The sequence below is a fragment of the Mesorhizobium sp. ESP7-2 genome, from assembly GCF_020164715.1.
Taxonomy (GTDB): Bacteria; Pseudomonadota; Alphaproteobacteria; order Rhizobiales; family Rhizobiaceae; genus Mesorhizobium.
In genome coordinates, this window is record NZ_JAIUGQ010000023.1 from 1 (window position 1) to 103,542 (window position 103,542).

Genomic DNA, 103,542 nt, shown 5'->3' on the forward strand with positions numbered 1-103,542 from the left:
CATAGACATCGACTGTAGCCCGCGGGTTCCTGCATGAGAGGCTTTCGTACGCCTGACGGCACCCGAAACCCTTCCCAATCTCTGCCATGAGAGACGCGCTTTGAGGGTTCCCGAAAGCAGACGTCGCGGCAACCAAGTTGAGGGTCCCGGGCGAGCGTATTCGACTAGATGCGGTTCTAACCGCCTTGCACGGTAAGTGAGTATTTTGGCCTGCCGCGAGAATCGCACTCCCAAAAACAATCTGGCAAACCTCCGCAACCGCTGACGCCGGACCAGACGAGGCGCCATCGAGCCTCAACCCTGCAGCTCCATTCGGCCGCGTTGAATTGCCCGAGAGGTCGGCGCCCGCGATAGCGGGTCCCATCGAGAACAATGTCATGCCGGTAACGCAAATTGAAAGCAGGCCAGTGGCAAATGGTCCTGCCGCCGGGTTAGAATATTAGGCTTGCCTAATCTGAATCGGAGACCACGAAAATGCAGCAGGCGAAACAAGTCCTGGTGACTGGGGGGGCAGGGTTTCTGGGATCATTTTTGTGCGAGCGGCTGCTCGCTGAAGGTCATGAGGTTGCTTGTGTCGACAATTTCTTCACAGGGAGCCGAAGAAATGTCTCCCATCTGCTCGACAACAGATCGTTCGAGGTCATTCGTCATGACGTGACATTTCCACTTTACGTAGAAGTTGACGAAATCTACAACCTTGCTTGTCCTGCGAGCCCCGTTCACTATCAGTTCGATCCCGTTCAGACGACCAAAACCAGCGTCCATGGTGCGATCAATATGCTGGGGTTGGCCAAGCGGGTTCGCGCAAAGATTCTGCAGGCGTCCACCTCCGAAATTTACGGCGACCCTGAAGTTCATCCGCAAACAGAGGACTATTGGGGCAGAGTGAACCCGATTGGCCCTCGTTCGTGCTACGACGAAGGCAAGCGATGCGCCGAAACCCTGTTTTTCGATTATTGGCGACAGCACAAGCTGAGGATTAAGGTAGCGCGTATTTTCAATACTTACGGACCGAGGATGCGTCCAGATGACGGTCGTGTCGTTTCCAACTTCATCGTGCAGGCGCTGCAAAACAAGCCGATAACGGTATACGGCACGGGCGAGCAGACTCGTTCGTTCTGCTATGTCGAGGATCTTATCGACGGTTTGGTTCGCCTTATGCAGACGCCCGACGATGTCACCGGTCCTGTCAATCTCGGCAATCCGGTCGAATTCACTGTGCTTGAACTCGCAAATCTTGTGATCGAACTTACCGGAAGTCGATCGAAAATCAGATTTTCGGCTCTGCCCGTCGACGACCCAAAGCAGCGGCAGCCTGATATCGGGTATGCTGCGCGCGAACTCGAATGGAAGCCAAGAGTCGCATTGCGTAATGGCCTTGCCAAGACCATTGCGTATTTCGAGGACCTGGCTTCGTCTGGGCATGTCCGGCACGCCGCCGCCGAATGAAGACAGTCCTGGTCACTGGGGGGGCCGGCTATATCGGGTCGCACTGCTGCAAGGCGTTCGCCCAATCCGGATGGTCTGTTATTGCCTACGACAATCTCTCGCGGGGCTGGCGCGACGCGGTCAAGTGGGGACCGTTGATCGAGGCAGATATTTCCGACGCCGCGGCCGTGGCGGCAGCCCTCCACCAGTATCGGCCGGACGTGGTGGCTCATTTCGCTGCTTACGCTTATGTCGGAGAGTCCGTCGAGCGGCCGGATCTTTACTACCGGAACAACAGTTTCGGGACCCTGGTCTTGCTCGAGGAAATGCTGAAGGCCGGCCTGGACAAGCTGATCTTTTCCAGCACCTGCGCATCTTATGGTATTCCGGTTCGTTTTCCGATCGACGAGATGCACCCGCAGTCGCCCGTCAATCCCTACGGGTGGTCGAAATTCATCATCGAAAGGATGGTGGAGGATCTATCGGTTGCTCGTGGCCTCGACGCGGTCGTGCTTCGGTATTTCAACGCTGCCGGATGCGATCCCGACGGCGAAATCGGCGAAAGGCATGAACCCGAAACACATGTCGTTCCGCTTGCCATTGAAGCCGCACTGAGGCCGGGCCGTATTTTTACCATCAACGGCACCGATTTCGACACCCGCGACGGAACCGCAGTGAGAGACTACATCCACGTTGTCGACCTCGCCCGCGCCCACGTGCTGGCAGCGGAAAAGCTTCTCGGCGACAAGGGCGTCCACGTCTACAATCTCGGAACCGGGGCGGGTACGACGGTGAACGAACTGGTCGACGCTGTGAGCCGAACTTCGGGGGTGCGCCTCCCGGTAGCTTACGGGCCGCGCAGGCCGGGCGACCCTCCAGCGCTTGTTGCCGCCGCCGGCAAGGCCGAGCGGGAACTCGGCTGGGTGCCCGAGCAATCCGGTATCGACAGGATCGTCGAGACGGCGCTGGCGTGGTACCGTAGCCGGCAGTAACGATCTTTCACAAGAGGCGCTACCGCGCGGTCAACCAACGATCAAGAGCGCCAGAAACTGCGCCGAGCGAGAAGTTTTCCTCTATCCGCTTCCGCGCCGCTTGGCCGAGGCGGTTCCGCATGCCCGGATCATCCTTCAGCTTCTTCAGCGCGTGCGCAATTTCTGCCGGCTGATCCCTCCGAACAATGAGACCGCCGGATGCTTCGCCGTTTTCCAAAATGTCGGGCAGACCCTGTGCGTCGGTAGCAATGACCGGAAGGCTACAGGCCATCGCCTCCAGCGGTGCGACTGGCATGCCTTCGATGCGGGAGGCCGTGACATAGGCATCCGCCGCTGAAAGCCAATGCCGGATCATCGATCGATCCGTGGTGTAGTGGGAAAGCCATCTTGCATTCGGCAATTTGGCCTCGCTCAACAGCCTGGCAAAGACGTCTCGGTCCTGCCCCGAGCCAATGATAACCAGTTCCGATGAGGCGTCACTGGCAAAGAAGGACCAGGCTTTCAGGAGCACATCGAGCCCTTTCCGACGAATGTCGATACGTCCGTGGTTGACGACGACGAAAACCTCACGCGCCAACCCAAGGGCTTGCCGCGCTTGCTGGCGCCCTATCGCTTTCCATTCGCTGGAATCGATCGGGTTGGCGATATTTGCGATGTTGAGGGCAATGTGCGGGTAGGCTTTGGCGACACGTTCACGCTCCGCAGCCGATGCAACGATCAAGCCGCTGCAGGCACGGAGCGACGCCTGTCTGGCAATCGCCTCAATCCAGGAGAGCGTCCGGTCTCCGCCCTGGAAGGTTGCGTAGAGCGGAATGCGCATACGGCGCGCCAAACAGGCAAGCGCATCAAAGCGGGTGTACTCATATTCTTGAACGAGAATTACGTCGCATTGCGACCGGGCGAGAACCTTGCGGAACGCCGGGAGCGGCGTCGCGGCCCAGCGTCGCAGACTGTGAGCCGCTGCGGAGTGACCTTGGCGCGCGCGTCTGCCAGGAACAATCCAGATCGGCACACCCGTTCCGGCATGGTAGTGGCACTCTATCTCCGAGGCGTGCTCAGAAGCGCAAACAATGACCGGTCTGTGTCGGGCTAGCTGTAGGGCGGAGGCGTAACCAAACAGCCATCCGCCGGTCATCTGTTCGACGAAATCCTTGAGCCGCAACCCTATCGGATCGAGGAATTCCTCCACGACGTCGCCCCACGGAAAGAGAGCGATGACAAGGGAAGCGCGGCCGATCATTTGCCCAGAGAATTCATTTGCGCCAGGAAAAGGCCGTCTCCGTGCCGCGTGTCGAGCGTCGGTGCAGCGCGTAGCCGACGGCCGTTATGGGCGCTGCGAGAGCGTAAAGAAGGTTGCGGCGACGGCGTCCAAGACGAGAAAATGCGATGTCGTGAAAGAGTGCCGTCACCGGGTTGATGAACGTGGCCCGGCGCTCCGGCGCACTGTCGAAGAGCGCTGCGAGTTCCGGATCCCGGTAGCCGCGCCGGACGTGACCCCATTCCTGCATCAGTTCGCTCTCATGCGGGCAATAGGGCTTCATGATGCGGAAATACGGGTAGTGCCAATCGGCATGCGGCGTCGAGACAAGAACATACCCGCCGGGTCGCACGACCCTCAAGGCCTCTTGTGCCGCGCTGCGGTCATCCTCGATATGTTCAAGCACGTCAAAGAGCGTCGCGACGTCGAAGCTGTCATCCGGGAAGGGGAGGTCACAGGCATCGCCGCAGACGAAGGTCGACCTTGCCCAATCTGGCTGGTGCTTGCCCAACTCGGGATCGAGATCGAGGGTAACGATGTCCGCCTTCGGGTAGAGGATGCTTGCCAGTCCGCTGCGGCCGCCCCCAATTTCCAATATCCGCCCAGGCCCCTCGATCGTCACGGGCGCAACGCGATGAATCGCCCGCATCTTCTCACGGTAAAAAAGGCCGTCCGTCAGGCTGTTTGGAAATGGATTTCGAGACAGGAACTGTCCGAGCGACGCCTTGCGGATCATCGGGTTTTCCTCAGCCAATTTGATGTTCGCCGTTTTCGCCAGCCGAAACGCAAGAGAAACTGGAGACCCGCCAGCCAGCCTTGGACTTCTGCCGCCAGGATTCCGATCCTGCCGGGGGGGCCTTCGAAAAGCGTCTTGACGAATGTTCTTACGAAATATGCAGGTAGCTGCTTCCAGATACGGTCGATGTTTCCGCGGTCCCCGAAATTATCATATTGTGCGACGAGAGCTGCGACGTGGCCCTTCATATAGGCCTTTATCTGCCGCCTAAAGCCCGGCCAGTCGCGGCGATGATGATGGAAGACGACGGCCCGGGGTTCATAAAGGCAAGCCCCTCCTGTTGCCAGAAGCCGGTACCATAGCTCCGAATCCTCCGAACATCCGGCAGCACCGGCGCCGAGGCGCTCGTCGAACGAGCCTACCCGATCGAAGGCAGATCGCCGAAAGGCCATATTGGCCCCGGCGCCGATTTTCCAGACATGCGCTCCGCTTGGCCGAGTCTCCTCGAAGAAGCGTTGGTCGAAGATAAGCGGCACGAAGGTGGTGCCAAAACCGCCCATGTCGAACTGGAAGCGGCGTTGGGCAATCGTATCGAGCCGGGCTGGCAGCACCAGGCCGGTCAATGCCTCGACGTCCCACTCTGCAAAGGCACGCGCGATTTCGGCAGTCCAGCCCGGATGGACCTCGACGTCGTCATCTGTGAAGGCGATGATATCGCGACGGCTTGCACGAATGCCGGCGGATCGGGCAGCGCTCAGCCCGGGGCGTGGCTCGTGAACGTAACGGATGTCGGGGAAGCGGATACATACTGGCCATGCATTGGCGTCGCGCGAATTGTCAACGACGATGACTTCGCCGGGAGCGCTGCGCTGCCTGGCAACACTTTGAAGGCACTGCGCCAGCGCGGGGCCGCGATCACGCGTACAAATGACCACCGAGATGTGCTGCGCGGGCGCGGACGACGCAGTTGCAAGCTCATCGAGGCAACCGACGAGATCCTTGGCATCGAGCGCTGCAGTCAAAGAGAGCACGGACTTTGGCCATCCTTCATAAGTCGCCCGCAACGGGGCGCCCAGTCTGATGCTGCGGGCAGCCAATTGTGCTGCCGAAAATTCCGCTGCAAGCTGCCTCAAGCGTGCCTCTGTGTATGGCAATTCGTCAGGCAAGGACGCTCGCATTCCCAGCGGCAAGTCCTTCCACCAAAAAATCGATAGCGAAGGAGTATCGCCCGCCTCGACGTCCGCATCGGGAGAGCCGAGATCGATTTGCCTGATACGGAAGGCGCCGCCACTCACTGGTTCAGCTCCCGAATCGCCTGCACGCGGACACGCGAGCGATCATATTCGCCTGCAAGGCCGTGAATGCCGCCCCACAGCTCTGCAATGGCGAAACGGAAATCCCGACCTTGAAGCTTGCGCACCGCGCGTGCCAGCACTTTCAGCCGATCGAAGAACCACCAGAGAACCATGGCGCGGTGCCGTGCTCTGAGCGCTGCGTCAGTCCGACGGCTTTTGACAAGGAAGGCCATCATACCAAGGCCCCACGTCCAATATTGCCGTCTCAATTGGTCGATCGTCTCTCGGTGCTCATGGTAAACCGCGTACTCTGGTTCGTAGACCATGGACCGGCCTGAACGCAGCACGCGATAGAAAATGTCGAGATCGCCACCGCCAGGCAGCGGTGCTCCAGTGTCGAGCGCTTCGTCAAACCCTCCGAGCGAAAGGAGCAGTGCGCGGTCGAAGGCCATGTTGCAGCCAGCGCCGAGAATACCAGACCCGACCGGATGCAGCGGGTTGTCAAATCGGGCGTTGTGGAATTCATTGCGGTTGAAGCCGCGGCCGAATCCGCCTCGCTGTTCGAAAAAGATCTGGGCCTCTGTGTCGAGGCGAAGCGGCAGCACCAAGCCGGTAAAGCCGCCGGCACCGGGATGATCCCGGCAAACCTTGGCAAGGCCCTCAAGCCAGTTGCGATCAACGACCACGTCATCGTCCAGATAGGCGATCATGCTGCCCGACGCGGAACGAACAGCTGCGTTTCTTGCAAAATCAAGCCCGGCCCTCGGCTCGAAAACGTAACGAATGTCTTTGAAGCGCTGGACGGCTTCGCGTGTAGCCGAATCCGCGGACGCATTGTCCACGACCAGGATTTCGACGAACGGAAAAGCGGACTTCCGGCGGATATCGTCGAGCGAAGCCAGCAGCCGGGAAAGACGTTCGGCGCGGTCTTTCGTACAAATCGCGATTGAGAGGCTCGGCAATGCCGGCTCCGCTACCGGTCTTCGTCGCCGCAACTCCTCTTCCATTTTGGCAACGAGAACACGGGGGGCGAAGCGTTGATCGGCAATGGATCTCAGTCTTTCCGCCGAAAGAACCCCCGTGGTGGGGAGTGTGATCATCTCGAACCCGACAAGCCGGTTCTGCCAGCGGGCAATGAGACCAACGCCATCCTGCTGCGGCCCAAGCTCAATCGGCGCCAGCGGACTTGACAACTCGACGTCGACAATTTTGTAGCCCATCGTCTTAGTTCGTTCCCACGGCAACACGTCCGTGTTGAAACCCGTGAAGTTTTGAAAAATGACCCGGTCGCTTCAGGAGTTGATCCGGCGAACCGACTTCGATCACCCGTCCTTTGGACATGACGATGATCTGGTCGGCGGCCTGGACGGTCGACAGGCGGTGAGCAATGACCACAACGGTGCGATTGTGCGAGTACTGCTCGAGCGCGATCTGGAATGCCTGTTCCGTCTCAACGTCGAGCGCATTCGTGGCTTCGTCCAGCAGGAGAATGTCGGGGTTGCGAAGAATGGTCCGGGCAAGTGCAATCCGCTGCCTTTGGCCGCCCGACAGGCGCATTCCCTGGTCGCCGATCTGCGTTTCGTAGCCCTCCGGAAGCAAGCGGATGAAATCGTCCGCCTTTGCTATGCGGGCCGCCTCGCGCAGGTCGTGCTGATTGGTATCGAAATCGCCGTAGGCGATATTGGCCGCGATGGTATCGTTGAAGAGGTACACTTCCTGAGACATCAACGACAGTCGCTTGCGCCAACTGCGCAACTCGAAACCCGAAAGCGGCACGCCGTCGGCAAGCACTTCCCCTGAAGTAGGGTCCATAAAGCGAAAGAGCAGCACCATGAGGGTCGACTTGCCGGCACCCGACTCTCCAACAATGGCTGTGGTCTTGCCGGCGGGAATGCTGAAGGAGACGTCGTGCAGTGCAAGTGGCTGATCTGGCGCATAACGAAAGGAGACGCCGCGGAATTCCACTGCCGTCCTGAGTGGAGGGGCTGACAGATTGCCTTGGCTGAGAAAGGGCGTTTGCGTTGTGCGTAGAAAATCGTCCACATCGTCTATAGCGCCGGCAAGCCCGTCCAGCGCGATCTTCGATTGCAGCAATTCCCGCGTTGGACCCTGGAGGCGATAAAGGAGCGACAGGAAAGCGGCGAGCGCCGCGATTCCTATGCTTGCGGACTCTGCAATGACGACGAGTGCGCCGATCAGAACCGTGATCGATACCTCGGACACCGGCCCGGGAGTAGCCCAAAGCATGTCGAGCCTCAGTAGGCGGCGCCGCACCCTGTCCGATGTCTTAAGGAACCGATCTTGCTCGTAGTTTTCTTGAGCGAAGGCACGGATCAACTGCAGTGAATTTATGCTTTCCCACATCCTGAGGCCGAACTGCTTGTTTTCTTCGACGACGGCCTTGCCGGTCTCGTCTGCACGTCGCGTGGCCAGGCGAATGGCCATTGCACCGAAGAGCAGAAAAATCATGGAAAAAAAGGTCAATCGAACCGAGATCAAGAGCATCAAGAGAACGAAGACCACGAAGGTGCAAAAGCAGATCATCAAGCGATAGGCCAGGCTCAGCCCTTGGCTGACCTTCCAGGTATTATTGGCAATCGTCGTGATGATGTCCGATCGTCTGTTTTCAACCCGGTAATCGATGCACGAACTTATCGTCTGATCAAAAACCCTGGATCGCAACCGATGCGCAACGAGGCCGTCGACATATCTGGTCACCCAGGTGTTGATAAGGTGGACCGCATTTTTGAGAATGATGCTGACACACAGCGCTCCGACCAGGAACGCGGTTAGGCGGTGCTGCGGAATGGACGACAGGAGCTGGTCAAATACCGGCTGCCATCGACCGGACTGAGGTGGCGAGGCTCCGAGGCTCTGCAGCAACGGGATGAACAGGACGAGACCGGCACCTTCCAGAACCGCCGCAACCAGTCCAAGCCCCACCACAGTCGGTCCAGCCCACGCTGGCGCTGCTGACAGGCGAAAAAGCCGCCGCAATTGCATGAACAGGTTCACCAGATCCTCTCTGCGTAGTGAGGCTGGAACTCGGCGTTCTTGTTTTGCACCCTCTTCACTCGAATTTTGATCCAGCGCGGGACCAATCTGGCCCGGCAATAAATGTCCAGCATGTTCGGCAGACGAGAAATAGCCGTGCCCGGCTCCAGGACAACGAGTCTCTTGAACAGGTCGTACGCTGCGGAAAGCCGTCCGCAGATCAACGCTCTCACGGCGAGCCAATGCAGCATGTCGACCAGATGATCGTCGAGCTCGCCCCCGAATTCCGGGTATTTTTCGCGAAATTCGGCGAGCACAATTTCACACGAACGAAGCATCTGCATGACATCGCTCGACATGTTGATGTTTGTCATCCGGTAGCCCACGAGGTGTTGACGAACGACGCGGAACTCGTAATGTTCCGCGATTCTAAGGCACATCAGCAGGTCTTCGCAGCCTTGTGCGTTCCTGGCCCTCAAGGAAGGATCAAAGCCTCCTACGCGCTCAAATGCGGAGCGTCGAACCAGCATTGAGCTTCCGTTGCCGACAAAATTCGTCCTGCACATGCGTTGGAGGACGCGACCCTCGGCGTCGGGTCGGTTATGCAATGAGAATACCCGGCCATCGCCGTCTATATCGGCAAACCAGCAATATGCCAGGCCTGCAGAAGAGCCACCCTGCTGCAAGGCACACATCTGAAGCGCGATTTTGGATGGGGCCCAAAGATCATCCGCATCAATGAACGCGAGGAACCTCGCATCGGTAGAAGCAGCGCCTCGGTTGCGAGCTTTCGCGACGCCGGCGTTTGACTGCTCTACCAGGCGTATGCGCCGATCTTGTTCGGCATAAGAGGCCACAATTGAAGCAGACAGATCCGTCGACCCGTCGTCGACCACGATGATGTCAAGGGCCTGATAGTCTTGCCTGCAGATGCTGTTCAGGGTCGCACGAATGGTTCGTTCGGCATTGAACATCGGCACCACAACGCCCACCGTGGCATTGTCTCGGATCATAGGCCTCTGTTTCTCCGCGACAATTGGCTATGCGGGTATTGTGACGGCGAGGCCGCCGAGCTTCTCGATGACGCGGCGCCACCGGCCGCGCCTTCGGAGCAGACATTCGCGCTGGGGCGCAGATTCTTTGCCGCAAAACCCAAAGCGGCGTCACCTCCCGAAACCAGCGTGCTGCATTGCTGCTGCACCGCACATCAAATTATACTGCAATGCACCAAATTGCTAATTTAAATATCTCTAAAGTAGGCCCTCCCAAATCAGTTTTTTTTACGGTCGGAAACAGCAATTGAAGGCACCCGGAAGGTCACTAGTCCCGGCTGCCACGGCGGCTGCTCATTCGAAGCGCGCCATAGAGCTGCCGCCCCTAATCCTTTGCGACCTCGCGTTTGTGCTGCCGGCGCGACAGAATTGGCGACCGCATCACGCGCTCGAGCATTGACAGCAGCCGCAATCGCTGTGGCGGGGGTGAGGGGTCGCCACTTTGGCAGAGGCCTCCTTCAGAGCTCTTTTCGCAGGACGATGCGCGCCGCGCCAGGAAGCGCAACGGGGTGCTCACCCAGCCGATCGAAAATCGGTGGATGTCATCTGCAAAGAGCTTGTGGGCGAAGACAAACGGCACGGCGGAACCGCCCGAGCGGGGCTCGGTCGAATTGATTCGCTAAGTTCAGTATGAAAGCGTACAAAAAAGGGTCGTCAGCAGCACAATACGGGCGTTGACGCTTGGGAGCGACCATCGCACTCCTGCCCCAGCGTGAGGCTAGGATGTCATGGCGAAAGACCCTGAACGCCCCGGTCTAGCGGCCGAAGTCGTGCGTGCACTTGCCCGGGAATCGGGCGCTACGGAACAGCAGATACGTGACATAGTGTTGCTGATAGGGTTCGACCGCTCCTCGATCCTCAGGGAAGCTCGCCTTCTGGCGAAGGATGGATAGCCGACGAAACTTGCGATTTTTTCCACAGCAGCTACTGTCGGTTTCATACCGAGACCGCCGCCTGCCTAGTGCTGGCCGGGTGGGACAGTCTATGTTTTGCCACCGTCCGCTCGTTCGAGCGGCGCGGGCGGCCGAGAGATCCTAGTGCTCTTGCCCAGGTGGAGAGCATTTCGTGGATCGCAAGGTTCTGCAGGCCAAGAGCGAGTTGTTGCGCCGGATGAGCGCGGACGATTTCGAACGGCTGCGGCCGCATCTCAAGAGCGTTTTTCTGGAGTTGCGATCGCCGTTGGAGAACGAAGGCCAAAAGATCGAGGCCGTCTATTTCTTGGAGAGTGGCATCGCATCGGTCGTCGCCAAGGCTTCGGTGACGGCGGAAGCAGAGGTCGGAATAATCGGCTTTGAAGGCATGACCGGTTCGGCGCTGATCATGGGCGACGACCTGGCAAGCTTCGATTGTTACGTCCAGTCCACCAGTGAAGCGCTACGGATGAGCGCCGCGCCATTCCTCGAGGCCTTGGAAGATAGCCCTACCTTGCGGCCGTTCCTGTTGCGCTACGTCCAATATCTCCATATCCAGACGAGCTACACGGCATCGATCAACGCGCGGCACAGCCTGGAGGTCCGGCTGGCGAGATGGCTTCTGATGTGCAGCGACCGAACCGTCGGTGACAGGCTTACGATAACCCACGAATTCCTTTCCGTCATGCTGGGCGTCAGGCGCCCCGGGGTTACCGTGGGGCTTCAGACAATCGAGAGCCATGGCTACATCCGAGCCCGCCGCGGCGAAATCACGATCCGGGATCGGCATGGTCTCATGATGCTGGCACGGGACTCTTACGGCCCTCCCGAGCTGCAATACCGCCGGCTGGTCGGGGACCTCGGTTCAAAGAACCCGTCGAGGCAGGACCGTCCGCTCAACTGACCGCCATCGCTGCCGGGTTGCAGGGCCGGAATTGCGGGAATGGCCGACGCGGCGATGCCGGTGACGGCACATTGCCTAAGCCCGCGTCGGCCATTGCGGCATGGTTTGAGAATGCCGCCTAGCCAATCTAGTCGTCCAGGGAAGACTGACAATAAAGGTCAAAGGGTTGGTAAGAAGCGTACGAAACTTAGCACGCCCAGGCTTCGCGTGCGCCGAACCGTCATTGATCGGCATTGGCCAGGCAATCACAAGTCCTTGAACGAAAACTGTTCCCGGAACCTCTCAACTCCAGGTTTGTTTGAAGCCCAGGTGCCATCTGGAGCAGGGGTGGAGAAGGTCCATGGTCAATTCGCGATCAATGCCGGTGGTCGCCAGGCGTCCGATCTATCGGGCGCCAATGGCGATCGCAAATGCCTGTTTCATCGGCACGCTCCTCACTGACCTCGCTTATTGGCGGACCGCGGAGATGATGTGGGCCGATTTTTCCGCATGGCTATTGTTGGCCGGTCTGGTGATGGGTGCGCTTGCGGTGATTGCGGCACTTGTTGATCTCTTCACCGGTCGGATGTTCCCAGTACGCTGGGCCTATCTGTTCGGCAGCCTGGTGGTGCTTGTGCTGTCGCTCTTCAACGCGCTGGTGCACAGTCGTGACGCCTGGACGTCGGTCGTGCCGACAGGGCTCATCCTCTCCGCGGCGGCAGTGATCGTCATGCTTCTCGTGTGGCTGCTGCGGTGGAGCACCGGCCGCGCTCCCGTGGAGGCGGTCGAATGAGCGCCATGCGGGTTTCCAACAGACACATCCGGCATGCCATGGGGTTGGGCCTGCTGTGCGGATCGCTTCTGGCATTGCCTGCCTGCAGCGACGACCCAGACCCAAGCGGCCAGGTCGGGCCGAACCCGACACTGCCCGAACCGACGCAATATCTGGTTCCGCCAATGCATGTCGCTTCGATCATTGGCTGGAAACAGGACGACAAACCCACGGTTGCGAAGGGTTTGCAGATCCAGGCATTCGCCAAGGGATTGAAGCATCCGCGCTCGCTCTACACCTTGCCGAATGGCGACATTCTCGTGGTCGAGTCCGTGGCACCGCCCGCCGCCGCGATCAAGCGTCCGAAGGACTTGATCATGGGCTGGATCGAGTCCATGGCGACGTCGGGCGGCGGCACCGAAGGAAGCAACCGCATAACCTTGCTGCGCGATACGAACGGCGATGGTGTGCCCGATGTCCAGGGCGTCTTCCTCGACCATCTCAATTCGCCCTTCGGTGTGGCTCTGGTCGGCAACGACCTCTATGTCGCCAACACGGACGCCATCGTGCGCTATCCCTACAAGCCAGGCGATACCAAGATCACCGCGCCGGGCACCGTGCTGACGCCGCTGCCCGGCGGCCCGATCGATCACCACTGGACCAAATCTCTCGTCGCCAGCCCGGACGGATCGCTGCTTTATGTCGGCGTCGGCTCCAACAGCAACATCACCGAGAACGGCATCCAGGCGGAAAAGGACCGCGCCGCCATCTGGGAGGTCGACAGGGCGACGGGCCGTTCGCGCATTTTCGCAAGCGGGCTGCGCAATCCGAACGGTTTGAGTTGGGAGCCGCAGAGCGGAGCCCTTTGGGCCGTCATCAACGAGCGCGACGAACTCGGCCCCAATCTGGTTCCCGACTACATGACTTCGGTCAAGGACGGCGCGTTTTATGGCTGGCCCTACAGCTACTATGGCCAGCATGTCGATCCGCGGGTGATGCCGCAGCGGCCCGACCTGGTCGCCAAGGCGATCCCCCCGGACTATGCACTGAGCTCCCATGTCGCGCCCTTGGGCCTGGCATTTTACACCGGTACCAATCTGCCCGAATCCTATCGCAATGGCGCGTTTGTCGGCGAACATGGCAGCTGGAACCGCAAGCGCTTCAACGGCTACAAGGTCGTTTTCATACCATTCAATGGAGGTCATCCCGACGGCAAGCCTCAGAACGTCGTCACCGGTTTCCTTGACGATGACAACAAGGCGCATGGCCGGCCCGTGGGCGTTGCCGTCGACAAGTCGGGTGCTTTGTTGATTGCGGACGATGTCGGAAACACGGTCTGGCGCGTGACTGCGGCAGCTCGATAGCCGTTCGGGTCGTATGCGCAGGTAGAGCGCGCGGTGATTTCGGCACGACTTGGTAAAAACCGTACAGTGAAAAGTCATCAAATTTAAATGACGGAACCTCGTTCCGCGTGAAAATTCCGCATTGGCTGATGCTTGGGAGGAAGCCGTGCACAGTAGCCAGCACAAAAGCAAAGTCGGAACCCAGATCGAGGTCGTCGAAGGGTGCGGCGAATGGTTCGTCCGCGTGATATGCGACGGTCAGGAAACCACCTGCCAATTCGAGCTCGAATCCTTCGCCCTGGCCTATGCCGAGGGCCAAAGGCTTCGGTTGAAGCTGGCTGGTATCAAGCGCCTTTAATACCTGCTACCAAATAGAGCAGTCCATGTCGGCAAATGCCGAACCGACAAATGTCGCGGCGTCGGTGGACGCCATTCTCGACGAGTTGCAGAACGGCCCCTTTTCATCGATGCAAGCCGCCATTGCCATGCTGCGGGAGCGGACCGGTACAGAGCGATCGGATGCAGATCTAAAGGCTTGATCACCAAGAAGGTTGCTGTGCGGGGCATTCAGTTTTTTGAAGAGAAAAGCAGCACCGCACATTGAGCCAAGGCCGTCTATCTCGGCTCATTGTTCATGCTCAGATAGGTAGGGTCGAACTCGGCAATCCCGGCAAGTTGCTCCCAGTCCAGAATGGTGACCGTATGGTTCGTCCAGGTAATCACCTTGATCTTCTTCAGGCCCCCGATCACCCGGTTCATGTGCACGACCGACAACCCGAGTACGTCGGCCATTTCAGCCTGTGACAGCGGTAGATGGAAGCTCATGCCGTCGGTGCGTTTCACCGCCTGCAGGCGCACGAACAGTTCGCATATGAGATGGGCCAGATGCGAGGTCTTGGAGCGGCGGCCCATTGCCACGATCCATTCGCGATGAATGGCGCCATCGACCAGCGTGTCAAGCCACAACAGCCGGGCCAGGTGAGGAGCCTGTTCGGTGATGGCTTTCAGCTTGTTGTGATCCGCGAACATCACCCGGCAAGGTGCAAGTGCGACGATACCGTGATCCATGGTCTTGAGCAAAAAGGCGTGGAGATCTACAAAGTCGCCGGGCACCTGCAAGGACGTGAACTGCCGGCCGCCGTCCTCGAGCACCTTATAGCGTGCCGCCAGGCCGTCCAGCAGCATGGTGCTATAGCTTGGCCGGGATCCCACTCCGACCAGGTCCTGCCCCTTTTCGAACTCCCGTCCAAAAGAAACCGTTTCGGCCAACAAGGCCTTCTCTTCGTCCGAGAGAGTGTCGTGCTGGCCGAGTTGCAGGTAGAGAGACTCTAACATGATAGCCTCGAAACGATCGGGGTTGAAACGCCGATCTCGGACGCAAGCATGGCAGCCGGACCGCAGGCCTTCGGAAGATGGCGGACACTATCAATCGGCAGCCTGGCCGCACTCTGGTGCAAGCGCCGGAGCGGATAGGGAACCACCAGCGCCGCCGAATATTTAGCACGCTAAGGTGTCCAAGGCTGCCCGAAAATGAAACTGTATCATTTCGATCTTTGGCGATGGCCTCGTGCCGGACGACGATGGCCAGCCGTTCGAATCGCGAGAACAGGCGAGGGCGGAAGCCATTCGCATCTTGCAGGATGTCGCTCGCGACGAAACGCCGGATCGCGATCTGGTCAAGATCACCGTCAAGGTGCGCAATGAGGCGGGCGCCCAGGTGTTCGAGGCATCGCTTGTCCCGACTGCCGGGTAGAGCGCGTCACCTTGATCCGGTCAGCGTGGGAGGCGCTCTGGAATTTGCACCACATTCTCTGATCCAGGCAGCTCGAAGGCCATGGCCAACCGACGCGCGGAGGCCATTTCCACGATCAGCTCTTCGATCGAACGATCCGGCAACCCCGTCTTCACGTTCTGCCTTACCCTTGCTGTGAGTTCATGAACCCGGACAGGCGTGAAAAGCGGGCTGTCGTCCAGCAACCTGCTGATTTCAATCACCACATCGGCGTCAATGTCTTTCGGCAATTCCCGCATGGGCGTCACCTTGGTCTCGAAGCGACCCGAAGGCGATCAGGCATCGCGCACCAGAAGCGTGCCGGCCGCGGATCGATCGTCGGATTCATAAAACCATCCGCCCGGCGCGTCACGAAAAAACATGGTACGAAAATTACCAAACGGGTTGGTCCCCGTAATCATGCATCTTGGCCAAATCGCGCGGCTACGGGCATCGACCGGTGGCGCATGTGGCATGCCGTGGCGCGTTTGCCGCCAGCATCCCTGCATTCACTTGGTGAACTCGTCGTCAAGAATGCGCAGCGCCTCTTCATATCTGGCCGTGGATGCTCCGATCTGCCGTGATTGCCAGATATTGTCGGTCAGATCCGCCCGTTTTACCGGCAGCGCCAATGGGTTCGATGCAGCCCGGCGTACGAATGCGAAATAGTCCTCGCCTTCTCTGCGTGTCATGGCATCGACCGCTGCGGCGATCGTCGGTCCGAAGCCCGCCTCTTCGAGTCTGGTCCGGTTCCAGCCGTCGCTTTTTTCCAGGACGTCGTGCAGATAGGCGACGACTTTCTGGTCCATCGTCTCGACAGCGTCGACCACTCGACGGCAATGGTCGATATAGGGGCCTCCTGTCTTGTCGTGCTGCGATGCATGGGCCTGCTCCGCAATCTTGGCCGCCCGATAGAAAATACTCATCACATGATCTCCGCCCTTTCGGCCAGCGAGCCGCGTTGCCTTCAGGCACCACCCGCTTCCTGGTTTCGCATGCGATCCACCCCGCAGCAAAACGCCGGCCGCCGGCGTCGGTTCCTGTGCCTTTTGCAGGAGCGGTTCCCGCACGGGACACCCGTCTCTTCGAGCGCCATGGCATCGAGGCCGCTTCGGTCGACGGGCCGACGGAAATGGACCGGCCAGGGGTCCCAGAACCAGGCCGCCGATCGGTGATGGACCGCTTCGGTTTCGACGAAGCAATAGGCAGAAAAAGACTTCTTTTTGCGATCCGGCCCGAATGCTCTCTTGCGGACCTTAGAACACGCAAGGCTCGCTTGGGAGGCGACGCCCAAACAAGAGCGGCTGCCAAAACAAGAGCCGGCATACGCCGCTTGAATGAGGCCGATGCCGGCAACAGCCATAGGGGAACCACGACGATGAAGACTTTCCGAAATCGCCTGATGAGCGCGGTCGGCGCAGGCTTGCTGGGCTTGGGGCTTGCCGCTCCTGCCAACGCGGGCGCCATTCGCCTTGGCATGACGACCTGGGTGGGCTACGGCCCGTTGTTTCTTGCCCGCGACCTTGGTTACTTCAAGGAAGCCGGCGTCGATGTCGACCTGAAGATCATAGAAGAATCAGCGCTTTACATGGCGGCGGTCGCCGGTGGCGATCTCGATGGCGCCGCCTCCACCGTCGACGAGCTGATGAAATACCGCTCGGACGATCTCTGTTTCAAATATGTCCTGGCGCTCGACGACAGCCACGGCGGTGATGGCGTCGTCACACAACCCGACGTCAAGTCGCTCAAGGATATGAAGGGCCAGCAGGTGGCCTTGAACGAGGGCTCCGTTTCCGAATTCTGGTTCAATGTGCTCCTGAAAAAGGAAGGCATGACCGAGGACGACGTCACCATCACCAACATGACCGCCGATGACGCGGCGACGGCCTTCATCGCCGGCCAGGTTCCCGCCGCCGTGACCTGGGAGCCGCACCTCACCGAAGTCCGCAAGGGCGGCAAGGGAAAGGTGCTGATCGATTCCACGACCACCCCTGGCCTGATCGTGGATGTGATCGCCCTCAAATGCGATCTCATCGAAAAGCATCCCGAGGACGTGAAGGGCCTCGTCAAGGGCTATTACAAGGCGGTCGAATTCATCAAGACCAATCCGGAAAAGGCCTATGAGATCATGGCCAAGGGCATTGGCGGCTATCTCGAAAAGCCAGAGGATTTCGCGGCCGGCGCCAAAGGCGTGCGCTATTACGACCACGATCGTAACCTGGAGTTCTTCGGCACGCCGCAGAAGAGCGAGGCGTCCGAGCTGGTGAACTTCGCGCAGGACATCTGGGGCAAGGCCGGCAAGCTCAAGATGACGATCGACGCGAAAACCATCCTCGACACCGATTTCATCAAGGAGCAGTGAGCCTTCGAGAAACCGGGGTCGCTCCGTCTGGGCCGATCCCGGTTTTCGGCAGGCCAGAGCTTCGCGCTTCAGAAGATCAACGGAGGCCACCCATGGCACAGAGGCGGACGGCGTGGACACGCCTGACGACCCCATTCGCCAACATTCCCGCCAGCACGGCAACAACACTCGCGCTGGCGATGTGGGTGGTCGTGATCGGCGGCTGGGCTCTTCTGTCCTACGGCCGCGTCGTGCCGAACATGTTCCTGCCGACGCCCGGAACCGTGCTGCAGACGACCTATCGCATGTCTCTGGACGGCAGCCTCTTCTATCACACTTTGACCAGCGCCAAGGTGGTGATCCTGGGCTTCATCGTCTCCTCGCTGATCTCGGTACCCCTGGGGCTGTGGATGGGGACCTACCGGGTGGTGCAGGCGCCCCTGGAACCCTTGGTCAACTTCATCCGCTACCTGCCCGTGACCTCCTTCGTGCCTCTGTTCATCCTTTGGATCGGCATCGGTATCGAACAGCGCATAGCGGTCATCTTCTTCGGCACCTTCTTCCAGCAGCTGGTGATGATTTCCGACTGCGCGCGCAGCGTGTCCAGGGATTTGGTCAACGCCTCCTACACTCTGGGCACCAAGCGCAGCGAAGCCGTGTGGCACATCATTTTCCCGGCCGCGCTTCCAGCGATCCTCGACACGCTTCGCGTCACCATGGGCTGGGCCTGGACCTATCTGGTCGTGGCCGAGCTCGTCGCCGCGTCGAGCGGCCTCGGCTATATCAGCCTGAAGGCGATGCGAGGCTTCCAGGTCGACGTGATCTTCATGGCGATCGCCGCGATAGGGCTTCTGGGCCTCATCACAGACACGGCGTTCCGCATTATCCGGGCGAGGGTCGCGCCATGGGCATCCTGATTTTGAACGCAAACTCGCAAACCGCAGTCGGATCAAGGGTAGCAATGAGCGAGACCATCAAGGCGAACGATCTGGCCGGCACGGCCGCGACGACCGGCGATCCGCGCTCGACCGGTACGACGATGGCCATCGAAGACGTGACATTGCGTTACGGCGACGCCAACGGCGTGCTGGCGCTGGACGATGTGTCGCTGAAGGTGGCCAAGAACGAGTTCTGCGTCATCGTCGGCCCTTCGGGATGCGGCAAATCCAGCCTGCTCTACCTTGCGGCCGGCCTCAATGACGCGACTTCGGGCAGCATCAAGGTCGATGGCAGGGAAGTGATCGAACCCGGCCCCGACAGAGGCATGGTGTTCCAGAGCTACACCTTGTTTCCCTGGCTCACCGTGCGCGCCAACATCGAGTATGGGCCCAAGCGCAAGGGCCTGCCGGCGCGGCGGCGCAAGCAGATCGTCGACCAGTATCTCGACGAAGTCAGCCTCGCGCCTTTTGCCGACCACTACCCTGCCCAGCTTTCCGGCGGCATGAAGCAACGCGTGGCGATCGCGCGCGCCCTTGCCAACGACCCGGCCGTTCTGTTGATGGACGAGCCATTCGGGGCCCTGGACAGCCAGACTCGCGGCACCATGCAGAAACTGCTTTTGCGCGTCTGGGAGAGGCAGCAAAAAACCGTGCTGTTCGTTACCCATGACATAGACGAGGCGCTCGTCCTGGGTGATCGTGTCCTGGTGATGACGGCCAGGCCCGGCAAGATCAAGGCCGAGATCAAGGTCGACATTCCCAGGCCGCGCTCGATGGATGTGATCCTCGAACCCGAGTTCATCGCGCTCAAGCGCCGCATCCTCGGCCTTTTGCACGACGAGATCGACGAGGATCATTGATGCATGTCACCCAAACGCATACCCACGGGCTCTTCCCGAGGGTGTGCGGCGGTCTTGGGAGAACGACGTGCTTGGTTGGCGCAGTTCAGTGATACCAGACGCTGAGCCGCGCTCAAATCCCGAAGGCGAGGCGGTCTTTATCTTTCGCCCTGATGCGCCGAGCCCAGGATCATCTCCGAGGCCTTCTGTCCGATCATCATGCTTGGCGCGTTGGTGTTGCCGCCGATCAGCTTCGGCATGACTGATGCATCGGCGACCCGGAGCCCGTCCACGCCTCGCACCTTCAGCGTCGCCGGATCAACGACCGCCATCGCGTCCGTCCCCATCTTGCAGGTACCGGCAGGGTGGTAGACGGTCAGCGCTGCGGCGCGCAGATAGGCGAGGATCTCGTCGTCGCTGCGGACATCCTTGCCCGGAAGCATTTCCTTGCCGCGCACTGGATCGAACTCGGACGCGGCGAGGATCTTGCGCGCGATCTTGATGCCTTCGACAAGCACCATGGCGTCGTCTTCATCGGCGAGGAAGCGGTGGTCGATGAGAACGTCGCGGCGAGAACTGTCCCGTGACAATCTGATCTCGCCCACGCTTTTCGGTCTGAGCACGCAGGTGTGAATGGCATAGCCGTGGCCGTATTCGATGAGCCTGCCGCGATGGCTGCGATAGCCCGGCACGAAATGGAACTGAATGTCGGGCAGGCCGTTCGCATGCCTGGTTTTCGCAAAGCCGCCGGCCTCGACGTAATTGGTGGTGAGCATTCCCTTGCGGCGCGCGAAATACTGGAAGGGCGCCGCCGCGATGCGGGGCAGGTTGGCAAGCGACAGGCCGAGCGTCCTGGTGCTCCTGGAGCGCACGGTGATCATGCCGTCGACATGGTCCTGCAGGTTCTTGCCGACACCCGGCAGGTCGAGAACCGGCGTGATGCCGATCTGCCGCAACTCGTCGGCGGGGCCGATGCCGGACGCCATCAGGATCTTGGGAGAGTTGATGGCCCCGGCACTGAGTACGATCTCGCGGCTGGCCGCGAGTATTTTTTGCTGGCCGTCATGGCGCACGCGCAGTCCAGTCGCGCGCCCTTCGGCGATGACGATGTCGATCACCTCGCATGCGCTGAGCAGCGTCAGGTTCTTGCGATCGAGCACCGGGCGCATGAAAGCGGTGAAGCTGCTGAAGCGCTGGCCCCGGTTCTGCGTGACGTTGTAGGTCCCGACGCCGAACTGGCTCTCGGCATTGAAGTCTCCGTTGGCCGGCAGGCCGGCACGTGCGCCAGCCCTGACGAACATGCCGGAAAGCACGTTCGGATCGCGCGGATTGTCGACCATCAACTCGCCGTCCGTGCCGTGATAGCGCGGGTCCTGGGCGAGCAGGTTGCGCTCCAGCTTCCTGAACACCGGCAGCACGTCGCTGTAGGCCCAGCCGGCGCAGCCGAGTCCGGCCCATTCGTCATAGTCCTCCGCGGCGCCGCGAATATAGACCATCGAGTTGATCGAACTCGATCCGCCCAGCGCCTTGCCCCGGTTGACCGGAATGCTGCGGTTGTTGAGATGGGGCTGTGGCACGCCGACGAAACAATAGTCGTAATTCGGGTTGCCATAGAGCGACAGGATGCCTGCCGGCACCTTTACCCGCAGGCTGTCGTCGCTGCCGCCGGCCTCTATCAGGCACACTTTGACCGACGGATCGGCGCTCAGCCGATTGGCCACCACGCAGCCGGCCGAACCCGCGCCGACGACGATGTAATCATAGCTCTCAGTGCTCATGCCAGCCCCTCGAGGATGCCGGCGCTCGAGGCATTGCGGAACGGGCCGCCGCGGTAGTGCATCCTGTTCCGCAACCAGTTCCGTGCCGACCCATGCCCGGCTTCGCCCGCCACCTCATGCGGCGATGCGGATCCGACCGCTGAAACTGTAGATGCGTCTATCGACGCGAGAAATTCGGAAATGGTTACGCGTGACTTCGGAGATTCGTTATGGGCGCCCACCGGCACGTGCTGCTACTTGTGAGCGCCAATAACGAGACGACCGGATGACACACGGCCTGTCTGGAACACGGTGAAATGGATCACCCCGGGCTGCATCCGCCAGCCGCCGGAAATCGGCTTTCGTTCCGTGCGGCAGGAGCTGTCGGATGGTCAGGAGAGGACTGGGCATGTCGGTTGAGACGATAGACACGCTTGTCGTTGGCGGCGGCCAGGCGGGGGTGGCCATGAGCGAGCACTTGAGCAAGTGCGGGGTACCTCATCTCGTTCTCGAACGCGGCCGCATTGCCGAGCGCTGGCGCTCGCAGCGGTGGGACTCCCTCGTTGCCAATGGCCCGGCCTGGCACGACCGCTTCCCGGGCATGGAGTTTCCGATTACGGGTCCCGATGGCTTTCCCTCCAAGGAGGAGGTTGCCGACTATTTTGTCGCTTACGCAAAGCAGATCGATGCGCCGATCCGCAGCGGCGTCGAGGTCAGGCTTGTGCAAAGAAATGTCGGTCGGCCCGGATTCCGGGTCGAGACGTCCGATGGTGTGATCGAGGCAAACAGCATCGTCGCCGCGACCGGACCTTTCCAGGTCCCCGTCATTCCGTCCGTTGTGCCAGCGGAGGCGGGCATCCTGCAAATCCATTCCAGCGCGTATCGCAATCCCGCGCAATTGCCAAAGGGCGCGGTGCTGGTGGTCGGAGCGGGATCGTCGGGCGTGCAGATCGCGGACGAGCTCCAGCGCGCGGGAAGGCGCGTCTATCTTTCGGTCGGCCCGCACGACCGCCCGCCGCGGGCCTATCGCGGGCGCGACTTCTGCTGGTGGCTGGGCGTTCTCGGCAAATGGGACCTCGAAACCCCAGGGCCAGGCACCGAACATGTCACGATCGCGGTGAGTGGCGCGCGCGGCGGCGAAACGATCGATTTCCGCCGTCTGGCCGCGCAAGGGCTTACCCTGGTCGGCATGACGAGGACCTACCAAGACGGACTGATGAGCTTCGCGCCTGATCTTGCGAAAAATATTGCCCGCGGCGACACCAATCTGATGTCGCTGCTGGACGAAGCCGACGCCTATGTCGCGCGCAACGGTCTCGACCTTCCGGAAGAACCCGCTGCCCGCCGGATCGAAACGGATCCGGAATGCATGACCAATCCGATCCGCGAACTGCACCTGGCCAAGGCCGGGATAGCGGCGATCATCTGGGCGACGGGCTTTGCCGCCGATTATAGCTGGCTGAAGGTCGACGCCTTTGACGAGAAGGGCCGGCCAAGGCACCAGCGCGGCGTCTCGACAGAGCCAGGAATCTATTTCCTGGGGTTGCCCTGGCAGTCGCGAAGGGGTTCCAGTTTCATCTGGGGCGTATGGCACGACGCCAAGCACGTCGCCGATCGTATTTCGACGCAGCGAAAATATCTGGCCTACCACGCCGCCGCGAAGCGCGAGCCCGTGGACGCCTGACCAAGCCGACGACAGCTGCGAGCCGACCTGATGGAGACAAACATGGCGCATACGCGAATTCGCACCTTCAACACCAAGGATACCTATCCCGAGCAGAAGCTCGACAACGATCTGTGCCAGGCGGTCGTCACGCGCGGCGGCCGCACGATCTATCTGCGCGGCCAGTGCCCGCAGGATTTGGACACGGCCAAGAACATCGGCAGTCACGATCCGGTCGAGCAGACCCACAAGGTCATGCAGAACATCAAGCAGCTCATCGAGGAATGCGGTGGGACGATGGAACATCTGGTGAAGGTGGTGATCTACCTGACGGATGTACGCCATCGCGAAGCCGTCTACCGAACGATGGGCGAGTACATCAAAGGCGTGCATCCGGTTTCGACCGGCCTAGTCGTGTCAGCCCTGGCGCGGCCGGAATGGCTGGTCGAGATCGACGGCACTGCCGTAATTCCGGATGATGGCGCAACCATCATCCCGGACTGAGCGCCATGACCTTCTCCATCGTGGCACGGTGCCGGCGCACCGGTATGTTCGGAGTGGCGGTGTCTTCGTCATCTCCCGCGGTCGCGGCCCGCTGCGCCTATGCGCAGGCGGGCGTCGGGGCGGTTGCCAGCCAGAACGTCACGGACCCGACGCTCGGGCCACGAGCGCTCGAGCTGATGGCGCGGGGCGCCTCCGCCACTGAGGCCGTCGCGATCCTGAAGCGTACGGCCGCTTTCAGCGAATACCGGCAGGTCCTGGCGGTCGACGCGGCTGGCGGCAGCGCAATCCATTCGGGACCGAAAGCGCTCGGCATCTGGGCCGAGGCGCGCGGCGAGGACGTCGCCTGCGGCGGCAACCTGCTTGCCAACGATAGGGTTCCGCAAGCCATGGTGGACGCCTTTCTCGCCTCCGAAGGCGATCTCGGCGACCGGCTGATCGCCACCATGCGCGCCGCGCTCAGGGCCGGCGGCGAGGCGGGACCTGTCCGCTCCGCCGGCATGAAGCTGGTGCGCGATGTCTCATGGCCCGTCGCCGACCTGCGTTGCGACTGGAGCGAAGAGTGTCCGGTCGAGCAGTTGGCGACGCTCTGGGATATCTACAAGCCCCAGCTTGATGCCTATGTCACGCGCGCCCTCAATCCGTCTGGTGCGCCGAGCTACGGCGTTCCCGGTGACGAGTAGTCCCGACAATCTGGAGCCAGCATGAGCGAACTCAGTCATGAGGATTGGATCGGCAAGGCGTCGGCGATCCGTTTTCGCGACGGCGCGTTCATCGACGGCAAGACGATGCCCGCGCGCTCCGGCCGGACATTCACCAGCATCAATCCGGCCACGGGAGCAACGCTCGCCGAGGTGGCCTCCTGTGGCGAAGAGGACATCGACCTTGCCGTCGCCGCGGCGCGGCGCAGTTTTGAGGCTGGCGTCTGGTCGCGAACCACCCCTCAGCATCGCAAGCAAGTGCTGCTGCGGCTGGCGGAATTGCTGCGCGAGAACCTGCAGGAGCTGGCGCTGCTGGAATCGCTGGATATGGGCAAGCTGGTCAAGGACGCCGCGACCATCGACGTGCCGGGATCGGCGGCGATCTTCCAGTGGTACGCCGAAGCGATAGACAAGGTCTATGACGAGGTGGCGCCGACGGGGCGGGGTGACCTCGCTTTGGTGCGGCGGGAACCGCTTGGGGTCGTGGGCGCCGTCGTGCCATGGAACTTTCCGCTCGACATGGCGACCTGGAAATGCGCGCCTGCGCTGGCCGCTGGCAATTCGGTGGTGCTGAAACCCGCCGAGCAATCGCCTTTCTCGGCGCTCAGGCTGGCCGACCTTGCCATGGAGGCGGGCCTGCCCGCCGGCGTGCTCAATGTGGTGCCCGGCCTCGGCGAGACGGCCGGCCAGGCGCTTGGCCGCCATATGGACGTGGATTGCCTTGCCTTCACGGGATCGACCGCCGTCGGCAAGATGTTCCTGCAATATTCCGGCCAGTCGAACATGAAGCAGGTCTGCCTGGAGACCGGTGGCAAGAGTCCCAATCTGGTGTTCGCCGATTGCGGCGATCTGGATGCGGCAGCCGACATGGCCGCCTTCGGCATCTTCTTCAACCAGGGGCAGGTATGCTCGGCCAATTCCCGGCTTCTGGTGGAGCGCGGCATCAAGGATGCGCTGGTCGAGAAACTGGCGCAGCGGGCAACGGCGACCCAGCCCGGAGATCCGCTCGACCCCGCATCCAGAATGGGTGCGATGGTGGACGCGCGCCACGCCGCGACCGTCATGCGTTTCATCGATGGCGGCAAGAAGTCGGCGCGGCTGGTGACCGGCGGCGACCGGGTCGCCGTCGACGGGCGCGGCAGTTTCGTGCAGCCCACGATCTTCGACGATGTCTCGCCCGACGACCCGCTTGCCCGCGACGAGATATTCGGTCCGGTCCTATCGGTGATCGCCTTCGACACCGAAGACGAGGCGCTTCGCATTGCCAACGACAGCGTCTATGGCCTGGCAGCATCGGTGTGGACCGACAGCCTGTCGCGGGCGCATCGCCTCGCGGAAAGGCTGCGCGTGGGCACAGTTTCCGTGAATACCGTCGATGCGCTGAGCCCAATGACTCCCTTCGGCGGGTTCAAGCAGTCCGGCTTCGGGCGCGACCTGTCGCTGCATGCGCTCCACAAATACACCGCGCTGAAGACCACCTGGATAAAGTATTGAGGAGTGGCCGCGACTTGATCACCGGCCGCAAACCGGCAACATAGCCACCATGCCGCTCCGCTTCACGCTCAGACAACTCGAATATTTCGTCGCCGTTGGCGAAGCGGGTTCGATCGCCAAGGCGGCCGAGCAGGTGAATGTCTCCCCGCCGTCGATCTCGGCGTCGATCGCTCAGCTCGAAGCCGAGTTCGGTGTCCAGCTTTTCGTGCGCAGGCACTCGCATGCTCTGGCGCTGACCGCGGGCGGGCGCCTGTTCCTCAAGGAAGCCGCGCGCCTGCTCAACGACGCGGACGCACTACACGATATTGCCGGCGATATCGCCGAAAAGGTGCGCGGACCGCTGGCGATCGGCTGCCTGCTCACTTTCGCGCAGATCGTGCTGCCGGCGTTGCGCAAGAAATTCGAGGACGCCTATCCCGATGTGCGCGTCAGGCAATTCGAGCGCAACCAGGGACAATTGTTCGAGATGCTGCAGCGTGGCGAGATAGACGCCGCGCTGACCTACGATCTGGAGCTGTCGCAAGACATGACCTTCGAGCCGCTGATGCAGTTGCCGGCCTATGTGATGCTGCCGGCCGCGCATCGCCTGGCGGCAAAGGCAGGCATCACCCCCGAGGAACTGGTCGATGAGCCGATGGTGCTGCTCGATCTGCCCTACAGCAGGGAATATTTCCTGTCGGCTTTCCAGCCCAGGGGCCTGCGGCCCAAGATCGTCGAGCGCACCGGCGACATCGCCGTGATGCGCTCGATGGTCGCCAATGGCTTCGGCTACGGCATCGCCAATATGCGGCCGCTCAACACCATGTCGCCGGACGGGAAATTACTGGTCTTCGTGCCTTTGCTGGGCGACCTCCGACCGCTCACAATAGGAATTGCCTTGCCGAACGCCGAGCATCGCACGCTGACGGTGCAGGCCTTCATCGACCACTGCCGCCGCTTCGTCGTCGAGCAGGGCGTCTTCGGCACCGAACGGATCGTGAAGTGAGGGCTGCCATGCGGCTCACGGCCAGCCATCGGTGAGCCGTTCCAGCAATCTGTCCAGCATCCCATCGCAACGCCGCAACTGTTCGACGCTGACAAATTCGTCCGGCTTGTGTCCCTGGGCCATGGAGCCCGGCCCGCAGACGACGGCAGGCGTGCCGAGATCGCGGCTGAACAATCCGCCTTCCGTGCCGAACGCGACTTTCATCGTGTCGTTGGCACCGGTCAGCGATTTGACGAAGGCCACCGCCTCCGACGCGGCCGGCGTGTCGAGGCCCGGATAGGTGTTGGTGATCTCGATGTCGATCGCGGCCTCGGCAGCGATCGAAGCGGCGTCCTGCGCAATGCGCGCCGCGGCGTCGCGAAGCCTGTCCAGAATGCCGGTGGCATCGTCGGCGGCAATGTTGCGAATCTCGAAATCGACCTGGCACAGGTTGGGCACGATGTTGAGCGCGACGCCGGCATTGATCCTGCCGACATGTACCGTCGTGTAGGGAATGTCGTAGTCGCCGTCGCGGGCGCCGTCGCGGGCCAGCCGTTCCTGTTCGTCACGCAAGGCGCGCACGAAATCGCACCCGAGGTGGATGGCGTTGAGCGCCAGCGGGGCGAGCGCCGAATGACCTTCGCGTCCCCTGCAGACGGCGCGAGCGGCAAGCTTGCCCTTGTGCCCGGTCGCCACCTGCATGTTGGTCGGCTCGCCGACGATGCACAGCAACGGGCGTTGCGGCACCGCGCTCAGCATTTCGATCAGGTCGCGCACGCCCAAGCAGCCGACCTCCTCGTCATAGGAGAGCGCCAGATGCAACGGTGTCCGAAGCGCCATCTTGGAAGCCCTGACGCAGGCGGCGAGCGCAGAGGCCACAAAACCCTTCATGTCGGCCGCGCCGCGTCCGTAAAGCTTGCCGTCGCGCTCGGTCATTTGGAACGGCGGCAGCGTCCAGTTCTGGCCGTCGACGGGGACGACGTCGGTGTGGCCGGAGAGCATCACACCGGGCCTGCCGGGCGGGCCGATGGTGGCAAAGAGATTGGCCTTGTGCCCATCCGCGCTGTGGACGATCTGGCAGGCAATGCCGCTCGCCACGAGCAAGTCGGCCGCATAGCCGATCAGATCGAGGTTGGAGTCGCGGCTTACCGTCGGGAAGGCGATCAGCCGTTCGAGGATCCTGATACTGTCCATTTTCCTGTCTCTCGGTAGGGTCCCGGCTGTCTAGCATCATGCCGCCGATGCTCTGAAGTCGCATTTCGCTCAGCCCCGGTTCAACACAGACTAATCCGCGCCGGCGCGCGATTAGGCGCGTCCTAATCGGCACAGAAGAAATCCGTAGTTTTCCCGCGCCGGCTCCAACTTATGAGTAGTCTTGGCAGCACCGGCAGTGCCGAGCCGGCAAGGAGAAAACACCATGCGCGATCCACGCTACGACGTCCTGTTCGAGCCGATGAAGATAGGTCCGGTAACGGCCAAGAACCGCTTCTATCAGGTTCCGCACTGCAATGGCGGCGGCTATCGCGATCCGTCGGCGGCAGCAGAAATGCGCCGCATCAAGTCGGAAGGTGGATGGGGCGTCATCTTCACCGAGCAGACGGAAATGCACTACACTTCCGAGATCACGCCCTTCATCGAACTGCGGCTATGGGACGACGCCGACATTCCGGCCTTGGCCAAGATGGCCCGGGCCATGCACGAGCACGGCGCGTTGGCTGGCATCCAGCTCGCCTATTCCGGAATCAACGGCCCCAACCTCTACACCAAGGAGGTGCCGCGCGGGCCGTCGGCCCTGCCGATCCGCACCTTCACCAACGATCCGGTGCAGGCGCGCGCCATGGACAAGCAGGATATCCGCGATTTGCGTCGCTGGCATCGCAATGCCTTCAAACGCGCGAAGCAGGCCGGTTTTGACCTGGTGTGCCTCTATGGCGCGCACGGCTTCGGCATCATCCAGCATTTCCTGTCGACGGCCACCAACCAGCGCGGCGACGAATATGGCGGCTCGCTGGAAAACCGCTCGCGGCTGATGCGCGAGCTGATCGAGGAAGGGCGCGACGCGATCGGCGACACGTGCGGCCTGACGCTCAGGCTGTCGCTGGACGAGATGATCGGCGAGCTCGGCTTCGCCAATTCGGAAGTCCGCGACATGATCGAGATGCATGCCGAACTGCCCGATCTGTGGGATCTCGCGCACGGCGCCTGGGAAGATTGCTCGGGCCCGTCGCGCTTCAAGGAAGAGGCGGCGCAGGAAAGCCTGGTGTCGGGCATCAAGAAGCTGACCTCGAAGCCGGTCGTCGGCGTCGGCCGCTTCACTTCGCCCGACGTGATGGTCAGGATGATCAGGTCGGGAACGCTCGACTTCATCGGCTGCGCCCGTCCGTCGATCGCCGATCCCTTCCTCCCGAGGAAGGTCGAGGAGGGCCGCATCGACGACATCCGCGAATGCATCGGCTGCAACATCTGCATCACCGGCGACATGACCATGTCGATCTCGCGCTGCACGCAGAACCCGACCTTCATGGAGGAATGGCGCAAGGGCTGGCATCCGGAGCGCATGCAAGCCAAGGGCGACAGCGACAGCGTACTGATCGTCGGCGCCGGGCCTGCCGGACTGGAGGCGGCGCGTGCGCTCGGCCTGCGCGGCTACAAAGTGGCCATCGCGGAAGCCGGCACCGAGCTCGGCGGGCGCGTGGCGCGCGAGAGCCTGCTTCCGGGTCTGTCAGCCTGGGGCAGGGTGCGCGACTATCGGCAATATCAACTCAGCCAGATGCCTGATGTCGACATCTATTTCGGAAGCCGGCTGTCAGCGGATGAGATCCTGTCCTTCGGCTTCCAGAACATCGCCATCGCCACCGGATCGACCTGGCGCCGCGATGGCGTCGCGCGTGCCCATGTCGTGCCGATGCGGATCGACGCCGCGATGCCGGTCTACTCACCCGACGACCTGATGGCCGGCAAGGTTCCGGCCGGCAAGGTCGTCCTGTTCGACGACGACCACTATTACATGGGCGGCGTTCTGGCCGAGCTGATGGCGCGTCAGGGAACGAAGGTGACCTTGGTGACACCATCGGCCTATGTCTCGGACTGGACCCGCAACACGCTGGAGCAAGGGGCCATTCACCGCCGCCTGGCTGAATTCGGGGTCGATATCGTGCTCAACAGGACCGTCGTGAATATCGCTTCAGGTGGTGTCGCCACGGCCTGCGTCTACACCGGCGCGAAACACGATCTGACCGCCGATGCCGTCGTCCTGGTCACGTCGCGCAACCAGGACGACGCCGTTTGGCGCGATCTCAAGGCCCGGGAAAACGAGTGGGCCGACAACGGCATCCGTTCGGTCAAGGTCATCGGCGATGCCGAAGCACCGGGACCCATCGCCTGGGCAACCTATGCCGGCCACCGCTTCGCCCGCGAGTTGGACGAACCCGACATCGGCGACGCATTGCCGTTTCGGCGGGAAGTCGCCGCACTGGCGGCGGAATAGAACCGCGCGGGGGGGCGCGGCAGATCAGACCGCCCGTCCTTCCCTGTCGAAGAAATGCAGATGCTCGGGCTCGGCCAGCAGGCCGACCTCGGCGCCGGTTTCGGGCGTCGGTCCTTGATTGTGGATGACGAGGCATGTCTGGCCTCCGTCCAGCTCGACATGGAGCAGCGTGACGGCGCCGGTGTATTCAGCCAGCCTTACCCTGCCGCGCAACGTGGTGTTCGAGGGCTGGCCCAGCGACAGGTGCTCGGGTCGAATGCCGACCGATGTGGCCGTCGCGGAAACCGATGCGCCAAGCGCGATCGGCTGTCCGTCGGCGAGCGGCAGGACGTTCATCTTGGGGCTGCCGATGCCGGACGGCATGCACTGGCTGCGCGAGGGCACCGAATTTCCCATGCCGAAGGAGCGCGACGCCGTGGCGATGGCGCGGCTTGCCCATTTCGGCAACTGGCTGCGTGTCGCGGCACGGTTCGACGGTGGCGCCGAGTGTACCGTGCTGGTGACTCTGCATCTGAAGGCCTGAACCGGCTCGCGCCGGCGCCACAGGCCTTGCCTGCGGCTGGCCAATCCGTTTTTCGGCCCCATGGAGAGATCATGAGCGACGCATACGCCACATTTGCCCCCGACAGCTTTGCCGGCAAGACCGTGCTGGTGACCGGTGCCGCCAGCGGCATGGGTTTAGAAACCGCACGTGCATTCCTCTCCAAAGGGGCCGAGGTCGTGATGTGCGACCGTGACGCGGAAGGCCTTGCGAGGCGCCATGACGAGCTGGGCGGGATGGCCGGGACACCGCACAAGGTGGTGGCAGACATGGGCGAGCCCGACAGCATCAAGCATATGTTCGATTATTGCGATGCCAGGCTGGCACGGCTCGACAATGTCGTCACCTGCGCCGCGATCATCACCGCCAAGCGAATCCCGGACCAGGATTGGGCGCACTGGCAGCGCGTGCTCGGCGTCAATTTGCTGGGCACCTTCTTCACCGTCCAGGGGGCGGTGCAGCGCATGCAGGGCAGCGGTGGGGGAAACATCGTCTGCGTGGCATCGGACGCCGGCGTGCATGGCGGCGGTGGCCTTATCGCCGACACGGCCTATGCGGCCTCGAAGGCCGGCACGCTGTCACTGGTGAAGTCGGTCGCGCGCGAACTGGCGGGAAAGGCGGTGCGCATCAACGCCCTCAATCCGGGGCCGACCGATTCGCCGATGCATTCCCACATCGACCCGGCCCTGAAGGATCGCATCGCGGCCAATCTGCCGATACGCCGCATGGGCCGGCCAGACGATATGGCTGCCGCGATCCTGTTCCTATGCTCCGACGCCGCGAGCTTCGTCTATGGCGCGGCGCTCGACGTCGATGGCGGCTCGATGTTCCGCTGACCGGCAGGGCGACTGCGTCGAACCTTCTGCAAGCTTTGGTTTTTCAGTCGGCCGGACGGCCCGAGACCGGACGCCGTCCATCGATCCACAAGGCAAGCAAGGTGCAGGCCGCACCCGAGAGTAGGTAGGCGCCCGCCGCGATGAGGCCGAAATTGCCGGCCAGCAAGAGAGCTGCGAGCGGCGCGAAGCCAGCGCCGAACATCCACGCAAGATCCGAGGTTATCGCCGAGCCGGTATAGCGATGCTGTCGCGAAAAGCTCGATGCGACGACACCCGACGATTGCCCGAAGCTCAGCCCCAGCAGGATGAAGCCCAGCACCATGAACAGGGCCTCGCCAACGGTGCCGCCATCCAGGAGCTGCGGGGCAAAGCCGCTGAACGTCGCGATGGCGATCGCCGAACCGCCGAGCAGCGCACGGCGCCCGACGCGATCGGCAAGTGGACCCGACGCGACGATGGCCGCGATGCCGAACAGCGCGCTCACCGCCTCGATCGCCAGGAAGCGCGCCGGCCCCTCCTTGGTGAACAGGAACACCCAGGAAAGCGGAAACACCGTCACCATATGGAACAGGGCGAAACTCGCCAGCGGCGCGAAGGCGCCGACGACGACGTTGCGGCCTTCGGTCCTGATCGTGTCCCTTATGCGCGTCGGCTGCAGGTCGCCGCTCTCGTACAGTTTCGAGAATTCGGGCGTCACCACGATGCGCAGCCTGGCGAACAGGGCCACGACATTGATGGCGAACGCGACGAAGAAGGGATAGCGCCAGCCCCAGGCAAGGAAGTCGTCGGCCGACAGGTTGGCGACGAAGAAGGCGAAGAGGGCGCTGGCCACGATGAGGCCGATCGGCGCGCCCAGTTGCGGGATCATGGCATAGAAGCCGCGCCGGTTCCGCGGCGCGTTCAGTGCCAGCAGCGAGGGCAGGCCGTCCCACGTCCCGCCGAGCGCCACGCCCTGCCCGATGCGGGCCAGTGCCAAAAGCCAGATAGCGACCGCGCCGATATCGCCATAGGCGGGAAGGAACGCGATGGCGACGGTCGAGGTGCCGAGCAGGAACAGCGCGATCGTCAGTTTCGCACCGCGACCGTAGGCGCGATCGACGGCCATGAACAGGACGGAGCCGAACGGACGGGCGATGAAGGCCAGCGCGAAGATGGCGAAGGAGTAGAGCGTTCCGACGAGCGGATCGTGCGTGGGAAACACCAGTTTGGGGAACACGATGACGGACGCTATCGCATAGACGAAGAAGTCGAAGAATTCCGACGTCCTGCCCACGATCACGCCGACCGCGATATCGCCCGCGCTGACCTGGCCGTGGTCCGAGCCGATCAGCCCGCTGTTTGTTTCGCCAGTCGAAGTATGAGCCATCTTATCCGTCGCCACCGCGTGGAATGAAATATCTGGGACCCAATTGCGGCAATCCCATTGTGCGCTGCACACTGTGCCAGACCTATCCCGGCTGGGCATTGGACAAATTGTCCAATGTCACCGCGCCGCCGCCGGCAGTAGCCCTTGATCGATACCGCACTGCAACATTCCAACGCGTTGCGGAGGTCCATCGAGGGCAGCGTCTGATGAAACGATTTGGAGCCTTGCTTCTGCTTCCCCTGGCCGGGCTGTTGAGTGGCTGCGATATGGTGGTGCTCGCGCCGGCGGGCGATGTCGCGGCTCAGCAGCGCGACCTGCTGGTGGTCTCGACCCTGCTTATGCTGATCATCATCGTGCCGGTCATGGCGCTGACTGTCTTTTTCGCCTGGCGCTACCGGCAATCCAACGCTTCGGCGACCTATGCGCCGGACTGGGATCATTCGACGAAACTGGAACTGGTGATCTGGGCAGCACCGCTCCTGATCATCATATGCCTTGGCGCGCTGACCTGGCTCGGCACGCACCTGCTCGACCCATACCGCCGGATCGACCGGATCGAAGCCGGCCAGCCCGTCACCCAGTTGCACAAGCCACTCAGGGTCGAGGTCGTGGCGCTCGATTGGAAATGGCTGTTCATCTATCCGGATTATGGCATCGCCGCCGTGAACGAGCTGGCTGCGCCGGTCAACCAGCCGATCGATTTCCGCATCACCTCGTCGGCGGTGATGAATTCCTTCTACATTCCAGCCTTAGCCGGGCAGATCTACGCCATGCCGGCCATGGAGACGAAGCTGCACGCCGTCATCAACCGGCAGGGTACCTATAGCGGCTTCTCGGCCAACTACAGCGGTGCCGGCTTTTCGGGCATGCGCTTCGCCTTCCACGGTCTGTCCGATGAGGCCTTCGACCAGTGGGTGGCACAGGCCAGGACAGCGTCGGCGGCGCTTAACCGCGACAGCTATCTCGAGCTCGAAAAGCCGAGCGAGAACGAACCGGTCCGGCACTACGCCTCGGTCGATCCCGACCTTTATGGCGCCATCCTCAACCTGTGCGTCGAGCGCGGCAAGATGTGCATGAACGAGATGATGTCGATCGACGCCAAGGGTGGTCTCGGTCTTGCGGGTGTGCGCAACACCTTGCCGCTGCAATACGACAAGCTCGCCCGGCGCGGCGCGGTGTTCGGAAACAATCCCTCCTATGTCGCCAGCATCTGCACGGCTGAGGAGGCTGCTGCGGTCTCGCGCGCGTCCCGCGATGCCTGGCCGACCTATTGGCCGGCGAAGAACCTGTCCCCGCTTCGCGGGGCGGGATTGCTCCGGCCAGGGACCGACAGCCGTAGCGCGGAGGCGGATACGCCGACCCTCGGCCTGCTGCGGCGTGAATTGTGAGAGACAGCCGATGCCCGATACGCTGACCAAATTCATTTTCGGCCGCCTCACCTGGGAGTCGCTGCCGCTGCATGAGCCGATCGTCGTCGCCACCTTCGTCGCGGTGGCGCTCGGTGGCATCGCGCTTCTGGGCGTCATCACCTATTTCAAGCTGTGGGGCTACCTCTGGCGCGAATGGTTCACCAGCGTCGACCACAAGAAGATCGGCATCATGTACATGGTGCTGGGCCTCGTCATGCTGCTGCGCGGCTTCTCGGACGCCATCATGATGCGGTTCCAGCAGGCCATCGCCTTCAATGGCTCCGAGGGCTACCTGAACTCACACCACTACGACCAGATCTTCACCGCCCACGGCGTCATCATGATCTTCTTCGTGGCGATGCCCTTCGTCACCGGGCTGATGAACTTCGTCGTGCCGCTGCAGATCGGCGCGCGCGACGTCTCCTTCCCTTTCCTCAACAATTTCAGTTTCTGGATGACGGTCGGCGGCGCCATCCTGGTCATGGCATCGTTGTTCGTCGGCGAATTCGCCCGCACCGGCTGGCTCGCCTATCCGCCGCTCTCCGGCATCGGCTACAGCCCCGACGTCGGCGTCGACTACTATATCTGGGCGCTGCAGGTGGCGGGGGTCGGCACGACGCTGTCGGGCATCAACCTGATATGCACGATCATCAAGATGCGTGCGCCCGGGATGACGATGATGCGCATGCCGGTCTTCACCTGGACGTCGCTCTGCACCAACGTGCTGATCGTCGCCTCTTTCCCGGTGCTGACGGCGGTGCTCTCGCTGCTGGCGCTCGACCGCTATGTCGGCACGAACTTCTTCACCAACGACTTCGGCGGCAATCCGATGATGTATGTGAACCTCATCTGGATATGGGGTCACCCGGAAGTCTACATCCTCATCCTGCCGCTGTTCGGCGTCTTTTCCGAGGTCACCTCGACCTTCTCCGGCAAGCGCCTGTTCGGCTACACCTCGATGGTCTACGCCACGGTGGTCATCACCATCCTGTCGTACCTCGTCTGGCTGCACCATTTCTTCACCATGGGCTCCGGCGCCAGCGTCAATTCCTTCTTCGGCATCACCACGATGATCATCTCGATCCCGACGGGAGCGAAGATCTTCAACTGGCTATTCACAATGTACCGGGGCCGCATCCGCTTCGAACTGCCGATGATGTGGACGGTGGCCTTCATGCTCACCTTTACCGTCGGCGGCATGACCGGCGTGCTGCTTGCCGTGCCGCCGGCGGACTTCGTTCTGCACAACAGCCTGTTCCTGATCGCGCACTTCCACAATGTCATCATCGGCGGCGTGCTGTTCGGCCTGTTCGCCGGCATTGCCTACTGGTGGCCCAAGGCCTTCGGGTTCAAGCTCGATCCGTTCTGGGGCAAGGTCTCGTTCTGGTGCTGGGTGGTCGGCTTCTGGTTCGCCTTCATGCCGCTCTATGTCCTCGGCCTGATGGGAGTGACGAGACGCATGCGTGTGTTCGACGACCCGTCGCTGCAGATATGGTTCGTCATCGCCGCCTTCGGCGCGGTGCTGATCGCCTGCGGCATCGCCGCCTTCCTGATCCAGATCTTCGTCTCCATCCGCAGGCGCGAGGCGCTTGCCGATACGACCGGCGATCCCTGGGAAGGCCGTACGCTCGAATGGTCGACATCCTCGCCGCCGCCCGCCTACAATTTCGCTTTCATGCCGGTCATTCGCGACAACGATGCCTGGTTTGACATGAAGCAGGCCGGCTACGTCAGGCCGCTTGCCGGCTTCAAGCCGATCCACATGCCAAGCAATACCGGCACCGGCATCATCCTGGCCGCCTTCAGCGTTGCGCTCGGCTTCGGCCTGATCTGGTACATCTGGTGGCTGGCGGCGCTGAGCTTCGTCTGCCTCATCGCCACCGCGATTGGCCACACCTTCAACTATCACCGCGACTTCCACATTCCGGCGGCCGAAGTCACGCAAACGGAAGAGGCGAGGACGACGCTCCTCGCCGCTCAGGGCTAGGGTTTGAGCATGACATCGACGGCAATCACGGCCGGCACCGAACCGGTCTTCCACCTGGAAGAAGAGCATGCGCACGCCGAAGGCGGCTCCACCATGCTCGGCTTCTGGCTCTACCTGATGAGCGACTGCCTGATCTTCGCGATGCTATTCGCCGCCTATGGCGTGCTTGGCGGCAACTACGCGGCCGGGCCGGCGCCCAAGGACCTGTTCGATCTCGATCTGGTGGCGGTCAACACCGCCATGCTGCTTTTGTCCTCGATTACCTATGGCTTTGCCATGCTGACCATGGACAAGGGCCGGTTGGCGGCGACGCAAGCCTGGCTTGCCGTGACCGGCCTGTTCGGTCTGGCCTTCTTGTCGATCGAACTCTACGAATTCGCGCACATGATCCATGAAGGCGCCACGCCGCAGCGCAGCGCGTTCCTGTCGTCGTTTTTCACGCTGGTCGGCACGCACGGCCTGCATGTCACCTTCGGCACCGTCTGGCTGGTGACGCTGATGGTGCAGGTCGCGAGATTTGGCCTGATAAAGGCGAACCGCCGCCGGCTGATGTGCCTCAGCATGTTCTGGCACTTCCTCGACGTCGTCTGGATCGGCGTCTTCACCTTCGTCTACCTGATGGGAATGTTGCGATGAGCGCTCATGATCATGCCGAGGGTCACGGCCACGCCCATGATGGAGCGGCACACGGATCGTTGCGGGGCTATCTGACCGGCTTCGTCCTGTCGGTGATCCTGACCGCCATTCCATTCTGGCTGGTCATGACCGGCATCATCGATGACAAGCAGGCCACGGCCATCGTCATCATGGCCTTCGCGGTCGTGCAGATCGTGGTCCACATGGTCTTCTTCCTGCATATGAACACCGCCTCGGAAGGCGGATGGTCGATGCTGGCGCTGATCTTCACGCTGATCCTGGTCGGTATCGTGCTGACCGGTTCGCTCTGGGTGATGTACCATCTCAACGCCAACATGATGCCGGGACTGCACGACATGCGCGAGATGCCATGAGCCCGGCGGCGGGCTCTGGGAGGACCATCATCGAGGCGATCGGACAAACCGGCATTGGCTCGCGTCCCGCCCCGCAAGGGGACGCCGGCGGATCGTCCGCGTCGCGCCTTGTCCTTGTGCTGCTCGGACTTCTCGGCGTGCTGGTGTTTGTCGGGCTCGGCATATGGCAGCTGGAAAGGCGGGTCTGGAAACTCGATCTGATCGCCCATGTCGACCAGCGCATTCATGCCCCGGTTGTCGATGCGCCTGGCCCGCAGAGCTGGAACGGCATCACCGCGGCCGGTTACGAATACCGCCATGTGCGGTTGGCGGGGCGCTATCTGGGCGGCGCCAACACGCTGGTTCGGGCGGTGACGGAGCTTGGCGGCGGCTATTGGGTGCTGACGCCGATGCGAACCGACAGTGGTTTCGTCGTGCTGGTCAACCGCGGGTTCATTCCCCAGGAGCGCAAGGCTGAGTTCGAACGGGAGAGGGGCGGTCGAACCGCGCCGGCCGTCATTGACGGGCTGTTGCGCATGAGCGAACCCGGCGGAGGATTCCTGCGCAAGAACGACGCCATGGGCAATCGCTGGTATTCGCGAGACGTCGCCGCTATCGCAACCGCGCGCGGGTTGACGATCAATGTCGCTCCCTATTTCGTCGATGCGGAAGCATCCGACATCGAGGGCTGGCCGCGCGGCGGGCTGACCGTCGTGACTTTCCGCAACAGCCATCTGGTCTATGCTTTGACCTGGTTCACGCTCGCTGCGATGCTCGCCATTGCCCTGGCCAGGCCGATGATCGGCCACCGCCAGCGGCAAGGACCCACGAGATGAGCGTTCCCACGCAAGAGCTTCACCATGACAAATCCCTGGTGGCGGCATCCCTTGCCGGCAAGAACGGGACAGTATCGCATACCGATGCGACGAACAGGAAGAATCTGTTCCTGCTCATCCAACTGCGTTGGCTGGCGGTGGCGGGTCAGGTGCTCACCATTCTGGCGACGGAATACTGGTTCGATATCCCGCTGCCGCTGGGGGAGATGGCCGGGGTGGTGCTTTTTCTGGTGGGCCTCAACATCTTCAGCCTGCTGGTCCTGCGCGGTATCAGGCCTATCAGCAACACCCAGCTCTTCATCGCACTCATCTTCGACATGGCGGCACTGACGACGCAGCTTTACCTGAGCGGCGGCGCGTCCAATCCGTTCGTATCGCTCTATCTCTTGCAGATCACGCTCGGCGCGGCACTGCTGACGCCAAGGTTTACCTGGATTCTCGTGGCGGCTGCCTCGGCCTGCTTCGTCTTCCTCATCTTCCTCTTCCAGCCGATCGCCATCCCGCATCATGGCGGCAGCGATCTCCTGTCCCTGCATATCAGGGGCATGTTCATCTGCTTCGTTCTGGCGGCCGGGCTGATCGTGATCTTCATGACGCGCATCAACCGCAATCTGCGCGAGCGTGACGCCTATCTCGCCGATCTGCGCCAGCGCTCGGCCGAGGAGGACCACATCGTGCGCATGGGCTTGCTGGCTTCCGGAGCCGCGCACGAACTCGGCACGCCGCTAGCCACGATATCCGTCATCCTGTCCGACTGGCGCCAGATGCGCACCCTTGCGCGCAACCGCGAGCTGGCGGCCGACGTGGCCGAAATGCAGGCGCAGATCGAGCGCTGCAAGCGCATCGTGTCCGGGATCCTGATGTCTTCGGGCCAGGCGAGGGGCGAGGGAACGATACGCACGACCATTCGCGATTTCCTCGACGATCTGGTCGAGGAATGGCGCATCAGTCGCCAGCCATTCAAGCTGGAATACAAGAACGATTTCGGCCCGGACGAGCAGATCGTGTCCGACACGGCGCTGAAGCAGGTCATCTTCAATGTGTTCGACAATGCCCAGGAAGCATCGCAGGATTGGGTCGGCGTGACTGCCGAGCGGCAGGGCGACAAGCTGATGATCTCCGTGCGCGATCGCGGTCCGGGTTTCGACGAGGGTATTCTGGCAGCACTTGGCCAACCCTATATGTCGAGCAAGGGACGGCCAGGCGGCGGTCTTGGTCTGTTCCTCGTCATGAACGTCGTCCGGAAACTGGGAGGCGATTTTTCGGCGCGCAATATGGAGCAGGGCGCTTGTGTTACCCTTTCGCTACCGCTGGCGGCACTGACCGATGGAGATGATCGTGAGGTTTGATCGATCCCTGTTTATCGTCGAGGACGACGCGACCTTCGCGAAAACGTTGAAGCGCTCCTTCGAAAAGCGCGACTACGACGTCGTCGTCTGCCACGACAGGGAAGCATTGCTCGGCGCCCTCGAAAAAACTGTTCCGGCTTACGCCGTCGTTGATCTCAAGCTGGGGGCTGGTGGCTCCGGGCTGGAGTGCGTCAAGTTGCTCAGCGCCCGCGATGCTTCGATGAAGATCGTCGTGTTGACGGGGTTTGCCAGCATCGCCACGGCGGTCGAGGCGATCAAGCTCGGCGCCAGCCATTACCTGGCGAAACCCGCCAATACCGATGACATCGAAGCCGCCTTCGGCCGTGCCGAGGGCGATGTTTCCGTACCGCTTTCCAGCCGGCCCACCTCGATCAAGAATCTGGAATGGGAGCGCATCCACGAAACGCTGGTCGAAACCGGCTTCAACATCTCCGAAACGGCGCGCCGGCTTGGCCTTCACCGGCGTACTCTGGCCCGCAAGCTCGAGAAGCGCGTGGTGAGGTAGCACAGCGCCGTTGCTCTCGCGAGCGGGCCGAGCCCAGTCTGGCTCATCGATCACCCCGGGTGCGAGCATTCAGTGCTTCCTTGCTCGGTCCGGGATACCTATTTGTCTGAGATTCGCGGACACAGGAGCAGGCAACGAACGTGGCGCAACGATCGGGCAGTGCTGATCTTCCCCTTCACGGCGGGCGTGTGCCGAAATGGCTGGGCGATCGCATGACGCGTCTCGGCGCGGTCATGTGCGAGGCGATCATCCATCACTATGGCCGCAATGAGTTGCTGCGGCGCCTGGCGCATCCGTTCTGGTTCCAGTCCTTCGGCGCCGTCATGGGCATGGACTGGCACTCGTCCGGCATCACGACCAGCGTCGTCGGCGCCTTGAAACGCGGTCTCACGCCGCTTTCGGGCGAACTCGGCATTCACGTCTGCGGCGGCCGTGGCGCGCATTCGCGCAAAACCCCGCACGAGCTTGCCGCCATCGGCGAGCGCATTGGCTTCGACGGCGCGCGCCTGGCGACCGCCAGCCGGCTGGTCGCCAAGGTGGACAGCGCCGCCGTTCAGGATGGGTTCGACCTCTATTTGCATGGCTTCATCGTCACCGATGACGGCGACTGGGTGGTGGTGCAGCAAGGCATGAACGGTGACAGCAAGGTGGCGCGCCGCTATCATTGGCTGTCCGAAGGTTTGAAGAGTTTCGTCGACCAGCCGCATGCGGCCATCGAAGGCGCCAACCAGGGCGAGATCGTCAACCTGACCGACCGGCGCGCCGAGGCCTCGCGCCAGGGACAGCTTGACCTGCTCCAGGATCTTGGGCCGGATCGCATCCTTCGAGAACTCGCCGCCCTGGAGCCCCGCACCGCACCGGCCCCGGTGCAGCCATTGCTGCCGCATCTGGTCATGCCGGCTCACCATGATGTCCGCGAAAGCGATGTCGTGATGCATCGCCTTCACGGCAACATGGCCGCGGCCGCCGAGCGGGGTCCCGCCGATTTCGCCGAGCTTCTCCTGGTTCCTGGCGTGGGCGCCCGCACGGTGCGGGCGCTGGCCCTCGTTGCCGAAGTGGTGCATGGCGCGCCTTGCCGGTTTTCGGACCCGGGCCGTTTTTCGCTGGCGCATGGCGGCAAGGACAGGCATCCGTTCCCTGTTCCGCTCAAGGTCTATGACGAGACGATCGGCGTGTTGAAGTCCGCCGTGCAAAAGGCCAGGCTTGGTCGCGAAGAGGAGATCGGCGCATTGAGGCGGCTCGACGATCAGTCGCGGCAGGTCGAGCGATATGTCACCGGTCCCAGCCTCAAGGAAATTGTCGCGGGCGAGTTCGACCAGTCGCATCTGCTTGGCGGCCGCAGTGTCTTTGGTTGGGAACCGGCGCCGGATCAGATGCCTCCCGAGCAGAACAAGAAGGCATGACAGGCCGCTGGCGCCGCATCACGCCACGCGACGGAACCTATAGTGGTCTTTGATGAATTTATTGAAGAAGCGGCCTTTCGAGGAAGCCCGCATGAACGCCGCATAGGTAGCCGGGGCGATGTCCTCGTAGTCATAGCGGTTGCCGTGCGGCACGAACCAGACCGAGAGGATCCTGGTCGCGGAATCGTATTGCGTGTTTCGAATGACGGTCGACGGCATGGTGGCACCTGACGGCTCCACCGATTAACCCGCCAGCCATGGTCCGGTTCCGTGCCGCCCGAAGGTGCTATCTGTCACGTGGATTGCCGAACTTCGCGACGCGCTTCCTCGAATATCGATCGATGCGCGGCAGCCCGTCTGCAAAGTCGACCCACGGCAGCCTGAGGTCCCAATAGGCATGGGCCTGTGGCCGCAGCCCTTCTGGTCTGTCGAAGAACCCGATTGTCAGATAGAACTCGTCCGGCAGGCCTTCGTCGCTGTAGCCTATCGAGCTCCCACAGTCGGAACAGAAGGTACGGACAACGCCCGGCGTCCTGGAGAAAGCCTTTGGCGCTCCTTTCAAAAGGCGGAACTGGCTCGGCCGATATCCGACCCAGATGGTGAGCGGACTGCCGATCGCCCGTCGGCAATCGTCGTCGTGATCGTAGCATATCCAGAAAGGCTCACCCTCCATGGCGGCGGCAATTGCTCCGCAAAAGCAGGCCCCGGTTTCAACGCGCGGCATCCGGCACTCCAAGGCTGGAACATGACCGGCGGCCTCCGACGGAACCGCCGTTTCCTAAACTTTCACGCCGCTCCGGTGTTCCGTCGCGCCGGTTTTGAAATGCGTCCGAGGCAAGCAAGCGCGGTTCCTGTATTGCCTTGCGATCCGGCCTTCACCATCTAGGCACAATGTCGCCGCTCAAACCGAAAACAGCCGGCCATGTGGCCCAGTACGATCTCTTCGGTGCCGCTCAGGATGATCTGCCGGAGGGTTTCGCCTACCAGCCCGGACTGATCACGCGCCAAGAGGAAATCGAACTCGTCCGGCATCTTGAAGGACTGCCCTTCAAGGCCTTCGACTTTCACGGCCATCTGGCAAACCGGCGTGTCGCCGGTTTTGGCCTTCGCTACGATTATGACCGGCGCCAGGTCGTCGAGGCACCGCCGATCCCTGATTTTCTGTTGCCCTTGCGCGCGCAGGTCGCGGCCTTTGCGCGCCTGCCCGCCGAAGCCTTCGCGCAGGTCTTGATCAATGAATACCGGCCCGGCGCCGGTATCGGCTGGCACCGCGACAAGCCTCATTTCGAAGATGTCGCGGGCGTCTCGCTGCTGGCGCCCTGCGATTTTCGCCTTCGACGCAAGAATGGGTCCGGATGGGACCGCCGGACCATCACTGTCGAGCCGAGATCGGCCTATCTCATGACGGGTCCTTCGCGGTCGCAATGGGAACACAGCATCCCGCCGCTTGCCGAGCACCGCTACTCGATTACCTTGCGAACATTGCGGTCGTAGGATCCCTGAGCGCGCGCTGACGTTTCCAGGATCCGGGAAGGCTGTCCGCAGAATTGCTCAACCCGCCCCCCGTGCGGCAAGGTGGGTTGAGCAATCCCATTGTTTTAGGCAATTCCAGACGGAAAACCGCTACGTGTTTTTCCTGGAATTGCTCTAGGTCAGTATCAGCACGATCTTGTACGTATCCGGATCGACGATGACGATCCGGCCGTCGGCCAGAACGAAATAGTCGTAGGACTCGTACGCCGGGATGATCTTGACGATGCGAGCCGGCAAACGATGCAGCCTTATCTTGTGCCGCGGAACCTCAATGCCGACGGAGACGTCGAAGTCGACGTTGGATACCGGCTGGACCTTGGTTTCCCTGATCACCTGGGTGATCTGGGTCTTCTGTTCAACGGTCACATTGTTGATGGAAGCGGTCGAGGTCTTATCCTGCGTGGAGGTCTTGCCTTGAGCCTGCTGGTCGGTCGTGGTGCCAGCCTTGCCCTGGGCCTGTTGATCCGTCTGGACCTTGGTCTTGTCCTGGGCCTGCTGGTCCATCTTGGTGCCGGCCTTGCCCTGGGCCTGCTGATTGGTCTGGACCTTGGTCTTGTCCTGGGCCTGCTGGTCCATCTTGGTGCCGGCCTTGCCCTGTGCCTGCTGGTCGGTCTGGACCTTGGCCTTGCCCTGGGCCTGCTGGTCCATCTTGGTGCCGGCCTTGCCCTGCGCCTGCTGGTCGGTCTGGACCTTGGCCTTGCCCTGTGCCTGCTCTTTCATCTTCGAGCCCTTCTGGCAGTTGGTCGTGCCGGAAGCGCAGTTTGTGTCCGCTCCTGATTGGCTGTCGGCGGGCTGCTGCGACTGGGCCATCGCCGTCCCGCAGCCCAGCCCGATCGCCAGCATGCTGGTAATGAGAACGTGTTTCATAGGAAATCTCCTTCGGAGAGTTCGTCCCTTCAAGGGGGAAACTTCGACCAAAAAAGATTGTTCCGAACTGGCTGCGTTAATGCCGCCACCCCCGATAGACCCGAAGACCGAACTTCATGGCGCTACTTCACGCCGATGCCGGCGGTGAGGCCGCCATCTATCTTGTAGTCGGCGCCGGTGCAGAATCCGGCCTTCGACGAACACAGGAACGCGATGAGTTCCGCCACCTCTTCCGGCTCGCCGATACGGCCGAGCGGATGGGCCGCGCCGAACCGCCTGTAGGCCTCTTCGACATCTGCGTCGCTGCCGCCGTCGCCACGCGCGGCCTTTTCGAGGATCGGTGTGCGGATCGAGCCCGGGCTGACCGAATTGACCCTTATGCCCGATGCGGCATAGTCGAGCGCCAGCGAACGCGTCAGCGTATGGATGGCGCCCTTGGTCGTGGCATAGGCGGCAACGTTCTGCTGGCAGGCGAAGCCCTGCACCGAAGCGACGTTGACGATGGCGCCGCCGCCCCGCTTGATCATTTCCGGGATGCCGAAATGGGCGGTCAGATAGATCGAGCCGACATTGACGGTCATCGCCCGGTTCCAGGTTTCCCAGTCGGTTGTCGTCGCTGTTCCATAGGGGTGCACCGCCGCCGAATTGACGATGACATCGATGCCGCCGAATTTCGCCACGCCGGCGGCAACCGCGTCGCGCACCTGGTCGGAAACCGAGACGTCAACCGTTTGCACCAGCGCGTCGGCTCCGGATTTGGCGAGGCTTTCCTGCATGGCGGCATTGGCTGCCCGGTCGACGCCGCAGGCGATGATCGCGGCACCCCCCGCCGCAAGGCGTTTGGCGGTTGCCAGGCCGATACCGGTCGTCCCTGTCACCAATGCCACCTTGCCGTCAAAATCCTTCATCGTGGAAGCTCCTTTATTCGCTGTCGAAACCGGCTCTTAGTTTGACACTCATCGTGGTCAAACAATAGGTTGCCGGTCTCTCGCAAAAAAGGAAGTGGCAATGGAACAGTGTTGGCGCTGGTACGGTCCCGATGATCCGGTGACGCTTGAACATGTCAAACAAGCCGGCGCCACCGGCGTGGTTTCAGCGCTTCACCAGATTTATGACGGCAGGGCCTGGCCCGAGGCCGATGTGCTCGAGCGCAAGCGCATTATCGAGGCGGCTGGGCTGACCTGGTCGGTTGTCGAGAGCATCCCGGTCCACAATTCCTTCAAGATCGGCGCGCCGGAGCGCGAGCGCTATGCCGGCTACTATCGCGACAGCATCCGCGCGCTCGCCAGGGCCGGCGTCCAGACGATCTGCTACAATTTCATGCCGGTGGTCGACTGGACCCGCACCGATCTGGCCTACCGGCTGCCGACGACCGGCTATGCCTTGCGTTTCGACGCCATCGATTTTGCGGCCTATGATCTCTTTATCCTGCAGCGCAAGAATGGCGCGGCAAGCTACACGCCGGCGCGTATCGCCGAGGCCGAGAAGCGGCTGAAGGCGCTGACGCCGGAGCAGATCGACCAGATCGAACGCAACCTGATCGCCGGCCTGCCGGCGACGGAGCGCAGCTATAACAGGGACAGTTTCCGCGAGGCCCTGGCGGAATACGATGCGATCGGGCCGAAGGAATTGCGCGACAATCTCGCCTGGTTCCTGCGCGAGATCATCCCGGCGGCCGAAGAGGCGGGGGTGCGCATGTGCATCCATCCCGACGATCCGCCCTTCTCGCTCTATGGCCTGCCACGCGTCGTTTCGACGGCCGACGATGCGCGTTTCATCCTCAACACTGTCGACAGCCCTGCCAATGGGCTGACCTTCTGCACCGGCTCTTACGGCACGCGCGCCGACAACGATATCGTCGCCATGGTCAAGGAATTCGCCGACCGCATCCATTTCGTCCATCTGCGCAACATCACCATCGAGGAGGACGGCTCGTTCTACGAGGCCGAACATCTGGAGGGTGGCACCGACATGGCGCATGTCATCCTCGCTCTGATGCAGGAAGAGAAGCGCCGTCGCGGGGAAGGCCGCGCCGACTGGCAAATTCCGATGCGGCCGGATCATGGGCACCTGCTCGCCGACGACATCGGCAAGAAGAAGCTCAACCCCGGCTATTCGCTCATCGGCAGGCTGAAAGGCCTCGCCGAATTGCGCGGCATCATGCGCGCCGTGGAGCGGTTCGGGCTGGCCTGAAGCCATCGGGCGATAAGTCGTTTGCGATCTTCCGCTGGGATGTAGCGACAAGCCGCACCGGGCGCTTCGTTTCGTCCGGCATCCGCGTGCCTAACCATCCGATTGTCGATGCGGCCGGGGCTGGCCCTACGACGAGAAGCGGCCTTCGGGGGGATGGTCAACAACTTCGTTGAACTGGCATGCAAATTTTCAAGACCGGTCGTGTAGTGCATCGTTGATGCACTTCATGCTTGGCCAGCGCTCCATGAAGGCGGGCGAATTTCCCGCCCCCGGCTAAGGGTCATGCTTATGAAAAAGGATAATCCTTTGACGATCTTCCCTTTCACCGAAGCCAGTCCGATCCAGTTTCAGGCGCCGCTGCCGAAGACGGCGGACGTGGTCGTTGTCGGCGGTGGCATCATTGGCGTGACCGCGGCCTTGTTCCTGGCGCGGCGCAATATACCGGTGACTTTGCTGGAGAAGGGACGCGTCGCCGCGGAGCAGTCCTCGCGCAACTGGGGCTGGATCCGACAGCAGGGCCGCGACGCGGACGAACTGCCCATCGTCATCGAAGCGCAGCGTCTCTGGCGCCAACTGGCCGAGGAGTGCGGCGAAGATATAGGCTTGACGCAAACCGGCGTGACCTATCTTGCGCGGACCGACAAGGAGATGGCTGATTTCGCCAAGTTCCTGAAGATCGCCGAAGCTCATGGCGTCGACACGCGTCTCCTCGACCGGGATGAGACCGCCAGGCTGATCCCGGCCATGTCACGCCCCTTCAAGGGCGCCATGACCACGCCGTCGGACATGCGTGCCGAGCCCTGGGTCGCCGTGCCGGCGCTTGCCCGCCTGGCCGCTCGCCATGGTGTCACCATCGTCGAGAATTGTGCGGCACGCATGCTCGATATCTCCGCGGGGCGCATCAGCGGTGTCTGGACCGAACAAGGCCGCATCGCCACGTCGAACGTGCTTGTCGCCAGCGGCGCCTGGACGTCGCTGTTCCTGCGCGCGCATGGCGTCTCGATCCCGCAGCTCAGCGTCCGGACGACCGTCGCGGCGACCGCGCCGATGCCGGAAATCCATGCGGGCGCCGCAGCGGACGAACGCATCGCCTTCCGCCGTAGAAAGGACGGCGGATACACGCTGGCGGCGGGAGGCAGCAACCTGCTCTATGTCGGGCCAGATGCATTGCGCCACGCGCCGAAATATCTGCCCGCGCTGAAGGCAAATCCTTTCGGCACGCGCTACCTGCCGGCGGCGCCTCGTGCATATCCGGACAGCTGGTCTACCCCACGCAAATGGGATGCCGATAAGGAAAGCCCGTTCGAACGGATGCGCGTTCTCAATCCCGCCCCGGAGGCCAAGGCGCTTCGCGCCATCGATCGTGGGTTCAAGGAGCTTTTTCCGCAATTCGAGGCGGTGCCGCTCAGGGCAAGCTGGGCCGGCATGATCGATGCGATGCCGGATGTCGTCCCCGTCGTGGATCGTACGGCTGCGGTTCCGGGCCTCGTCATCGCTACAGGGATGAGCGGCCACGGCTTTGGCATAGGGCCCGGCATGGGCCGCGTCCTGTCCGACTTGATCCAGGGCAACGAGACTGGACATAACCTTCACAGGTTCCGTCAATCCCGTTTCAGCGACGGCAGCCCGATGCGGATGGGGCCATCGCTTTAGAGCAATTCCAGGAAAAGTGCGTAGCGGTTTTCTGTCCGGAATTGCGTGAAAACAAAGAGTTAGAGCGGTTCGGCGTTTCTATCAAACGCTGAACCGCTCTAGACCTCGCCTGGTGTACAGGCTCCGCGAGACGGCTAATCTGGTTTCACCCGGCCGGAATTGAACTTGCGCCGGGCGTTTTCCAGATGCTCGCGCATCGCCTGGCCGGCGGCTTCCGGATCGTGCCGCTCGATGGCTTCGAAAACTGCCTTGTGGCCGGCGAAACTGATGCGGTTTTCGAGCTCGGTGTTGGCCATGTGGATGCGCTGGTTGATCAGCCACTCCACCAGCGCTTCGTGCGCGGCGAGAAAAATCGGATTCCCGGGGATCGCGGTCAGCACGCGGTGAAAGGCGACGTCGGTGACGGCAAAGGCGCGGGCGCGTGAAATGGCGCGTTCGTTTTCGGCAAGTGCCGCCGCCACCGCGTCGATCTGCTGGCGTGTCGCCACCTCGGCGGCATGGCGTGCGATCGAGACTTCGAGGAACAGCCGCAGTTGTTCGAAATGGCCAATGCCGTCGGGCTGGTCCATCAGGAGGTGCGCGGTGCCCGTCAGCTGCTCCAGCATGTTCTTCGACGTCGGCCGCGTCACCTTGGGCCGCTCGCCGCTGTTGATGCGCACAAGGCCCATCTTTTCCAGTGCAAATAGTGCCTCGCGTACCGAGGGGCGCCCAACATCGAACATCGACATCAGTTCGCGCTCGGACGGCAGCGAAGCGCCGACCGGATAGACCTCGTCGCGAATCATCGCCTCCAGGCGGAGACGGACTTCGTCGGACAATTTTTTTCGGACCGGCATATTGTGCATGGTCTACCTTTTAAGCTATTAGACCAGTTGCCGCAAGCGAGCACGGGCAAGGATCTGTGGATCGCCAGGGTTTGGTGCGACCGAGCGTGGGAGGATGTCGCTACGCGCCAATGAGCGACTGGACGCGAAACCGCGACCAAGCGACCGCGAGAAGGCGCGCTCCAAGGTCAGCCGCAACCGGCCGACACAATCGAAGGGAGGAGAATTCCATGAGACGATTTCTGATCAGCCTTTTGCCGGCCCTGGCGCTCATGCTTGCCGCGGGCGCTGTGAAGGCCGAAGGAGGCGGCACATTCCGCTCCGCCATGCGCACCGGCTGTATCGAGATGGGCACGCTGCACACCACCTGCGGCCACCGCCTCGACGAGACGGTGCTGCAGGGCCTCGTCCACATCAAGTGGACGGGCGACGGCGTGCAGCCGATGCTGGCCGAGAGCTGGAAGACGTCGGACGGCGGCAAGACCTATGTCTTCAACCTGCGCCATGGCGTCAAATGGCATGACGGCACGCCTTTCACCGCCAAGGACGTAGTGTTCAGCCTCAACCTCTACGCCAACCCGAAGGTCGGCTCGCCCTGGTCGCAGAAGCTTTCCGCCGTAGCCGGATACAAGGCCTTCCAGGATGGCTCGGCGACCTCACTTGCCGGGGTGAAGGCGCTGGACGACGCGACCGTCAAGATTGAACTCGACAGCGCCAAGCCGCTCTGGGTCGAGCTGCAGCTTATCGCGATCAGCATCTTTCCCGAGCACATACTGGGCAAGGTCGCGCCCGCCGACATCAAGGGCAATGCCTTCTGGGTCAACCGCGTCGGCACCGGTCCGTTCATCTGGAAGAAGTATGAGAGCGACCAGTATGTCGAGGTCGACCGCAATCCCGACTATTTCCTCGGCGCGCCCAAGCTCGACCGCATCATCTACCAGATCTACAAGGATGTGCCGCCGATCATCGCCGCGCTGGAGACGCAAGAGGTCGACGCCATGTCCTATGAGGGCGGCGGCGTGCCGATCTCTGAGCTGCCTCGGCTGCAAAAACTCGACTATCTGACCGTGCTGCCGAAATTCTCCGCCGGCCTGCCGACCTACCTGCAGTTCAACCTGGAGAACAAGCGCTTCGCCGATGTGCGCGTGCGCCAGGCGATGCTCTATGCCATCGACCGCAAGGCGATCATCGAGACCGTCAAGCAGGGCGCCGGCGAACTCTTGAACACGCTGTTCCCGCAGGACTGGGCGCGTGCCAAGGACCTCGAACCCTACGACTACAATCCCGACAAGGCCAAGCAGTTGCTCACCGACGCTGGCTGGGATGCGAGCCAACCGGTCGACTTCATCTACTATTATTCCGACCAGATGAACGTCGACACCGTCACCGCCATCCAGAGTTATCTGGCCGCCGTCGGCGTCAACATCCAGCCGCGCCTGCTCGATCCGGCGGCGATCAACCAGATCTATGCCGACGGCAGCTTCCAGATGGGCTTCTTCGCGCAAGGCATGGGGCTCGATCCCTCGCTCGGCTCGCCGCTGGTCGTCTGCGGCGCCAAGCCGCTCGCCATGGGTTATTGCAACCCAAAGGTCGACGAGCTCTTCAACAAGGGACTGGAGTCCAACGACCGCGCCACGCGTGCGGCGAGCTATCAGGAGGCCTCGCGCATCCTCAACCAGGACCTGCCAAAGGCCTGGCTCTGGAACGAGGTGCGCCCGCTCGCCTTCAACAACCGCATCGTCGGCCTCGCACAGCACTTCAAGGAACAGCCGCTCGTGATCTTCAATCACCCCGTCTACAACGAAGTCGAGAAGTGGGAGGTGGCGAAATAGCCTCGGATATCCCTGGCGGTCGTGGGGCTCTGAGCGAGCCTCACGATCCGTTGTCTCAGAACCGCCTTTAGCCATAGGAGAGGCCGGTGCTCAGCTATCTCCTGCGAAAACTTTTGCTCAGCATCCCGGTGCTGTTCGGCGTCACCGTCATCGTCTTTGCCATTGCGCATGCCATGCCCGGTGACGCGGTGCTGGCGATGATCACGGCGGAGGCGCCGTCGAGCGAGGAGCTGATCGCCATGCGGCGCGGCGAACTCGGCCTCGACCAGCCGGTCTATATCCAGTACCTCAACTGGATCGGCCAGATCCTGCACGGCAATCTCGGCCGCTCCTTCGTCAATGGCCGCAGTGTCGGCGACATCATCGTCGAGCGGTTGCCGATGACGCTGGAACTGATGGGTGTCGCACTGCTCGTCGCGTTCGTCATCGGCACCACGCTGGGCGTGATCTCTGCGCTCAGGCAATACAAGCTCACCGACTATTCGCTGACGCTTGCAGGCTTTGTCGGGGTCTCGATCCCGGACTTCTTCATGGGACTGCTGCTCGTCTATGTTTTTGCGCTGGAACTGCGCTGGCTGCCGTCGTCGGGCATTTCCACGGCTGGTGAAAACTTCTCGCTCCTCGACAATCTCAGGCACCTGATCCTGCCGGCGGCGGCACTTGCCTTGTTCCGTGCCGCGATCTTCATGCGCTATGCCCGCGCCGGCATGCTCGAAGTGCTGAACCAGAGCTATATGCGCACCGCCAAGGCCAAGGGGCTCAAGCCTCGCACCATCACGCTGCGCCACGGCCTGCGCAACGCGCTGATCCCGCTGGTCACCGTCTTCGGCCTCGCGCTGCCGACGCTGTTCGGCGGCTCGGTGGTGATCGAGACCATCTTCCAGTGGCCCGGCATCGGCCTGATGTTCATCGATTCCGTGGTGAACCGGGATAGCCCCGTCATCATGGGCTACGTGCTGATCACCGCCATCATCGTCATGCTGGCCAACCTTGCCACCGACCTCGCCTACAGCGTGCTCGACCCCAGGGTGAGCTATGACTGACGCTACCGCCGCCGACATGACGATCGCCGCCGGCGCCTCGCGCGGCCTGTGGGGCGAGGCGGCGCGCCGTTTCCTCCACCACCGTCTTGCCACCCTCGGCCTGATCATGCTCGCCATCATCGTGCTCACCTGCGTGCTCGCGCCGCTGATCGCACACTACGGCCCCAACGATATCGACCTCAGGGGCCGCAACCAGCCGCCCGGTGGCATGCACTGGCTGGGCACGGACGGCACCGGCCGCGACATCTTCGCCCGCATCCTCTATGGCGGCCGCGTCTCGCTGACGGTCGGCTTCGTCGCCGTGGCGATCTCGGCCGCGATCGGCATCTTCATCGGCTGCGTCGCCGGCTATTTCGGCGGCAAGGCCGACCTCTTGCTGGTGGGCCTGATCGACATGGTGCTGACCTTCCCGCGGCTGGTCATCATCATCGCTTTCGTCGCGGTCGTCGGGCCCAGCATCTTCAACACCATGGTCGTGATCGGCCTGCTGAGCTGGCCCTCCATCGCCCGCCTGACACGCGGCGAGATCCTGGCCTTGCGCAACCAGGAATTCATCCTGGCCGCGCGCTCGCTCGGCACCTCGCCCTCGGTCATCATCCTCGAACACATCCTGCCCAACGTGCTGAGCCCGATCCTGGTGGCGATCACCCTCGACGTCGCGACCGTCATCCTGCTCGAAGCTTCGCTCTCCTTCCTCGGCCTTGGCGCGCAGGCGCCGGCCGCCAGTTGGGGCAACATGCTGCGCGACGCCCGCACGCTGTCGATCCTGGAGAGCCAGCCCTGGATGTGGATCCCGCCCGGCGCGATGATCGCCATGGCCGTGCTCAGCATCAACTTCGTCGGCGACGGCCTGCGCGACGCGCTCGATCCGCAGCACATCATGGGTGGCAAATGATGGGCGCCGACATGCTTGCCGTCGACAGGGCCGCGAAGGGGATCGGGCAGCAGGCGGTGCTTTCCGTGCAGGGGCTGAGCGTCGAGTTCGGCCCGCGCGGCAATTCCGTCTATGCCGTCAACGACGTCTCCTTCGAGCTCGCCGAGGGCGAGTCTCTAGCGATCGTCGGCGAGAGCGGCTCCGGCAAGTCGGTCACCGTGCAGACGCTGATGGGCCTGATCCGCAAGCCGCCGGCCCGCGTCACCGCGGGCCGCGCGCTGTTTCGTGGCCGCGATCTGCTGGCCATGCCCGACAGCGAGCTGCGCCGGATACGCGGCCGCGACATCGCCATGATCTTCCAGGATCCGATGTCGTCGCTGAACCCGGTGCTGACCATCGGCCTGCAACTGACCGAGGCGCTGCGCGAACACCAGGGCCTGAACGCGGCCGAGGCCGAGCGCCAGGCGCTCGACATGCTGGCGCTGGTCGGCATCGCCAACGCGCCGCAGCGCATGCGCGCGTTTCCGCACCAGTTCTCGGGCGGCCAGTTGCAGCGCATCGGCATCGCCATGGCGCTGGTGTGCAAGCCTTCGATCCTGGTCGCCGACGAACCGACGACGGCGCTCGACGTCACCATCCAGGCGCAGATCGTCGAACTTGTCGTGCGCCTGCAGAAGCAGCTCGGCATGGCGATCATCTGGATCAGCCACGACCTCAGCCTCGTCGCCGGCTTCGTCGATCGCGTCGCGGTGATGTATGCCGGCTCGATCATCGAATCCGCGCCGGTCGGCGATTTGTTTTCGGCAGCCAAGCACCCCTATACGATCGGCCTGCTCAACTCGATCCCGTCGCTGACGGCGGCAAACACCAGGCTGGTGCCGATCAAGGGCGCGCCGCCCAATGTCACGCTGGCGCCGACCTTCTGCGCATTCGCCCCGCGCTGCGACTATGCCGAGGCGCGCTGCAGCCGGGCAAAGCCGCCGCTGGAAGGTGCGGGTGCCGGCCACACCACCGCATGCTGGCGCTGGCGGGAGGTGGAGCGGTTGCCGCGCATGAGCACGGCCGCTGCGGACAAGCCCGCCGTGACGGCGCCGAAGCAGGAACCGCTGCTCACCGTCACGGACCTCAAAGTGCATTTCCCGATCAGGCGCGGGGTGCTGCGCCGGCAGGTGGGCGCGGTGCATGCCGTCGACGGCGTCGGCTTCGAGGTGATGCGCGGCGAGACGCTGGCGCTGGTCGGCGAAAGCGGCTGCGGCAAGTCGACGACCGGCCGCGCCGTCCTGGGCCTGGAGCGCCCAAGCGCCGGCAGCATTGTTTTCGAGGGCAGGGACTATGCGGGCGCGACCGGCGAGGAGCTGAAGCAGCGCCGCCGCGACATGCAGATGGTGTTCCAGAACCCGTTCGGCTCGCTCAACCCGCGCATGACCGTCGGTCGCATCATCGGCGAAGGGTTGCGTGCGCAGAAGATCGGCACGCGCGCCTCGCGCGATGCCCGTGTCGACGAGTTGCTGGCGCTGGTCGGTCTCCGGGAAGCGCTGCGCAACCGCTATCCGTTCGAGCTCTCCGGCGGCCAGCGCCAGCGCGTTGGCATTGCGCGCGCGATTGCCACCAATCCGAAATTCATCATTGCCGACGAACCGATCTCGGCGCTCGACGTCTCGATCCAGGCGCAGATCGTCAATCTGCTCGACGACCTCAAGGCGCGCCTCGGCCTGACCTATCTGTTCGTCGGTCACGATCTGTCGATGATCCGCTATTTCAGCGACCGCGTCGCGGTGATGTATCTCGGCCGCATCGTCGAGATCGGCACCACGCCAGCGGTGTTTGGCGCACCGCTGCATCCCTATACGCGCGCGCTTCTGTCGGCGATCCCGGTGCCCGATCCCAAGGCCGGCGGCACGCGCCGCCGTATCGTTCTTGGCGGTGGCGTGCCCGACCCGTCGAAGCCGCCGCCCGGCTGCCATTTCCATCTGCGCTGCCCGCTGGCGTCCGAGATCTGCACCAAGGTCGATCCGGCACAGCGCGATTTCGGCTCCGCCGTCACCGGCCGCCATCTCGTCGCCTGCCACCACGCTGGCGAAGCCACATCATGACAAATCTGGAAAGCCGAGGATCCCAATGACCAAGCAATTGGCGGGCATGTATGCCGCCCTGATGACCGGACTGAGCGATGCCGGCGAGTTCGATCCGCAACGCCAGCGCAACATCAACGACTATGTGCTGCGCCAGGGTCTGGCCGGTCTCTATGTCGGTGGCAGCAGCGGCGAATCCGGCTTGCTGACGGTGGACGAATTGTTGGCGCAGCAAGAGGTGGTTTTCGCCGGCGCCGCCTCGAGTGGCGTCAAGCTGATCGCCCATGTAGGCATGCCGAACCTGCGCGATTCCATCCGCCTGGCGCGGCAGGCGCAGAAGCTCGGCTATCACGCGCTGTCGGCGCTGCCGCCGCATTCCTACCCGTTCTCCGACGAGGAAGTCTTCGGCTACTACCAGGGACTGGCGGCGGCAACGGACTTGCCGCTGATCGTCTACGAGATCCCCTTGCGCACCGGCCGGCCACTGCCGCTTGCCTTGCTGGTCCGGCTGCTCGATCTCAACAATGTCGTCGGCATCAAGTTCACCTCCACCGACCTGTTCAAATATTCCCTGCTGCGCAAGCGGCAGCCGCAAAAGCTCTTCTACTACGGCTTCGATGAGATCTATGCCTCCGCCGGCATGCTCGGCACCGAAGGCGGCATCGGCACCACCTACAATCTGCTCGGCAGGCTCTACGTGGCGATCGACCAGGCGGTCCGCGCTGGCGATCTTTCACGGGGGAAGGCGCTGCAGACAGTGTCGCAGGACTTCGTCGAGGCGCTGCTGGAAACCGGCGTCCTGCCGGGCATGAAGGCGGCCTTCCGCGTCATCGGCGTCGATTGCGGCCCGACCCGCGCGCCGATGGCGCTGGCTGTCGCAGATGCCGAGGACCGCATGCGTGCGGTGCTTGCCCGCCCGGCGATCAAGGAGTGGCTGGCGTGAGGCGCGGCTCCCCTTACCGATGAAGCGGGCGCCACGCTGAGCGGCGAAAAACGCAGCTTGCCGATCTGCGCGATGGTCGCGGCGTCACGTTCGCGCGGGATGCCGGCCAGATTACGCTGTTCGATTCAGTCGGCTTCGCCATCGAGGACTTTTCGGCGCTGCGTTATGTCAGGGACCAGCTGACCTCGACCGGCCTCTACCAGGAACTCGACATGCTGGCCGATCCCGACGAGCCGCGCGACCTCTTCGGCATGCTCTTGAGGGCAGCCCAATAGGGTATTGGTCGCGCGCCTGCCGGCGGTCCGTATCTGTCGAATGATCGCGGTCGTTGTCAGCCAGCCAGCGTGCGTGGAAAAATTGTTCGCCGCGGCGGCCTCGAAGGGCCGATCGTTTCTTTCTTGGCAATCTGGAGTCGATGAGACTTGCGGGCATTGCTGGCGGTTGTGACTGCCGAAGAGTGCACGCATGTCCAACGGGACTGGTTTGCGAATGGGCACACATCCGCAGAAACCAGGAAGGAGCCTGATATGCCCAGAATAGTACCCGTGCTCGATCTGAGCCGCTTTGAGCAAGGCGCCTCGGAGCACCGGACGTTCCTGGCGGATCTGCGTTCAGCTTCGCGCGACATCGGCTTTTTCTATCTGGCCGGACATGGCATCTCCTGGGCGGAGATCAGCGAAGTGCTCACCGCATCGCGCCGCTTCTTTGCCTTGGCCGAGGCCGACAAGCTCGCGATCGAAATGGTCAAGTCCTCGCAGTTCCGCGGCTATACGCGCGCCGGCGGCGAGCTGACCAAGGGCAAGGCGGACTGGCGCGAACAGCTCGACATCGGGGTCGAGCGCCAGCCCATAGCGCAAGGCACCGGAATTCCCGCCTGGACGCGGCTGCAGGGGCCGAACCAGTGGCCCGCTGCGTTGCCGGAGCTCAAACCCGCCTTGCTTGCCTGGCAGGCCAAGGCAACAGCAGTGGCGATCCGGCTGTTGAAAGCTTTCGCGCTGTCGCTCGACCAACCCGAGGATGCCTTCGACCTGATCTACCGTGAGCAGCCCAACCATCGCATGAAGATCGTGCGCTACCCCGGCCGCGAGGCGACCGGCGGCGACCAGGGTGTCGGCGCGCACAAGGATGGCGGTTTCCTGACGCTGCTGCTTCAGGATGACAACAAGGGGCTCCAGGTCGAGTATGACGGCAGCTGGGTGGATGTGGACCCCATTCCTGGCACGCTCGTCGTCAACATCGGTGAATTGCTCGAACTGGCCTCGAACGGCTATTTGCGCGCCACCGTGCATCGCGTCGTGACGCCGCCCGTCGGTATTGAACGCATTTCGGTGCCGTTCTTCTTCAGCGCCAAACTCGACGCGACGATACCGCTGCTCGAATTGCCGGAGGAATTGGCGGCGCGGGCGCGCGGGCCGGCCAGCGATCCGGACAATCCGCTGTTTCGCGATGTCGGAACCAATGTGCTCAAAAGCCGGTTGCGCTCGCACCCTGGCGTCGCGCGCCGCCATTACGCCGACCTGCTGGGGCCGGAAACTGGGGCGGGTTGAGCCAGTTGAAGCAAGAACGAACGGGATTTTTCGTAATTCCGGCTGATTTTGGAAAATCATTCGTCGTATACGCACAAGGATCGGTCCAAAATCTGAAAACCCGTTCGGTGTTTTCCTCCCATTTCGCTGAACGGTGTTCCCCTCTGAAGGTTATGACCTTCTTTTTGGCCGGGCCGTTTCGCGCCCGGCCATTTTTCTTTCCGCCTGCGCGTTGCCGCCGCGGCTGTGATCCGGCAGGGTTCAACAGGTGCCAGCCGTTGCAATCAGTGGAAGAAGGAGAGGTCTCATGACATCCAACGTCGCCGTCATTGCCGGGGCGGGCTCCGGTTTGAGCGCCTCGCTCGCGCGTCTTCTCGCCAGGGAAGGATTCCACGTCATCCTGGCCGCCCGAAACATCGAGAAGCTCGATGCATTGCGGGCGCAGACCGGCGCGCAAGCCGTGGCGACGGACGTCTCGGATCCAGCGTCGGTGGAGGGCCTGTTCGATGTCGCCGACAAGGCTGGTCCGCTTTCCCTGCTGGTTTTCAACGCCAGCGGACGCGCCCGCGGTCCGATCGCGGAGCTCGATCCCGAGGCGGTCCGTCAGGCGCTGCTGGTTGGGGCTTATGGCGGATTCCTGGTGGCTCAGCAGGCAGCCCGCCGGCTGATCGCTCAAGGGGCGGGATCGATCTTCTTCACCGGAGCGACGGCTAGCGTGAAGGGGTTCGCCGGTTCCGCCGGCTTTGCGATGCCCAAATTCGGATTGCGCGGACTGGCGCAGTCAATGGCCCGCGAACTGGCGCCCAAGAACATCCACGTCGCGCATTTCATCATCGACGGCGCCATTGCCTCGGCCGTTTCCGACCAGGAGTCCGAACCGCAAGATCGCCGGCTGTCGCCGGACGCGATCGCCGAGGCCTATCTCGCCATCCATCGCCAGCATCGCAGCGCCTGGACCTGGGAAATGGAGCTCAGGCCGTGGGTGGAGACCTTCTGACCCGGAATTGGTTTGATGATCGATGTGACTTTCGCATGGCTCATATGCACGACCTCGAGGAGAGTCGACATCGCATGAGGATGTCACTATATAGCGGCGGCTTCGATGGCTCGTGCCTTGAAGCGTAACGTCATAAGGCGGCTGTAGCGACAGCCGTTGAGATACGAAACGGACTGGAAGCCGTAAAAGGTAGAAGCAATTGCTCGGAGCGGGCCGATCCCGCCAACGGTACAGTCCTTCAGAATCAGAAAATGTCCTTCACCCCTCGATTTCCTTCGGCTCTGTGGACCCTGGACAGCTTCGGCTTGCCGGCTGGCCGCGACTCGGCTGGAATGGGAACATGCATCCTTTGCGGGATGCCGACGTTTATGATTGCCAACCGGCTTTGCCGCAAGGGAACAGCAGTATGAGTGAACACGCGATCGAATTCTTGCGGGGATGGATCGGCGAAAAGGTCCATTGCCAGTCCCACGCCAGGATCGAGAAGCAGGCCGAGACACTGGCCAAGGAATGCGCCGCCAAGGCGGCCGAGGTCGGCATACCGCTGGAGGACATCCAGGAGGAAGTCGGCGACATCCAGGAACTCATCGCTTCCCGGCTCGAGGAAGCGGCGGAGGCCGACGAAAACCAGCAGGCTTCCAGCGAGGCCGCGGAATAGATTTTCAGGGACAATCCTGTCTGGCTGCGCGGGCTTCGGCCCGCGTTTTCGTCTCAGCCACCCTTCTCAGCCAAATCTTTCCTTGAGCCACGCTTTCGGCAGGGCAGGCACGAAATTGCCATCACGACCGGTCATGTCGTGATTGGCGACAAGAGCGTTCAGAATCGATTCCTCCACCGTCTGGATCACGGCATCGAAGAACGGGTCGATGTCCACATCGGGAATGAAATCGGCGCTGGCGATCCGGCCAGTCAGCCCCAGCGCCGCGGCAGGATTCGCTGTCGAGAAGGCGAGAAAAATGTCGCCCGAACTGTGGTAGCCGAAGCCGCCTGTCATGGCGACGCCGAGCGGCACGCGGCGAGCCAGCCGCTTCATCTGGTGCGGCAGGAAAGGCGCGTCGGTCGCGATGACGGCGATGATTGAGCCCTTTTCCGCGCGCGAAGTGGCTTCGCGGATCGCCGGCTCGGTGAGTTCGGATTCGGCACGCAGGCCACGAATGGTGAAATTGCGCCGCTTGCCGAAATTCGACTGCACGAAGGAGCCGACCGTGTAGGTGCGCCCTTGCCATGCGACGATGCGCGAGGCCGTGCCGGAACCGGCTTTGAAGCCGAAAGTGATCATGCCGGTGCCGCCGCCGACACTGCCTTCCTCGACCGGTCCGCCGGCGGCGCCGTCTAGAGCTTCGGCGACGTGCTCCGATGTCAGATGGTGGCCGTTGATGTCGTTCAGAAACCCGTCATAGGTCTCCGCCGCCACCGGCAAGCCCCAGGCGCTGTCGACGGCCGCCGGCAGCACTTGGTTCATCCAGCGCAGCGTGCCGTCACGCGAAACCCCGCAGGAATGCGTGTTGGTGATGGTGATCGGGAAGTTGAAGGCGCCGGTTTCCTCGATGATGTGCGAGCCGGTCAGCTCGCCATTGCCGTTCTGGCTGAAAATGCCGGCGAAAACCGGCGTCGCCAGCTCGGCGCGCAACCTGGGCAGGATCGCTGTGACACCGGTGCGGACCGGTCCCTTGCCGACGCTGAGCGGACCATCGCCCGATATCAGCGTCGCATAGCCGACCGCGACGCCGGGCACGTCGGTGATCGCGTTGAACGGCCCAGGCGTTCCGTCGAAGCCGATATTGAAGCTTCGCGCGCGCGGCTTGCCGGACGGCGTTGCCAGATGGTGCGGATTGTCGGTCATGCCTTAGAACAATGATCCCTGATCGCCGGGTTCCCTCGTCTTGGCAACTGGGGCCTTGCCTGCGGGCCTAGCAGCCGGCTTTGGCCGCGCCGCGCCGCTGGTCGCCACCGCGTCCGCCGTGCCATCGGCGAACTCCAGCGAAAGCGCCATCCCAGACGCCACGTCGGCGGCCTGCTTGATGACGGCGCCGTCGGCATCCTTCACCAGCGCGAAACCGCGTGCCAGGACGGCCTTGTGCGAAAGCGTCGCCATCAGCCGGTCGGCCTGGACGATGCGGCCGCGCAATCGCTCCAGCCTGAGCAGCATCGCCTGGCCGCCCCGTCTCGTCAAAGCCGTCAGCAAATCCCTCTGCACACGTTGCCGCCGGGCTGTCGGCTCGATCGTGATGCGGCCCTGGAGCAAAGCCAGTTGCTGCCTGTGCCGCTGCAACGACGCCATGGCGCATTTTGGCAACTGATCCGCGGCACGATTGAGCTCCGCGCGCCGGCTTCTCGCCAGAGTGCGCAGGGCCCCTTGCGCGCGCAAAAGGTTACGGTCGTTGGTGCGCCGCGCCTCGGCAATCCGCTGCGACAGCATTGCCGGCGTCAATTTTACGGCGAAGAACCGTGCCCGCTTGCGCTCGGTGGAAACCATCAGGCCACGACCGAGCCTCGATGTCGCCTCGTCCAGGCGCCGGCGCGGCAGCGCCAGCAATTGATCGGGCGAGGGCAGCGCACGCGCCGCCGCACGGGCTGCCTGCCGCTTGCGTTCGAAATTGCGCAGCACCGCGGCCTTGAGCCGTGCGCCGAGGCTGGCCAGCGTCGCTTCGAGGTCAGCCTTCACCGGCACGGCGATTTCGGCCGCGCCCGTCGGTGTCGGCGCCCGCACATCCGCGACGAGGTCGATCAGCGTCCAGTCGGTTTCGTGCCCGACGGCCGAAATCACCGGAATGCCCGATGCGGCGACGGCACGGGCGAGTGTCTCGTCGTTGAAGCCCCATAGATCTTCCAGGCTGCCGCCGCCGCGCGCGACGATCAGCAAATCGGGGCGCTGGATCGGGCTGTCCCATGCCAGGGCGTTGAAGCCGGTGACGGCATTGGTCACTTCCGCACTCGCCGTGTCACCCTGCACGCGCACCGGCCAGACCAGCACATGCAGCGGAAAACGGTCCTTGATGCGGTGGATGATGTCGCGGATGACGGACCCGGTCGGCGATGTGACGACGCCGATGGTGCGCGGCATGAATGGCAGCCGGCGTTTGCGGCCCGCTTCGAAAAGCCCTTCCGCCTGCAGCCGGCGCTTGCGCTCCTCCAGCAGCGCCATCAGCGCCCCGGCGCCGGCCGGTTCCAGATTGTCGATGACGATCTGGTAGTTGGACTTGCCGGGATAGGTGGTGAGCTTGCCGGTGGCGATCACTTCCATCCCTTCCTCGGGACGGAATTTCAGTCGGCTCATCGTGCCTTTCCAGACCACGGCGTCGAGCCGGGCGCGGTCGTCCTTCAGCGCGAAATAGGCATGACCGGAGGAATGCGGCCCGCGATAGCCCGAGATTTCACCGCGCACCCGCACATTGCCGAAGACGTCCTCGACCGTGCGCTTCAGCGCGCCTGATATTTCGCTCACCGTGTATTCGGTGGCGTTGGTGCGTGATTCGGATGCTGCTTCGCTCATCTGCCGATTGGGGGCTGGTTGGGCGCCGACGTCAAGGCGGCCATGTCAGCCCCGATAGTCATGACCCGCATCCTACCAGCCTGGCAGGATCTGGTTCGGCTTGCTCCGCTTCATCTTGGCGAAGGCGAGTGCCGCGAAGTCGAACGTTCCCGTCTCCTCGCCAAGCGGGATCGAGATGTTGTCCAGGCTTTCCGAAATATGGCGGGCAAGCGCATCGACGATCTCCGGTCGCGAGGTCTGGCCGCGCATGATGCCGATGCGGCAGTCGGGCAGGGCGCCGAAGCCGTCGGCTTCGCCCAGCACCCGCATCCCGGGCCTGAGCGCGCATTCCGGTAGCACCGAGATTGCCAGTCCGGACAGCACGGCGGCGGTGATCACCGTCGCAGAGAAGCTGGTGAACAGGATGCGGTAGTCGCGGTTCTGCTGGTCCAGCACGTCGACGGCGGCGCGCCGCCAGATGCAGTTCGGCCGGCCGAAGGCCATCGGCAGGATTTCCTGCTCGTGCGTTGCGTGATTGGCCGAGGAGACCCACAGCAGCGGTTCACGCCGCACCACCTCCGATTGGCCGCGCACGTCGTTGTGCGTCACCAGTGCCAGGTCGAGATTGCCGCGCTTGATGTGTTCGACCAGCCCCGGCGTCGGCTCGCAGATGACGGTCAGTTCGACGCGCGGATTGGAGCGCGTGAAGCGTGCCATGATCTCCGGCAGGAAACGGTCCGCATAGTCGTCCGGCGTGCCGATGCGGATCGTGCCTTCGAGCCGCTGGTCGTCGAAGGCGGCGAGCGTCTCGCGGTTGAGATAGAGCAGCCGCCTTGCGTAGGAGAGCAGCTTGTCGCCTTCCTCGGTCAGCCTGTTGCTGCGCCCCTCCTTCTCGAACAGCGGCTTGCCGATCCGCTCCTCCAGCCGGCGCATCTGCATCGACACCGCCGACTGGGTGCGGTGCACTTCTTCCGCTGCGCGCGTGAAGCTGCCGGTATCGGCAATCGAGATGAAGGTCTGCAATTGATCGAGATCGAGCGGTGCTTTCATCGATGTGATCCATCACGAGTGTTGATGCCAAAGATTAAAAACATTCGTTGGATTAATCAATCGGTCGATGGCAAATTGGCATTGTCCACATGAAGGCATGTGAATCGAAGCCGGAACGGCCGCTGTCATCAGCGCCGATCGTCGGGTTTCATCCGCCCTACAGCGTCGCCGTCCTTTGGACGCGCAAAGGACGCTGTAGCCCTTGTTTTTGCGCATGATCCTTTTCCGAACCTCCGGTTCGGGGTCATGCGGCAGTCTGAAGGAGACCGACATGACCACGATCGATTTCGCCACCGAGACCTCGCGCATCACCTCGCGTCCGGCCGTTGCGACGCGCGTGGCCAACACCATCTCCAACGCCTATCGCGCCTGGAAAAATCGCCGCGCTTTCTACCGTCTTGGCGAGATGTCGGACGCCGAGCTCGCCGATATCGGCCTGACGCGCGCCGACCTGCATGTCGCAATCGGCGTGCCGTTTGGCCGCGACCCGACGGCGAGGTTGCGCGAAATCGCCAGCGATCGCGTGGAAACGATCGAGGACATCGCCCGCAAGGTGGCTTGATTGGCTGAGTTTCGGTTCAGTTGAACCTTTTTACGGTTCAGCGCGACCAAGGTTCATGCAGGCTCCCCACTCCCTGCCGGTTCCCCGCCGGCCTGCCTGCACGCTGCCCGGTCCTCCCAAGGACCGGGCTTTTCTTTTTGCTCAGGCGAATGCCAGCTTTCGCGACGGCTTTGGTATCGATCTGCCGAGATCATGCGCGGCCTCTATCCAGGACGCTATGGCATCTTGAACATTTGCGACGGCCTCTTCGGGAGTCTCACCGTCGCTCATGCAACTAGGAAGATCTGGTACAAGGGCTGAAAACCCACCTCCGTCCTCGATCGCAAGCGGCGCGATGATGACCGGATATTCGAGTCTGTCAGTCATGTCTCTTTGCCTCGTCGATGAATGTTACGGGTTTCCGGATATTGCGGCGCATCTGCTCCAGCCGTTTGCTCATGGATTTGTCTCGGACGTTTGAACTGCTACCGCCGGTCCATGTCCCGCTTGAACTGGTCGAAGATCGTTTCCACGCCCTTCTGGTATTCGTCGCGCTGCTGGGCGCCGGTCTCGAACATCTTGCCGAAAATGTCGTCGAACGGGTTCCTTGGCCGGCCGCTTGGATTGGCTTGCGGCTGTGGTGGCTGGCGCTGCTGCGGCTGCGGCGCTTGAGGCTGTTGCGGGGTGGGCTGCCCGCCCGGCATGCCACCGAAGCCTCCGCCTTGCCGCAGCATCTCCTCGAAGATTTTCCCCAGCGGGTTGTCGCCGTAGGGACTCTGTGTCTGCTGTGGCTGGGGTTGGCTTTGTGGTTGCTGCGGCGCGCCGCCGCCGAACATGTCCTGCAGCACCTTGCCGAGCGGGTTGTCACCGTAGGGATTTGGTGCCGGCTGCGGCTGGCTTTGCGGTTGCGCCGAGCCGCCGCCGAACATGTCCTGCAAGACTTTGCCGAGCGGGTTGTCCATCTGCGGCGGCGGCGACTGGCGCTGTTGTGGCGCCGGCGCCTGCATGCCGCCTTGCCGCATCATCTGCTCGATGATCTCGCCCAGCGGATTGCCGCCACCCCCAAGACCAGCCGCGGCCTGCATCTGATTTGTCGTCTGCTTGAATAGTCCGCCCATCACCATCGAAGCGATCGCGGGCAGCATCTGCTGCAGGATCTGCTGGCTGACGCCGCTCGCCTGCGCCGCCTGGCTGGCCACCGCGCGCGACAGCTCCTTGGAGCCGAACAAATGTCCCAGGATGCCGTTGCCTTCATCGACGCCTTGGGGCGAGAAGGCGCGGGTCGCGTCCTCGAAATACTTGGCGTGCTGGCCGCTTGCCATCGCCGTCATGAAGGCGCCGAGCCCGTAGGGATCGGCGGTATTGCGTTGCAACCCTTGTGAAAAGGCCGGCAGCAGTGCTGCGACCGCCGCCTGTGTCTGCTGCAGCGAAAGCCCGTATTGTTGCGCAAGCGCCTGCATGCCGTTGCCGTTCTGGGCCTGCGTCAGCATGTCGAACAAGGTAGGCATCGGCTTCTCCTCCGGGAAATCCTCAGGTGAGAGCCTAATTCGTTTCAATGCCCGATTGAAGCAGCTTTTGCCGCTCGCTAGCGCGCGGGGTTAATAGGCATATTCCATGAATACCGGCTCGATCGAGCCGCCCCAGCGCGTGTGATAGGCCGACAGCATCTCCTCGGCGCTGGTCGTGCCGCGCGCCACGACCTCGTCGAGCGTGTTGAGGAACGAGGTTTCGTCGTAGCCGTCGCGGTTCCTCTTGCCGCGGTTCTTCAATCCGGTGCGCGAAATGGCCATGACGTCGCGGGCGACTTCGCGCAGCGTGGTGTTGCGGAAAGGCGCGGAAATGCCGAGTTCCGGCACCGCATTGCGCATGGCCAGCACTTCCTTGTAGGTCCAGCTCGACGTCAACGCCTCGGCCGCGTCAAGCGCCGCCTCGTCGTAGAGCAGCCCGACCCAGAATGCCGGCAGCGCGCAGATGCGCCGCCAGGGACCGCCATCGGCGCCGCGCATTTCCAGGAAGCGCTTCAGCCGCACGTCGGGGAACAGTGTCGACAGATGGTTCGCCCAGTCGCCCATAGTCGGCAGCCCGTCAGGCACTTCATTGCGCGCGGCTCCGGTCATGAACTGGCGGAAAGAGATATGCGTCATGTCGTGATAGCGGCCGTCGCGGATGACGAAATACATCGGCACGTCGAGCGCCCATTCGACATAGTCGGCGAAGCCGAAATCGGGCGAGAAGCAGAATTCGAGCAGGCCGGAGCGTTGGTTGTCGGTGTCGCGCCAGATGTCGCCGCGCCAGCTCTGCAGCCCATTCGGCCGGCTGTCGGTGAAGGGCGAGTTGGCGAACAGCGCCGTCGAAAGCGGCTGCAGTTTCAGCGACACCTGCATCTTGCGGCGCATATCGGTCTCGCTCTCGAAGTCGAGGTTCACCTGGATCGTGCAGGTCCGGTACATCATGTCGAGGCCCTTGGTGCCGACCTTGGGCATGTAGCGCGTCATGATCTCATAGCGCGACTTCGGCATTTTCGGCGTCTCGGCCAGCGACCATTTCGGGCTGCCGCCGAGGCCGAGGAAGCGGATGCCCATCGGCTCGGCGATCTCGCGCACCTGCGCCAGATGGGCATTGCCTTCGCGGCAGGTCTGGTGGATCGTTTCCAGCGGCGCGCCGGAGAGCTCGAACTGACCGCCGGGTTCCAGCGAAATCGCGCCCTGGCCTGTCGGCTCGACCAGGCCGATAATGCGGCCGTCATCGATGATGGGATCCCAGCCCAGCTTGTTCTGCATGCCTTCAAGGATGGCGCGGATGCCGCGCTCGCCGCCATAAGGCACCGGTGCGTTGCCATCGACATAGAACGGGAATTTCTCGTGCTCGGTGCCGATGCGCCATTTTTCGCGCGGCTTGTTGCCTTCGGCCAGGTGCTCGACAAGCTCGTCTATGCCTTCGATGGGCCGGAAATCGGTTGTGTCGCGCGCCATTGTCAAGCCCTCAAAGGCGGTTGGACCCACCGCCGGCGCTAAATGGACGAAATGTCAGTAGCCGATCAAGCGAAAAATCCTGAGCCACAGGTCAAGAGGAATTGAAGACCACGGCCGGCAAACCCCTCTTGCAAGAGACAACGTCCTACCAGTCGCCAATTGTTGCCTGCATCACCGCGAGCGCCGCCACCGCCGCCGTGTCGGCGCGCAGGATACGCGGCCCTAGCGGAATAGCGGTCACGAAGGGGAGCGCCCGCAGCATCTTGCGCTCCTCGTCGGAAAAGCCGCCCTCGGGCCCCGCCAGCAGGGCGAGCTTCTTCTCCTTTACCGCCTGCAAGGCAGGCAGCGGGTTGTTGGTCGAGGCGTCCTCGTCGCAGAAGATCAGTCGCCTTTCCTTGTCCCAGCCGGTCAGCAGGCGCTCGAATTTTTCCGCCTCGCGAACCTCCGGCACCGCCAGGATGCCGCATTGTTCGGCTGCCTCGACGACATTGCCGCGCAGGCGATCGATGGACGGCTTTGCCACCTGGGTATGCTGGGTGATGACCGGCTGCAGGACGCCGGCGCCCATCTCGACTGCCTTCTGCACGAGATAATCGAGCCGGCCCTGCTTCAGCGGCGCGAAGCAGTAGATGAGATCGGGCAGGGGCGGCTGCGTCCGTTGCGGCGCCAGTACCTTCAGCCGCACCGATCGCTTTGATTTCGCTGATATCGCTGCCGACCACTCGCCGTCGCGGCCATTGAAGACAAGGATCTGCGCGCCTTCGGAGAGCCGCAGCACATGCAAGAGATAATGGCTCTGCTGCTGGCTGGGCTCGAACTCGATGTCTGGCCCGAGGTCATAGGGCACGAACAGACGTTGCATCTTGTAGTTGGCGCGCATGGCCGAGGAATGGGCGAGGCGGCCGCCGGCGTCAAGCCTTGGCGGAAGGATGCCACACGGGTTGAAAGCCATGACGCAGGACGGCAAGCGTCGTCTCCGGGGTCAGCAGCACAAGCGTCTCATCCTCGAACCGATCAAGGCTGGTTGGCGGGCCGTATCCGGAAAAGGCCCATGGCAATGCCTCGCCTTTGCGCAAGGCATAGGCGTTGCCGCCGGCTGCGATCATCGCGCCATGGGGCAGGCGGGCAAGCGCATCCATCGCGACAGCCGGCCGCTTGCCGCCCGACGCCAGCCGCTCCCTGTGCAATCGCTTGTCGACCTGCGGGGCGCGCGGCTCGGCAATACCGAAGGCTTGGCCGAAGCGGGCGACAAAATCCCTGGCCCGTTCGCGCTGGCAAAAGAAACAGGGGCGATGTCCGGCCGCGAGCGCCGTCACCTCGTCGAGAAAGAACAGCTCGGTCCAGCCGGCCTTGCCACCGGCCCGGTTGCGGCCCATCGGCTCGCGCCGCACATTGCGGAATTGACACACGCAGATGATCCAGGCCTGAAGCGCCCAGCGCTTTTTCAGGAGAGTCCTTGTCGCGGGGTCGTGGATAATGCCGCGATTGCCGGTGAACAGGCCGCGCTCCGGCACGGCGTGGATGGCGCCGAACGGATCGACCCGGTTCTGCAGTGGCATAGTCTTCTCCGCGTGCTCGCATCTTGGCTGAAATGCCGGCGCCATGATATCGCTCGTGGCACCTTTTTCATGTCAGCAGGGTTTTCGATGCGTGTGCTGGTTGTCCAGAACTACGACAACACCGGCCTCGGCCAGGTCGGTGCGGCACTGGCGGAAGCGGGTGCCGATCTCGATGTGCGCCTTCCCTACATGGGCGATCCGCTGCCTGAGGACGCAACCGGCCATGATGCCATGGTGGTACTCGGCGGCGGCCAGAATGCGCTGGCCGACGAAGAATATCCCTATTTCCCGGCGCTGCTCGAACTGACCCGCGATTTCGCTGGCAAGGACCGCGCCGTGCTCGGCATCTGCCTCGGCAGCCAACTCGTCGCCCGCGCCTTTGGCGGCGAAAACCGCATCGGCGGCGCCAACGAATTCGGCTGGCGCGGCGTGTCGCTGACGCCGGATGCCAAGGCCGATCCGGTGCTGGCTGAACTGCCGGAAAAGTTCCCGATCTTCCAGTGGCACGACGACACGTTCGTGTTGCCCGAAAACGCCGTGCGGCTCGCCGGCAACGATGTCGCAGAAAACCAAGCGTTTCGCGTCGGCCGCGCCGTCTATGGCTTCCAGTTCCATTTCGAGGCCGACCGGCCGATGGTGAAGGATTGGAGCTCCTCCTTCGCCCCGACCATTGCCGCGCGCCATCCCGACTGGGCCGGCAAGCTCGATGGTGAAATGGCCCGCAACGGTCCCGACGCCGATGCGGCTGGTCTCGCCATCGCCCGTGCTTGGGTGGCGACCATCTAACGTCCGCTCACGGTTCGCGTGACATAATTGGCACGCGGCCATGAATCCGTCTGGGGAAAACCTTTTCATCCTTGGCTTGTGTCCGGCCGCCATCCTAGAAGGCGCGCGCCCTACGCTGGCTGTGCAACCGGGATGAACCTTTTGTGTGACCCGTGCGACACACCATCGATACAGAACACGCCTAGAAGCGCGAAATCGTCGAAACTTTGAAGCGATTTTTCCGTTTCAACGCATTGGTAACCGCCTCGTGCACAGATGCAGGAAGCTCAACAAGAGATGACCTCCGTGAAAGCAGCGCTTCTGTCCTTTGCCATGCTGTCCGCCATTGTGCTTTGCGGTCTTGGTATTTACGCCGCCGATGCGGCCAACAACCACAACGCCGTCGACGGCTACGGCGTCACCGCTTCCCTGCGCTAGGCCAAGGCATCCGTCGCGCCCTCGGGCGCCGGGTCCTCAAGGCTCCTTTATCGACATTTCCAGGATGCGTTTGTCTGCGCCGTCCACTACGAGCGCGGTCAACATGCCTGACTGCCAGGCAAGCGTGTCGACATTGACGCGGTTGGCCATCACTTCCGCCTCGGGGACGGGCGTGTGGCCGTGCACCACGATCTTGGCGAAGAGGCCGGTGTGGTCGTGAAAGACGTCACGGATCCAGATCAGGTCCTGCGGGTTCTGATTGTCCAAAGGAATGCCTGGCCTGATGCCGGCATGGCAGAAGAAGAAGTCGCCCGATGTCACCGAGAACGGCAGCGATCGCAGGAAATCGACATGACTTTGCGGCACGGCGTCGAGCAGGGCTTGATGGCCCCTGCGCACGGCTGATTCCGCCTTGCCGAACCAAACGCCGCTGCCGTTGTTGATCGTCACCCCGTAGGATTGCGCGGTCTGGATGCCGCCGAAACGGATGAAGAGCCCTTCGGGGTCGGGTGTCTTGAGAAAGTCGAGAAAGCCGATGTCGTGGTTGCCGGCCAGCATCATGTTTCGCGGATCGCGTTCGCGCGCCTCGATCAGAAAGTCGATGACGCCCTTGGAGTCGGGTCCGCGATCGACATAGTCGCCAAGATGGATGATGCGCCAGTCAGCGACCAGGTCCCTCGCGATCTCGGCCTTGATCTGTCCGTGCATGGCGGCCAGCAGGTCGAGCCGGCCATGCACGTCGCCGATCGCGTAAAGACGCACGCCGTCCGGCCCATGTGCGTCGAGGAAATGGATGCCAGGTTCCGCCAAGGTCTGGATATCTCCGTGGTCAGATGTCACGGACGTAGCGTCGGAGCTGCTCCTTGCCCATGTCGGTGACCAGACGCTTTCCGCACAGCGCCAGCGTGATGTCCATCTCCTTGCGGATGATTTCCAACGCTTTGGTAACCCCTTCCTTGCCCAGCGCGCCAAGGCCGTAAAGAAATGGCCGGCCGATATAGGTGCCCTTGGCGCCTAGGCACAGCGCTTTCAAAACGTCCTGGCCGGAGCGGATGCCGCCGTCCATATGGACTTCGATTTGGTCGCCAACCGCATCGGCGATTTCCTCCAGCACCATGATCGACGATGACGCGCCATCGAGTTGCCGCCCGCCATGGTTGGAAACGATGATCGCGTCGGCGCCGGTCTTGGCCGCCATCAGCGCGTCTTCCTTGTCGAGGATGCCCTTGAGGATCAGCTTGCCGCCCCAGCGTTCCTTGATCCAGGCGACGTCCTTCCACGACAGTTGCGGATCGAACTGCTCCGTCGTCCATGACGACAGCGAAGCGACATCGCCGACGCCCTTGGCATGTCCGACGATGTTGCGGAAGGTACGGCGCTTCGTGCCAGCCATGCCCATCCACCAGCCAGGCCGCACCGCGATGTTGGCTATGTTGGCCAACGTCATCTTGGGCGGCGCCGAAAGCCCGTTGCGGACGTCCTTGTGACGCTGGCCGAGGACCTGGAGGTCGAGTGTCAGCACCAGCGCCGAGCATTTCGCCGCCTTCGCCCGGTCGATCAAACTAAGCACGAAGTCCTTGTCGCGCAGCACATAGAGCTGGAACCAGAACGGTTTCTTCGTCACCGAGGCGACATCTTCGATAGAGCAGATGCTCATCGTCGAGAGCGTGAACGGCACGCCGAATTCCTCTGCCGCCTGCGCTGCCAGCATCTCACCGTCGGCATGCTGCATGCCGGTCAGGCCGGTCGGCGCCAGCGCCACCGGCATCGACACTTTCTGGCCGACCATGGTCGATTCCAGCGAGCGGTTGCTCATGTCGACCAGCACGCGCTGGCGGAACTTGATCTTCTGGAAGTCTTCCTCGTTCGCCCGATAGGTGCTCTCGGTCCAGGCGCCCGAGTCGGCATAGTCGAAGAACATCTTGGGCACGCGCCGGCGCGCGAGATCCTTGAGGTCTGCGATGGTGAGAATGTCGCTCATGATGGTTCCCGCTTGATCGAATTGATTAGGAGCGTCTACGCGCCGGTTCGTTGTCGCCGGCTTCCGAACGCTGCCGCAGCCTCAGCCGCGACACGCGTTGCCAGTCGCCGCTGCGTTCGGCTTCCGCCATCGAACGCTCGACATAGGTCATGTGGTCCATCGCCGCCTGGCGGGCGCCGGCTGGATCGCCGGCCTTGACCGCGGTGTGGATCGCCCGGTGCTGCGTCAGCAGCGCCTCGCGTGCGCCAGGCACGGTGAACACCAGCAGCCGGTTCTGGAACACGCCTTCCGACAAGAGCCGGTAGCAGGAGCGCAGCGTGTGCAAGAGCAGGATGTTGTGCGCGCATTCGCAGATCGCATGATGGAACTCGACGTCGATCTCGGCCTCGTCGTCGAAATCGCAGGTGCGATGCGCCTCGTCCATGCGCGCCATGATGCGGTCGAGCAGGGCAAGGTCCTCGGGTGTGGCGCGCCGCGCCGCGTATTCGGCGGCTATGCCTTCGATCTCGCGGCGGTATTCCAGATAGTCGGCCACCGCCTTGCGATGCGTCGAGATCAGGTCCGCCACCGGCTTGGTGAACAGCTGGCCGATAATGTCGGCGACGTGGGTGCCGCCGCCCGGACGGGTCGACAGCAGGCCGCGCCCTTCGAGCGCCTTCAGCGCATCGCGCAGGATGGGCCGCGACACATCGAACTGACGTGCCAGCTCGCGCTCGCCCGGCAGCCGGTCGCCGGTGCGCAGCACGCCTTCGAGAATGAGGCTTTCGATCTGCTGTACCACCTCGTCGGCGGTGCGCGAATGCTCGATCCTGGAGAAAATGTCGCTCAAAGGAAGCGCCTGGAGAACGGAATGATGTCGCGCAGATTAAGGCCACTGTCGCCAACTGGTCAAATTATTTATCCAATTCGTCTCGTTCGGTCGATTCTTGCGCCGCGCCGGCATATCGCCTCGGGCTAAACTTTGCTGTTTACGTCCCTTGCCGATTGCAGCAAGACGACGCCATTGCACGAAGGGTCGAAACCAGGGGGACCAGACGTGTCGGACGAGACGTCCAATCTTGAATTCCAGCCGCGCAGCCAAGGCAGCGTCATGGGCTTTCCGGCGCATGAAGGCCGGCCCGGCGCGCTCGGCGAGGTTCATGCCCGCCCGCATCCGTTGGTCGAGAAGCCGCGCGTGCTCGTCCAACTCTCGTTCATGACCGAAGGCGGCTCCGCGGTCGACCATGCCGTGCTTTCCGAACTGTCGCGCCGCCTCGGCATCGCCGCCCCCGAGCGTCATGCCCGCCACCACGCCATGAAATGGGGCAAAGGCACGCTGCGCTGGGAGCGGCACACGGAATTCTCGACCTATCTCTGGGAAGGGCCGCTGGCCGAGAATGGCCGGGGGCAAGAGGATTCGCCTTTCGGCAACGGCTTTTCACCGCCGGGAACCGTGATCTCGGGCATCCGGCTCGAGATCCGCAAATGGACGCAGGCGAACGAGAGGCTGATCGCCGGCTTCGATCCGACCAGCCTCTGTCACTCGCTGGTCGAGCGTGGCAGCGCGGCCATCGTCACCGACTTCCGTCAGGACGGCGACGGCATGACCCGCATGCTGGTGCTCGACCGAGGTCTCACTCCGGCCAGCACCGGCGCACTGTCGCAGCGGCTGATCGACATCGAGACCTACCGCACGCTTGCCATGCTCGGCCTGCCGCTGGCGCTCACCTTGTCCGGCCGCGCTCGCCGCATCGAGGACCGCTTGGCGCAGACGACGCTGGAAATGAAGGCCGCCGAGACGCGCGACAACCAGACGCTGCTCGCCGACCTGACGGAGCTTGCCGCCGAACTGGAGGCCGATGCCGCTTCCAGCCTCTACCGCTTCGGCGCCAGCCGCGCCTATGACGGCATCGTCACGGAAAGACTCGAGGCGTTGGATGAGGAGCCTGTGCAGGGCTACGACACCTGGGCGGGCTTTCTGCTGCGGCGCATGGCGCCAGCCATGCGCACCTGCCGCTCGGTCGAGGAGCGCCAGGCCAATCTGTCACGCAAGCTGACGCGCGCCACCACGCTGCTGCGCACCTGGGTCGACGTCGAGGTCGAGAAGCAGAACCGCGACCTGCTCGCCTCGATGAACAACCGCGCCCGCCTGCAACTGCGCCTGCAGCAGACCGTCGAGGGCCTCTCGGTCGCCGCCGTCTCCTATTACGTTGTCGGCCTCATCGGCTATGTCGCCAAGGGCGCGTCGGTATTTGGACACACCTTCGCACCGGAGGTCGTCACCGCCGCCTCGGTGCCGTTCGCCATCCTGCTGGTCTGGTGGGGGGTGCGCAGGGTGCGACGAATGCATTCCGAGGCGAAACATCCGGGCGAATAGTCCGCACTATGCTTTGGACGCAATAGATGTGCAGCGGCAGATTGCCGCTGCGGAAGCCTTGCCTGCGTCCGTCGCCCCGACGCCATCAAAGCAAGGTTTGCAACAAATGCCGCTAGCTGGTAAATCATTTTTACCAGTCGAGTGGAGGAAGTGCCGATGTCCGGCCTTGCCATGCCCAAGCCAGACGCCGGGACGCTGCGCCGGCGCAACGAAATCGTCGCCGACATGCGCATCATCGTGCCGGGCGAGGGCGTGGTCGACGCCGCCAACGAAATGCGCGCCTTCGAAAGCGATGGCCTGACCGCCTACCGGCAGGTGCCGCTGGTCGTGGTGCTGCCGGAGACGGTGGCGCAGGTCTCGCGCGTGCTGAAATACTGCAACGACCGCAACATTCGCGTCGTGCCGCGCGGATCCGGCACCTCGCTTTCGGGCGGTGCGCTGCCGCTGGAGGACGCGGTGCTGCTGGTGATGAGCCGGTTCAACCGCATCCTCGAGATCGATTTTCCCAACCGCATTGTCGTCGCCCAGCCCGGCGTCACCAATCTCGGCATCACGACCGCCGTCGAGCAGGAGGGCTTTTACTATGCCCCCGATCCATCCTCCCAGATCGCCTGCTCGATCGGCGGCAATGTCGCGGAGAACTCCGGCGGCGTGCACTGCCTGAAATACGGCCTCACCGCCAACAATGTGCTCGGCATCGAGATGGTGCTGATGAATGGCGAGGTGGTGCGGCTCGGCGGCGGCCACCTCGACGCCGAAGGCTATGACCTGCTCGGCGTCATGACCGGTTCGGAAGGTCTGCTCGGCGTCGTCACCGAAGTCACCGTGCGCATCCTGAAGAAGCCGGAGACGGCACGCGCCCTGCTGATCGGCTTTCCGACCAGCGAACAGGGCGGCCAATGCGTCGCCGACATCATCGGCGCCGGCATCATTCCGGGCGGCATGGAAATGATGGACCGGCCGGCGATCCATGCCGCCGAGGATTTCGTCCATGCCGGTTATCCCCTCGATGTCGAGGCGCTGCTGATCGTCGAGCTCGACGGGCCGAGCGTGGAGGTCGACCATCTCATCACCGCGGTCGAGGCGATCGCCATCCGCAACGGCTCGACCACGTGCCGCATCTCGCAGTCCGAGCAGGAGCGGCTGAGTTTTTGGGCCGGTCGCAAGGCGGCCTTCCCCGCCGTCGGCCGCATCTCGCCCGATTACTACTGCATGGACGGCACCATTCCGCGAAAGGAGCTGCCGCGCGTGCTGGCCGGCATGCGCGAACTGTCGGAGAAATACGGTCTCGGCGTCGCCAATGTCTTCCACGCCGGCGATGGCAATCTGCATCCACTGATCCTTTACGATGCCAACGTGCCGGGCGAACTGGACAAGGCCGAAAGCTTCGGCGCCGACATTTTGCGGCTCTGCGTCAAGGTCGGTGGCGTGCTCACCGGCGAGCATGGCGTCGGGGTCGAGAAGCGCGACCTGATGCCGGAAATGTTCAACCAAATAGACCTCGATCAGCAGATGCGTGTCAAATGCGCCTTCGATCCCAACCATCTACTCAATCCCGGAAAGGTGTTCCCGCAACTGCGTCGCTGCGCCGAGCTCGGCCGCATGCACGTGCACCGCGGCCAGGTGGCATTTCCCGACATTCCGAGGTTTTGAGATGATGGGGCCGCAGAACCAGGTGCGAATATGACCACCTTCACCCCCCTGACCCCAGATGAAGTCCTCTCCACCATTGCCTGGGCGGCGGCCGAGGAAACATCGTTCGAAGTCCTCGGCCATGGCTCCAAGCGCGGCATTGGCCGTCCGTTGCAGACCGAGCATACGCTCGACCTGTCGAAACTCTCGGGCGTGACCCTCTATGAACCCGCCGAACTGGTGCTGTCGGCCAAATCAGGGACGCCGCTGGCCGAGATCGAAAAGCTGCTGGCTGAAAACGGCCAGCAGCTGGCCTTCGAGCCGATGGATTACGGCCCGCTGCTCGGCGGCGAGTCGGGCAAAGGCACCATCGGCGGCGTGCTCGGCGCCAACCTGTCCGGTCCGCGCCGGCTGAAGGCGGGCGCCGCGCGCGACCACATCCTGGGCATCAATGTCGTCTCCGGCCGTGGCGAGGCCTTCAAGTCCGGCGGCCGCGTGGTCAAGAACGTCACCGGTTATGATCTGTCGAAGCTGATGGCCAACAGCTGGGGCACGCTGGCCGTCTTCACCGACGTGACTTTCAAGGTGCTGCCGGCGGCCGAGACCGAAATCACGCTCGCAGTTCGTGGCCTGCTCGATGATGCCGCCTGCGCCGCCATGGCCCTGGCGCTGGGCTCCAGTGCCGAAGTGTCGTGCGCCGCCCACCTGCCGGAGCGCATCGCCGCGCGCGTTGCCGGCGGTGCGCTCGGCACCGAAGCCGCCACGCTGCTGCGCGTCGAAGGCTTTGGTCCGTCCGTTGACTATCGCGTTGCAGCGCTGAAAACACTGCTCGGCAAGGCCGGCCCGCTGGAGGAAATTGCCGGGGAGACCTCCAAGGCAATCTGGCGCGATATCAGGGACTGCAGCCCCTTCATCGATGGCAGCGAAAAACCGGTCTGGCGGGTCTCGATGACCCCCGCCCGGGGCCACCAGATGGTCCTGACGCTACGCATGCAGGCAGCCGTCAGCGCCTTCTACGACTGGCAGGGTGGGCTGGTGTGGTTGCGCATGGAGGAGGGCGACCCGGAAGCCGCGCTGCTGCGTGGGCTCTTGAGAAAACATGGCGGCGGCCATGCGACGCTGGTGCGCGCTACCCCTTCCCATCGGGCGGCCCTGCCGGTGTTCGAGCCGCAGGGGCCGGCATTGGCGGCGCTCAGCCAGCGGCTGAAACAGGAATTCGACCCGAAGAACATCCTCAATCCCGGCCGCATGGCCTAGGACATCAGAGATGCAGACCAATTTTTCGCCCGCACAGCTTGCCGATCCGCATGTCGCCGAGTCGGAAAAGATCCTGCGCAAATGCGTGCATTGCGGCTTCTGCACCGCCACTTGCCCGACCTATGTAACGCTCGGCAACGAACTCGATTCGCCGCGTGGGCGCATCTACCTGATCAAGGACATGCTGGAGAACGGCCGTCCCGCCGACAAGGAGATCGTCACCCATATCGATCGCTGCCTGTCCTGCCTCGCCTGCATGACCACCTGCCCGTCGGGCGTCAACTACATGCATCTGGTCGACCATGCCCGCGCCCATATCGAGGAGACTTACAAGCGGCCGCTGCTCGATCGCCTGACCCGCGCCATGCTGGCCTTCGTGCTGCCCTATCCCCAGCGCTTCCGCGCCGCGCTCAAACTGGCAAAACTCGGCAAGCCTTTCATCGGCCTGTTCGAAAAAATCCCGGCACTGAAGCCTCTCGGCGCGATGCTCAAGCTCGCGCCGGCATCGATCCCGGCAGCCTCGCCAATGGCCCTGCCGGGCGTCCATGCCGGGCAGGGGGCGAAAAAGGGCCGCGTCGCCATCCTGACCGGCTGCGCGCAATCGGTGCTCGATCCCGCCATCAACGATACGACCATCTCGCTGCTGACACGGCTCGGCGTCGAGGTCGTGGTGCCGCCGGGCGAGGGCTGCTGCGGCGCACTGGTTCATCACATGGGGCGGGAAGAAGCCGCCCTTGCCTCGGCCAGGCAGAATGTCGATGCCTGGACGCGCGCCATCAAGCAGGGCGGGCTCGACGCCATAATCATCACCGCATCGGGCTGTGGCACGACGATCAAGGATTACGGCTTCATGCTGCGCCTCGATCCGGCCTATGCCGACAAGGCCGCGCGCGTGTCGGCGCTGGCCAAGGACATCACCGAGTATCTGGCCGCCATCGACCTGCCTGAACCCGTGCGCAAGCCTGGCACGGTTGTCGCCTATCACTCGGCCTGCTCGATGCAGCACGGCCAGAAGATAACGCGCCAGCCGAAGGAGTTGCTGGCCAAGGCCGGTTTCGTCGTGCGCGAGCCGCGCGAGGGGCACCTTTGTTGCGGCTCGGCCGGCACCTACAACATCCTGCAATCCGAGATTTCGGCCAGGCTGCGCGATCGTAAGGTCAGGAACATCGAGGCGACGGGTGCCTCGATCGTCGCCACCGGCAACATCGGCTGCATCACGCAGATCGCATCCGCCGCCAGGATGCCGGTGGTGCACACGATCAAGCTGCTCGACTGGGCCTATGGCGGGCCGAAGCCGGACGGCGTTACGGAAGACAGCCTGGTCGCGGCGGAATAGGCGTTCGTTTCATTGCTACTCGGCCGCGAGCCTGTCCGACGTGCCATAGGTCGCCTCATAGAGCGCGCGCTGGCGGCTGAGCGCGACCATTGTGTTGCGCAGCAGGATCGCCACCGTGATCGGGCCGACGCCGCCCGGCACCGGCGTGATCCAGGAGGCAACCTCGCGCACGCTGTCGGTGTCGACGTCGCCGACGATGCGGCTCGTGCCATCAGGCCCAGTTTCGGAATTGATGCCGATGTCGATGACGGCCGCACCCGGCTTTACCATGTCGGCCTTGATCAGGCGCGGCCTGCCGACGGCGACGAACAGCGCGTCGGCGCGGCGCGCATGGGCGGCGACCGATCGTGTCATATGATGGCAGACGGTGACGGTCGCGCCCTCGCTCATCAGCAGGAAAGCGATCGGCTTTCCGACGATTTCGGAATGGCCGACGATCACGACTTCGAGCCCCTTGAGGTCGAGCCCGGTTTCCTTGAGCAACTCGACCGAGGCGGCCGCCGTGCAGGGCGCGAGGTCGAGCTGGTTGTAGACGATATTGCCGATCGAGGCCGGGTGCATGCCCTCGACGTCCTTGAGCGGGTGGACGGCCGCCTGCAGAGTCTTGATCGGGATATGCGCGGGAACCGGCCGCTGGATGATGATGCCGGTGACGCGCGGATCGGCGTTCAGCCCGTGGATGGCTGCTTCGAGTTCACCCGAGGTGATGGTGGCGGGAAAGCGCCGCTCCTCGAAATCGATGCCTGCGAGCTGAGCCTTGGCGCGCTGGTTGCGCACATAGACATCGACCGCGTCGGTATCACCGACGGTGATCGAGATCAGCTTGGGCGGAAAGCCCTCGGCCTTGGCTATGGCCGCGTCCTCGCGCACGGCGGCGATGATGCGCTGGGCAACCGGCCCGCCCTTGAGATAGCGGCTGTCGTCGGACAGGGACATAGCTCGAACCTTTGGTGGGGAGATTGTGCACTGCAATAGCAGAGCATGGCCAGGAAATCAGCCCTGAAAACGAAACACCGTGCCTCCGGGGCGACCTGTCGCACCGTGAAACGAAAAGGGCAGCCCGGTTACCCGTGCTGCCCTCTCGTGACTGGCCGTATCCCCACACGGCCCGTCCCCCGTTGACTCGTTGCCAGTCTAAGCACGTCTTCCAAAGATGCGCTATGGCTTGAGGGCAACAGTGCGCCAAAATCTACTCAGCACTGCTTAACCGGTTGATTCGCTATCACTATATCACTTCGACCGTCGTTCCGACATTGACCCGTTCATAGAGGTCGACGACATCCTCGTTGCGCATGCGGATGCAGCCCGACGATACCGCGCCGCCGATTGTCCAGGGCTGGTTGGTGCCATGGATGCGGTACTCGGTCGTGCCGATATAGAGTGCGCGCGCGCCGAGCGGGTTCTCCATGCCGCCGGCCAGATAGGTCGGCAGGTAGCGACCCTTGGCCGCCTCGCGCTTGATCATCTCGGCCGGCGGACGCCAGTCCGGCCAGACGCGCTTGTTTGTGATCTTGTGCGTGCCCGACCATTCGAAGCCGGGTTTGCCGGTGCCGACGCCGTAGCGCCGCGCCTTGCCGTTCTTCTCGACCAGATAGAGGAAATTCTGCGTGGTATCGATGACGATGGTGCCCGGCTTCTGCGCGCCGTCATAGGCGACTTCCTGCGGCAGGTAGACCGGGTTGATCTGCGGGCGCATGACCATGCGTTTGCCCGGCGCCTGCACGGCGGCCGTCTGCACGCGGTCTGGCTGCGCGGTGCGCTGGCGCGGCTGCGCGGCCTGTCGGTTCTGCCGCACGATGCCCGGCGCATGGCCGAGCTGCAGCACCCAGGGCGCGGAAAGGTCGGGGCTCACCATCACCGGCGGCCTGTCGGCATAGCGGTCGCCGGCGGTTGAGGGTGTGACGCCGGCGGCAAACACAGCCACGGCGCCGAGCAAGGGAAACAGAACTCTCTTCATCGGGAACGCACCTTGATCGTCTAAATACACCGGGCGAGAACGCTCCCGGCTTGCGCGATCATTGGCGGCGAGCAGCAACCGAAACATGAATCGGAATGCGTAAAATGCCGTTCTGTCAGTAAACCCTTTGGTGTGGTTACCGCCGGGTTCAGGAATCTGGTAAAGCCACGGTAAAGACAGGGCGGAAGCGCGTTAACGGATGGATTTTTCAGGATGAGCAATGAAAATACCGGCCTGCTTGCCGGTCCTGACGGTGTCGCGCGCTGCTTCTGGCATGGCAATCTGCCCGACTATCTGCATTACCACGACCACGAATGGGGCCGGCCGATGGCCGACGACCACAGGCTGTTCGAGAAGATCTGCCTAGAAGGCTTCCAGTCGGGCTTGTCGTGGCTGACCATTTTGCGCAAGCGGGAGAATTTTCGCGAGGCCTTCGCCGGCTTCGATTTCGACAAGGTCGCGGCCTTCACCGAACGGGATATCGAGCGCCTGCTCGGCAATGCCGGCATCATCCGCCATCGCGGCAAGATCGTCTCGACCATCAACAATGCCAAACGCGCCCGCGAGATGGTCGACGAGTTCGGCTCGCTGGCCGCCTGGTTCTGGAAGTTCGAACCCGGCAAGGAAGAGCGTCCCAAGATCGTCGACCTCGCCCATTTGCGCGCCAATCCGACCACCGCGGTCTCCGTGCGGATTTCGAAGGACCTGAAGAAGCGCGGCTGGACCTTCGTCGGCCCGACCACGGTCTACGCCTTCATGCAGGCCATGGGCCTGGTCAACGACCATCTCGAGGGGTGTGTGTGCCGCAAGGAGGTCGAGAAGGAACGGAAGGCTTTCAAACGGCCGAAATAGCGGCGGGCAGTTCAGGTGCCGTTGGCGCTGGTCAGGAACAGTCCGGCAACGATTGCCGCCACGGTGGCCACTGTCGGATAGATCACCAGCAGGCCGGTCACCAATGCGTCGCGCAGGGAAGACGCTTTGCCGGTATCGGCGGGTACATCGAACGGCCCGGCCGCCTGGCCAACCATCTTCGCCGCATGCGTGCTCGCCGGGCGCAGGCGCGCTGGCAATTCGCCGGCCTCGCTGTTGGCGTGGAATTTCGTTGCGCTGCTCATGTCCCGAACCCCTTGGTGTCGGTGCGCTATATCGGCCGCGATTGTGTCGGCACAATGCCGCGCTCATGGCGGCGTTGTTTCATTTTCGATGCGTATTGTTTCAGATACCGGCGCCTCTTGCCTTCTCCCCTTGTGGGAGAAGGTGGCCTCGCGAAGCGAGGTCGGATGAGCGGTGTTCCAGCTTGGCAATGACGGCGATCCGTCACGCACCCCTCAACCGTCTCGGCGCTCCGCGCCGATCCACGTTCTCCCACAACAAGGGGAGAAGGCAGAAGTGCCAACCCTTGCCGCACAAAGCTGCTTCGGCTAGGACACGCGCACTCGAAATAAGTCGTCATTTATCAGCAAAGACTCAATCCCATGGCCGACAAATCGGAAAAGACGAAAGCGCGGCTGCCGCGCGGTTTTGCCGACCGCAGCGCCGAGGACATCCGCGCCGTCGAGAAGATGATGGCGACGATCCGCTCGGTCTATGAGCTCTATGGCTTCGAGCCGGCCGACCAGCCGCTGATCGAATACACCGATGCGCTGGGCAAATTCCTGCCCGACCAGGACCGGCCGAACGAAGGTGTGTTCTCTTTTCAGGACGATGACGACCAGTGGCTGTCGCTGCGCTACGACCTGACCGCGCCGACGGCGCGTTTCGTCGCCGAGAATTTCGAACGCCTGCCCAAACCCTATCGCAGCTACCGCTCCGGCTGGGTGTTCCGCAACGAGAAGCCAGGCCCCGGCCGCTTCCGCCAATTCATGCAGTTCGACGCCGACACGATCGGCACGCCGGGCGTGGCGGCGGACGCGGAGATGGCGATGATGATGGCCGACGTCATGGAAGCGCTCGGCATCAAGCGCGGCGACTACGTCATTCGCGTCAACAACCGCAAGGTGCTGGACGGCGTGCTGGAGGCGATCGGACTTGGCGGTGACGAGAATGGCGGGCGCAGGCTGACGGTGCTGCGTGCGATAGACAAGCTAGACAAGCTCGGGCCGGAAGGCGTCCGTCTGCTTCTTGGCGCAGGGCGCTGGGACGGCGGTAAGGAAGGCGAGGGCGACTTCGCCAAAGGCGCCGGGCTGAATCACACGCAAGCCGAGGCCGTTCTTCTGGCGACCGCGCGCAATGCGCAGGCTGGCCAGGATGCCAGCGTCAGCGGAAACGCGGTCTACCAGGAGGGCGTAGGCGAACTCGCGACGATCGAAGCCCTGGTCAGGGCCGCCGGATATGCCGAGGACCGCATCGCCATGGATCGTTCCGTCGTGCGCGGCCTGGAATACTATACCGGTCCGGTCTTCGAGGCCGAGCTTCTGGCCGAAATCCCCAATGAGGACGGCCAGATCGTGCGCTTCGGCTCGGTCGGCGGTGGTGGGCGCTACGATGGCTTGGTTTCCCGCTTCCGTGGCGAACCGGTTCCGGCGACCGGCTTTTCCATTGGTGTCTCCAGGCTGATGACGGCGCTGAAGAACCTCGGCAAGCTCGACAGCGCCGATGTGATCGCGCCGGTTGTCGTGCTGGTCATGGACAGGGACACGGAAAGCCTCGGCCGCTACCAGAAGATGGTCTCGCAATTGCGCGCCGCCGGCATCCGCTCCGAAATGTATCTCGGCGGCGCCGGCATGAAGGCGCAGCTCAAATATGCCGACCGGCGCGGTTGTCCCGTCGCCATCATCCAGGGCGGCGACGAACGCGCCAAGGGTGAGTTGCAGATCAAGGACCTGATCGAAGGCGCCCGCATGTCGGCGGAGATCACCGACAATGCCGAATGGCGCGCCGCGCGGCCGGCGCAGGTGACGGTGGCGGAAAACGAACTGGTCGCCGAGGTCAAGAAGATTTTGGCGGCGCAAGCCGCCGATCGCGGGAAGGGTGGCGCTTGAGCGCCCCCCTCTGTCCTGCCGGACATCTCCCCCGTAAGGGGGGAGATTGGCAGCTTCAAGTGCGGAGTCCTTTCTGCAACGCCGACGGTTGGCGAAGGCATGCGCGACATCCGATCTCCCCCCTTGCGGGGGAGATGTCCGGCAGGACAGAGGGGGGTGCCTCGCGCACATCCTGTCCATGACCTCCCGCTACCCCGCCATATCAACCGACATCACCACGCTGTTCGCCACGCGCAACGCGCATGCGGTGGAAGTCGCGGTGCTGCAGCCGGCCGATCCGTTCCTCGACATGGCCGGCGAGGATCTGCGCCGCCGCATTTTCCTGACCGAGAGCGAGACCGGGCAGACGCTCTGCCTGCGGCCCGAATTCACCATCCCCGTCTGCCTCGATCACATTGCCAGCCAGGCCGGCACGCCGCGCCGCTACTCCTATCTGGGCGAAGTGTTTCGCCAGCGCCGCGAAGGCGGCAACGAGTTCTTCCAGGCCGGTATCGAGGATCTCGGCGACCGCGACACGGCTGAAGCCGATGCCCGCTCGGTGGCCGACGCGCACGCGCTGCTGTCGCTGGTGCTGCCCGACCAGTCGCTGGCGGTCACGCTTGGCGACCAGGGCATCTTCGAGGCGGTGTTGGCGGCACTCGGCCTGCCGCGCGGCTGGCGCATGCGGCTGGCCCGCGCCTTCGGCTCGGCGCCGATGCTGGAGTCGGCACTCGCCGATCTCGCCAACCCGCCGCGCAACGGCCAGCTCTCCGGTCCCGTCGCGGCGCTTGTCCTCGACGGCGATCTGGACGGTCTTTCCCAGCACATTGCCAGCGGCATGGAGAAGGCCGGCCTGTCGGCATCCGCCGGGCGCGCGCCTTCGGACATTGCGCGGCGGCTGATCGAGAAGGCCGAATTGCGCAGCGTGCGGCTGTCGAACGAGGCCTTCGCGGCGCTGAAAAGTTTTCTGGCGATCAATGTGCCGCTCGATGGCGCGGCGCAGGCGCTGGATTCTTTCGCCGCCGGCGCCGGACTTTCGCTGGGTGTGGCGCTGGAAAAATTCTCGGCCCGCGCCAAGGCAATCGAGGCGCATGGCTTGCCCTCGGGAAAAATCCGCTACGACGCCGCTTTCGGCCGTCCGCTCGATTACTACACCGGTGTCGTCTTCGAAATCGCGGCCGCCAATGGCGAGCGTCCCCTGGCCGGTGGCGGGCGTTATGACAGGTTGCTGACGCTGCTCGGCGCCAAGACCGCGATCCCCGGTGTCGGCTTCTCGGTGTGGCTCGACCGCATCGAGGCGTTGCGGGAGACGGCACCATGATCACGCTGGCGATCCCGTCGAAGGGCAGGCTCAAGGAGCAGGCGCTGGAGGTGCTCGCCAAGGCTGGCCTCGCCGTCAGCCTGCCCGGCGACGAGCGCAAATATCACGCCCGCGTCGAGGGCATGGACAATGTCGAAGTGGTCTTCCTGTCGGCCTCCGAAATATCGGGCGAAATAGGCCAGGGCGCGGTCGATCTCGGCATCACCGGCGAGGATCTGGTGCGGGAAAATCTCGCCGACTGGGAAGCGCGGGCCGAGATCGTCGCCCGCCTCGGCTTCGGCCATGCCGATGTCGTGGTCGCGGTGCCCGAGATCTGGCTCGATGTCGATACCATGACCGATCTCGACGACGTTGCAGCCGATTTCCGCCAGCGCCATGGTCGGCGACTCAGGATCGCCACCAAATACTGGCGGCTGACGCAGCAGTTCTTTTCGCTCAAGCACGGCATCCAGGTCTATCGCATCGTCGAGAGCCTCGGCGCGACCGAAGGTGCGCCGGCGGCCGGCCTTGCCGACGTTATCGTCGACATCACCAGCACGGGCTCGACGCTGCGCGCCAACCATCTCAAGGTTCTGGGCGATGGCATCGTGCTGGAGTCGCAGGCCTGCCTTGTGGCCTCGAGGAAGACACGTGCAGCCGCCGACGAAGCGGTCTTGCGCGACATCGTCGCGAAAATGGCGGCCGCGGTCGCATAGCGGTCTTTTCAGGGAAGAGGCTCCAGTACCATCGACGGGATTTCCACCATCCCGGCAGGCTGATAGGTTCGGCCAGTCTTGGAGGAGACAGCGATGCCGGTCAATCTCGACGAGTTGAAGAACGCCACCAATCTGCGCGGACGCGGCGCGCGCGCCGACGGCGTCTTTATCGCGCCCGTGGACGGCAGGGCACATGTCTCGGGCGATCGCGGCGTGCCGCTGCTCGACAAAACGATCCCTGAGCTTTTCTCCGACACCGTCAGCAAATACGGCACGCTCGATGCCGCCGTCTTCGTCGGCCAGGACAAGCGCTTCACCTGGGGCGAACTGTCGGACACGGTGGATGCGCTGGCCGCCGGCTTCCTGGCGCTCGGCCTCCACAAGGGCGACCGCGTCGGCATCTGGTCGCCCAACCGCTGGGAATGGCTGGTGACGCAGTTCGCCACCGCCCGCATCGGCCTGATCCTGGTCAACATCAATCCGGCCTATCGGCTGACCGAACTAGAATATGCCCTCAACAAGGTCGGCTGCAAGGCCCTGGTCACCGCGGCCAGCTTCAAGACCTCGGACTATCTCGGCATGATAGAGACGCTGGCGCCGGAGATCGCCACGGCGATCCCGGGCAAGCTGAAGGCCAGGAAGCTGCCGACGCTCAGGATCGTCATCCGCATGGGCGAGGAGAATTCGGCAGGCATGTTCAATTTCGGCGATGTGTTGGCAATGGCCGGCCGCGACGAGCATGACAGCCTCGACCGCATTTCCGAGCGATTGAAGCCGGGCGATGCGATCAACATCCAGTTCACGTCAGGCACGACAGGCGCTCCCAAGGGCGCGACGCTCACCCATCTGAACATCGTCAACAACGGCAATTTCGTCACCTCGGCCATCAAGCTCACCGTCGACGACCGCCTCTGCATTCCTGTGCCGCTCTATCATTGCTTCGGCATGTCGATGGGCACGATGGGTTGCGTGTCGAAGGGCGCGACCATGGTTTTTCCGTGCGAAGGCTTCGATCCCGGCCTGACGCTGAAAGCCGTGGCGCAGGAGCGCTGCACCGGCCTCTACGGCGTGCCGACCATGTTCGTCGGCATGCTCGATCATCCGGACTTTTCGTCCTTCGATCTCTCCAGCCTGCGTACCGGCATCATGGCCGGTTCGCCGTGCCCGATCGAGGTGATGAAGAAGGTGGTGTCGCTGATGCATATGGCGCAAGTGACCATCGCTTACGGCATGACCGAGACCAGTCCGGTCTCGTTCCAGAGCAGCGTTGACGATCCGTTGGAAAAGCGCGTCTCGACGGTCGGGCGCATCCACCCGCATGTCGAGGTCAAGGCGATCGACGCCGATGGCGCCACCGTTGCGGTCGGCGCGCCGGGCGAGCTTTGCACGCGCGGTTATTCGGTGATGAAGGGCTACTGGGACGACGACGAAAAGACCCGCGAGGCGATCGACAGCGACGGCTGGATGCACACCGGCGACCTCGCCACCATCGACGCCGAGGGCTATTGCAACATTGTCGGCCGCGTCAAGGACATGGTCATCCGCGGCGGCGAGAACGTCTATCCGCGCGAGGTCGAGGAATTCCTCTACCGTCATCCCAAAGTGCGGGAAGTGCAGGTCTTCGGCATCCCGGACGCCAAATATGGCGAGGAGCTGTGCGCCTGGATCGTGCTCAAGCCCGACCAGGTGGCCACCGAACAGGAGATCAAGGCCTTCTGCGCCGGCCAGATCGCCCACTACAAGGTGCCGCGCCACATCCGCTTCCGCACCGAATTGCCGATGACGGTGACCGGCAAGCCGCAGAAATTCCTGATGCGTCAGGCGATGGTCGAGGAACTCGGGCTGGTGACGCAGAAAACGGCGTGAGGCCGGATCAGCCGCGTCGCACCAGCGCGCTGATGCTGTCGAGCAGCGACCGCTGGTCGCCGACCCAGAACCAGTGATCGTCGCCATCGACCTCCATGAACCGCGCGCCGGGAATCCTGGACGCGAGAAACCGCCCGGCCTCGATGCGCACGGCGCGGTCGCCGGAACGGTGGAGGATCATCGTCGGGGCGGAGACTTTTGCCAGAAGATTACGGACATCGGCGTCCCGTAGTGCATCGAGCAGGCCCGCGACCGCACCCGGGCTGGAGGCTGCCCTGAGCAATCCGGCCCACCAGGTCCTCGCCTGACGGTCGCCAGTGAGGCTCGGGGCGAAGGTTTCGATTTCCGCCGGGCCACCCCAGCCCGCGAGCAGGCGTTGCTTCCACAGGTCATACTGCGCGGCGGTCAAGGCGTAGGGATAGTGGGCGCGCGGCTGCCTTTCGCGAGCGTCCCCCACAGGACAAGGCCTGTCAGCCGATCGGGATGCTTCACCGCGAAACGGATGGAGCCCGGCCCACCCTCCGATGCGCCGACCAGCAAGGCCCGGCGGCTGCCGGCTGCGTTCATGACCGCCAGAATGTCGTCCGCCGTCGCCTCGACAGTGGGGCGGGCGCCGACGCGGTCTGAAAGCCCCGTGCCGCGCCGGTCGAAGAGGATCAGGCGACCCAGGCGCGAAACCGCGGTCAGCCAGGCGCGGCAGCCCGGGTCTTCCCAGATACGCTCGACATGCGAAATGAAGCCGGGAACAAGCACGATGTCTGTCGGGCCGCTACCGACGATCTGGTACGCGATGTGGGTGCCGTCGACCGCGACATAGCGCGTTCTGGGCACATCCAAGGTGCTGTCCTGGGTTGGCTCGCGCAGCATGGCAAGCGTGGCGGGGTCCGGCGCTACGCCGAGCTCGTCCCGCAAGAGCCGGATGCATGTCTCGATCTGGCGCTCCGCCGCCGCCCTGTCGCCTGCCGCCAGGTGGGCACGGACCAGATGGCGGTGCGCGCTTTCGCTCAAGGGGTCGAGTGCCGCCAGCCGTGTCGCATGGACGACCGCGCTGCGCGGCTCACCGCCGGCGATCTTGGCTTCGACGAGCCGCTCCAGCGCCTGCACCAGCCGGCCGCGCAAGGTCTCTCGCCGGAAGAAGACCCATTCCTCGAATTCCGGACAGTCCGGCAGCGAGAAGCCGGCGAGATAATCGTCTCTATGGATGTCGACTGCCTCGTCGAGAGAGCCGGAATTGCAGGCATGCTCGAAAACCCTGCTGTCGATCTCGGCGGACAAGGCTGGGTGCAGGCTCAGCGAGACGCCTGCGGCGGCGATGATCTCACTGCCGAATGCGAGGCGGATTTTATAGATTGTCCGCCGAAGGCGGGCGCGTGCGGCCTGCTCGTCGGCTTCTGGCCACAAAAGCGTGGCGACGACCTCGCGCGCCACCGGCCCGCTGGCCTCGGCGAGATAGATGACAAGGGCTGCCGCCTTGCGCAAGGCGAGTTCCACCCGCCGGCCGTTCGAACGGAACTCCGGAAAACCCAGAAATCGGAATTCCAATCGCTCCATCGATCCGACCACGGCCCATGCAGGGACGTCGAGGGGACGCCGGCCTTCTATCCATCCCACGACATCGGGCCGATCGAGCCCGGTCATGAGACTCCCTTGGAGCGAGAAATGTCACTGGTCAATACTCCCACCCACCATTGCACGTCCGGGCCTGTTGCCGGCGGTGGCACCCCTGCCGGTGCCGCCAGCACACGGCTAGGAGGCTGAAACATGTGCCAATCCTGTCTCTCCTGGTACGCGCGCTGCATTGCTCCCTACCTCGTCCACGCCGGCTGTTCGGCCGGCGCTTTCGCGCATATGCGAAGGCGCCTGATCCCGCGGGCAGGGGGCGTTGTCGTCGAGGTCGGTTTCGGGTCCGGCCTGAACCTTCCCTATTACGACGCCGCCAGGGTGAAGCACTTGGTCGGCATCGATCCCGATGGCACGATGCTGGGCCTGGCCGAACCGAAGAGCCGTTCCTTGCCATTCGATGTCGACTGTATCCGGGCCAGCGGTGAAAGACTGCCCTTGACCGACAGCTTCGCCGACACGGTCGTCGTCACCTATGCCTTCTGCACCATCCCGGACCCCGAAGCGGCGCTGACCGAGATCCGGCGCATCCTGAAGCCCACGGGCCGGCTGATCTTCATCGAGCACGGCCAGGCCGAAGGGCCGCGTTGCCGCAAATGGCAGGAGCGTCTGAACCGGCCATGGGGCCGGCTCGCCGGCGGCTGCCACCTCAACCGCGATCCATTGCACCTGATCCGGGCGGCGGGCTTCCACGTCGTCGAAGCGGAGCGCGAGCGGTTCCGGCTACCCTTCTGGCAGTTGGGAAGTCACCATGCCGGCATCGCGATACCTCTGACGGGTTGACGCGCGTTCGCCCGCCGCTATCGCCGCCCGCCGCGTACATCCGCCGGCCTCGGCGCCGAACCCGGCTCCTGCACCAGCGGCCCGAGCAGCACTTCGCCGAACAGCGGCTGGTAGCTCCGGCGCACGGCCGGGTCCTCCTTGAAAGACAGCGCATATTGGCCGATCTGGTGGAAATAGGTGATGCGGGCCCTGACCAGGCTCTCGTCCTCGGGATAACCCATGGCGCGGAAGGAGCGGATCAGGAGCTCGATGCGCAGGTCGTCGATTTCCTTGACCTCCTGCGCCAGCTTTTTCGAGGTTCGCGACCAGTCGCGCACGGCGAGGTCGAGCAGGGGGCTGAACGGTGCCTCGTCGACCCAGACATGGACGATGTCGGTGAAGAACTGCAGGCCGTCTATGTCATGCATCTCGCGCATCGCCCAGAAGGGCTGGCAATTGATGTCGCGCCATTCCTGCAGCAGGCCGTCGCGAAGGTCGGCCAGGCTGGTGAAGTGGAAATAGAAGCTGCCGCGCGTCACCTTGAACTGCTTCGCCAGGCGGTCGATCTTGACCTCGCCGATGCCGTGCTTCTCCAGCACCTTGCGCGCTGCTGATATCCAGGCCTCGCGGCTCAGCGTCTGCCGCGCCGCCTTCCCGGGCGCGGCGGCTTTGGGCGGTCTCTTGCCTCTGCCAGGGGCGCTGTCCGATTTCATTCGATCAAGACCTTCATCGCACGCGCAACGCCCGCAAATCCGTTCGCCGGCTCCGATGCGCTTCGCGACTCATCAAGTGTCCATCTATCGCGGAAGGCGCTACTCAGGGCAATGCGCTTATCCGCTCCAGCATCAGTTCGAAGAACGGCGCCGGATCGATGCGCCGCAAGACGTTGCAGTTTTTGCGGCGTCCGGTCACATGCCACCAGTCGACGACCGTCATGCCGATCGTCTCCGGCGAGACGATGTCGACCGTCACCGCGCACTGGCGTTGTTCATAGAGCTGCGGCGCCAGGAGATAGCCGGTCACGCAGGCATCGTGGATGGGGCGCGCCGGCGTCTCGAATTTATGGGTGCCGTATTGGCGGTAGAAGTCGGCCAGGTTGGCGGCCTCGATCGCGGCGCGGCTTCCAGTGGCGCGCAGGCGGTCCAGCCATTCGGGCGTCATCAGCGCGGTGTAGGTGCAGTCTATGCCCGCCATGGTCACCGGCGCGCCGCTGTCGAACACCTTGTGCGCGGCATGCGGGTCGACGAAGATGTTGAACTCGGCGGCCGGCGTGGCGTTGCCGCCCTGGAAGAAGCCGCCGCCCATCAGCACCACTTCGCGCAGGCGCGGCACGATCCTCGGCTCCATGGTCATGGCCATGGCGAGATTGGTCATCGGCCCAAGCGTGCAGACGGTCAATTCGCCTTCCGGAGCGTCCATGATGGTGCGCACCATATAGTTGACCGCGTGTTCGCCCTGCAGCGGCGTCACCGGTTCGGGAAGATCGGCGCCGTCGAGGCCGGTTTCGCCGTGGACATATTCGGCGGTAATCAGCTTGCGCACCATCGGTGCCGGGCATCCGGCATGGACCGGCACGTCCGGCCGCCCGGCGAGTTCGACGACCTTCAGCGCGTTCTTCGAGGTCAAGGCAAGCGGCACGTTGCCGCCGACGGTGGTGATGCCGACCACCTCGAGTTCATCAGGCGACCCCAGCGCGAAGAGGATGGCGAACGCGTCGTCCTGGCCCGGATCGGTGTCGATGATGATCTTGCGTGGTGCCATGATGCCGCGTCCTTCGTTTTGCGATCGAAAGCCTATTGATGAGGCCGTTCGGATGTGTAGAAATACAGTACTGTATCTTATGTTCAAGACAGGGTTTTCGAAAATGGATGCACAAGAGCGCGGCGAGTTTTCCGAAATTCCGATCCTCGACGTCTCGGCACTCTATGGCGACGACGAAGGCGCGATCCAGGCAACGGCAGCGACACTGCGCCGTTATCTCGAGACGATCGGCTTCCTTTATGTCACCGGCCATCCCATTCCGCGCGCCGATGTCGAAGCGGTCCGAGAAGCCTCCAAGCGTTTCTTCGCCTTGCCCGAGGAGGAAAAGGCGAAGCTGAAGATCGACAAGAATTTCCGCGGCTTCTTGCCCTTTGCCGGTTCGACCATCGTGACCTCGTCCGTAGCGACCGTCAGCAAGCCGAACCAGAGCGAATCGATCTTCTTCATGCACGAGGTCGGCGCCGACGATCCCCGGGCCTTGGCCGACAAGCCGCTGCAAGGCCCCAACCAGTGGCCGGACGAGGCCGCCCTTGCCGGCTTCAGGGAGACGATCGAGCGCTATGTCCAGGAGATGGGCACGCTCGCCCGCAAGATGGTGCGTGCCATCGCGCTCTCGCTCGGGCTGCCCTCCGACAGCCTCGACCGCTATTTCGAGCAGCCGACGACTTTCCTGCGGTTGCTGCACTATCCGACGCAGCCGCAGGAAGAGGGCCTCTTCGGCTCGGCCCCACACACCGACTATGGCTTCATCACCCTTTTGGCGCAGGACAATGTCGGCGGCCTCGAGGTGAAGAACAAGGCCGGCGACTGGGTTCCCGCGCCCCCGGTCCCGGATTCATTCGTCATGAATGTCGGCGACATCCTGGCGCGCTGGTCGAACGACCAGTTCGTCTCGACGCCGCACCGCGTCATCAACCGCTCCGGACGCGAGCGCTATTCGCAGCCCTTCTTCTTCGATCCTTCGATGGACGAGACGATCGCCGCACTTTCGGTCTGTGTGCCGGCCGGCACACAGCCGAAATACGAGCCGGTGCTCTATGGCGATTACCTGATGGAGCGCATCGACAAGAATTATCACTACCGCAAGAAGAAGGCGGCCGAAGCAGCCGCTTCTTAAGGAATGCCGAGCCCGTGCCGGCCACCGGCGCGGGCTCTGCTGGAAAGACTGCAAACAAGGACAAGAAAGGGAACAGCAATGAACAGATATCTGCGAATGACCAGTATTGCGCTGGCGATCTCCGCCACCGTCTGGGGCGGGGTTTCCAAAGCCGCCGACGTGCCGAAATCGGCTGAGGTGAAAGGGAGCGGAACGCTTGCCGTCGCCAACACGCTGGACTTCGCGCCGTTCGAATATCTCGACGCCGACGGCAAGCAGACCGGCATCATCATCGAACTCGCCGGCGAGGTGGCCAAGCTCGTCGACGCCAAGCTCGATATCCAGCGCACGCCGTTCCCGTCGATGATCCCCGGCCTCGCGGCCGGCCGCTTCAAGATTGCCTGGGAGACCTTCTCGGCCACGCCGGAGCGCCTGAAGCAGGTCGATTTCGTCATGTTCCTGAAGGCGGGCCTGGCCGTCTCGACGTCGCCGGACAAGAAGGCGAGCTTCAGTGGCGACACGCCGCTTTGTGGCAAGCGCATCGGCGTCTCGGCCGGCAGCGCCTCGGACTTTCTGGTCGACAAGCTCGGCAAGGAGTGCACCGACAAAGGCCAGAAGGCCATCGAGAAGTCGGTCTTCAACTCCTCCACCGATATCGTCCAGGCCGTGCTTTCGGACCGCGTCGACGCGCGTATGGACGATGCCACCGCATCGAGCTATTTCGAGGTTACGAGCAAGGGCCAGCTGGTGGTCCTGCCGACGCTTTACGAGGTCGCGCCGCTCGGCATGGCGATCGCCAAGGACGACAAGGAGACCGCCGACATGATGGTGGCGGCACTTGCCGAGCTGTTCAGGAACGGCAGGTACAAGACTATCCTGGAGAAGTACGGCATGGGTGCCTACGCGATCAAGGAGCCCTACTTCGTCGGCTCCATGGACGCGCTTCGCGCCGAATAGGGACTATCCGGCGCCTGATGGTTCATCAGGCGTCGGCCCGCAACCTGGAGATATCCGATGGGCGTGGCCCACCCGACCGAGATCGGCATCGAGCCGGGCGCCGCCGCCGCCGTGTCGCGGTTGACCGTCGTGCCGCAGCGCCGCTATGGCATCTGGATCGGCACGGCGTTCGCCCTGCTGCTGGCCTTCCTGATCATTCGCGCCTTCGCCAGCAACCCGGCCTTTGCCTGGGGCACGGCCGCCGGCTACCTGTTCCATCCCTCGATCATGCGCGGTCTTGGCAACACACTGATGCTCACCGTCATCATCATGGTGCTGGCGATCGTGGTCGGCACCGTCATCGCCATCATGCGGGTGTCGCCGAGCCCGGTGCTGCGCGCCTTTTCCGGCGTCTATGTCTGGTTCTTCCGGGGTGTCCCGGCCCTGATCCAGCTGATCTTCTGGTTCAACCTGTCGCTGCTGGTGCGCGAAATCTCGCTGACGCTGCCTTTCCTGGGCACGCTGTTTTCCGTGCGCACCAATGATTTCATGACCCCGTTCTTCTCTGCCGTGGTGGCGCTTTCGCTGTGCGAGGCCGGCTATATGGCCGAGATCATCCGCGCCGGCATCAAGTCGGTGCCGTCCGGCCAGTCGGAGGCGGCGAGCGCGCTCGGCATGCCATACCGCATGATCCTGAAGCGCATCACCTTGCCGCAAGCCATGCGCTTCGTGCTGCCACCGACCGGCAATGAGGCGATCAACCTCCTGAAGATGACTTCACTGGTGACGTTCATCGCCGTCGATGATCTGTTCTATACCGCCCAGAGCATCTACGCGCGTACCTTCGAAACCATCCCGCTGCTGATCGTGGTGGCCTTCTGGTATCTCGCGGTGGTCAGCATCATGTCGGTGGGGCAGCATTTCCTGGAGCGCCATTTCGGCCGCAGCGATATCCGCCGCGATCCCCTGACGATGCGCGCCCTGCGCAACGCCATCAGCCTGCGCGGCGTTGCCCGATGAGCGATGTGAAGTCCGAAAATCGTGCCCGCTTCGGCGTGCCGGCCAACTCCATGGTGTTCGCGCGCGGCGTGCGCAAAACCTATGGCCAGCTTGAAGTTCTCAAAGGCGTCGACCTCGATGTACCGGAGGGGTCGGTCGCCTGCATCATCGGCCCGTCGGGGTCCGGCAAGAGCACGTTCCTGCGCTGCATCAATCATCTCGAAAAGCTCAGCGGCGGCATCCTGCTCGTCGATAGCCAGTTCGTCGGCTACGACCTCCAGGGCGACAAGCTCTATGAGGTGAAGGACGACCTCCTGTGCCAACGGCGGGCCGAGATCGGCATGCTGTTCCAGTCGTTCAACCTGTTCTCGCACATGACGGTGATGGAGAACCTGATCGAGGCGCCGACGCAGGTGCGGCGCACCCCGCTGGACCAGGCGAGGGCCGAGGCGGAGGTGCTGCTGCGGCGTGTCGGCCTCGCCGACAAGGTCGACCGCTATCCGCGCGAACTGTCCGGCGGTCAGCAGCAGCGTGTCGCGATCGCGCGCGCCATGGCGATGAAACCCAAGGTGCTGCTCTTCGACGAGCCGACTTCGGCGCTCGATCCGGAACTTGTCGGCGAGGTCCTGCAGGTGATGCGCGACCTTGCCGAGAGCGGCATGACGATGGTCGTCGTCACCCACGAGATCGGTTTTGCCCGCGAGATCGGCGACCAGCTCGTCTTCATGGACGGCGGTGTCATCGTCGAACGCGGCGCGCCGCGCGAGATGATCGCCAATCCGACTTCGCCGCGCACCCGCGAGTTCCTGTCGCGGGTGCTGTAGCGGCTGCCAGTTCTCAAGCGGCCAGCAGTGGCGTGCCCAAACCCCGGATAATCTTCGCCAGTTCGACGCATTCGCCGTGCCGCGCGTTGTTGCGTCGCCAGGCAAGGCAGATCATGCGCTGCGGCATCGGCTCCTGGAACGGCACGATCTTGAGGTCGGGAATGGTGCCGGCCGGCCCCGCCGCCATTTCGGGGATGAGTGTGACGCCGAGCCCGTGCGCCACCATCTGCAAGAGCGTGGTCAGGCTGGTGGCGCCATAGCTTGCCATCGCCACCGGCCGTACATTGCCGCAGACGGCGAGCGCCTGTTCGCGCAGGCAATGGCCTTCTTCCAGCAGCATTAGTCTTTCCAGCGCCGGGCTCTCGGGTGGAACCGGCGGCGAGGCAAAGGCCGGATCGCCTGATGGCACGGCCAGGAAGAACCGGTCGGGAAACAGCGCTTCGGTGATCAGTCCGGGATGGTCGAGCGGAAGCGCGGCGATGAAGGCGTCGAGTTTTCGCGATGCGGCGTCCTCGACCAGGGAGGTGGTGACCGCCTCGCGCAGTTCGAGCAGCAGGGCCGGGAAATGCTTCTTCAGTTCGGGCAGGGCGCGCGGCAGAAGATAGGGCGCGACGGTCGGGATGATGCCCAGCCGGAAGCGTCCCTCCATGGCCGTGCGACCACGCCGGGCCGTCGTTTCCACGTCACGTATGTCAGCCAGGATGCGCTCGATACGCGGCAACAGAGCGATCGCGTCGTCCGTCATGCGCACCGACTTGCCACCGCGTTCGAACAGCCGGCAGTTCAGCCGTTGCTCCATTTCGGCGATCTGGGAGGACAGCGCCGGCTGGCTGACACCGGCAAGTTTCGCCGCACGTCCGAAATGCAGCGTCTGCGCCAGCGCGTCGAAATAATGCATCTGGCGAACTGTCAATCCGATCATGCAGTCAAGCCTGTCATAAGGAAATCCTATCGAAATAAACAGGAAAGGCAATTTGTTTTTATCGTCAGTGTGGCCTAGTCTGGAACGGTTCCAGATTGGCGCGGGCCGCTGGCCGCCCCCAAAATCTTGGCAAAAATCAACCTCGGCAAAATCAAACCTCGGCAAAATTGGAGTGAGAGATGGACGCGAAAACCGACGACAACAGCGCGGGCAAATGCCCTGTCGCGCATGGATCCGCCGGCCGGACCAACCGTGACTGGTGGCCGAACCAGCTTGACCTCGGCGTTCTCCACCAGCAGTCGAACCTGTCGGACCCGATGGGCGAGGACTTCGACTATGCCAAGGAATTCGCAAGCCTCGATCTCGATGCGGTCATCAAGGACCTGCACCATGTGATGACGGACTCCCAGGACTGGTGGCCGGCTGACTTCGGCCATTACGGGCCGCTGTTCATCCGCATGGCCTGGCACAGCGCCGGCACCTACCGCATCGGCGACGGCCGTGGCGGCGCCGGAGCGGGCCAGCAGCGTTTCGCGCCGCTCAACAGCTGGCCTGACAACGCCAATCTCGACAAGGCGCGCCGCCTGCTTTGGCCGGTCAAGCAGAAATATGGCCGCAAGATTTCCTGGGCCGACCTGTTGATCCTCACCGGCAACGTCGCGCTGGAATCGATGGGCTTCAAGACCTTCGGCTTCGCCGGCGGCCGCGCCGACGTCTGGGAGCCCGAGCAGGACGTGGACTGGGGTTCGGAGACCAAGTGGCTCGGCGACGAGCGCTATTCGGGCGACCGCGAGCTTCGCGGCCATCTCGGCGCCGTGCAGATGGGTCTGATCTACGTCAATCCGGAAGGGCCGAACGGCAAGCCCGATCCGCTGGCCTCGGCCCGCGATATCCGTGAAACCTTCGCTCGCATGGCGATGAACGACGAGGAAACCGTGGCGCTGATCGCCGGCGGTCACACTTTCGGCAAGACCCATGGCGCCGGCGATGCCTCGCTGGTCGGCGCCGAGCCGGAAGGCGCCGGCATCGAGGCGCAGGGCCTCGGCTGGTCGAGCAAGTATGCGTCGGGCATTGCCGGCGATGCCATCACTTCGGGCCTGGAAGTCACCTGGACCACGACGCCGACCAAGTGGAGCAACAACTTCTTCGACAACTTGTTCAACTATGAATGGGAATTGACGAAGAGTCCCGCAGGCGCCCATCAGTGGACGCCGAAGGGTGGCGCCGGCGCCGGCACGGTGCCGGATGCGCACAACCCCTCGAAGCATCGCGCGCCGGCCATGCTGACCACCGACCTCGCGCTGCGGGCCGACCCGGCCTATGAGAAGATCTCGCGGCGTTTCCACCAGCATCCGGACCAGTTCGCCGATGCCTTCGCCCGCGCCTGGTTCAAGCTGACCCACCGCGACATGGGTCCGGTCGTGCGTTATCTCGGCCCGTTGGTGCCGAAGGAAGAGCTGATCTGGCAGGACCCCATCCCTGCGATCGACCATGAACTGGTCAGCGACCAGGACATCGCATCGCTGAAGGCCAAGATCCTGGGCTCCGGCCTGTCGGTTTCCGAACTGGTCTCGACGGCCTGGGCCTCGGCTTCGACCTTCCGCAATTCCGACAAGCGCGGCGGCGCCAACGGCGCCCGCATCCGGCTGGCACCGCAGAAGGACTGGGACGTCAATCAGCCGGCCGAACTGGCGAAGGTGCTTGCCAAGCTCGAAGGCATTCAGAAGGAGTTCAACGCTGGCGGCAAGAAGGTCTCGCTCGCCGACCTGATCGTGCTCGGTGGTGTCGCCGCTGTCGAGAAGGCTTTGAAGGATGGTGGCAATGATGTGAAGGTGCCATTCACACCGGGTCGCATGGACGCCTCGCAGGAACAGACAGATGTTGCTTCCTTTGCCGCGCTCGAACCAAAAGTCGACGGCTTCCGCAACTATGTCAGGGGCAAGCAGCCCATGTCGGTCGAAGCCATGCTGGTCGACCGGGCACAGTTGCTGGGCCTGACGGCACCGGAGCTGACGGTGCTTGTCGGCGGCCTGCGGGTGCTCGGCGCCAACACCGGCCAGTCAAAGCACGGCGTGTTCACCGACAGGCCGGGCACGCTGACCAACGACTTCTTCGTCAACCTGCTCAGCATGAGCACCGTCTGGGATCCGGCCGCCGGCTCCGAGCCAGGTTCGGAAGAGGTCTACGAGGCGCGCGACCGCAAGACCAAGGCAGTCCGGTGGACCGGCACCCGTGCCGACCTGATCTTCGGCTCGCATGCGCAGTTGCGGGCGCTGGCCGAGGTCTACGGGTCGGCGGACGCCGGGCAGAAATTCGCCCGGGATTTCGTTGCGGCATGGACCAAGGTGATGAACGCCGACCGCTTTGATATCGCCGCCTGATCCGAGCTTAAGAACGTACGAAAAAGGCGCGGGCCACGGCCCGCGCCTTTTTCATCCTGGCTCCGGAAATCAATCCTTCTCGAAGACGCGCGCCTTGGCGACGACGCCGGCAATGGCGCCACCGATTAGCGGCGCGACGATGAACAGCCACAGCTGGCTGAGTGCGGCACCGCCGGTAAACAGCGCCGGGCCGATCGAACGCGCCGGATTGACCGACGTGCCGGTGACCGGGATCATGGCGAAGTGAATGCCCGCCAGCGTCAGGCCGATGACCAGACCGGCAAAAGCCGTCGAGTGCTTCTCAGCGGTAACGCCAAGGATCACCGTGACGAAGGTGAAGGTGCCGATCAACTCCCACAGGAACGCCGAGCTCATGCCCCACTTCGTCTCGTCCCAGCCATTGGCGCCGAAGCCGCCGGTGTGGCCGCCCGTCTGGCCGGAAACGATGATCCACAGCGCCAGCGAAGCGATGATGGCGCCGATGATCTGCGCGATCCAGTAAGGGATGACGTCCTTAGCCGGCAGCCGGCCGGCAAGGAACACGCCGAGCGTCACCGCCGGGTTGAGATGCGCGCCCGAAATCGGGCCGATTGCATAGGCCGCCGCGATGAGGCCGATGCCGAATGCCAGGCCGATGCCCTCCTGGCCAAGCGGCAGCGCGCCGCCGAAGCCGCCCGTCACCACGGACGCCGTACCGATGAACACCAACAGAAATGTGCCTAGAACTTCCGCCAGATAAGTCTTCATTGCCCTCTCCTCGTGACGATCCGCCGGTCCACGTTTTCCGCGCCGCGAATCATGGCGGCAAGAGTATTCCCAACCGAAAAACTTGGAAAGCAGAGCTGTAGCGCCACGCACCAACCTTGCGGACGCCAATTATGAACATTAGAAGTCTTGCATCTACTGGTCTGCCTGCCGCCAGCCGCCGCGAAGATTTACTGATCGGACAGGTTTGCCGACCATGGCCAGCTTGCGCTCGCGGCGAGACCGAGCGGGGTTCAATCCGGACGTGAAAGGCTCTAAGAGCAGGCCGAGATAATGTGCTCGATTTGATGGAATGACGAATGCGACTGGGCGGACGGCTGGCTGCGGCCATCGAAGTGCTGGAGGACATTGGCCGGCGTCACCGGCCGGTGGCCGACGCGCTGAAGGACTGGGGCCTGTCACATCGCTTCGCCGGCGGTGGTGATCGCGCCGCGATCGGCAACATCGTCTACGACGCGCTGCGCCACAAGCGCTCCGCCGGCTGGTTGCTGGGCGAAGACACGCCGCGTGCCATCGGCTTCGGGGCGCTGCTGCTCGAATGGAGCCAGACGGGGCAGTCGCTCAACGCCACGCTCGAAGGCGACAAGTTCGCGCCGCCGCTGCTCAGCGCCACGGAACTCCAGGCAATCGCGGAACGCCGGCTTGCCGACGCGCCGCCCGCGGTTCGCGCCGACATACCCGATTGGTGCGAACCGCTTTTCGAGCGGGCCTTTGGCGAGACATGGGTCGAGGAGGGCGCCGCGCTCGCCACACGCCCGCCGCTCGACATCCGGGTCAACACGCTTCAGGCTGATCGCGCCAAGGTCTTGGCCGAACTGGAGCAGACCGGTGCCAGCGCCGCAAGGATCGCACCCCACGGTATCCGCATTCCCCCGATCGACGGTGACGGCCGACACCCGAACGTGCAGGCCGAGCCGGCCTTCCAGAAAGGTTGGTTCGAGGTCCAGGACGAGGGGTCGCAGATTGCGGCAGCACTTGCCAGCGCGACGGCCGGCATGCAGGTGCTCGATTTCTGCGCCGGCGCCGGCGGTAAGACGCTGGCGCTGTCGGCTGCGATGGACAATCACGGTCAGATCTTCGCCCACGATGCCGAAAAGGCGCGGCTGGCGCCGATCTTCGACCGCATCCGCCGCTCTGAAAACCGCAATGTGCAGGTCGTCACCAAGCCGTCCGAGCTTGCTCCGCTCGGCCACCACATGGACATCGTGCTGGTCGATGCCCCCTGCACTGGCAGCGGTACCTGGCGGCGCCGTCCCGACGCCAAATGGCGGCTGACGCAGAGACAGCTCGACGCCCGCAAGAGCGAGCAGGCGACGATCCTCGATGCCGCCAAGGTGTATGTCAAACCCGGCGGCCTGCTGGTCTATATCACCTGCTCGGTGTTCGACGAGGAGAACGGCCAACAGGTTGCAGCGTTTCGTGAGCGCAGCAGCGGCTTTGCCCCGGTCGATCACCGCGTTCTCTGGGACGGCCGTTTTCCGGGCCACCAAACAGCGGCGCGGATCGGCGCTGGCGGAGATATTTCCCTCTCGCCGGCGCTGAGCGGCACTGATGGGTTCTATTTCTGCGCGCTGCGCCGGACCATCTGAGCCCGCCGGATCCCCCGTCGGTTCGCGGCCACTCGGACGGTGACGGCCGACGAGACGATTGTTGCAGTGCAGCAATTGAGATTGCCTGCCGCCGATCCCTCTGCAATAAGCTTTGCCGGACAAACGAAGGCAACGGCGATGGCAGCGAAGATCGTACCGGCTCCAGACTATGAGGATCGCGTCAGGGCGTCCTTCGCGCGCCAGCAGGCGATGGCGACGATCGGCGCCGAACTGACATTGGTGACGCCCGGCATCATCGAGATCGAGATGCCCTATTCAGCGGCGCTGACCCAGCAGCATGGCTTCCTGCATGCAGGCGTCATTTCGACGGCGCTGGACTCGGCTTGCGGCTATGCGGCGTTCTCGCTCATGCCGGAGAATTCCGGCGTTCTGACCATCGAGTTCAAGGTCAACCTTCTGGCGCCGGGCCGCGGCGAGCGCTTTCTGTTCCGCGGTTCGGTGACCAAACCCGGCCGCACCATCATCGTTGCCGACGGCCAGGCCTATGCCTTCGCCGCCGACGGCGAGGCCAAGCTGATCGCCACCATGACCGGGACGATGATGACGGTGGTTGGTCGCGACGGCATAGCAGGATGATCCGATGAGCAACATCGTGCGCATTGGCGGCAAGGATGTCCTCTTCGTCATGGCGGCGCAGGCCGAATATGGCCCGTATCTGCAGCGGCTGTTTACCCCGCTGATGACGGGCGTCGGCCCGGTCGAAGCCGGCGTACGGCTGGGCGCCGAGCTCTCCTGGTTGAAATCCGAGAAGGCATTGCCGGACCTCGTCGTATCGCTCGGCTCGGCCGGCAGCCGGACCCTCGAGCAGGCAGAAATCTACCAGGCCATCTCGGTGAGCTATCGTGACATCGATGCCTCGCCGCTGGGCTTCGAAAAAGGCGCGACGCCGTTTCTCGACCTGCCGGTGACTGTGCCGCTGCCGTTGCGCATTCCCGAAATCAAGGAGGCGACGCTGTCGACCGGCGGCGCCATCATCACCGGCGCGGCCTACGACACGATTGAGGCCGACATGGTCGACATGGAGACCTTCGCCTGCTTGCGTGCCTGTCAGCTTTTCGACATTCCGATCATCGGGCTGCGCGGCATCTCCGACGGCGCGGCCGATCTCAGGCACGTCGGCGACTGGACCGAGTATCTGCACGTCATCGACGAAAAGCTGGCCGACGCCGTCATACGCCTCGAACGGGCGATCGGTTCGGGCCTGCTCCGGCCGGAATCACCCCGTGACGAGGCGATACCTCTCTGAAACTCAGGCGACGCAACCCATTGCGCCGACTCGTTTCTTTCTCTAAAGGCTCGCCATGACGACAGCCAATCACACCGACACCGTCCTGATTGTCGATTTCGGCAGCCAGTTTACCCAGCTCATCGCCCGCCGCATCCGCGAGGCCGGCGTGTTTTCCGAGATCGTGCCGTTCCAGTCGGCCGAGGCGGCGTTCAAGCGCATCAATCCGAAAGCGGTGATCCTGTCCGGCGGCCCCGCCTCGACATCGGATATCGGTAGCCCGCGCGCGCCACAGATCGTCTTCGACGCCGGTGTGCCGGTGCTGGGCATCTGCTACGGCCAGATGGCCATGTGCGTGCAGATGGGCGGCGTCGCCGAAAGTTCCAACCATCGCGAATTCGGCCGCGCCTTCGTCGAGATCGAAAAGGACAGCCCGCTGTTCGAGAGCCTGTGGGCCACTGGCCAGCGCCATCAGGTGTGGATGAGCCATGGCGACCGCGTCATCGCCCTGCCGCCGGGCTTCGAGGTATTCGGCAAATCGGAAAGCTCGCCCTTCGCCATCTTCGGCAATGTCGAGCGCAGGATGTACGGCATCATGTTCCACCCGGAGGTGGTGCACACGCCCGACGGCGCCCGGCTGCTCCGGAATTTCGTTCACAACATCGCCGGCATCGAAGGCGACTGGACGATGCGCGCCTACCGCGAACACGCGGTCGAGGCGATCCGCAAGCAGGTCGGCAAGGGCAAGGTCATCTGTGCGCTGTCCGGCGGCGTGGATTCCTCGGTCGCCGCCCTTCTGATCCATGAGGCGATCGGCGACCAACTCACCTGCATCCTCGTCGACCATGGCCTGATGCGCAAGGATGAGGCCGCCGGTGTGGTGGCGATGTTCCGCCAGCACTACAATCTGCCGCTGATCCTTGTCGATGCTTCGGAAAAATTCATTTCGGCACTCGAGGGTGAATCGGATCCGGAAAAGAAGCGCAAGACCATCGGCCGGTTGTTCATCGAAGTGTTCGAGGACGAGGCGAAGAAGCTCGGCGGCGCCGATTTCCTGGCACAAGGCACGCTCTATCCCGACGTCATCGAGAGCGTCTCCTTTACCGGCGGCCCGTCGGTGACGATCAAGTCGCACCACAATGTCGGCGGTCTGCCCGAGCGCATGAACATGCAACTGGTCGAGCCGTTGCGCGAGCTGTTCAAGGACGAGGTGAGGGCGCTGGGTAAGGAGCTCGGCCTACCCGAAAGCTTCATCGGCCGCCATCCCTTCCCAGGTCCTGGCCTCGCCATCCGCTGTCCTGGCGGCATAACGCGCGAAAAGCTGGAGATCCTGCGCGAGGCCGACGCCATCTATCTCGACGAGATCCGCAAGGCCGGCCTCTATGACGCGATCTGGCAGGCCTTTGCCGTGCTGTTGCCGGTGCAGACCGTCGGCGTCATGGGCGACGGCCGCACCTACGAATTCGTTTGTGCGCTGCGCGCCGTCACTTCGGTCGACGGCATGACGGCTGATTTCTACCACTACGACATGGCCTTCCTGGGTGCCGCCGCCACGCGCATCATCAACGAAGTGCGCGGCATCAACCGCGTGGTTTATGATGTCACCTCGAAGCCGCCTGGGACGATCGAGTGGGAGTAGGGGAAACGCGGCAATAGCAGAGGTTCAGCTGCCCTCTCGACCCTCCATTTTTCATTCGCGCCAGATGTCTTCGATAGCTTTCTGCGTTCCTTCCGGACCGTTGGTTGTCTGACACGTCGTTGCTTCGGAAGTAAATCCCGTTCAGGCCGACAGAGGGTTTTGGCGTACAACGGCGTGCAAATAGGCTTGTCGAACGGACCCGAACCAAGGGCTGCCGACCGATCCGGACCTTCTGGCCAACCGGGTCGCCATGGTGGCGGCCGAAGAGGGCTGGTGCGAGGCCTACACCGTCGCAAGCTTCAGGACGTGGTACCTGGAAGACATGGAACTGGGCAGCCGCGCCCATCTGGGCCATATGCTGGCTCCCCTCGGCCGAGGACGTCGATGATGTGATTGCCAAGGCTGACGGCGCCCGCGCCCATGAGCGTCTCAAGGCGGAGACGGACGCGGCTTGCAGCTATGACATTTTTGGCTCCCCGGCCTTCGTCGATGGCGAAACATTCTGGGGGGACGATCGGCTGGAAGAGGGGCTTGCCTGGGCCGCTGGGCGACACGAACTGCAAACGTTGAATCATGACGAAAAGGACTAACTACACCACGCCTTTGGTGGAAGCCATGCGCTGATCGCCGGTCGGGATTCTGTATTAGTGATTACTAATTTGCATCAATTTCTTGGTAACATTGCCAAATAGACCGTCGCTGAGCTATGCAACTCGACAAACGCGAGGCGCGCAGCGAGCTCGACCTCGCAGAGTCCATACAGGCTGTTCTCCGATCGACGATGTGGAAAGGATGATATGGCCGGCACGCGGACGGTCAGCTGCTGAATGTCTGGTATGCACCCAATGCACGAACCCGCTGCGCGGGAGGGCCGCCTCCTTCTGAGATGGCGTGCATGTCATAGGCCTTGAGCGGGTAGAGGCGTCGATCTGACCATGGAGTTCCCTTCAACGAGAGGAACTCGCCATGGCTACCCCATCGACCGATGCACCTATTAGCCCGCTTCGCCAGCGCATGCAGCACGACATGCTGATGCGGGGCCTGGGCCCGCATACCCAGCAGGATTACGTTCGTCACGTCCGGCGCTTCGCCGCGTTCCTCGGCCGCTCGCCCGATGCGGCGTCG

Annotated in this window: 96 protein-coding genes and 2 pseudogenes; 61 read left to right on the plus strand and 37 right to left on the minus strand. The window is 63.2% G+C overall.

Going from position 1 to position 103,542, the window contains the following annotated elements; all coding sequences use genetic code 11:
* Window positions 1-474 precede the first annotated feature (474 nt).
* Window positions 475-1,449, plus strand: coding sequence for a UDP-glucuronic acid decarboxylase family protein (locus LB543_RS20765; RefSeq protein WP_224615376.1), 975 nt, complete (start codon window positions 475-477; stop codon window positions 1,447-1,449).
* A complete protein-coding gene (galE, locus tag LB543_RS20770) occupies window positions 1,446-2,420 on the plus strand; it encodes a UDP-glucose 4-epimerase GalE (protein ID WP_224615377.1) in 975 nt (324 codons plus the stop codon). The genes LB543_RS20765 and galE overlap by 4 nt, the downstream gene beginning before the upstream one ends.
* A 19-nt stretch (window positions 2,421-2,439) precedes the next feature.
* Here galE and LB543_RS20775 read toward each other — a convergent pair whose 3' ends face one another.
* From LB543_RS20775 to LB543_RS20800, 6 genes are read right to left on the minus strand one after another with little or no spacing between them, the layout of a single operon-like run.
* Window positions 2,440-3,660, minus strand: coding sequence for a glycosyltransferase family 4 protein (locus LB543_RS20775; protein WP_224615378.1), 1,221 nt, complete (start codon window positions 3,658-3,660; stop codon window positions 2,440-2,442).
* Window positions 3,661-3,673: 13 nt separating this feature from the next.
* Window positions 3,674-4,414 carry a class I SAM-dependent methyltransferase gene (locus tag LB543_RS20780; RefSeq protein ID WP_140812732.1) on the minus strand — a complete coding sequence of 247 codons (741 nt, stop codon included), beginning with the start codon at window positions 4,412-4,414 and terminating at the stop codon, window positions 3,674-3,676.
* Complete coding sequence (locus tag LB543_RS20785; protein WP_224615379.1) at window positions 4,411-5,709, minus strand: glycosyltransferase family 2 protein; 1,299 nt, start codon at window positions 5,707-5,709, stop codon at window positions 4,411-4,413. Before LB543_RS20785 ends, LB543_RS20780 begins: the two co-directional genes overlap by 4 nt.
* Window positions 5,706-6,929: a glycosyltransferase family 2 protein gene (locus LB543_RS20790; protein ID WP_224615380.1), complete on the minus strand. Its 1,224-nt coding sequence runs from the start codon at window positions 6,927-6,929 to the stop codon at window positions 5,706-5,708. The genes LB543_RS20785 and LB543_RS20790 overlap by 4 nt, the downstream gene beginning before the upstream one ends.
* 4 nt (window positions 6,930-6,933) lie before the next feature.
* The gene (locus tag LB543_RS20795) at window positions 6,934-8,724 is read right to left on the minus strand and encodes an ABC transporter ATP-binding protein (RefSeq protein ID WP_140812735.1); all 1,791 of its coding nucleotides are present in this window, start codon (window positions 8,722-8,724) and stop codon (window positions 6,934-6,936) included.
* Entirely contained in the window at window positions 8,721-9,716 is a 996-nt protein-coding gene (locus LB543_RS20800) for a glycosyltransferase family 2 protein (protein ID WP_140812736.1), read from the minus strand. The genes LB543_RS20795 and LB543_RS20800 overlap by 4 nt, the downstream gene beginning before the upstream one ends.
* Before the next feature lie 1,104 nt (window positions 9,717-10,820).
* On the opposite strand from LB543_RS20800, the gene LB543_RS20805 reads away from it, so the two are divergent.
* From LB543_RS20805 to LB543_RS20820, 4 genes are all read left to right on the plus strand, one after another.
* Window positions 10,821-11,570, plus strand: a complete 750-nt coding sequence (locus LB543_RS20805; RefSeq protein ID WP_224615381.1) for a Crp/Fnr family transcriptional regulator — start codon at window positions 10,821-10,823, stop codon at window positions 11,568-11,570.
* Between the two features lie 340 nt (window positions 11,571-11,910).
* A complete protein-coding gene (locus tag LB543_RS20810; protein ID WP_140756537.1) occupies window positions 11,911-12,342 on the plus strand; it encodes a DUF2231 domain-containing protein in 432 nt (143 codons plus the stop codon).
* 5 nt (window positions 12,343-12,347) lie between these two features.
* On the plus strand, window positions 12,348-13,685 hold the full coding sequence (locus tag LB543_RS20815; RefSeq protein WP_411908772.1) for a PQQ-dependent sugar dehydrogenase: 1,338 nt from the start codon (window positions 12,348-12,350) through the stop codon (window positions 13,683-13,685).
* Between the two features lie 362 nt (window positions 13,686-14,047).
* Entirely contained in the window at window positions 14,048-14,203 is a 156-nt protein-coding gene (locus tag LB543_RS20820; RefSeq protein ID WP_224615383.1) for a hypothetical protein, read from the plus strand.
* A 76-nt stretch (window positions 14,204-14,279) separates the two neighbouring features.
* Here LB543_RS20820 and LB543_RS20825 read toward each other — a convergent pair whose 3' ends face one another.
* Entirely contained in the window at window positions 14,280-14,999 is a 720-nt protein-coding gene (locus LB543_RS20825) for a Crp/Fnr family transcriptional regulator (RefSeq protein ID WP_140812776.1), read from the minus strand.
* A gap of 232 nt (window positions 15,000-15,231) precedes the next feature.
* On the opposite strand from LB543_RS20825, the gene LB543_RS20830 reads away from it, so the two are divergent.
* A complete protein-coding gene (locus tag LB543_RS20830) occupies window positions 15,232-15,417 on the plus strand; it encodes a DUF6894 family protein (protein ID WP_224590045.1) in 186 nt (61 codons plus the stop codon).
* Between the two features lie 20 nt (window positions 15,418-15,437).
* Here the strand turns inward: LB543_RS20830 and LB543_RS20835 are convergent, their stop codons facing one another.
* Window positions 15,438-15,695: a hypothetical protein gene (locus tag LB543_RS20835; RefSeq protein ID WP_224615384.1), complete on the minus strand. Its 258-nt coding sequence runs from the start codon at window positions 15,693-15,695 to the stop codon at window positions 15,438-15,440.
* Window positions 15,696-15,944: 249 nt separating this feature from the next.
* Window positions 15,945-16,361 carry an HD domain-containing protein gene (locus LB543_RS20840; protein WP_140757031.1) on the minus strand — a complete coding sequence of 139 codons (417 nt, stop codon included), beginning with the start codon at window positions 16,359-16,361 and terminating at the stop codon, window positions 15,945-15,947.
* Between the two features lie 452 nt (window positions 16,362-16,813).
* Here LB543_RS20840 and LB543_RS20845 point away from each other — a divergent pair, with 452 nt between their 5' ends.
* The 3 genes from LB543_RS20845 (at window position 16,814) to LB543_RS20855 (ending at window position 19,574) form a co-directional block, all read left to right on the plus strand.
* Window positions 16,814-17,797, plus strand: coding sequence for an ABC transporter substrate-binding protein (locus LB543_RS20845; protein WP_224615385.1), 984 nt, complete (start codon window positions 16,814-16,816; stop codon window positions 17,795-17,797).
* 92 nt (window positions 17,798-17,889) lie between these two features.
* On the plus strand, window positions 17,890-18,693 hold the full coding sequence (locus tag LB543_RS20850) for an ABC transporter permease (protein WP_140756545.1): 804 nt from the start codon (window positions 17,890-17,892) through the stop codon (window positions 18,691-18,693).
* A gap of 122 nt (window positions 18,694-18,815) precedes the next feature.
* Complete coding sequence (locus LB543_RS20855) at window positions 18,816-19,574, plus strand: ABC transporter ATP-binding protein (RefSeq protein WP_224615436.1); 759 nt, start codon at window positions 18,816-18,818, stop codon at window positions 19,572-19,574.
* 137 nt (window positions 19,575-19,711) lie between these two features.
* Here the strand turns inward: LB543_RS20855 and LB543_RS20860 are convergent, their stop codons facing one another.
* The gene (locus LB543_RS20860) at window positions 19,712-21,331 is read right to left on the minus strand and encodes a GMC family oxidoreductase (protein WP_224615386.1); all 1,620 of its coding nucleotides are present in this window, start codon (window positions 21,329-21,331) and stop codon (window positions 19,712-19,714) included.
* 388 nt (window positions 21,332-21,719) lie between these two features.
* Between LB543_RS20860 and LB543_RS20865 the strand changes: the two genes are divergently transcribed.
* Genes LB543_RS20865 through LB543_RS20885 form a run of 5 tightly spaced genes read left to right on the plus strand, consistent with a single transcriptional unit; the run spans window position 21,720 to window position 26,654 of the window.
* Entirely contained in the window at window positions 21,720-22,994 is a 1,275-nt protein-coding gene (locus LB543_RS20865) for a flavin-containing monooxygenase (protein WP_224615387.1), read from the plus strand.
* Window positions 22,995-23,036: 42 nt separating this feature from the next.
* Window positions 23,037-23,477, plus strand: a complete 441-nt coding sequence (locus tag LB543_RS20870; RefSeq protein ID WP_224590040.1) for a RidA family protein — start codon at window positions 23,037-23,039, stop codon at window positions 23,475-23,477.
* Window positions 23,478-23,482: 5 nt separating this feature from the next.
* Window positions 23,483-24,157 (plus strand): DUF1028 domain-containing protein, encoded by a 675-nt coding sequence (locus LB543_RS20875; protein ID WP_140812745.1) that lies wholly within the window; start codon window positions 23,483-23,485, stop codon window positions 24,155-24,157.
* Window positions 24,158-24,178: 21 nt separating this feature from the next.
* A complete protein-coding gene (locus LB543_RS20880) occupies window positions 24,179-25,669 on the plus strand; it encodes an aldehyde dehydrogenase (protein ID WP_224615388.1) in 1,491 nt (496 codons plus the stop codon).
* Between the two features lie 49 nt (window positions 25,670-25,718).
* Window positions 25,719-26,654, plus strand: coding sequence for a LysR family transcriptional regulator (locus LB543_RS20885; protein ID WP_224615389.1), 936 nt, complete (start codon window positions 25,719-25,721; stop codon window positions 26,652-26,654).
* 15 nt (window positions 26,655-26,669) lie between these two features.
* Here the strand turns inward: LB543_RS20885 and argE are convergent, their stop codons facing one another.
* Window positions 26,670-27,827, minus strand: a complete 1,158-nt coding sequence (gene argE / locus LB543_RS20890) for an acetylornithine deacetylase (protein WP_224615390.1) — start codon at window positions 27,825-27,827, stop codon at window positions 26,670-26,672.
* A 223-nt stretch (window positions 27,828-28,050) separates the two neighbouring features.
* Between argE and LB543_RS20895 the strand changes: the two genes are divergently transcribed.
* The gene (locus LB543_RS20895) at window positions 28,051-30,120 is read left to right on the plus strand and encodes an FAD-dependent oxidoreductase (RefSeq protein ID WP_224615391.1); all 2,070 of its coding nucleotides are present in this window, start codon (window positions 28,051-28,053) and stop codon (window positions 30,118-30,120) included.
* A 24-nt stretch (window positions 30,121-30,144) separates the two neighbouring features.
* On the opposite strand, the gene LB543_RS20900 is transcribed toward LB543_RS20895, so the two are convergent.
* The gene (locus LB543_RS20900; RefSeq protein WP_224615392.1) at window positions 30,145-30,483 is read right to left on the minus strand and encodes a TOBE domain-containing protein; all 339 of its coding nucleotides are present in this window, start codon (window positions 30,481-30,483) and stop codon (window positions 30,145-30,147) included.
* Between LB543_RS20900 and LB543_RS20905 the strand changes: the two genes are divergently transcribed.
* Both LB543_RS20905 and LB543_RS20910 read left to right on the plus strand, forming a co-directional pair.
* Window positions 30,470-30,643: a hypothetical protein gene (locus LB543_RS20905; protein WP_224615393.1), complete on the plus strand. Its 174-nt coding sequence runs from the start codon at window positions 30,470-30,472 to the stop codon at window positions 30,641-30,643. The two genes, LB543_RS20900 and LB543_RS20905, sit on opposite strands and share 14 nt — an antisense overlap.
* Before the next feature lie 149 nt (window positions 30,644-30,792).
* Window positions 30,793-31,497 (plus strand): SDR family NAD(P)-dependent oxidoreductase, encoded by a 705-nt coding sequence (locus LB543_RS20910; protein ID WP_411908773.1) that lies wholly within the window; start codon window positions 30,793-30,795, stop codon window positions 31,495-31,497.
* A gap of 43 nt (window positions 31,498-31,540) precedes the next feature.
* On the opposite strand, the gene LB543_RS20915 is transcribed toward LB543_RS20910, so the two are convergent.
* Window positions 31,541-32,863, minus strand: coding sequence for an MFS transporter (locus LB543_RS20915; protein WP_224615395.1), 1,323 nt, complete (start codon window positions 32,861-32,863; stop codon window positions 31,541-31,543).
* Between the two features lie 206 nt (window positions 32,864-33,069).
* Between LB543_RS20915 and cyoA the strand changes: the two genes are divergently transcribed.
* The 8 genes from cyoA (at window position 33,070) to LB543_RS20955 (ending at window position 41,362) form a co-directional block, all read left to right on the plus strand.
* Complete coding sequence (gene cyoA, locus LB543_RS20920) at window positions 33,070-34,251, plus strand: ubiquinol oxidase subunit II (protein ID WP_224590030.1); 1,182 nt, start codon at window positions 33,070-33,072, stop codon at window positions 34,249-34,251.
* Window positions 34,252-34,261: 10 nt separating this feature from the next.
* The gene (gene cyoB / locus LB543_RS20925) at window positions 34,262-36,259 is read left to right on the plus strand and encodes a cytochrome o ubiquinol oxidase subunit I (protein WP_224615396.1); all 1,998 of its coding nucleotides are present in this window, start codon (window positions 34,262-34,264) and stop codon (window positions 36,257-36,259) included.
* Between the two features lie 9 nt (window positions 36,260-36,268).
* The gene (cyoC, locus tag LB543_RS20930) at window positions 36,269-36,895 is read left to right on the plus strand and encodes a cytochrome o ubiquinol oxidase subunit III (RefSeq protein ID WP_224615397.1); all 627 of its coding nucleotides are present in this window, start codon (window positions 36,269-36,271) and stop codon (window positions 36,893-36,895) included.
* Window positions 36,892-37,269 carry a cytochrome o ubiquinol oxidase subunit IV gene (gene cyoD / locus LB543_RS20935; RefSeq protein WP_224615398.1) on the plus strand — a complete coding sequence of 126 codons (378 nt, stop codon included), beginning with the start codon at window positions 36,892-36,894 and terminating at the stop codon, window positions 37,267-37,269. Before cyoC ends, cyoD begins: the two co-directional genes overlap by 4 nt.
* Entirely contained in the window at window positions 37,266-38,084 is an 819-nt protein-coding gene (locus LB543_RS20940; protein WP_224615399.1) for an SURF1 family protein, read from the plus strand. The genes cyoD and LB543_RS20940 overlap by 4 nt, the downstream gene beginning before the upstream one ends.
* Window positions 38,081-39,433 (plus strand): ATP-binding protein, encoded by a 1,353-nt coding sequence (locus LB543_RS20945; RefSeq protein WP_224615400.1) that lies wholly within the window; start codon window positions 38,081-38,083, stop codon window positions 39,431-39,433. Before LB543_RS20940 ends, LB543_RS20945 begins: the two co-directional genes overlap by 4 nt.
* Window positions 39,411-39,959: a response regulator transcription factor gene (locus LB543_RS20950; protein ID WP_263498777.1), complete on the plus strand. Its 549-nt coding sequence runs from the start codon at window positions 39,411-39,413 to the stop codon at window positions 39,957-39,959. The genes LB543_RS20945 and LB543_RS20950 overlap by 23 nt, the downstream gene beginning before the upstream one ends.
* Before the next feature lie 140 nt (window positions 39,960-40,099).
* Entirely contained in the window at window positions 40,100-41,362 is a 1,263-nt protein-coding gene (locus LB543_RS20955; RefSeq protein WP_224590024.1) for a DUF763 domain-containing protein, read from the plus strand.
* Between the two features lie 18 nt (window positions 41,363-41,380).
* On the opposite strand, the gene LB543_RS20960 is transcribed toward LB543_RS20955, so the two are convergent.
* Window positions 41,381-41,581: a KTSC domain-containing protein gene (locus LB543_RS20960; protein WP_140756594.1), complete on the minus strand. Its 201-nt coding sequence runs from the start codon at window positions 41,579-41,581 to the stop codon at window positions 41,381-41,383.
* Window positions 41,582-41,648: 67 nt separating this feature from the next.
* The gene (locus LB543_RS20965) at window positions 41,649-42,086 is read right to left on the minus strand and encodes a GFA family protein (protein WP_140756597.1); all 438 of its coding nucleotides are present in this window, start codon (window positions 42,084-42,086) and stop codon (window positions 41,649-41,651) included.
* Between the two features lie 167 nt (window positions 42,087-42,253).
* Between LB543_RS20965 and LB543_RS20970 the strand changes: the two genes are divergently transcribed.
* Window positions 42,254-42,856, plus strand: a complete 603-nt coding sequence (locus tag LB543_RS20970) for an alpha-ketoglutarate-dependent dioxygenase AlkB (protein WP_224615402.1) — start codon at window positions 42,254-42,256, stop codon at window positions 42,854-42,856.
* Window positions 42,857-43,009: 153 nt separating this feature from the next.
* On the opposite strand, the gene LB543_RS20975 is transcribed toward LB543_RS20970, so the two are convergent.
* Window positions 43,010-43,762, minus strand: a complete 753-nt coding sequence (locus LB543_RS20975) for a DUF1236 domain-containing protein (protein WP_224615403.1) — start codon at window positions 43,760-43,762, stop codon at window positions 43,010-43,012.
* 122 nt (window positions 43,763-43,884) lie between these two features.
* Window positions 43,885-44,670, minus strand: coding sequence for an SDR family NAD(P)-dependent oxidoreductase (locus LB543_RS20980; RefSeq protein ID WP_224615404.1), 786 nt, complete (start codon window positions 44,668-44,670; stop codon window positions 43,885-43,887).
* A 100-nt stretch (window positions 44,671-44,770) separates the two neighbouring features.
* Here LB543_RS20980 and uxuA point away from each other — a divergent pair, with 100 nt between their 5' ends.
* Both uxuA and LB543_RS20990 read left to right on the plus strand, forming a co-directional pair.
* Window positions 44,771-45,955: a mannonate dehydratase gene (uxuA, locus tag LB543_RS20985; protein ID WP_224615405.1), complete on the plus strand. Its 1,185-nt coding sequence runs from the start codon at window positions 44,771-44,773 to the stop codon at window positions 45,953-45,955.
* 306 nt (window positions 45,956-46,261) lie between these two features.
* The gene (locus LB543_RS20990) at window positions 46,262-47,608 is read left to right on the plus strand and encodes an NAD(P)/FAD-dependent oxidoreductase (protein WP_224615406.1); all 1,347 of its coding nucleotides are present in this window, start codon (window positions 46,262-46,264) and stop codon (window positions 47,606-47,608) included.
* A 134-nt stretch (window positions 47,609-47,742) separates the two neighbouring features.
* On the opposite strand, the gene nanR is transcribed toward LB543_RS20990, so the two are convergent.
* A complete protein-coding gene (nanR, locus tag LB543_RS20995) occupies window positions 47,743-48,453 on the minus strand; it encodes a transcriptional regulator NanR (protein ID WP_263498778.1) in 711 nt (236 codons plus the stop codon).
* 209 nt (window positions 48,454-48,662) lie between these two features.
* On the opposite strand from nanR, the gene LB543_RS21000 reads away from it, so the two are divergent.
* The 9 genes and pseudogenes from LB543_RS21000 (at window position 48,663) to LB543_RS21040 (ending at window position 58,377) form a co-directional block, all read left to right on the plus strand.
* Window positions 48,663-50,264 carry an ABC transporter substrate-binding protein gene (locus tag LB543_RS21000; RefSeq protein WP_224615407.1) on the plus strand — a complete coding sequence of 534 codons (1,602 nt, stop codon included), beginning with the start codon at window positions 48,663-48,665 and terminating at the stop codon, window positions 50,262-50,264.
* An 86-nt stretch (window positions 50,265-50,350) separates the two neighbouring features.
* Window positions 50,351-51,307, plus strand: coding sequence for an ABC transporter permease (locus tag LB543_RS21005; protein WP_140756616.1), 957 nt, complete (start codon window positions 50,351-50,353; stop codon window positions 51,305-51,307).
* A complete protein-coding gene (opp4C, locus tag LB543_RS21010; protein WP_224615408.1) occupies window positions 51,300-52,202 on the plus strand; it encodes an oligopeptide ABC transporter permease in 903 nt (300 codons plus the stop codon). Before LB543_RS21005 ends, opp4C begins: the two co-directional genes overlap by 8 nt.
* Entirely contained in the window at window positions 52,202-54,274 is a 2,073-nt protein-coding gene (locus LB543_RS21015) for an ABC transporter ATP-binding protein (RefSeq protein ID WP_224615409.1), read from the plus strand. Before opp4C ends, LB543_RS21015 begins: the two co-directional genes overlap by 1 nt.
* Window positions 54,275-54,299: 25 nt before the next feature.
* Window positions 54,300-55,196: a dihydrodipicolinate synthase family protein gene (locus tag LB543_RS21020; protein ID WP_181178362.1), complete on the plus strand. Its 897-nt coding sequence runs from the start codon at window positions 54,300-54,302 to the stop codon at window positions 55,194-55,196.
* 107 nt (window positions 55,197-55,303) lie between these two features.
* Window positions 55,304-55,471 (plus strand): annotated as a pseudogene (locus LB543_RS21025) (ornithine cyclodeaminase); the annotation flags it as partial.
* A 252-nt stretch (window positions 55,472-55,723) separates the two neighbouring features.
* Window positions 55,724-56,743, plus strand: coding sequence for an isopenicillin N synthase family dioxygenase (locus tag LB543_RS21030; RefSeq protein WP_224615410.1), 1,020 nt, complete (start codon window positions 55,724-55,726; stop codon window positions 56,741-56,743).
* 286 nt (window positions 56,744-57,029) lie between these two features.
* Window positions 57,030-57,719, plus strand: a complete 690-nt coding sequence (locus LB543_RS21035; RefSeq protein ID WP_224615411.1) for an SDR family NAD(P)-dependent oxidoreductase — start codon at window positions 57,030-57,032, stop codon at window positions 57,717-57,719.
* A 406-nt stretch (window positions 57,720-58,125) separates the two neighbouring features.
* Window positions 58,126-58,377 carry a DUF768 domain-containing protein gene (locus LB543_RS21040; protein WP_140756624.1) on the plus strand — a complete coding sequence of 84 codons (252 nt, stop codon included), beginning with the start codon at window positions 58,126-58,128 and terminating at the stop codon, window positions 58,375-58,377.
* Between the two features lie 66 nt (window positions 58,378-58,443).
* Here LB543_RS21040 and LB543_RS21045 read toward each other — a convergent pair whose 3' ends face one another.
* The 3 genes from LB543_RS21045 to LB543_RS21055 all read right to left on the minus strand — a co-directional run bounded on the left by LB543_RS21045 (window position 58,444) and on the right by LB543_RS21055 (window position 62,241).
* Window positions 58,444-59,562, minus strand: a complete 1,119-nt coding sequence (locus LB543_RS21045) for a P1 family peptidase (protein ID WP_140812773.1) — start codon at window positions 59,560-59,562, stop codon at window positions 58,444-58,446.
* 3 nt (window positions 59,563-59,565) lie between these two features.
* Window positions 59,566-61,212 carry an exodeoxyribonuclease VII large subunit gene (gene xseA, locus LB543_RS21050; RefSeq protein ID WP_140812774.1) on the minus strand — a complete coding sequence of 549 codons (1,647 nt, stop codon included), beginning with the start codon at window positions 61,210-61,212 and terminating at the stop codon, window positions 59,566-59,568.
* Between the two features lie 72 nt (window positions 61,213-61,284).
* The gene (locus LB543_RS21055; RefSeq protein WP_140756630.1) at window positions 61,285-62,241 is read right to left on the minus strand and encodes a LysR substrate-binding domain-containing protein; all 957 of its coding nucleotides are present in this window, start codon (window positions 62,239-62,241) and stop codon (window positions 61,285-61,287) included.
* Window positions 62,242-62,512: 271 nt separating this feature from the next.
* Between LB543_RS21055 and LB543_RS21060 the strand changes: the two genes are divergently transcribed.
* Window positions 62,513-62,803, plus strand: a complete 291-nt coding sequence (locus tag LB543_RS21060) for a DUF1127 domain-containing protein (RefSeq protein WP_140756632.1) — start codon at window positions 62,513-62,515, stop codon at window positions 62,801-62,803.
* A gap of 141 nt (window positions 62,804-62,944) precedes the next feature.
* Here the strand turns inward: LB543_RS21060 and LB543_RS21065 are convergent, their stop codons facing one another.
* From LB543_RS21065 to LB543_RS21085, 5 genes are all read right to left on the minus strand, one after another.
* Window positions 62,945-63,169 (minus strand): type II toxin-antitoxin system HicB family antitoxin, encoded by a 225-nt coding sequence (locus LB543_RS21065; RefSeq protein WP_224615412.1) that lies wholly within the window; start codon window positions 63,167-63,169, stop codon window positions 62,945-62,947.
* A gap of 98 nt (window positions 63,170-63,267) precedes the next feature.
* The gene (locus LB543_RS21070; protein WP_140756636.1) at window positions 63,268-64,290 is read right to left on the minus strand and encodes a DUF937 domain-containing protein; all 1,023 of its coding nucleotides are present in this window, start codon (window positions 64,288-64,290) and stop codon (window positions 63,268-63,270) included.
* Between the two features lie 90 nt (window positions 64,291-64,380).
* A complete protein-coding gene (locus LB543_RS21075) occupies window positions 64,381-65,754 on the minus strand; it encodes a glutamate--cysteine ligase (RefSeq protein WP_224615413.1) in 1,374 nt (457 codons plus the stop codon).
* Window positions 65,755-65,899: 145 nt separating this feature from the next.
* A complete protein-coding gene (locus LB543_RS21080) occupies window positions 65,900-66,634 on the minus strand; it encodes a 16S rRNA (uracil(1498)-N(3))-methyltransferase (RefSeq protein WP_224615438.1) in 735 nt (244 codons plus the stop codon).
* Window positions 66,635-66,665: 31 nt separating this feature from the next.
* Window positions 66,666-67,313 (minus strand): hypothetical protein, encoded by a 648-nt coding sequence (locus LB543_RS21085; RefSeq protein ID WP_224615414.1) that lies wholly within the window; start codon window positions 67,311-67,313, stop codon window positions 66,666-66,668.
* 87 nt (window positions 67,314-67,400) lie between these two features.
* Between LB543_RS21085 and LB543_RS21090 the strand changes: the two genes are divergently transcribed.
* Window positions 67,401-68,099, plus strand: a complete 699-nt coding sequence (locus tag LB543_RS21090) for a type 1 glutamine amidotransferase (RefSeq protein WP_140756642.1) — start codon at window positions 67,401-67,403, stop codon at window positions 68,097-68,099.
* A gap of 276 nt (window positions 68,100-68,375) precedes the next feature.
* Entirely contained in the window at window positions 68,376-68,516 is a 141-nt protein-coding gene (locus tag LB543_RS21095; protein WP_023782442.1) for a hypothetical protein, read from the plus strand.
* A 36-nt stretch (window positions 68,517-68,552) separates the two neighbouring features.
* Here LB543_RS21095 and LB543_RS21100 read toward each other — a convergent pair whose 3' ends face one another.
* Genes LB543_RS21100 through LB543_RS21110 form a run of 3 tightly spaced genes read right to left on the minus strand, consistent with a single transcriptional unit; the run spans window position 68,553 to window position 71,326 of the window.
* The gene (locus LB543_RS21100) at window positions 68,553-69,326 is read right to left on the minus strand and encodes a metallophosphoesterase (protein WP_224590013.1); all 774 of its coding nucleotides are present in this window, start codon (window positions 69,324-69,326) and stop codon (window positions 68,553-68,555) included.
* A 19-nt stretch (window positions 69,327-69,345) separates the two neighbouring features.
* Window positions 69,346-70,497 (minus strand): alpha-hydroxy acid oxidase, encoded by a 1,152-nt coding sequence (locus LB543_RS21105; RefSeq protein ID WP_224615415.1) that lies wholly within the window; start codon window positions 70,495-70,497, stop codon window positions 69,346-69,348.
* A gap of 25 nt (window positions 70,498-70,522) precedes the next feature.
* Window positions 70,523-71,326, minus strand: a complete 804-nt coding sequence (locus LB543_RS21110) for a FadR/GntR family transcriptional regulator (RefSeq protein ID WP_140756648.1) — start codon at window positions 71,324-71,326, stop codon at window positions 70,523-70,525.
* Window positions 71,327-71,533: 207 nt separating this feature from the next.
* Here LB543_RS21110 and LB543_RS21115 point away from each other — a divergent pair, with 207 nt between their 5' ends.
* From LB543_RS21115 to glcF, 4 genes are all read left to right on the plus strand, one after another.
* Window positions 71,534-72,853, plus strand: coding sequence for a DUF3422 family protein (locus LB543_RS21115; RefSeq protein ID WP_224615416.1), 1,320 nt, complete (start codon window positions 71,534-71,536; stop codon window positions 72,851-72,853).
* Between the two features lie 156 nt (window positions 72,854-73,009).
* Window positions 73,010-74,506, plus strand: a complete 1,497-nt coding sequence (locus tag LB543_RS21120; RefSeq protein ID WP_224615417.1) for an FAD-linked oxidase C-terminal domain-containing protein — start codon at window positions 73,010-73,012, stop codon at window positions 74,504-74,506.
* Between the two features lie 30 nt (window positions 74,507-74,536).
* Complete coding sequence (locus LB543_RS21125) at window positions 74,537-75,742, plus strand: FAD-binding protein (protein WP_224615418.1); 1,206 nt, start codon at window positions 74,537-74,539, stop codon at window positions 75,740-75,742.
* Between the two features lie 10 nt (window positions 75,743-75,752).
* Complete coding sequence (gene glcF, locus LB543_RS21130; RefSeq protein WP_224615419.1) at window positions 75,753-77,078, plus strand: glycolate oxidase subunit GlcF; 1,326 nt, start codon at window positions 75,753-75,755, stop codon at window positions 77,076-77,078.
* A gap of 15 nt (window positions 77,079-77,093) precedes the next feature.
* On the opposite strand, the gene LB543_RS21135 is transcribed toward glcF, so the two are convergent.
* Window positions 77,094-78,014: a bifunctional 5,10-methylenetetrahydrofolate dehydrogenase/5,10-methenyltetrahydrofolate cyclohydrolase gene (locus LB543_RS21135; protein WP_224615420.1), complete on the minus strand. Its 921-nt coding sequence runs from the start codon at window positions 78,012-78,014 to the stop codon at window positions 77,094-77,096.
* 289 nt (window positions 78,015-78,303) lie between these two features.
* A complete protein-coding gene (locus tag LB543_RS21140; RefSeq protein ID WP_140756662.1) occupies window positions 78,304-79,035 on the minus strand; it encodes a L,D-transpeptidase in 732 nt (243 codons plus the stop codon).
* Between the two features lie 213 nt (window positions 79,036-79,248).
* Between LB543_RS21140 and LB543_RS21145 the strand changes: the two genes are divergently transcribed.
* Window positions 79,249-79,887: a DNA-3-methyladenine glycosylase I gene (locus tag LB543_RS21145; RefSeq protein ID WP_224615421.1), complete on the plus strand. Its 639-nt coding sequence runs from the start codon at window positions 79,249-79,251 to the stop codon at window positions 79,885-79,887.
* Between the two features lie 11 nt (window positions 79,888-79,898).
* On the opposite strand, the gene LB543_RS21150 is transcribed toward LB543_RS21145, so the two are convergent.
* Entirely contained in the window at window positions 79,899-80,150 is a 252-nt protein-coding gene (locus tag LB543_RS21150) for a hypothetical protein (protein WP_224615422.1), read from the minus strand.
* Window positions 80,151-80,510: 360 nt separating this feature from the next.
* Between LB543_RS21150 and hisS the strand changes: the two genes are divergently transcribed.
* The 4 genes from hisS to LB543_RS21170 all read left to right on the plus strand — a co-directional run bounded on the left by hisS (window position 80,511) and on the right by LB543_RS21170 (window position 85,877).
* Window positions 80,511-82,016 carry a histidine--tRNA ligase gene (gene hisS, locus LB543_RS21155; RefSeq protein WP_224615423.1) on the plus strand — a complete coding sequence of 502 codons (1,506 nt, stop codon included), beginning with the start codon at window positions 80,511-80,513 and terminating at the stop codon, window positions 82,014-82,016.
* A 178-nt stretch (window positions 82,017-82,194) separates the two neighbouring features.
* Window positions 82,195-83,316, plus strand: coding sequence for an ATP phosphoribosyltransferase regulatory subunit (locus LB543_RS21160; protein ID WP_140756672.1), 1,122 nt, complete (start codon window positions 82,195-82,197; stop codon window positions 83,314-83,316).
* On the plus strand, window positions 83,313-84,011 hold the full coding sequence (hisG, locus tag LB543_RS21165) for an ATP phosphoribosyltransferase (RefSeq protein WP_140756674.1): 699 nt from the start codon (window positions 83,313-83,315) through the stop codon (window positions 84,009-84,011). The genes LB543_RS21160 and hisG overlap by 4 nt, the downstream gene beginning before the upstream one ends.
* A gap of 93 nt (window positions 84,012-84,104) precedes the next feature.
* Window positions 84,105-85,877: an AMP-binding protein gene (locus LB543_RS21170; RefSeq protein ID WP_140756677.1), complete on the plus strand. Its 1,773-nt coding sequence runs from the start codon at window positions 84,105-84,107 to the stop codon at window positions 85,875-85,877.
* Window positions 85,878-85,884: 7 nt separating this feature from the next.
* Here LB543_RS21170 and LB543_RS21175 read toward each other — a convergent pair.
* Window positions 85,885-87,428 (minus strand): annotated as a pseudogene (locus tag LB543_RS21175) (alpha/beta fold hydrolase).
* Between the two features lie 210 nt (window positions 87,429-87,638).
* Between LB543_RS21175 and LB543_RS21180 the strand changes: the two are divergent.
* Window positions 87,639-88,280 (plus strand): class I SAM-dependent methyltransferase, encoded by a 642-nt coding sequence (locus tag LB543_RS21180; RefSeq protein ID WP_224615424.1) that lies wholly within the window; start codon window positions 87,639-87,641, stop codon window positions 88,278-88,280.
* 17 nt (window positions 88,281-88,297) lie between these two features.
* On the opposite strand, the gene LB543_RS21185 is transcribed toward LB543_RS21180, so the two are convergent.
* Window positions 88,298-88,972 (minus strand): TetR/AcrR family transcriptional regulator, encoded by a 675-nt coding sequence (locus LB543_RS21185; protein ID WP_224615425.1) that lies wholly within the window; start codon window positions 88,970-88,972, stop codon window positions 88,298-88,300.
* A gap of 103 nt (window positions 88,973-89,075) precedes the next feature.
* Window positions 89,076-90,020, minus strand: coding sequence for a nucleoside hydrolase (locus LB543_RS21190; RefSeq protein WP_224615426.1), 945 nt, complete (start codon window positions 90,018-90,020; stop codon window positions 89,076-89,078).
* A 103-nt stretch (window positions 90,021-90,123) separates the two neighbouring features.
* Here LB543_RS21190 and LB543_RS21195 point away from each other — a divergent pair, with 103 nt between their 5' ends.
* The 4 genes from LB543_RS21195 (at window position 90,124) to LB543_RS21210 (ending at window position 93,875) form a co-directional block, all read left to right on the plus strand.
* Window positions 90,124-91,137: an isopenicillin N synthase family dioxygenase gene (locus tag LB543_RS21195; RefSeq protein ID WP_224615427.1), complete on the plus strand. Its 1,014-nt coding sequence runs from the start codon at window positions 90,124-90,126 to the stop codon at window positions 91,135-91,137.
* Window positions 91,138-91,215: 78 nt separating this feature from the next.
* Entirely contained in the window at window positions 91,216-92,073 is an 858-nt protein-coding gene (locus tag LB543_RS21200; RefSeq protein WP_224615428.1) for an ABC transporter substrate-binding protein, read from the plus strand.
* A 57-nt stretch (window positions 92,074-92,130) separates the two neighbouring features.
* Window positions 92,131-93,072 carry an amino acid ABC transporter permease gene (locus LB543_RS21205; protein WP_224615429.1) on the plus strand — a complete coding sequence of 314 codons (942 nt, stop codon included), beginning with the start codon at window positions 92,131-92,133 and terminating at the stop codon, window positions 93,070-93,072.
* Between the two features lie 50 nt (window positions 93,073-93,122).
* On the plus strand, window positions 93,123-93,875 hold the full coding sequence (locus LB543_RS21210) for an amino acid ABC transporter ATP-binding protein (RefSeq protein ID WP_224615439.1): 753 nt from the start codon (window positions 93,123-93,125) through the stop codon (window positions 93,873-93,875).
* A gap of 13 nt (window positions 93,876-93,888) precedes the next feature.
* On the opposite strand, the gene LB543_RS21215 is transcribed toward LB543_RS21210, so the two are convergent.
* Window positions 93,889-94,797 carry a hydrogen peroxide-inducible genes activator gene (locus LB543_RS21215; RefSeq protein WP_224615430.1) on the minus strand — a complete coding sequence of 303 codons (909 nt, stop codon included), beginning with the start codon at window positions 94,795-94,797 and terminating at the stop codon, window positions 93,889-93,891.
* Between the two features lie 179 nt (window positions 94,798-94,976).
* Here LB543_RS21215 and katG point away from each other — a divergent pair, with 179 nt between their 5' ends.
* Window positions 94,977-97,178: a catalase/peroxidase HPI gene (gene katG / locus LB543_RS21220; RefSeq protein WP_224615431.1), complete on the plus strand. Its 2,202-nt coding sequence runs from the start codon at window positions 94,977-94,979 to the stop codon at window positions 97,176-97,178.
* A 69-nt stretch (window positions 97,179-97,247) separates the two neighbouring features.
* On the opposite strand, the gene LB543_RS21225 is transcribed toward katG, so the two are convergent.
* Window positions 97,248-97,925, minus strand: a complete 678-nt coding sequence (locus LB543_RS21225) for an MIP family channel protein (protein ID WP_135861795.1) — start codon at window positions 97,923-97,925, stop codon at window positions 97,248-97,250.
* 317 nt (window positions 97,926-98,242) lie between these two features.
* Here LB543_RS21225 and LB543_RS21230 point away from each other — a divergent pair, with 317 nt between their 5' ends.
* The 5 genes from LB543_RS21230 to LB543_RS21250 all read left to right on the plus strand — a co-directional run bounded on the left by LB543_RS21230 (window position 98,243) and on the right by LB543_RS21250 (window position 103,007).
* Window positions 98,243-99,532: an RsmB/NOP family class I SAM-dependent RNA methyltransferase gene (locus tag LB543_RS21230; protein ID WP_224615432.1), complete on the plus strand. Its 1,290-nt coding sequence runs from the start codon at window positions 98,243-98,245 to the stop codon at window positions 99,530-99,532.
* Between the two features lie 138 nt (window positions 99,533-99,670).
* A complete protein-coding gene (locus LB543_RS21235; RefSeq protein ID WP_023686843.1) occupies window positions 99,671-100,129 on the plus strand; it encodes a PaaI family thioesterase in 459 nt (152 codons plus the stop codon).
* Between the two features lie 4 nt (window positions 100,130-100,133).
* Entirely contained in the window at window positions 100,134-100,799 is a 666-nt protein-coding gene (locus LB543_RS21240; RefSeq protein WP_224615433.1) for a 5'-methylthioadenosine/S-adenosylhomocysteine nucleosidase, read from the plus strand.
* Between the two features lie 55 nt (window positions 100,800-100,854).
* On the plus strand, window positions 100,855-102,417 hold the full coding sequence (guaA, locus tag LB543_RS21245; protein WP_224615434.1) for a glutamine-hydrolyzing GMP synthase: 1,563 nt from the start codon (window positions 100,855-100,857) through the stop codon (window positions 102,415-102,417).
* A 389-nt stretch (window positions 102,418-102,806) separates the two neighbouring features.
* Window positions 102,807-103,007 (plus strand): hypothetical protein, encoded by a 201-nt coding sequence (locus LB543_RS21250; RefSeq protein WP_224615435.1) that lies wholly within the window; start codon window positions 102,807-102,809, stop codon window positions 103,005-103,007.
* The last annotated feature ends 535 nt before the right edge of the window (window positions 103,008-103,542 follow it).

Excerpts from the sequence above, each read along its gene's own strand:
- LB543_RS20765 (WP_224615376.1), top strand. The coding sequence starts at position 475 with ATGCAGCAGGCGAAACAAGTCCTGGTGACTGGGGGGGCAGGGTTTCTG.
- galE (WP_224615377.1), top strand. The coding sequence starts at position 1,446 with ATGAAGACAGTCCTGGTCACTGGGGGGGCCGGCTATATCGGGTCGCAC.
- LB543_RS20775 (WP_224615378.1), bottom strand. The coding sequence starts at position 3,660 with ATGATCGGCCGCGCTTCCCTTGTCATCGCTCTCTTTCCGTGGGGCGAC.
- LB543_RS20780 (WP_140812732.1), bottom strand. The coding sequence starts at position 4,414 with ATGATCCGCAAGGCGTCGCTCGGACAGTTCCTGTCTCGAAATCCATTT.
- LB543_RS20790 (WP_224615380.1), bottom strand. The coding sequence starts at position 6,929 with ATGGGCTACAAAATTGTCGACGTCGAGTTGTCAAGTCCGCTGGCGCCG.
- LB543_RS20800 (WP_140812736.1), bottom strand. The coding sequence starts at position 9,716 with ATGATCCGAGACAATGCCACGGTGGGCGTTGTGGTGCCGATGTTCAAT.
- LB543_RS20810 (WP_140756537.1), top strand. The coding sequence starts at position 11,911 with ATGGTCAATTCGCGATCAATGCCGGTGGTCGCCAGGCGTCCGATCTAT.
- LB543_RS20815 (WP_411908772.1), top strand. The coding sequence starts at position 12,348 with ATGCGGGTTTCCAACAGACACATCCGGCATGCCATGGGGTTGGGCCTG.
- LB543_RS20820 (WP_224615383.1), top strand. The coding sequence starts at position 14,048 with ATGTCGGCAAATGCCGAACCGACAAATGTCGCGGCGTCGGTGGACGCC.
- LB543_RS20825 (WP_140812776.1), bottom strand. The coding sequence starts at position 14,999 with ATGTTAGAGTCTCTCTACCTGCAACTCGGCCAGCACGACACTCTCTCG.
- LB543_RS20835 (WP_224615384.1), bottom strand. The coding sequence starts at position 15,695 with ATGCGGGAATTGCCGAAAGACATTGACGCCGATGTGGTGATTGAAATC.
- LB543_RS20840 (WP_140757031.1), bottom strand. The coding sequence starts at position 16,361 with ATGAGTATTTTCTATCGGGCGGCCAAGATTGCGGAGCAGGCCCATGCA.
- LB543_RS20845 (WP_224615385.1), top strand. The coding sequence starts at position 16,814 with ATGAAGACTTTCCGAAATCGCCTGATGAGCGCGGTCGGCGCAGGCTTG.
- LB543_RS20850 (WP_140756545.1), top strand. The coding sequence starts at position 17,890 with ATGGCACAGAGGCGGACGGCGTGGACACGCCTGACGACCCCATTCGCC.
- LB543_RS20855 (WP_224615436.1), top strand. The coding sequence starts at position 18,816 with ATGGCCATCGAAGACGTGACATTGCGTTACGGCGACGCCAACGGCGTG.
- LB543_RS20860 (WP_224615386.1), bottom strand. The coding sequence starts at position 21,331 with ATGAGCACTGAGAGCTATGATTACATCGTCGTCGGCGCGGGTTCGGCC.
- LB543_RS20865 (WP_224615387.1), top strand. The coding sequence starts at position 21,720 with ATGTCGGTTGAGACGATAGACACGCTTGTCGTTGGCGGCGGCCAGGCG.
- LB543_RS20870 (WP_224590040.1), top strand. The coding sequence starts at position 23,037 with ATGGCGCATACGCGAATTCGCACCTTCAACACCAAGGATACCTATCCC.
- LB543_RS20875 (WP_140812745.1), top strand. The coding sequence starts at position 23,483 with ATGACCTTCTCCATCGTGGCACGGTGCCGGCGCACCGGTATGTTCGGA.
- LB543_RS20880 (WP_224615388.1), top strand. The coding sequence starts at position 24,179 with ATGAGCGAACTCAGTCATGAGGATTGGATCGGCAAGGCGTCGGCGATC.
- LB543_RS20885 (WP_224615389.1), top strand. The coding sequence starts at position 25,719 with ATGCCGCTCCGCTTCACGCTCAGACAACTCGAATATTTCGTCGCCGTT.
- argE (WP_224615390.1), bottom strand. The coding sequence starts at position 27,827 with ATGGACAGTATCAGGATCCTCGAACGGCTGATCGCCTTCCCGACGGTA.
- LB543_RS20895 (WP_224615391.1), top strand. The coding sequence starts at position 28,051 with ATGCGCGATCCACGCTACGACGTCCTGTTCGAGCCGATGAAGATAGGT.
- LB543_RS20905 (WP_224615393.1), top strand. The coding sequence starts at position 30,470 with ATGCCGGACGGCATGCACTGGCTGCGCGAGGGCACCGAATTTCCCATG.
- LB543_RS20900 (WP_224615392.1), bottom strand. The coding sequence starts at position 30,483 with ATGCCGTCCGGCATCGGCAGCCCCAAGATGAACGTCCTGCCGCTCGCC.
- LB543_RS20910 (WP_411908773.1), top strand. The coding sequence starts at position 30,793 with ATGGGTTTAGAAACCGCACGTGCATTCCTCTCCAAAGGGGCCGAGGTC.
- LB543_RS20915 (WP_224615395.1), bottom strand. The coding sequence starts at position 32,863 with ATGGCTCATACTTCGACTGGCGAAACAAACAGCGGGCTGATCGGCTCG.
- cyoA (WP_224590030.1), top strand. The coding sequence starts at position 33,070 with ATGAAACGATTTGGAGCCTTGCTTCTGCTTCCCCTGGCCGGGCTGTTG.
- cyoB (WP_224615396.1), top strand. The coding sequence starts at position 34,262 with ATGCCCGATACGCTGACCAAATTCATTTTCGGCCGCCTCACCTGGGAG.
- cyoC (WP_224615397.1), top strand. The coding sequence starts at position 36,269 with ATGACATCGACGGCAATCACGGCCGGCACCGAACCGGTCTTCCACCTG.
- cyoD (WP_224615398.1), top strand. The coding sequence starts at position 36,892 with ATGAGCGCTCATGATCATGCCGAGGGTCACGGCCACGCCCATGATGGA.
- LB543_RS20940 (WP_224615399.1), top strand. The coding sequence starts at position 37,266 with ATGAGCCCGGCGGCGGGCTCTGGGAGGACCATCATCGAGGCGATCGGA.
- LB543_RS20945 (WP_224615400.1), top strand. The coding sequence starts at position 38,081 with ATGAGCGTTCCCACGCAAGAGCTTCACCATGACAAATCCCTGGTGGCG.
- LB543_RS20950 (WP_263498777.1), top strand. The coding sequence starts at position 39,411 with ATGGAGATGATCGTGAGGTTTGATCGATCCCTGTTTATCGTCGAGGAC.
- LB543_RS20960 (WP_140756594.1), bottom strand. The coding sequence starts at position 41,581 with ATGCCGTCGACCGTCATTCGAAACACGCAATACGATTCCGCGACCAGG.
- LB543_RS20965 (WP_140756597.1), bottom strand. The coding sequence starts at position 42,086 with ATGCCGCGCGTTGAAACCGGGGCCTGCTTTTGCGGAGCAATTGCCGCC.
- LB543_RS20970 (WP_224615402.1), top strand. The coding sequence starts at position 42,254 with ATGTCGCCGCTCAAACCGAAAACAGCCGGCCATGTGGCCCAGTACGAT.
- LB543_RS20975 (WP_224615403.1), bottom strand. The coding sequence starts at position 43,762 with ATGAAACACGTTCTCATTACCAGCATGCTGGCGATCGGGCTGGGCTGC.
- LB543_RS20980 (WP_224615404.1), bottom strand. The coding sequence starts at position 44,670 with ATGAAGGATTTTGACGGCAAGGTGGCATTGGTGACAGGGACGACCGGT.
- uxuA (WP_224615405.1), top strand. The coding sequence starts at position 44,771 with ATGGAACAGTGTTGGCGCTGGTACGGTCCCGATGATCCGGTGACGCTT.
- nanR (WP_263498778.1), bottom strand. The coding sequence starts at position 48,453 with ATGCACAATATGCCGGTCCGAAAAAAATTGTCCGACGAAGTCCGTCTC.
- LB543_RS21000 (WP_224615407.1), top strand. The coding sequence starts at position 48,663 with ATGAGACGATTTCTGATCAGCCTTTTGCCGGCCCTGGCGCTCATGCTT.
- opp4C (WP_224615408.1), top strand. The coding sequence starts at position 51,300 with ATGACTGACGCTACCGCCGCCGACATGACGATCGCCGCCGGCGCCTCG.
- LB543_RS21015 (WP_224615409.1), top strand. The coding sequence starts at position 52,202 with ATGGGCGCCGACATGCTTGCCGTCGACAGGGCCGCGAAGGGGATCGGG.
- LB543_RS21020 (WP_181178362.1), top strand. The coding sequence starts at position 54,300 with ATGACCAAGCAATTGGCGGGCATGTATGCCGCCCTGATGACCGGACTG.
- LB543_RS21030 (WP_224615410.1), top strand. The coding sequence starts at position 55,724 with ATGCCCAGAATAGTACCCGTGCTCGATCTGAGCCGCTTTGAGCAAGGC.
- LB543_RS21035 (WP_224615411.1), top strand. The coding sequence starts at position 57,030 with ATGACATCCAACGTCGCCGTCATTGCCGGGGCGGGCTCCGGTTTGAGC.
- LB543_RS21040 (WP_140756624.1), top strand. The coding sequence starts at position 58,126 with ATGAGTGAACACGCGATCGAATTCTTGCGGGGATGGATCGGCGAAAAG.
- LB543_RS21045 (WP_140812773.1), bottom strand. The coding sequence starts at position 59,562 with ATGACCGACAATCCGCACCATCTGGCAACGCCGTCCGGCAAGCCGCGC.
- xseA (WP_140812774.1), bottom strand. The coding sequence starts at position 61,212 with ATGAGCGAAGCAGCATCCGAATCACGCACCAACGCCACCGAATACACG.
- LB543_RS21055 (WP_140756630.1), bottom strand. The coding sequence starts at position 62,241 with ATGAAAGCACCGCTCGATCTCGATCAATTGCAGACCTTCATCTCGATT.
- LB543_RS21060 (WP_140756632.1), top strand. The coding sequence starts at position 62,513 with ATGACCACGATCGATTTCGCCACCGAGACCTCGCGCATCACCTCGCGT.
- LB543_RS21065 (WP_224615412.1), bottom strand. The coding sequence starts at position 63,169 with ATGACTGACAGACTCGAATATCCGGTCATCATCGCGCCGCTTGCGATC.
- LB543_RS21070 (WP_140756636.1), bottom strand. The coding sequence starts at position 64,290 with ATGCCTACCTTGTTCGACATGCTGACGCAGGCCCAGAACGGCAACGGC.
- LB543_RS21075 (WP_224615413.1), bottom strand. The coding sequence starts at position 65,754 with ATGGCGCGCGACACAACCGATTTCCGGCCCATCGAAGGCATAGACGAG.
- LB543_RS21080 (WP_224615438.1), bottom strand. The coding sequence starts at position 66,634 with ATGCGCGCCAACTACAAGATGCAACGTCTGTTCGTGCCCTATGACCTC.
- LB543_RS21085 (WP_224615414.1), bottom strand. The coding sequence starts at position 67,313 with ATGCCACTGCAGAACCGGGTCGATCCGTTCGGCGCCATCCACGCCGTG.
- LB543_RS21090 (WP_140756642.1), top strand. The coding sequence starts at position 67,401 with ATGCGTGTGCTGGTTGTCCAGAACTACGACAACACCGGCCTCGGCCAG.
- LB543_RS21095 (WP_023782442.1), top strand. The coding sequence starts at position 68,376 with ATGACCTCCGTGAAAGCAGCGCTTCTGTCCTTTGCCATGCTGTCCGCC.
- LB543_RS21105 (WP_224615415.1), bottom strand. The coding sequence starts at position 70,497 with ATGAGCGACATTCTCACCATCGCAGACCTCAAGGATCTCGCGCGCCGG.
- LB543_RS21120 (WP_224615417.1), top strand. The coding sequence starts at position 73,010 with ATGTCCGGCCTTGCCATGCCCAAGCCAGACGCCGGGACGCTGCGCCGG.
- LB543_RS21125 (WP_224615418.1), top strand. The coding sequence starts at position 74,537 with ATGACCACCTTCACCCCCCTGACCCCAGATGAAGTCCTCTCCACCATT.
- glcF (WP_224615419.1), top strand. The coding sequence starts at position 75,753 with ATGCAGACCAATTTTTCGCCCGCACAGCTTGCCGATCCGCATGTCGCC.
- LB543_RS21135 (WP_224615420.1), bottom strand. The coding sequence starts at position 78,014 with ATGTCCCTGTCCGACGACAGCCGCTATCTCAAGGGCGGGCCGGTTGCC.
- LB543_RS21140 (WP_140756662.1), bottom strand. The coding sequence starts at position 79,035 with ATGAAGAGAGTTCTGTTTCCCTTGCTCGGCGCCGTGGCTGTGTTTGCC.
- LB543_RS21145 (WP_224615421.1), top strand. The coding sequence starts at position 79,249 with ATGAGCAATGAAAATACCGGCCTGCTTGCCGGTCCTGACGGTGTCGCG.
- LB543_RS21150 (WP_224615422.1), bottom strand. The coding sequence starts at position 80,150 with ATGAGCAGCGCAACGAAATTCCACGCCAACAGCGAGGCCGGCGAATTG.
- hisS (WP_224615423.1), top strand. The coding sequence starts at position 80,511 with ATGGCCGACAAATCGGAAAAGACGAAAGCGCGGCTGCCGCGCGGTTTT.
- LB543_RS21160 (WP_140756672.1), top strand. The coding sequence starts at position 82,195 with ATGACCTCCCGCTACCCCGCCATATCAACCGACATCACCACGCTGTTC.
- hisG (WP_140756674.1), top strand. The coding sequence starts at position 83,313 with ATGATCACGCTGGCGATCCCGTCGAAGGGCAGGCTCAAGGAGCAGGCG.
- LB543_RS21170 (WP_140756677.1), top strand. The coding sequence starts at position 84,105 with ATGCCGGTCAATCTCGACGAGTTGAAGAACGCCACCAATCTGCGCGGA.
- LB543_RS21180 (WP_224615424.1), top strand. The coding sequence starts at position 87,639 with ATGTGCCAATCCTGTCTCTCCTGGTACGCGCGCTGCATTGCTCCCTAC.
- LB543_RS21185 (WP_224615425.1), bottom strand. The coding sequence starts at position 88,972 with ATGAAATCGGACAGCGCCCCTGGCAGAGGCAAGAGACCGCCCAAAGCC.
- LB543_RS21190 (WP_224615426.1), bottom strand. The coding sequence starts at position 90,020 with ATGGCACCACGCAAGATCATCATCGACACCGATCCGGGCCAGGACGAC.
- LB543_RS21195 (WP_224615427.1), top strand. The coding sequence starts at position 90,124 with ATGGATGCACAAGAGCGCGGCGAGTTTTCCGAAATTCCGATCCTCGAC.
- LB543_RS21200 (WP_224615428.1), top strand. The coding sequence starts at position 91,216 with ATGAACAGATATCTGCGAATGACCAGTATTGCGCTGGCGATCTCCGCC.
- LB543_RS21205 (WP_224615429.1), top strand. The coding sequence starts at position 92,131 with ATGGGCGTGGCCCACCCGACCGAGATCGGCATCGAGCCGGGCGCCGCC.
- LB543_RS21210 (WP_224615439.1), top strand. The coding sequence starts at position 93,123 with ATGGTGTTCGCGCGCGGCGTGCGCAAAACCTATGGCCAGCTTGAAGTT.
- LB543_RS21215 (WP_224615430.1), bottom strand. The coding sequence starts at position 94,797 with ATGATCGGATTGACAGTTCGCCAGATGCATTATTTCGACGCGCTGGCG.
- katG (WP_224615431.1), top strand. The coding sequence starts at position 94,977 with ATGGACGCGAAAACCGACGACAACAGCGCGGGCAAATGCCCTGTCGCG.
- LB543_RS21225 (WP_135861795.1), bottom strand. The coding sequence starts at position 97,925 with ATGAAGACTTATCTGGCGGAAGTTCTAGGCACATTTCTGTTGGTGTTC.
- LB543_RS21230 (WP_224615432.1), top strand. The coding sequence starts at position 98,243 with ATGCGACTGGGCGGACGGCTGGCTGCGGCCATCGAAGTGCTGGAGGAC.
- LB543_RS21235 (WP_023686843.1), top strand. The coding sequence starts at position 99,671 with ATGGCAGCGAAGATCGTACCGGCTCCAGACTATGAGGATCGCGTCAGG.
- LB543_RS21240 (WP_224615433.1), top strand. The coding sequence starts at position 100,134 with ATGAGCAACATCGTGCGCATTGGCGGCAAGGATGTCCTCTTCGTCATG.
- guaA (WP_224615434.1), top strand. The coding sequence starts at position 100,855 with ATGACGACAGCCAATCACACCGACACCGTCCTGATTGTCGATTTCGGC.